This window comes from Paenibacillus tabacirhizosphaerae (assembly GCF_040812395.1).
Classification (GTDB): domain Bacteria; phylum Bacillota; class Bacilli; order Paenibacillales; family NBRC-103111; genus Paenibacillus_E.
Genome location: NZ_JBFNXH010000002.1, coordinates 173,014 through 288,356, shown reverse-complemented (window position 1 = coordinate 288,356; position 115,343 = coordinate 173,014). Strand labels below are relative to the sequence as shown.

Genomic DNA, 115,343 nt, shown 5'->3' with positions numbered 1-115,343 from the left:
CGCCGCTGTTGCGCTTATCGCGATGCCATCTGCGGAAATAATCCGCGCCATGCTCCGTATTCAACAGCCATTCGAAATGAACGGAATGAACATCACCAATGACTCCATCCATAATCAGCTCGCGAATTTTAGTGTTGTGGGGCGCATAGCGGTAATTGAACGTCACACGCAGTTGACGGCCTGTCCGTTTGATCGTATCCAGAATTTCCTGGCATTTCTCTTCATCCACCGTCATCGGCTTCTCAGAAATAACATCGCAGCCAAGTTCCATCGCTTTTATAATGTACGTGTGGTGCGTGCGGTCGACAGTAGTGACAATAACAAAGTCAGGCTTCTCCTTTCGAATCATGTCCTCGAATTCATCTGATTTGTAGGTAGCCACTTTCCCATACCCGTATTTATCTGCGAGCAACCCGTTCGTGAAGTCCATTCTCGTCTGATTGATATCGCAAATGGCGACAAGCTCCGAAGTTTCCTGAAAATCCTTCACAATAGCGCCATAGAAAAACTCTGCACGACCTCCGGTACCTACTAGCACGTAACGTTTTTTCATTTCTGTTTGCGCCCCTCTCGATAAGATAATTGCTGATGATCTAAGGGTAATACAATATTTGCTCAGTTTCTAATCGAATTTTATCTTTCGACTGTAATACCTTGCATATTTTGCTATAATAAACAGACTAGGGAACAGAATGAGGTGACACCTTTGATTAACTATGAAATCGAGAGGATGCGCAGAGAAGATCCCTTCTCCATGCCTGTGAACCATTTTCACGACCATTATGAAATATACTATTTGCTTTCAGGCAAAAGATATTACTTTATCCAGGACCGCTCTTACTTGATCGAGGAAGGCGACCTTGTTTTCATTGATAAAAACGTGCTTCACAAGACCCATAACGTCGATGCCCATCATCATGAACGGATATTGCTCAGTTTCGACGACACGTGGGTTGCATCGCTTGGTGAAAAGGCACCGGAACTTGTGCTCGTTCCCTTCGAGCAGAAGCAGCATATCTTTTCCTTAACAGGGACGAATCGCAGCTTCGTAGAGAACCTGTTATTCAGTATGCTGCGCGAGCAGCAATCCATGCTGATCGGCTGGAAACTTGGGAGCAAAGCGCTGCTTACGCAGCTGCTCCTTTTTTGCACGCGCATGTACAGCAAACCGAATGAGAAAGAGGCACATCCGCATGCCATGAACCCCAAAATCTTCGAAATCGTCGGCTATATCAACGAGCAATATAGAAAAAGGCTGACGCTCGCGCTCATCTCCGACACGTTCTATATCAGTCCGAGCTATTTTTGCCGTTCTTTCAAAGAGACAACGGGCTTCTCTTTCATCGAATATCTCAACAATATTCGCATTCGTGAAGCGCAGCGGCTGCTCCGCGAAACGAAGCTGAAAGTGATCGATATCGCGGAACAGTCCGGCTTTGACAGTGTCGCGCATTTCGGTCGTGTCTTTAAGCAGGTCACCCGGCAAACTCCGCTCGAATGCCGCAAGCTGACGCGCTCTGCCAAATAACAGCGCGGCTATCCCCTAATAGAAAAAGTGGTTGCGTGCAGAGAAATCTAGAATCTCTCTGCTCAACCACTTTTTTTAAAACTTAAAATATGCTTTCGCGTTGTTATAGGAAATGCCTTCAACCAACTCTTTCAACAGCTCCGCGTCGTTCGGGAACTCGCCCGCTTCGACCCATTCCCCAAACAGATTGCACAGAATTCTGCGGAAATACTCATGTCTGGTATAAGACAGGAAGCTTCTCGAGTCCGTCAGCATGCCGACAAAGCGGCCAAGCAGCCCCATGTTCGCTAATGTTTTCATTTGCTGAAGCATGCCATCCCTCGTATCGTTAAACCACCAAGCCGCACCCAGCTGGATTTTACCAGCAATACCGCCTCCTTGGAAGCTGCCCATAAGCGTACCAAGAATGTCGTTGTCGCTAGGATTCAGCGAATACAGAATTGTTCTTGGCAAGGCATCGCCAAGTGCCAGAGCAGACAACAATCCCGTTAACGCGCTTGCTACCGGGCTATCATTGATGGAGTCATAACCGGTATCAGGACCGAGAATGCCGAACATTTTGCCATTATTGTTGCGGGACGCATTGATATGATACTGCATCGCCCAGTCCAGCTTATTGTAGATGCCGCTCAAGAATACCAAGGTGTATGTTTTATATTTCTTCTCATCATCCAAGCTCACAGCCTGACCTTGCAGTGCAGATTGGAATATCTGCTCGACTTCTTCCTTGGTGGCAGCCGCATAAGGCACATAATCCAATGCATGGTCGGAAACTTTACAGCCTACGGAATCAAAGAAATTCGCGCGGTTTTCCAGCGCAGCCAGCAAATCGTCATACTTGCGGACAGGGATGCCGGCCGCTTCCTCCAGCTTACCGATCCATGGAAGAAAGGTAGCCCGATTCATTTCAAGCGCTTTATCCGGGCGGAAAGAAGGCAGTACCTGCGTTTCGAAATCTTTGATTTCCTTGATTTTAATGTGATATTCCAGCGAATCCACAGGATCGTCCGTTGTGCAAATGACAGTAACCTTGGACTTTGTAATCAAGTCTCTGGCACGCAGATCCCCTTGCGCAAGCTTCGCGTTCACTTTTTCCCAAATCACTGGCGCATTCTTCGCGTTAATCACTTCGTACACGTCAAAATAACGCTGCAGCTCCATATGAGACCAGTGATAAAGCGGGTTGCCGATGGCCATTGGCAGTGTCGACGCCCAAGCGGCAAAACGGTCGTAATCGCTGGCGCTGCCCGTAATGGCATTCTCTTCTACGCCATTCGCGCGCATCATTCTCCATTTGTAATGATCGCCGTACAACCAAGCCTCGGTAATCGTATCAAACTGCTTATTTTCATAGATTTCCTTCGGGCTCAAATGGCAATGATAGTCAATAATCGGCAGTTTGTCGGCAATTCCGTGAAAGAGTTCAATAGCTGTTTCATTCGTTAGCAAAAAGTTTTCGTCTAAAAACGTTTTCATGAAGTGAAAGTCCACCTTTCATTGAAGCGAATGATATGCAGTCTATTGTAACGAAGTCACGTCCGAAAATCTTGCGATTTTTTGCTTTCATTTTGTAAAATATGCATATATTGACCTAGTCAATCTTAGCTCCGAACGCTCTGGCAAAAGCTACCGCTTGGTTCATATCCATACGCGCGCCTTTGATATCCACCGTCTTGAAATCAATGCCATCCAGCACCGCGCCTCTAAGATCTGCTCCCGCCAGATTCACTCTTCCCATCTGTGCTCGCGTCAAATCAGCGTCTCTCAGATTGGCTTTCTCCAGATTGCATCCGTGTAAATCCGCTTCCAGCAGGCGAATGCCTCTAAGATCCTGCTTCGCCAATTTGGCATTTCTCAGATTCGTATACGACCAATCCCCGCCTTGCAGCGTTATGCCGTCAAGCCCGGCCTCAACGAAATCTGAGCCTATCATTTTGCAATCTACGAATTTAGCCACGAAAAAATTGGCTCCTTGAAAACGGCAATTCGTAAAAGCCGAGCCTGTATGGACCGAGCCATTCAGATAGGCGTCAGTAAAATCACAATTGATGAAGTGCGAGCCGAACGTATAAATTTCTTCCAAATGCGTGCCGCGAAATTTGCATTTGGTAAATGTACAGTTGCGCAATTCGCCATCCCTCTGATCGGCATGGCTGAAATCAATTTCTACATATTCTTGATCTGTATAGGCATACATATAGCAGCTCCTATCATAATTTTTTCAACCTTTGGTTTACTAGTTTACGCAAAAGCTGAGCAGAAATCAATTCAAGCAAATAAAGCCCCCGCCACCATCATTAAAGTGGAAAAGGGCTTTTGGGCTGTATATTAAGGAACAGGAATCTCGGCGTCCGTGCCTGCGTGAATTTCCTCTGGCAGCGTCTCGGAAGCGCTTGGCACATGGCGCGGTTTATGATTGATCACGTCCGAGGAGGAGAGGGAAATATACACTCTTCCCGGCAAAGCCTGGGCCCTAATCAGAATAGGCTGATTATAATTGTTGGTGAAGCTGAAATCGGGTCCTCCCCAGTTTACCGTGGCATCCCTTCCTGGCGGAACATAAGGAACAGACCTGCTGTGCGAGTAACGCTCTACGATCTGAAGCCCGGCTCGATCCACTGCATTGAACAGCGTGGAAGATATCTGGCAAATGCCCCCGCCGATCCCTTCCGAATATTCGCCTCTTACAATCACTTTCGCCTGCTTATAGCCCTTTGCAGGGGTTCGAACGCCGACCACTCGATTGAAGGAGAACGTGTCTCCGGGATGAACCACATAATTGTTAATCGCTTTGGCTGCAAGCGAGATATTATGATACCTGTTTTTATTATTGGAATTAAAATACGTCACGTAATAGCCAATCGGATTTACACGTATGTTAGCCAGCAATTCACTATCCACGTTAGGATAGATCGCTAGTTGGGGCACTTCGGCTTTCAACGGTCCTTGACTGTAGAAATAGCCATAAAATTGCGCTTCGAAAGCTCGGCGATCCAGCTTGGCGCCTGCCACCTCACGAATGATGCGTCCACTATCATGAATCGTCGCATTTTGAGGCTTTCGATAAACTTTCTTCGCGACCTTGTCCATGAACCGTTCTAACTCTGTATTGTCGACAATAGGGATATCAAGAAAATCAATCGAAAACTGCTCCCGATTCGCTTTTGCTATATATTGACCATCACGGTCTATGGTTAATTGATCCGGCATTTCACTCTGCTGCGCCAAAAGCAGTATGCCTGCAATCCATCCATGATTCATGAATGCATACACCCCCTCCTCTATTGTAATCAATTGAAAACATTCCATACTGTGTAAATGCAAAGCGCCACTCCGCAAATTGTTTCCATTTGGATTGTTTCCGGCACAACGAAAAGGATCGCGTTGGCAAAAAAATTTGACGGCTTGCTCGCAGAGGGGTAAGTTTACAATAAGTACAGTGAAATGGAGGAGGATGACGATGAGTTTCGAAAACAATTTAGAAAAATATGCCGAACTGTCCGTTCGTGTTGGGCTGAATATTCAACCCGGGCAAACCCTTTGGATCAATGCCCCTATTCATGCTCCCCAGCTTGTGCGGTTCATTTCCAAAAAAGCTTACGAGGCAGGCGCGAAGCACGTACATATCGAATGGCAGGATGAGATCTGCACACGAATCAAATATTTGCACGCCCCTGATGACGCCTTTCAAGAATATCCTTCATGGAGAGCCCATGCGCTCAATGAGCTTGCTGAGCATCATGGCGCTTACCTGTTAATCGAATCCACAGATCCTGAGCTATTGAAGGATGCAGATACGAAGCGTATTGCTGATTTTTCCAAAGTAGCCGGTCCTGCTTTGGAGAAATGGAGAGAAAGCATGTCATCCTATAAAATGACCTGGTCCATTATTGCCGCTCCTTCTCCGGCATGGGCTCTAAAAGTGTTCCCTCACCTGGAGGAGACCGCCGCGATTAGCGCCTTATGGGATGCCATCTTCCAAGCGACGCGTGTCGATCAAGTAAATCCTGTACAAACCTGGAGCCAGCATAACGCCCTGCTGCGCAGCAAAAGGGAGCTGCTGAACGAAAAGCAATACAGCAAAATTCACTACCTCGCTCCAGGGACAGAGCTTTCCGTGAAGCTTCCAGATAACCATGTTTGGCGCGGAGGTGCCGCCACGAATGAGTCGGGCGGATTCGATTTCAACCCGAATATTCCGACGGAGGAAGTGTTCATCTCTCCTCACAGAGAGGGAACCCAAGGCACTGTATGCAGCACGAAGCCGCTCAGTTATCAAGGCAACCTCATCAACAACTTCACGTTGCGCTTTGAAAATGGCCGCGTTGTCGATTACAGCGCTGAACAAGGCTACAACGCCCTTAAAACGATGATTGAAATGGATGAAGGCGCGAAATATTTGGGGGAAATCGCACTTGTCCCGCATTGCTCGCCAATCTCTAACGCCAACCTTATTTTCTTTAATACGCTCTTCGATGAGAATGCGTCCAATCACCTGGCCTTAGGCAGATCATTCCCCTTCTGCGTGCAGGGTGGAACGTCCATGACGAAGGACGAACTAGCTGGAGTCGGACTCAACCATTCTCTGATTCACGTGGATTTCATGATTGGTTCTGCCGATATGGACATTGACGGAGAACGATCCGACGGTAGCCTAGAGCCCATATTCCGCAAGGGAAATTGGGCGCTCTAAACGAACCCAACAAACTAAAGGCCATGGAATCGGATTCCGTGGCCTTGTTTGTTGGGTAATGTCTTCCTTCTATTCATCCATTTCGAGAGGCAGCCGACCTGTACGATGCCGTACAGCTTTCACAGAGCTCCATACCGTCCATGCACTGAAAGCATACAGGATCGCGCTTACATCGTTCTTATCCGCACTATTCCGCCAAATGCAGCAATCTCTCACCGGCAATACCCGGCGTTGTCATTTGAATCGGATTGAGAATTTCCTCAATTTCCTCCAGCGTTAACAGCTGCTTCTCAAGAATGAGCTCTTTCAGCGACGATCCCGTGCGCACTGCTTCTTTCACCAATTGAGCGGCGACTTCATAGCCCAGATGCGGATTAAGCGCCGTTACAATGCCGAAGCTTTGCTCGACATAAGCTTTACAGCGCTCTCGATCTGCTTCCATCCCTTCAACGGCAAAGCGCTGAAACACATCAGCCGCATTTCGCATAATTTTCAGCGACTGAAGGAGATTAAACGCGATAACTGGCCCCATCACATTAAGTTCAAATTGCCCTGCTTCGCAAGCCAAGCAAATGGTATGATCATTCCCGATGACTTGGAACGCCACTTGATTGACGACCTCGGCCATGACCGGATTGACTTTGCCCGGCATAATCGATGAGCCTGGCTGCCTAGGCGGCAGTTTAAGCTCTCCCAGTCCTACGCGCGGACCGGAAGCCATCAGTCGAATGTCGTTGCAAATTTTGGACAGGTTCACCGCGCATACCTTGAGAGCTGCCGATAGTTCGGTGTAAGCATCCATGTTTTGCGTCGCATCTACCAGATGCTCGGCCAACTCTATCGGCAGCTGCGTTTGCTCTTTCAGGTGCAGCATAACACTTTCCACATAAGCCGGTTTGGCATTAAGGCCCGTACCGACGGCTGTCGCACCCATGTTCACAGACAGTAAACCGTGCGACGCCTGTGTGATGCGCTTGATATCTCTTTCGATAACACGGGCGTAAGCGCCGAACTCTTGGCCCATTCGGATCGGCACTGCATCCTGCAAATGGGTTCTGCCCATTTTAATCACATCGTCGAACTCATGTTCCTTTTGCGCAAACGAAGACTGAAGCGCTTTCATTGTTATTAAAAGCTCTTCGGCCAATCGATATGCTGCAATCTTTATCGCAGTTGGAATCACATCATTCGTAGACTGAGACATATTGACATGATTGTTCGGATTACACTGAAAATAGTTCCCTTTGGATTCTCCCATAAGCTCAAGCGCGCGATTCGCAAGCACCTCATTCATGTTCATATTGATGGAGGTTCCGGCGCCCCCTTGGATCGAATCAACAATGAATTGCTCAGTCAATCGGCCCTGCCGGACTTCTTCCGCTGCCGCGACCACCTGTTCGCCAATTTTTCTAGGCAGCATGTGCATGTCCATATTCGCTTGCGCTGCTGCTAGCTTCACTTCAGCCAGAGCCGTGATCAGCTCCTTGTGTATCGTTACTCCCGTAATTGGAAAATTTTCAATCGCGCGCATCGTTTGTATCCCATAATAGGCCTCTGAAGGAACCTGCTTTTCGCCCAAAAAATCTTTCTCTGTTCGAACATTCATCAAACACACCATCCTTATCCTAGTTGTCTGCTGGACATGACGCAGGAGATACAGCCCTTACTAGGCTGTTCATCAAATCAATTCGCTATACTGCCCCTCGTCTCCTGCTCACTCCATTATTAATAATCCATCGGTCAATAAATGCTCATTTTACAAAAAGCAGTTGTCCAGGCCCCTGACGAGGCAGCCGTGACCAGACTAGCAGAATCCCACGAGGTGTCTACCGTTTTGGAACCAGCCGAAACATCGTGGATCAAAGTATCGAACACAACATTGCTTGGACTACCTGAAATTCGTAATAAACATTGCCTGTACACAATGTATCTATGAAGGCTTCAACGACATCCTCCAGACCTATACGAAAAACCTGAGGCTGTGCCTCAGGTTCTTGTCCAAACCCCTACATTTTGCCTCCGCAAGCTTCGCAAGAAAATGGAGGAAGTACTGCCGGACCGTCAATTCCCCCTGCATAGCGATATCGACGGAACTACGGAGCCTTATTCCACGGTTACCTCCCTTTTCTCCCCTTGAAGCGGAACTAGAGTGCGCTAAATGAGCGAAACCGTGCCTGAAACCCAGCATTTCCCGCTCATAACGCACGGTAGTTCCGCGAAATGTCCCTGCAGCCGGAAATACCGCCTCTTAACGCACCCACGTTCCGCTCACCCGTGCAAACAGGCGACCTCTCGCAGATGAGGCGGTATTTCAATATGCCAAACCGCTGTGGCACTTTCGGATCTTCCACGTCCATCATGGTCAAATGCTCGTACCACACGATGCGTGTGGAATCTCTGCGCTCTGCGAGCTCGACACACAAACCTGACGACTATGCTTTCTGACGTGTTAGAATGGGTATCCCTAACGCTTTAAAAACTCCCCTCCGCAGGCAGGGAGCAGCTAACTTTTATAAACGATGTTGATATCATGCTTCACTTTCATGTAGGCTGAGACATGTTCTCTTGTCTCTGATTTCACATTTCTTAACCAAGAACTATCCAGCTTATCGATGGCTTCTTCTCGCAAGCTTTCATATTTTTTCTTCGCTTTTTCGACTTTGTTGACTTCATTTCTCACATAAATGATAGCTGCGACACTCGCAATAAAAGTAAATAATACGGACTTATTCGACAATAAAATATCCAACATAGCTATCGTATTGCCGCCCGAGCCCAGCATCATATTCAGGTAGAACGTTCGAGCAAACAACAGACACAGCCCAGCCGCTGCCATCAAATAAAATAATTGGGATTTTTTTAGCCTATCCCACTTTTCTTTACGATCAATCAAATCTTCGAGCAGCTTCTGCGTATCATAGGATAAATTGAGTTCAGACCAATTCATGGACATTCCCCTCCCTTATCAGGGTATGCAAGCTGCTTCGATTACAGAATACAAGCGTACTTGAATCCACAATCTCAATCATATACTTGGCTGTGGCCCAACAGGCAGAAAAAAGACCAAAGCAGTCTCATCAAGATTCACTTGAGACAAACTTTGGTCTATTTAACATGCTAAACGATCCTAGAACCGTCTTTTCCCCATCAGAAACTTTTTGTTTCCTTTTTTTGCGGTGACAGGCACGTGCTTGTAGCTGCGAACCATTGGATTTTTGCATAATGGACAGTTAGGTAAAGCTTCCGTAACGAATTCTTTGCGAACCCATGCTTTACAATCCGTCCCCTTACATTTCCAAATCTCAATTTGTTCTACTTCTTGCTTCTGTTGTTCCGCTGTCGTTGAGGCTTCCGCTGGTATCGTCGTTGATGTTGGCATTTCAATTTGTGCTCCCTGTTCGTTTATTAGACTATTTATTATTATACAGATCAGTTCCAATATCAAGTCTTTGGGGTGTCCATTTTTATTTACCAGTGGTAAAATAGATGAGTGCGTTACAATTTAGACACAGATACAAAGGTAGGAGCCCCATGTCGAATTTACTTCAAGAGTGGAAGTCACAGTTTCAAGGATACAGCAGAAATATCCTCTTATTTTTTTGGTTTAATTTTGTATGGAATTTGGGAATGGGCATGTTCGGGCTCGTTTACAATCTTTATGTGAAAAGTCTCGGCTATGATCAGTCGATGGTGGGCAGCATAGTTGGCATGAGTTCGTTAGCAGCAGCCATTATTCTTATTCCTGCAGGTATGATGAATGATCGTTTTGGACCCAAGAAGGTGATTGCCTTCGGTCTGTTTTTAGTCATTGCAGCTCTAAGCGCGAAAGCTTTGATTGCAACCAAGGACGGCATGCTGATAGCTTCCTTTATGGGCGGAGGAGCATTAGCAGTCGTTTCCGCGACGATATTGCCTTTTATGGCGAATAACTCAACCCCCCAGCAACGCGTGCACTTATTCAGCTTCAATATGGCGCTTGTCATGCTGGCCAATGTCATTGGGATTGCGCTCGGCGGCGCGCTTTGCGACTTTTTCCAATTCATGATCGGGTTTGCAGAGATACATAGCTTGCGAATTACGCTATTAGTAGGCGTCGGTATTTCAGCGTTAGGCGTGATCCCGATGCTCATGTTCGAAAAAACAGCCCAAGAACAGAAAGCTGCCAGCGAGCCGCTAAGGCTGCGACAGGTTTGGAAAGTGCACAAAACATCCCTGCAGGTCATCGGGATTTTCATTCTGCTTGGTTTATTGTCGTCTACTGCAGGAGGCATGATTGTGCCGTATCTCAACGTATATTTCGAAGATCGATTCGAGGCATCGAAGACCGCCATCGGGATTGTCGTCGCTTTGGGACAAGGGGCTACCGCGATTGCTTTTCTCGTCGGTCCGATGATTGTGAAGCGGTACGGGGAAGTGAAATCCGTAGTGTATTTACAGCTCAGCTCGATTCCCTTTCTTTTATTAACAGCCTTTTCTACCAGCTTCTACTTGTCATCCGGCGGATATTTGTTCAGACAAGCCCTGATGAATGCCGCCAACCCTTTTTACAATTCGATTAAAATGAGTTATGTCCATCGCTCGCTGCGCGGGCTTGCCTCCAGCTCCGGAGAAGCCGTCTTTAATCTGGGGTGGTTCCTGGCTTCTCCTGTCAGTACCGGACTCGTGCTCCGCTACGGACCTTATTACGGCTATGCCTACGCATTCTGTATTACGGCAGTTGTCTATTCGCTGATTTCGTACTTATTTCTTGTCTTTTTCGGTCATAACCGCTTCAAACCCGCACAAGAGACGGATTAAAAAATGGATTGAGAGAGACACAGCGATTGTCGTTCGCTCACGTTTGCTGCGGGATCGCGCAGGCTTCTTCCAATTGGGGACGAAACCAAATGTTCTTAAAATCGAACCACCCGATCGCGTTGACGGCGATCCCTTTCAAATGCGGGCTGAACACGGTTTGCTGCGTCTTATGCACCAGGAAAAGCACGCGATGCTCCTCCGTCAGCAATCGCTCCATCGAGCGGATCATCTCCAGGCGCAGACCCGCCTCCGGTTCTGTCACGATCCGGGTGATCGTATCGTCAAACGTTCGCCGCTGCTCATCCGAAGCGCAAACGCGGATCAGGATGTTGCCCATCTTATACATTTCGATGAGGCATCGCGCCTCGTCATCATCGCCAACGACGCCTCCGAGCAGCACGTCAGCCTTCAGCAGCTTATCCGTGCTGGACATTTCCACATACGAGTATTCCTCGAGATCAATGGGAATGCCCACTGTGGCACAACAAGCACGAATCCACTCCCCTTCCTGCCGATGAGAGGGTGTGAAGACCATCTTCAGCGGCTGCCCTTGATACCCGCCAGCCGCAAGCAGCTCGCGCGCGCGCTCAGGTTGGTTGTCCTGCGGCGACTGGCGAGGGGAATCGGGCGGAAAGAAGCCTTCGGCCGGCACAGCCCCTTTCAAATCAAGCTGATCAATCATCCCGCTCCGGTCCAGCACAAGATGAATGGCCTGGCGCACGTTGGCGTGTTGATGGGGTCCCTGTTTGCGAAAGTTAAAGGCAAGCAAGTTCGATCCAAACATCATGACTTCTTTTTTTCGCCAATTTTCCGGAAAAAGCTCCTTGTAGTGTTGAATATTACCCATGTCGAAATTTTGCTGCTGCCAATGCCATCTGCTGATGAATTCAGACACATACAACAGCTCAATCCGATCCAAATGCGCACTTTCGCGGAAATAATCTTCAAAGGCTTCGAGGGTAATCCCCCCTTCGTCATTTCGGGTTACACGAAACGGACCCGTGCCGACCGGCAGCTTGTGAACCTCGTTCATCCCTCTTTGGCTGTACACATCTTCTGGGAGAATAGCCATGGGGTGCGAGCTGACATAGTGAGGGAACATATAATTGGGCGCCTCAAGCTCCACCTGGACCGTTAAACGGTCGACAGCCCGAATGTCACGAATGGCTGCGCACAGCCACTGGTTGGGCGAATCTGCCGTGCTTATTTTCAGCAACCGTTTCAGCGAAAATAGAACATCGGCGGACGTGAGGTCGCGCCCATGGTGGAAGCGTACCCGCTTCCGCAAGTAGAACGTCCAGACACGCCCATTTTGGCTGGAAACCCAGTCATGGGCCAAGCTGGGTTCAAGGCAGCCGCTGACCGGATCATAACGCAGCAGCGTATCAAACACCTGCTTGACGAAATGCAAATCGAAGGAATACAACACTTCAATCGGATCGAAGGTTAATATGCGTTTGTGGAGCGGCAGGCGCAGCGTCTCAACCGCATATTCACCTGCAACCTGCGTCCCCCGATAACCGAAATAGTCTCCGAGCCAGGCCAGGAAACGATCCTTGAGTCCCGATTCGACACCCTCCATCTGCAACACATTCATCGCGCTGTTCAAATTACCTTGCTCTGCGTATACCTTGGCCTCGGCTAACAGCAGTTCCTCTGCCGAAGCGAGGAAGCGAATGGCCGATCGGTTGCCTCTTCCCCGGCCCGGCGTCCAGACGATCCAACCCATGTCGCTCATTTTCCGAATCAATATTTTCACATTGCGTTCCGTACAAAATAAGTAGCCCGCTATTTCTTCAATAGTGACAGGTATATCCTTATTCGAAAGCTGCTGATGCCGATTCACCGAGTTAATCAATTGCGCGTATTGTAAGGCGAGCTGCATCCGAGTTCCTCCCCGCTTTTTCAAGTTATGAAGAAGTATAGGCGCCCCATCGAATTTCGTCAACGATCCCTTTAAGTAATCTCCCCTTCACCCATAAAGCACCTACTTCCGCCACGCTTGAAGAACTTCTTTCTAGATGTGAGCACAAAAAGATTGCCTTCCTCCACCAGTAAGACTAGAGAGAAAGCAATCTTTTCGTTTCTAAGGAATGAGTACAATTTTGCCCGTGCTGTTTCGGCTTTCAAGCAGTCTATGAGCTTCCCCGCCATCCCGAAGCGCAAAAAGCTTAAAACTCTCCAGATGAAGATGGTCTTGCTGCATCGCTGCAAAGAGAGCGTATGCCCGCGCTATGCGGTTTTCACGCGTCGTCACATGATTCCACAAATCGCCTCCGGTTAACGTCTTGGATGCGTCCATCAGCATGCGCGGATCGACAGGCACCGGATCCCCGCCGGACATGCCGTAGAAAATCACGTGCCCTTTCGTTTTTGTTGCAGCAAAGCTCTCCATTAACGTTGATCCCACTGAATCATAAGCTGCGCTTACGCCTTGCTTCTCTCGTGACCAGGCAATAACAGCTTTCACCCAATCGCTTTTGTAGAGCAGCACTTCATCTGCGCCCGCTTTCAAAGCCACATCCCGCTTCGCTTCCGTAGAGGTCAAGCCAATGACTCTAGCCCCCTTGCTTTTGCCAAGCTGCGTCAATAGCTGACCAACGCCGCCTGCTGCCGCGTGAACCAAGATCTCATCACCCGCCTTGACGTCGTAGCTGTCGTTTACCAAGTAATGCGCGGTCATCCCTTGGAGCAGAACGCCTGCTGCCTGCTCGTATGTAATTTCAGGCGGCAATGGGATTGCACGCTCGACCGGCACAGCGACCAGTTCAGCATTCGCATAAGGGACATCAGCAAAGGCTATACGGTCTCCTACCTGGATACCCTCAACGCCAAGTGCAACTTGTTCGACGATTCCGGCACCCTCATAGCCTAGGATATACGGCGGCTGACCCGCCAAATGATAATGACCGCGCCTTCTGTAGATGTCGGCAAAATTCAAACCAATGGCTTTCATCTTAACAAGAACCGAACCGGGTTCTAACCTTGGCTCCGGAATATCTGCATAGCGGAGCACTTCCGGCCCGCCGAATGTTTCAAAAATTAATGCTTTCATAAGCTGCCTCCAGCATGCAATCTACTCCGCACAAATTATAACGATCGGTCTAGCTCATTAAACTACGATGAAATCAATCCCAACTTGATTAAACCGTTGCGAATTCCGTCCTCATCCACATGCGTCGTGACATCATCTGCATAAGGAAGAAGATCTTTGTGGGAATTCCCCATCGCGACGCCGAATCCGACAAACTCCAGCATCTCGATATCGTTCAAACCGTCACCGAATGCGACGGACTCTTCCGGCTTTACTTCGATCATTTCGAGTAAGGCAGCAATGCCTTGCGCCTTTGAGCCCCCTGCTGGCAGCACATCCATCGCATGAGGATGCCAGCGAATCAGCTTGAATTCAGAGAGGATGTCTTCATACAGGTGCTCATCGCCGCTCTCGCAGTGAAGAAAGACTTGATAGATATCATTCGTTTTCCAGAAATGAGGGTCGTACCCCGGCATATCCACCTTAAGCGATGAAACGGCTCCGTTCACAAAAGGATGATCCTCCGTATCCGTAAAGTAAGCGTGCTCGCCTTCAAAAACAAGCGAATGCTTGTGCTTGGCAGCCAAGGCGACCAAATTTTCGAGACTCCCCTTTGAAATGACCCGTCTATATAACGGCTCTCCGCGATACACCGCATAACCGCCATTTAAGCAAACATAGGATCTAATGCCTAATTTCTCTGCAAGCGGCTTGATGAAGTAAGGTGCTCGTCCAGTCGCAATCACCGGTTCAATACCGTTCGACTTCAACTGCTGAATAGACGTTATTGTGCTGGCTGGAATTTCCTTCTCTTCATTGATTAGCGTGCCGTCGATATCAAAAAAAACAATTTTATAAGCCATATGGTTCTCCCTTATCTCTCATTTTCTCTAATTAAACAATAAAATGAGGGAAATGACAAAATATCCGTGCTAATATATGGAATATGCCTAATAAAATGAGGTGCATCTATGGACTTAGAATCCCGTGTTGAAACGCTTGAAAGGAAAATAAAAGAACTTGAACTGCAGCTAAGCGCTTTGCTTCAAAAAGAAAAACCATCGCTGGAGCATCAAACGGCTGTGACAGACCCAGCTCCTGCCTACAAGACTGATGTGACGGGTGCGGCTGAACAACCCCAGCATTTCGTCAAACCAGCCAAACAGCCCGCACCGCCTAAAGACTGGGAGCACTTGATTGCTCGCGTATGGCTGCCGCGTATTTTCATCGTTGTCTTTCTGCTAGGCGTGCTTTGGGGATTTACCGCTGCTGTAAGCGCAGGAATCATTACCGAGCCTGTACGCTGCATGCTTGGCATCGCTGCCGCTGCGCTCATGTATTGGCAAGGCGAGACGCAGATTCGGCGCAAACGCACAGCTCTGGGGCAGGTGCTGCTCGGGGGCTCCTGCGGCATACTGATCCTTTCCCTCTTTGCCGCACATATGCTGTTTGAACTCATTCCAGCCGGGGTCGCCTTTGTGCTATTTATTGCATCCATTGGCTTAAGCGTTTACACCTCGCTTCGCCATCGCTCGCAAGCCTTGACGATCATCACCTTGCTGGCCGGTTATTTAGTGCCCTTCCTGGTCGACTCCGTCAAACCTAACATTTGGATTTTCGCCGGATATGAAGCCCTGTTTTCAATCGCCATGATCTTTCTATCCTTCCGTTATTCATTCCGCGCAGCCTATTACGTGGCATTTGGCGTTTTACATCTTCCTTTACTGTTTGGATATGTTTTGGCTGACAATGCGCACGTTCGTGCTGCTATCCTCCTTGCGGTCGTTGTACAGCATGTGACGCTGTTCGCTTTAACTGCCTACTACTCCAAGGATACGCAGAAGAGTCAGCAGATTACGCTCTTTTTAAGCTTTGGTTTGCTCGCTTCGTGGATGTATGGGCTCTACGGATACTCAAACGATCGAATCGCTTACGAGTGGATGATCGCGTTGTTGTCGCTGCTATACAGCGGCACAGCCTACTGGCTCTTCCGTCAAAATAGAGCATTCGCCACCCACTTGTCCATCGCCACCCTCGGTTGGTTCCTATGGCTGATCTATATCCTGCATGCTGACCATGCGTCCGCTGCGGTCGTAGCCGAAGGCGCATTAGCTCTCATCTTAGGGGTCAAGATGAAAAGCAAGCTTCAGCAAATTACGGGAACCGTCACCTATTGTTTGGGGACCATCCTCGTGCTGGCTCATCCGATTGAAGCCATATTTTCCGCAGAAGCTCTCGCATGGCTCGTACTCGTCGCATCGATTGGCGGCCTTTACCGATTCTTTCGGACAGCTCTCCCAGAAAGTCGAGGCAAGCTTGAAATCCATCTGATCTTGCTATGGGCTGAGCTGGTGCTATGCCTCGTTTTTGCCACACAGCTAACCAATGTTTTGACCGATTCTTTGTCCTATGATTATCAGCATTTGATCTTATCAGCCGTTTGGGCTGTGTATGCCATTCTTCTGATCGCTTTCGGGCTTATTATAAATAAACCCAAAGCCAGGCTTGTCGGCATTGGATTCCTTTTCATCACCCTTCTTAAAATCATCTTTATTGATCTGCCCGACGTCTCTACCGCAATTCGCGCTATTTTGTTCATTGGCCTTGGAACGGTTGGGGTCATCATTTCGAGATTATTATACAAGCGTTAAGATTAAAACAGGACCTGAGGCTGTGCCTCAGGTCCTTTGTCTAATCCCATACGTCCAGGCATGGGGAGGGAATTGGGTATGGGATTAGACCGCTGGTAAAGCCGTATTCGCCAATTCCCCATGCGCAGCGATATTGACGGAACTAGATGCCTTATTCCACGATAACGTCCCTTTCCTCCCCTTGAAGAGGAACTAGGGTGCGTTAAATGAGCGAAAACGTGCCTACAACCCAGCATTTCCTGCCCATAAGGCACGGTAGTTCCGGGAAATGTCCCTACGACGAAAATGCCGCCTCATAACGAACATACGTTCCGCTAACCCGTGCAAAAAGACGATCTACCGTAGATCAAGGCGGTATGGGTTGATCCAAACAGCTGTAGTACTTCCGGATTTTCTACGTCCATCCTGTATGTTGGATAGCGGTTAATGAACACCTTGCTCCAGTCTCGGCAGTGAATGTTCCCAAACCGTGCTTGGCACTTCACGCCGCAGTACAGGGGCAATCTCTGTTGAGAATCGTTCTACCTGCTCGCGCTGCTCCGTTTCGCTCAACCCGTCCACGCTGATGCTCAGCACTTGATGGCCATAGGCCTGTTGGTAATTCAATATTTTCTCGATCACACTCTCCGGGCTTCCGACGAGGATCGGACCGTTCTGGATATTGTCCTCCAGGCTTGTAAACGGGGATTTGTTATGCTGAGCGGATTCCGTCGTTGAGAAAGCGTTATAATACGGCCGATACCGCTTTATGGCCTCCTCGGGGGTGTTCGCCAAGTAAAGGCTGCCCGCACCCGAGCCGACGACTGCCTTCTGCGGGTCGTGTCCATAATAAGCTAATCGCTCGCGATAATGATCGATCAAAGCTTTGTATTTCGCCTGCGGATGGAACGAATTGGAGGAGAAAATAGGCTCTCCGTACTTCGCCGCCAGTTCCGTGGAAAGGGGGCTCGATGCGCTGCCATGCCACACAGGGATAGGCTGCTGATAAGGTCTGGGATGTGTAGTCACGTTAGTTAACGGCGGGCGATATCGACCCGACCATGTAATGTTTTCCTCGTTCCATAATCGTTTTAGCAGAGAGTAACGCTCAGCAAGCGAGTCCCATTGCTCCTCCTCGGTTATGCCGAAGAGCGGATAATGGCGCGGATCGTTCCCTTTGCCGATGATAAGCTCCAATCGACCTCCGGAAAGATGATCGAGAGTTGCGTAATCCTCGGCCACACGTACCGGATCAAGCACGCTTAGTACCGTCACGGTAGTTAACAGACGAATCCGTGAAGTTCTGGCTGCAATAGCGGTTAGGACAACTGGCGGAGAGGAGGATAAGAATGGCGCGCCATGCCGCTCTCCCACGCCATAGGCTTCAAAGCCGAGTTCTTCAGCTAGTACGGCTTGTTTCAGCACATTTTGAAACTTCTCCTGCTCTGTAAAATGTTCCCCTGTAACCGGGTTTTGAATGTTCATCAATAGACTAAACAAAGCGAATTTCATTGTAAGATACCCCTTCCGACGATAACGGCGCCCTAATACATCCCTGCTCTGCGCAAGTATACGGATTAGCCAATAATTGTGCGTATAATTTCAAGAATGGCGGTTTTCTCCTGCTCACGAGCCTGCGGGCGCTGTTCTTTTAAATAACCGAATAGCGATCTCCTCACATCCTCATCGAGCTCAGAAAGCGGCTTCCCCCGACCAGCCCACGTCGGATGCACGTTCCAGAATTCCTCCACCCAACCTTTGTTTAACGTCGTTATTTGCTCCGGCCGCTCAATGAATACACCTAATTCGTTCCCCTCTTTGTTAAAAAACACATAGGTTGGAATATGATTGCGCCCATCGCTATGTTGATAAGCGGCAGCAATGTCTTGATTGTCAGGATCTCTCGGCAGGATATGCAGCTTCAATTTGCCTGTTTGCTGCTCGATCTTACCGAATAGCGGCAAATTAGCGACAACATCCCCGCACCAGTCGTGTGCCAGCACCAGCACATCAATCGGCTCGGCAATCCCCTTAAAGTAAGCTAATTCCTGCTCGTTTAAATGATAATTTTCATAATTTGCCCTGAGTCTATCTACGTTTACTTCTGCATGATCCACAAATTGCGGGTAACTTAACGCTTCCTGAAAAGCGCGCTCCCTTCTTTCTTGCGAAATGCTTCCAACTTTTTGAATGCTCATTGTCAACGTCCTTCCTTGTTTTAAGTGTAGGTGGAATAAAAAATAGGAATAAAAAAAGAGACGCAACAAAATGAATTGTTCGTCTCCGGATGTCCGGTATGACTATTATTTCGATGAATTTACTTGGTATTTAAACAGTAACACACTCTGATTAACGTGTAAAGCTCTATCTATGCACTGACCCTGACTGCTGTCTGCACACGGATAGAGCTTTTTGGAGAGTCTAGAACTGATTAGGAAATTGTTTGATTATACCATTCGTCAGCGTATCCGCGATTTTGATGATATGATCTTCGCCTAAATCAGAAGCTGCAATATCTGCATCCCAATCCTTTTTCAGGCGTGCCGTAACTTGATCAGTTACCATTTTCAAATGCATATAGAGCAGATCTTTCCATTCAGATTCCGTCCAATTCGGATTGGCGCTGCTCAGAAATTTCGCAATATCGTCCGCATTTTTATGCCATTCTGCATCGTATTTCTTAAGATTAGCTTGATTTCCTTTTTTAGCAGCGTCTACTACTTTTCCTGCAATAAGAATGTGATCTTTAAGAAGCTCATGCAGCTTATTGCCAGCGTCCTCCCCATAATAAGGCTTTATCGCATTCCCGATGTCTGCCTGATTTCTAAGCAATCTTGCCAGCACTTTATCCTTATCTTTCAGCCCTGCAAGCGCGCTGACAATATAATTATGGGTCCAGGTTGTATGATCAATCCACAGCCTTCTCATCTGCTCTTGTAATTGCACAGCCTGAGGGCTGATGCATGAATTTTGCTTAACGCCTTCCTCTGCGCGGACTTGCAGTGGCGAGCAGAGGATTACTAGCGACAACATGAATACTGCCAACTTCATAAATCTAATCTTCATTTGATTCAATCTCCTTTTATACTTTAAGTTGCTTCACGTTATTTTCGTCTTTTCTATGGTTTTCATTCATCTGTTTCGCTAAAAATTCACAAAAAAATCCAACCCGCGAAGTACGCTGATTGGATCGGCTTATTGAAAAGTAATTCTTTATTCGAATACGGCAAACTTGATGCATACGGGCATGGACAATTTCAAAACACTTCCGGTAGGAAGCAGTTTACCCGTTAGCGGCTCTCTAGCAAATGATACGATATGATCGGAATCCTTGTTTGCCACAAGTACAAAATGCCCGTCCGGCGAAATCGCAAAATTCCGTGGATGCTTGCCAAGAGTCGGAGCATGCTCGACGAAAGCCAGCTTGCCGTTTAACGGATCAATCGCAAACACCACGATGCTGTCATGCCCGCGATTTGAGCCATACAGATAAGCTCCGTCAGGAGAAACGTGAATATCGGCGCAAGCGTTCTCCCCTGCGAACGCATCTGGCAGCGTGGAAACCGTCTGAATTTCGCTGAGTTCTCCTTGCTCCTCGTCATATGAAAAAGCGGTAATTGTAGAGTTAAGCTCATTAATGACGTAGCCATACGAATATGAAGGATGAAAAACGAAATGCCGCGGTCCTGATCCAGGTGCTATCTGCACTTCCTTATGAGGAATAAGTTTAGAAGCCTCGGTGTCGAGACGATATGTAATGATACGATCCAGACCCAAATCGCAAACGCCGGCGAACCGGTTGAAGCGATCCACGAATACAGAGTGCGCGCGGGCACGATCCTGTACCGGAAGAAGGCTTGCGCCATGATGCCTCTGGATATCGGAGGTTGCGCCAATTCGCCCGTCCTCCAGCAGGGGAGACATGCCAACCATACCGCCGTGATAGCTCGACACCATAACGAATCGATTCGTGCGATCCAAGCTAATATGACATGTGGTTGCAGGCACAGTCGTCTCTTTGTTTAACAAGCTCAATTGGCCAGTGCCAGGATCAATGTCAAAAGCCGCAGCTGCGCCGCAGCGCTGCTGGTTCGCATCAACTCCCTCGGTTAGGGCATAGAGCTTCATTTTCAAAAGATCAACATCCAAAAAAGTCGGGTTTTGCAAGCCTGCCGCTTCATCAACGAGCTCCAGAGTCCCTGTCTGCTCATTGTAGGCGCAGACATATACGCCCGAATTTTTAGAATCCGCATATGAACCTATGAATGCAAAAGTTTTCTTCATCAAACGCACATCCTATCCCATTGTTGTTCTATGCGCATTATCGCAAATCCGCTAAGGATTAGCAAATCTATGGCTGGATTTTAATAGGATGGAATCAACGGCTTTTTACCAGCAGTTCAATCGCCTCTTGCACCATTTTATTGGAATCCCTTCCTGCCTGCTGCTCTTCCAAAATGCATTGCTGCAAGTTTTCCGCTACAATTTGGGCAATGGCTTTATCCGCTGCGTTGCGAACCGCCGATAATTGGGAGATGACTTCCTTACATGTCTTTTCTTCCTCCATCAACCGGAGAACGCCACGGACCTGTCCTTCAATCCGTCTGAGACGCTTTTTCATATCATCATTATAGGTGTAACCCATCGTCTTCATCACCTTTCCATAACTATACCTGTATCGGTATAGTATAAACGATTACTGAAGTGTTTTGCCATCAGATAAATAAATGACTTTGGCATCTACGACATCGCCAAAATAACCTGCAACGTCCCCACTCTCGTCAAGTGTCTATTTTTCACATGAGGTGCTGCCGGACCGCCTATTCCCCATGCACAGCGATATCGGCGGAACTACGATGCCTTATTCCACGGTAATATCTCTTTTCTCCCCCAGAAGCGGAACTGTGGTGCGTTAAAAGAGCGAAAACGTGCCTACAACCCAGCATTTGTTGCTCATAACGCACGGTAGTTCCGCGAAACGTCTCTACAACCGAAAAAACCGCCTCATAGCGCATCCACGTTCCGCTCACCCGTGTAAAAGGCGATCTATTGCAGATCGAAGCGGTATGCGGTGCTCCCGACTGCTGTGGATCTTCCGGATCTTCTACGTCCATCGTGTCAAGTACTCGTCCACACGATGCGTGCGGAATCTCTCCGCTCTACGAGCTCGTCACACCATACTGACGACATATATTCTGTTAGAAAGGGTATCCCTACCGCTAACGCTTTAGTTCTGTTAAGGATTTAAACTTTCTGATCTATAAAGAAAAAGCATACTGCTATCTGCAGCATGCCTCATCGCGATAACGAGCCTAATACTCGTTTCGTTGTTTTTTGCCAAACATGAAGACTAGACCTAGAACAATGAGCACAATGGCGACAGTAGTTTGTCCTAAGAAATTAAAGCTGATGATCGTACCTAGCGTGAAAATAGTGAAAAAAATTAGGGATACGCTGCCTAGAATAAATACGGGAATTAGAATCCATCTATTTCTTCCGCCGAACCAATAGAATTCAAAAAGTCCGAATGCGACTGCCAGCGGGAACCCCGGCCACATATATTCCCAGATCCCAAAAAGCATCGAAACTTGGCAAATGCCGCCGCCAATGAGCAAAATCCCCCCGGGAATCAGCAATCCGATTCCGCGTCGCTGTGTCGCGTAGAAATACATCCAGTGCAGCAAAATGCCTAATGGGATCATGAACAAACTAGGCCAGAAATAGCCGAATACGTTACCTGGGCTCATCACACTTCCTCTGCTGCTGAAGAAAAAAACGCCTAACAAAATTAAAAACACCCCAAAAAATGTCCTTTTATCCATCGTGTACCTCCGATTCTCACAACATGATCATTCATAGATTCATTGTAAGAAAAGAGGAGAATTCCAACAAGCACCCTTGGAAGGATTCTTCCTCCGCCTGAAGGCTGAGTGACGAAACCTAATCAACCTGAGGCGGGATGCGGTGGTGGGTCGCTTGTTCAAAGCCATAAGCCAGTTGGATTAACGTTGGTTCACTATAGGCTCTGCCTGAGAAGACAACGCCAAAAGGCCCCTTCGTTGGATCCCCATCAGGGTCAATAACCCCTTTTGTAGAAAATCCGGCCGGAACCGCAATCAAAGGATAGCCCAATCGCGCTGCGATATACATGCCATCCACATCTCCAGGCAGCAGTAAGGCATCTAAATCGTAGGCATCCAGCACATAATCAATTCCTTGCTTTTGTGCCAGTTCTGAATAGACTTCTTTCTTCTCTAGATAGGATTGTTCAGTCCGTATTGGCAGCACCCCAGAAAGAAAATGTAGTCTGATTTAGCTTAAACTTACCACATTTCCTTAAGGGAGTGGCACGGAGAGTTTGGCTATAACCTAGTTCATTAGCTAAGGGATATTATCTTTTCCGTAACAATTCATAATCTACAGCGGCCGGAACCACGATCAGGATAAGCCGCAAGTTCGCTTCTCCCGTGTTCTCGAGGTTTACCGTTGTAAGCGACTCGGCTTTCCCGACGATGAAGTCTTTATGCTTGATATCAACATATCTTGTTGGCGCGCCTGTGTTCGCCCATCTGCCGTTTCCTCGTATCGCCAAAGCCGTCAGCACATAACCCGATTGAACCTGGTGCGAATAGGCGCCGCCTGGATTAATTTCCACATCCCACATGCCGGCATCGGTCACCAGCTCGATTGGAGCGCCTTCGCCAATCACCGTTTTCACTTGATATCCTTGCTCGCTGCGATTAGGGAACTCTTCATGCGCGTATTGCCGGTATGTCGGTTGTCTTTTGACAGCCTCTTTCAATTCAGGCTCGAACCATATTTGGAACAACTCTGTGTCCTTGACCAACTGTTCCCTATGGCTTACGCCAGAACCGGTCTGCATAACTTGTGCGCCGCCTGCTCCAATCGTAGAGTTCGTGCCTAACGTATCTCCATGTACACCCGTTCCTTGAACCACGTAGGACATAATTTCAAAACCTTGGTGAGGGTGCAGCCCGATTAGCGCATCCGCATTAGACTCCGCCCACGCCCAATAAAATAAAGGGCCGACTCGTTTAACTACCGAACCTTCGCCAGGAAAACCGATCGGTTTTTGCTCCGTTATTTTACCGCCATCAAATTGTCCAACTGCCTGCATAGCAGGTGTGTATACCATCGGTTGCATAAAAACCGCCTCCTATATTTTAAAATAAAGATTCTTTAAATTGAGATATAACCGACATTGGTGATTTATCTTTAATTTAAGATAATAATAACGCATTATATGCGTACTGTCAATCTACTGCGGTATAGGCAATCTTTATCTATAAAAATACATGCTGCCAAGCGGCTACTATGAAATATGGTATACTAGCAGAAAGAAACTGAAGCAGCAAGGAGATGGAAGAGATTTGAAGCTGGTATCCTGGAATGTCAACGGGTTAAGAGCATGTGTAAACAAAGGATTTAACGACTACTTTGCAGAGGTCCATGCAGATATATTTTGTGTGCAAGAGACCAAATTGCAAGAAGGCCAAATTCAGCTTGATTATGGCGAGGACTATCAACAGTATTGGAATTATGCAGTGAAAAAGGGGTATTCCGGAACTGCCGTCTTCACGAAAATCAAGCCGATTTCGGTACGCTATGGCATCGAAGAGGATGAAGAACCAGAAGGTCGTATCCTTACACTTGAATTCGAAACCTTTTATTTCATTACCGTGTACACGCCCAATGCAAAACGGGATCTGGCAAGACTGGATTACAGACTGGAATGGGAAGATCGGTTTCGAAACTACATGAAGCAGTTGGACGCCCATAAACCTGTTATTTTTTGTGGAGACCTGAATGTAGCCCACCAAGAAATTGATATTAAAAATGCGAAAGCCAACCGCAATAACTCCGGATTTACGCTGGAGGAACGCGGGAAAATGACCGATTTGCTAGATGCAGGCTTTATCGATACATTTAGACACTTCTATCCCGAACAGACTGATGCATACACCTGGTGGTCCAATATGCCGAAGGTGAGAGAACGGAACGTAGGCTGGCGAATCGATTATTTCATCGCATCTTCAAGACTGGCTCCGCTGCTCATCGACGCGCAAATCGACGCCCATATTACAGGCAGCGATCATTGCCCGATAATCCTGGAAGTCGCAGACACGATCGCAGCGGAAAACGCAAGCGCGCTAAACGAGTAACTTTCGCTTTCTTCAAGAGAGCGATGACAGATACCACAAAAACGGTTGAGCAGGCGATCATCACATCGATTCTGCCAACCTTTTTTTCACCTACAATTTCCGCCTTAGTTACAAGCTGCTACCGCTTCTCCCATGCCTCCACCTCATATTGGACTTCCATATCCTCATCTACTCGCAACATCCGATAAGATCGGGTCGTCCCCGTAGAATTGCTCTCATGAATGCCGGTATCCGTCGTGATCTTGAAGCGAAATACAATGTCCCGCGGCAGCGAAAATATCCCCCCATAGACTTGTTCCGAGATCAGCGGGACCGCAAGCCGCCCTACAAACACAAAGCCATTTGTCTTCGTTTCTTTGGGTACGGAGATTTGCAAGTGAAGCCGGACATAAGCCTCTAATCTCGGGATGATGGCGTATTTACTTTTACAAGAAACAGCTCCCTGAGAATGGGTGATTTCCGTATCCCCGAGTTCATGGGGAACTATTGTTCCGTCGGTGCCCACCGTCAGCAATCCCGCATCACGCACGGTATAGGCACCCGATAAACTCGTCATGACAAAGCCGCTGTCGAAAGTCACGACAGGATTCGCTTTTACAGTCATTCCCATCAATCCGAGCACTTTTCTCCCATATAATTCAACCGAGACGGGCTTGCCCACTTCACCAAAAAAATAAAGCAGCGGGCATTTCACGCGGAATGCCCAATCCGATTCGGTATGAGCTGCGCCCGGAACCTCGTAGTACATCAGATTTTGTCCTGGGACAAAACCGTCGCCAATCAGCTCCTCGGCAACACTTCGGACATGGCGCACAAGAATATTGGCCTCCGCTTCCCCGATATCCATCCAAACCAACATGTCCTTTCGATAAGGAAGCTTGTTGTAAAAAGCAATTTCCCGCATGGAGTTCAGATCAAGTCGAATGAAATAAGGCGACATCATGCCCAGCATCGAAAATACATCCGGATTTCGAAAGCCAATATGATAGGTGATAAGGCCGCCCATTGAAGATCCAAGCAGAGCCGTATGTTCTCGACCCGAAAGCGTTCGAAAAGACTGATCGATATAAGGCTTCAGTTCGTGAACGAGGAATTGTTCATACCGCTCTCCCCTGCAATCAATATCAGAAGCGCCCTCTATACCGGATTCTCCAGTGGGATGAGCAAATTCATTCAATCTTTCTAGCCCCTGATTATAGATGCCAACCATGATAATCGGCTGTATCCTGCCGCTTGCAATAAGCTGATCGGTGGTTTCCCGTAGATGCCAAGAGGAGCCTGAGAAAGGGCTTGACTCGAACACTTGCTGTCCATCATGCAAATAAAGCACCGGGTAACGCCGCTCTTGATGAGCATCGTACTGGGGAGGAAGATAAATGGTCAGGCCTCGCTCATTGCCAAGCGACTTGGATGGGAAGGAACGGATATGCACCAAGCGGCTGCCGACACTTGCTTCAGTCATTGTTCCTCCCATTCCTTTACAACAAAATGCAGTTTCTGGTCATGCGTAGTTGCGAATCTTCGATTCGACGCCCTCTTCTCATTGCTGCCAAACCCTCGCGATACTTTCACATCAAAAATTAAATCGCGCGGAAGCCGAAACCGTCCCCGGTACAGTCCTTCCTCCACTTTAGGCAAAGGAAACCCCGCATGAATACTTGCATCCGAAGGCGTATTTCCCGGTACTTCCACCTTGACCTCCAGTTCTACCATTTCCGCTAAAAATGGAACGATTTGCAATTCGCAGGAGGCTTCCAAACCGCCATACTGGACGGTAACTTTCGCTGTCCCCTCATCTTTGGGCAGCAAAGTGCCGTCTTCGTATATGGAGAGCCGTTCTGGCCTATCCACGGAATAAGCGGCATCAAGCAGGCTCATGCGGAAACCGGAGTCGTATGTCACATTTGCATATAGGCGAACTCCCCTTTCATTCACCCCAACAGTCTTCCTGCCGATGATTTCCAAACTTCGCGGAGTCCCCCTGCGTCCGAAGAAATAAAGCAGCGTCGCACTCACCCGTTTGCCCCAATCGAACTGAGTATGTCCCGCTTGCGGATCATGCAGAAAGATCAGATCATTCCCGGGTGTGAAACCGCTTGTGATCATTCGATCGGCAACTTCGCGGGCATGCCGGGTCAAGATGGTCCCTTCGGCTCCGCCCATATCGAGCCAAACCCGCACATCAGGTTTTTGATTACATTCATTGTACAGCTTCAGCTCAGTCCAGTCCGCTTCTCTACTACTCATTTCATTCACGTTAACATGTACGAAAAAGGGAGACAGAATTCCGATACGGCTGAATACGTCCGGACGACGGAAGCCAATGTGATAAGAAACAAGCCCTCCAGCAGATGATCCAAGAATGGCTGAATGCTCCCGACCCGGCATCGTCCGGAATTCCCGATCAATTCGAGGCTTTACTTCCTCGATCAGGAATTTTTCATACAAATCGCCATGCAACTCCATCCGATACAGCTCGCCGATCCCATCTTTAGGATGAAAATACTCAGCTGCCCGTTTGCGCGCAATGGATGATACGCCAACGATAATAACCTCTTGCAACCATTCTTCGCTTATTAAACGATCCGCGGTATGCTGCAAATCCCACGACTCACCCTGCGAGTCAGCTTTAAATATATGTTGCCCGTCCTGCGCATAGACAACCGGATAACGCAGATCCGGGTTTGTGTAATAAGAAGGCGGCACATACACGAAAATGTCTCGGCTGTAGCCAAGAATGTCCGATGGAACATCCCGAAGTGTAACGATATTAGCTTCCATTTCCCCATCTCCCTCTTAACTTAAACGTTTAAGTTTTTGTAATAAAATTCTACTTCTTGCTCCTTATTTTGTCAATTGTTCGTGCCTTCGTTTAAAACACCGCTCGAAAGCAGCACCTTATTCCGACTGTGCCAAAATCAAAGGGGAAGCCCATTCAACCCATGGTCGATGTTGAGCTTCCCCGCGGCAAATCCTTATCGTTCCTCTTTACTCCTCACCGGCATAATGCTTCACTAATTCAATGATCATAGCGCCCATCCGCTCGCTTTCCGGTACGATAACACGGTTCACGCCCTCGTCTCTCAATGCTTCGGCGGTTACCTTGCCGACCGCTACAGCGTGAACACCTGTGGTGAACGCTTCACGCACCGCGTCCACAATGCCTTGATCTCTCGCATATTCAAATAAATACTTCACTTGCACCGCAGTAGTGAAACAAATCGCATGAATCGTATGTGTCGCAAGCTCATGGCACAATGCCTCAAGGATGGACGATTCCGGTTGGATATGTCGATAGGGCAGCAGTTGAATGACGTTCGCCCCACGCTCCTCCAAAAATTGAATTAAAGTGGGCTGCGGTTCGCCATGTAATTGTACAGCTACGGTTTTGCCGGAAAAATCGCAGGAACTCAAGTTGCTGATTAACCCTTGCATCGTGCCGTCCTCATCGACGATTTCAGGCAGGATATCCAGTCTCTTTAGCAAGGCATAGGTCTTGTATCCGCGTGCCGCCACCTTCGCCTCTTTCATTTTTTGCAACACAGCCGTACGGATTCCCAAACTCTCCGCCGCATCAAGCAGCGGCTCTGTTCCGGTGCCTGTCGTAAAAATAAACCAATCCACTTGATGATTCACGCAAAATAACAGCTCTTGCTTTACCGCAGACTCATCAAAATACAAGAGGCCCTGTAAAGGCCGTATCACAGGGATGCCTCCCTGCTTTTCAATTAACGAGCTCATTTCCTCTGTTTTTCTAGATCCAGCAATGGCGATCTTCTTGCCGTTCAGTTTCCCCACTCTCTTGAAACCCCCTCTTCGTTCATCAAATTGGAACACAAGACTCCAACGAATCCAAACGCTACTTTCTCCTAAATGATATACTAAATGTGCTTAATTCTTCTACGTATCTGGCATACTTTTTTTAAAGGTGATGAAAACTGATGTGGAAACCAGACCGATCAAGTAAAAAACCCATCTATCAACAGATAGCGGAATACACCCAGCGCAGGATTTCGTTTGGTGAATTTCCACCAGGCAGTGTTCTGCCATCGGAAAGAAAATTAGCCGACAACCTTGGCGTAAACCGAAGCACGGTTGTAAATGCGTATGAAATGCTGCGCGCATCCGGCATTGTAGAAAGTGCCAAAGGCAGCGGCACCCGGGTTACTACACACAAGTGGGGCATATCCCCCAAACAGACGCCTAACTGGAAAACCTATGTGGAAGGCGGCACCTTCCTTCCGAATCTTCCTTTCATCCGCCGTATTCGCGAGGAGCTGCGCAAAGGCACAGGTATCATCGACTTTGCGAGCGGCGAATTATCTGACGATTTATTTCCGAACGAGATTGTGCGGGAACTTTTGCAAAAGCAGCCCTTTCGAGAGCAGCTCGGCTACGAGGATCCTCAAGGCTACTCCCCTTTAAGGGAAACTCTGGTTACGTTTCTAGAGCAGCATCTTCGTATCCATAGCACAGACTCGTCGATTTTAATTACCGCTGGTTCCCAGCAATCCTTGTATTTGATCACACAGTGCCTGCTTAGTCCAGGCGATGCTGTCGCCATCGAAGATCCTTCTTATTGTTATTCGCTGCCCATGTTTCAATCAGCAGGGCTCCGATTATTTCGTTTACCTGTCGATGAGCAAGGAATTAATCCTGAGGATATCCTTACTTTATACCGTCAGCACAGAATTCGCATGCTTTTTTTAAACCCAAACTTTCAAAATCCTACAGGTTGCGTAATGACAACAGAGCGAAGAATCCGATTACTGGAGATTGCCTCGGAACTCGGCATCCCAATTGTCGAAGACGACCCTTTCACCTTGACGGCTTTTGACGGAAACCCTCCGCCCACTTTGAAATCGTTAGATAAATCCGGCAATGTCCTCTATATCGGTTCAATGTCCAAAATTGCAGCTTCCGGGCTACGGATTGGCTGGCTGATTGCCCCTCAGGCTGTTGTAAGCCGCTTAACGGATGCCCGGCAGCAGATGGATTTCGGTTTAAGCTCCATCCCCCAATGGGTCGCCAATCAGTTTATTAGAGAAGGCCATTTTGAGAGCCAAATTCATCGGGTACGGAAAGGTTTAGTTGAGAAAAGAAACGAGCTGATACGGGGGGTACAGCAAATTATAGGCGATTACATCACCTATACCCCACCGCAAGGCGGACTTAACCTCTGGTGTAAAATCAATCGAGAGATCGATGATTTCAAACTGCTGGATGAAGCGATCAAACGGGGCGTTCTTTTCGTACCGGGCAGTGTTTATGGTTCTCAGACTAGTTGTATGCGCATCAGCTTTGCAAGACCCCGTATAGAAGAAATGATCCCAGGTCTTACACACCTATATGATGCTTTGCGCGCCCATAGTAAATAAAAAGGACCACGCTTCGCATTCGGTCGCGAAAACGTGGTCTCTTTTATCCGTTCGAGCTTTGTATATAAGCCAGCAAAGCAAATAGTCCCGCTGCAATCGCGATGACATACAAAGCCGTGAGACGGATCCATTTCCGCCCCGTTTTTTGGAAATAAGTGGGGTCGCCTTCTTGATTTTTTCGAGAAAAACCAACCATAAAGGTGGCGACTACACCAAATAACAGGATAATTGAAAATATCGCATAATAAACGTACATGCTCATAAGAAAACCGCCATTTCTCTATATATTTATTCTATAAGTATATAGGAAAGGGACAGGAAACTCATCAACCACTTTGACACTTTTTCTGCCATCCACTTCTTCATGGTAAAATGGATGCTCTTATGGATACACTTGAATCTGCCTAAGAATGTTTCCATCATACATGACGACATTGCCATCACTGTCAACAGCAAAGCGAGTTGACATATTGACGAAAATAGGCCGTAACTCATTATATGGATTGGATTTGGTATTGTATACCTCCTCATCATAGGTTTGCGTAACAGGGTCATATTGACCCTTATGATAAGAAAGCGACTCGAAGTTTATATAATTTTCAATTTTCCCCTCTGGAGTTACCCGATATATGTTGGATCCATCGCATAAATAAAAATAACCGTTAGCCGAAACCGCAGATATGATGTTGCTCGTTTTCAGCTCCGCCACCTTCTGAAACTTATCTTCACGAATGGTATAGATCGCATTTGCCCAGGAGTCCAATAAGTAAGTTTGTCCGTCTTTGACTAGTGAGATGAGGTTGCTGTCTCGTTTGAGGACTGTGGCGTCACTAAGCTTCGGCATCGATACTCCGTTGTCAATCGAATACAGCTTATGGTGGTATACATCGCTATAATAGAACTTCTTGCCGTCTGTGGTTGACATGAAATTCTGATTGAGCCGGAAATTCATATCTGTTTCCTGCAAGGATACATGGTGCACCTCAGGAAGAATCTCATAGATGAGGATTCCTTTCACATGTGGGTTCAGGCTGTCACCGAACAAGTAAACTTGATCCGTGGCTTCATTGTAAAATAGCTTAACCGGATATACATCTTCAGAATTAAAGGTTTGCGTTTGGTGCGCATGATCTTCGTACGTAAACTTAAATCTGTATTGGTTGTAATATAAGGTACTGACAGTCTTGCCAACCTTAGGGTCATACATCTTGATACTGAATGTCCCGAATTTTCCTCCATAATCAAAATATTTATCATAATCCAAATAATAAACTCGATGATTCTTATCGATAACTATGCTCAGAATTTCCCAGCTACTTTGTGCCCCTGTAAAAAGTACTTTGCCTTTGCCTAAAGTAATATCCGTTGTCAAATTTTTTACAATAGGCCGCTCCAGACGCTTCTTTTCTACAGGCTTGGGTAGTGGGTCCGGGCTTTCCTTTTTGAGCAAAGGAGTGATAGTAATGGACCTTGTCTGGGGATCGAAGGTGGCCTGTTGGCCGAATTGTTCCGCTATAAACCGCAACGGTACCATCGTAGTGTCATTGATGATCGATGCCGGGGTGTCTAAAGGCACTCTTGTACCATCTATCAACGCTTCATTCTGCTCGATGGTCAGTTGGATTCTCTTGGAAGGAATGCTTAGCGTTATCGTGCGAGTCACATCATCCCATGATAAATCCGAACCCAAAGCCTCACTGACAAAACGTAACGGCACCATGGTCACATTATTCATGAGCCTTGGAGGAGCAGGCAGTTCAACTTTACGGCCATTCACACTGGCCGCACTATTGTCTAGCTGAAGTTGAATGAGCTGGGAAGGCTCAGCAGATCTGGCCTGTTGGGGGATGATAACCGTCCCGAGGGCAAGCTGACAAATGGCCCCGATACACAAAATTAATCGTCTCTTATTCGATTTTCTTCTCAAAGGCAATACACCCCTCTACTTTACATATCCTTTATTTCCATTTTTTTCAAATCTAGTATAAACGCCTCCCGATAGGCTTGTAAAGCAAAAAAGCCTGATTTCTCAAGCTTTTCCCAAACGGATATCTTTAACATGATAGAACTGATTTAGATCGTATTGTTGACAAACTCGGAAATATCTTATAATATTCGTGTTAATGAAAACGGGAATAAAGGCGATGGAGTTCGCCATAACCGCCTTTGGGCTGATGACTCCTACCAGTGCGCATCCTTTCACTGGTAGGAGTCTGTTTTTTTTATCCAATATCACGTAAAAAACCTAATGACAGGAGAGGACTTGGAAAGTGAAGAGCAGTTTAGAAAGCCTCAAAAACAAGCTCTATTTGTATGCTGAAAAAGCAATTCACCTCGCGCTGCTAGGATCATTATTGAAGTGGATTTTCTACGGCGGTCTTACTGGGATATTGTCAGGGTCATCTTCTGCTTTATTTTTAGCAAGTTTAGATTGGGCAACGGTCCAACGTGAAAGCCATTTCTGGCTATTGTTCCTTTTGCCCCTCAGCGGTGCATGTATGAGTTATTTGTATTTAAAGTATGGTAAAAATGCTGGAAAAGGCAATAATCTCATTTTGGAACGAATCCAACATGGACAGGAAACCATACCTTTCCGTATGGCCCCCCTTGTATTGCTTGGAACCGTCTTAACCCACTTATTTGGCGGTTCGGCAGGACGTGAGGGAACCGCTGTACAAATGGGCGGCAGTTTTTCTGAATGGATTGGCAACGTATTCAAAGTAGATGAAACAGACCGCAAAATCCTTTTAATGTGTGGAATCAGCAGCGGATTTGGAGCTGTTTTTGGCACACCGTTGGCAGGAACCATCTTTGGCATTGAAGTCATTGCTATAGGTCTCGTAAGCTATCGAGCTATCCTTCCATGCTTCATAGCAAGTTTTGTAGGGAATCTGGTCACAACGGCTTGGGGAATTCATCATATCCATTACCAAATGGGACAAATTCCTGATCTTTCAACAATGCTCCTTATCAAGGTTGTTTTCGCTTCCATCCTATTTGGCCTTACCAGCATTCTGTTTAGCGAACTCACCCACAGATTAAAGAAAATATACTCCGCAATGTTTAAAAATCCTATCCTCAAATCGTTCGTCGGCGGGCTAGTCATTATTGCCTTGGTTTATATTTTTGGTACAAGAGACTATCTTGGCTTGGGAATTCCATTACTTCAAGAATCTTTTGAACAGCCAGTTGCACCTCTGGCTTTCCTTTGGAAAATCTTATTTACAGCCCTTACACTTGGAGCAGGTTATCAGGGTGGAGAAGTCACTCCACTATTCGTTATCGGTGGGACACTCGGAAATTCGCTTGCAAGCATGTTGCATATCTCAGCCCCATTTTTGGCTGGCCTCGGTTTAATCGCCGTATTTAGCGGAGCCGCCAACACACCTCTCGCTTGCTTTATCATGGGGATTGAGCTGTTTGGATCCGAGGGTGCTATTTACATGTTCATAGCTTGTATCATTAGTTATTTATTTTCGGGTCATTCAGGCATATACACTTCACAGCAAATCGGCGTGTCGAAGTCTAAGCTTCACTTCATCACTGAAAACTCGACGTTAGCCTCCATTAAAATCAAACGCAAAGCCAACAACAAGGAAGAATAAAAAGGAGGATTTCATTTGCTTCAATTTCTAGGTCATATCGGTTCTTTTCCAATTCGTTCTTACAGTATTCTGTTTGTGATAGCTTGTATATTAGGAATTGGTGTTACTGTAACATTGGCAAAACTTCAAAAGAAACATGAACTTGCTGAACATTTATTAAATTTAGCTGTTCCTATGTTTATCGGTGCTATTTTAGGTTCTCGCTTTTGGCAAGTTTTTTTGTTTGATTGGGGTTATTATTCCAAGAATCCATGGGAAATCATAGCTATTTGGCACGGCGGATTATCTATTCAGGGTGGAGTTGTCGGTGCTGTACTCGTCGGTATTTGGTATGTTAAAAAGCATAAAATCTCATTTTGGGAGCTTGCTGATTTATGTGCGCCAGGCCTTATTCTAGGACAAAGCATTGGCAGAGATGCGAATCTTATGAACGGCGATGCTTTTGGGGATCCAACCGGTGGAAATTGGGGAATTTTATACCCTGAAGGCACGAACGCGAGAGCTGTATTTGGGGACCAACTGTTATATCCAGCAGAAGTTTGGGAAGGACAAATGGACGTCATCTTATTTGCGATAATCATGATACTCCTACAGAAAAAATTAAAAAGAGGCTATTTGTTTCTCATTACAAACATTTTATACAATATAGGGCGGTTCCTATTAGAATTGCTTAGAGGCGATACACCCAAATATATGTTGGGTTGGACGACAGCACAGTGGACCTCCGTATGCATAATTGTGGTTTGTGTAGCTGCCGGATTTTATGTTCACTTGAAGCACTCGGCTCCAAAGGATCCATTATCGGCTTAAAATAGACTCCTGCCCCTGTTAAAAATCATGGGTAGTAGCCTGCTGTCATGATCGCCATCGAGGTGACGACGATGGTACGGAAGCTGAGCTTTGTAATCAAACGGACGACGATGATGCTAGGCACAATAAGCGGCAGCAGCATCGGCGTCAGAACGGAACCGGAACCGGACGCTGGAGTCCCGATAACGGCTTGCGAGAACAGCGGATTGTATGTGATTGCGCCGAACATGCCCATCCCCTGGATGGCGCAGAAGACGATAAGCTGTGTCATGTCCGCGATAAGCCACACAGCGCCGAGACAGCAAGGAACAGCCCCATGCCCTTACAAAGACGTACTGCACAGCCTAACATAATCAGCTAAAAATAGCCTTGGCCAACTAACGGCCAAGGCTATTTGCATACGAGCGAATCGGGGCCGATTCGCGATTAGTGACCCATCATCGCCGGGTCCGGATTGTCCCCACCAGCGGTTCCGCCTTCTTCCTGCTGCTTCGGTTTACGCAGAAGGAGCGTCAGTGCGACACCCGCGGTCGTTAGGCACGCGGACAGGAAGAACGTATCGCCGTAACCCGCGACGACGGCGTTCAGCGGATTTGCGTCCGCTCCCGCGCTTGCGGCGTGGGAAGAGATTTGCGACGTCAGATAACCCGTCAGTCCCGCCACCGCGAACGAGACGACGACTTGCTGCGCTGCTGTTGTCAGCGGTGTAACGCGGCTCACCAGACGGCGAGGTGCTGAGTTCAGGACATGCGTATTGAGCGGCATCATAGAAAAGCCCATGCCGAGGCCCATGATGCAGATGCACAGGATGATCACCCACAGCGAGGTATCCACCGATATGCCGGACAAGATGAACAGGGAAATGGATACGACGGCAAGACCAGCGAAGGCGAGTGGACGCGCGCCGATCTTGTCGAACAACCGGCCGCTGATCGGCATGCCGATTCCCGCGCATAGGGCATTCGGCATCAGGATCCAGCCCGTTTCAAGCGCGGTGTAGTGCATGACGCCTTGCAGGTACAGCGGCACGATCAGCATGGCGCCGAACAGCGCGAGCTGTACGATCCACGTCAAGATGATGCTGCGTGTAAAGTCGGATGACTTGAACACTTTCAGCTCCAGCAACGGCTGCTTCTGTGCCAGTTCCACGAAAATGAAGAGGATCAGCGCAATGCCGCCGACGGTCAAGCCTGTGATCGTTGAAGCCCTGGACCAGCTGGTGCCACCTTCGCTTACGCCGTACGCCAGCATGGAGAATGCGATCGGTGCGAGGCACATGCCGATGACGTCCAGATGCGGCGCCGCTTGGCGTTCGGATTTCGGCAAATATTTATACCCAAGGATAAAGGCGATAATGCCGATCGGCAGATTGATGATGAAAATCCAGTGCCAGCTGACAGAATCGACCAGCCAGCCTGATAGCACCGGACCGAACGCCGGCGCCATTAGCATTGGGATGCCGAGTACGCCCATGATGGATCCGCGACGCTCTGGAGGCGCGAGCTTGAACACCATAGCCATCCCGACCGGGGCCATCATGCCGCCGCCCAAGCCTTGAATGACGCGGTAAATGATCAGCTGTTCCGGCGTTTGCGCGATGCCGCACAGCACAGAACCGATCGTGAACAGGGCGATCGTAATCATGAAAATCTGCTTGGAGCCGAATTTATCAGCCATCCAGCCTGAAAGCGGGATAACGGCGGATAAGGCCAGCGTATAGCCGGTGACGGTCCATTGGATCGTCTTCAGATCGGTGTTGAAGTATTTAACGAGCTTCGGAATGGCATTATTGACGACGGTGCTGTCCAGAATAACCATGATCATGCCGACAATAATCGCCAGGAGCGGCGGCAGAATAGCTTTCAGCGAGAAATCGTCCCCGCCGGCTGACATCGATTTTGTTTGCGTAGGAGCTGACATAGGTCCCTGCTTTCTGCTCATCGAGCTGTGTATGGATGAAAATAATGGTCGAAGAACAAATTGATCTGTTTGTAGGTGGACGCCGACACGTGGAAATAGGAGTCGGCGGCGGATTCTTGCTTACAACCGGCTTTGATGACGAGCTAAAAGATGGCTCCGAAGATTTACTAAATCATGCAGCTTATCGCGGCCGACGGCACACCCGATCCGTCAATATGGCGCTTTCTCGTACAAATTTGCAGGCAATGCCTGCACGAACGGCGACAAATCGCCCGTCACCTCACCGAGCTCCGGAAGGACGGTGGAGATATGAGTGGTAAACATCGGATTCGGTGAGAAAAGAGCGATTTGATCCGCCTGATCGTCTGGCGGTGTTTGTACAGCAAGTACGCCACCCGCTGCAATACCGCGGAAGTCTTACAGCTGCCGGCCGCCCCCTGTACGATAAGCATCCGGTTTTTGTCATCCCGGATGATAGCGTTTTGTTCCTTCTGGATGGTTGCCACGATACTCTTCATTTGCGAGTCCGCACTTGCCGAGCACTTGCTGCAGCAATTCGTCTCCAATCGTTTCACTCGCGTCAAACATGCTGGATTTGCCCGTTTTGAATCTGAAACTGCCGTTTGAGCTCCATCGTCCCTTCGATTCGTCCGACCGGCGTGACATAAGACGCCAGGCCGGGGGAATAGTCGTAGTACAGTACAGGCTCGCGATTGGCGTGCGCCAGTCATAGCTCAGAAAGCTTAATCCGTCTTCGTCGATGAAGGAAGATACGCCGATACTGAACTGCTCGTTGAGGTCCAGGCCCTCCTCCTGAAAGTCGACACGTCCGAAATAAGGAAATGGGAGCAGACGTTTCATGCTTTTCCATTGCTGCGTCAACAGCTTGTGGCCGCGCTCCCGTTCGGCCATTACAGCGGACTGCTGATTAATCGTGTAGAAGGACTCTTCGAAATCTTCGTTCGTACTTGTGTTGATCGTAACTTCTTCCCAAAACCGCTTGCGGATGTCCGTAGCCTGATCACGCAGTCCAGTAACCTCCTGGCTCTAGTTCGGCGATTCTCGCTTGCAGCTTGTTCCTGACAAGTTCCATCCGCTCCTGTTCCAGCAGCCAATCCTTCGCTTTCATCTCTCCTGAACACTCTCCTTCTTCCGTTTTTTGGGGATAAAAAAGAGCATTGACAAATCAAAGTTCTAGAAGTACAATTAAATTAGGGATAAAATTAAATAAACTCATTCATTTAATTTTTCGATACCGCTACCGATTATATCATAGCGTTATTTTGTTTTCAATTTATTTTTTCCTCCGAAGAGCTGAACACTAACCCGGATCGTAAACAGTTTAAACAAACCACCGCGGAGTTAATCTACCAGGAGATGCCCCTTGAATTCATGAATTCATCAAGGGGCATCTTTTTTTATGTCTATTAGCTCTGAATTGTAATAGGTTATGTTGTAAGCGGAGACGAGTCTTTCCTCGAATTGCCTGTATAGTGCCTCAATTAGTTACTTGTTCCTCCTCCGTGTATCTCCTTCTCATACAATTAGCCTTGTTCCAACGTCTCCCGATCTCCCCGGCAAATATTAGGCAAACTAGTGAGGATTAGTTGGTTTTCGCTGCTTAACAGCTAATGATCAAATAATTAATGAACTTTTATTTTCTCACGTCAATCAATTATCGTGTGGTGTCATAATTAATGAGAAAATTGACCTTTAATAACTTGATTTATCAAGGTCCGTTGGCAAAATTAGTGAGAAAAATAATAAAGTACTAGCAGCATAACTACCAACTTTTTCATAATTAGTGATAATATCCACTGTATTCGAAATGTATAATTATGCATTAAATTATTTATGTTAAATTTTTAAATTAAAAAACAAAAAATCGCTTGTTGAAAGCGATTCTTTGGAAGAACTTATTTGATTGTCTGCAGCTTAGTTTATTTAATATAAACTTTCTTTAATCTAGATTTAACCCCTAAACTTTGTAAAAGCACGATTTTATTTGCGAAAGAATGACACGTATCAAGTCGAAATTTATTCGAAGAGGGAACGCCCCAAAACGGCTTTCCCCTTTCGATACCAATCAAGGTCACCATTCCCGTCAATCTGCGGACATCTACCAGCGTCTATAGCTGGACAAAGTAGATTGGCTGTAACACTTAACTCCACAGCATATTGATCCAACTTCTCTTGTGTTCTTGAAACCATAGCAATACGGAATCCATGCCCTCCAAAAGTTTTGGCCAATGAAAAACCAAGACCAGGTCCAGCGCCAATTACCGCAATTGTCTTCAAATACTTACCTCCTCTTCTCTAAATTAACACTAAGTTAAATGTCGGCTATTCAACTCGTTTAGTCAGCCTTAGCTTAAGGCCCTATTCATGTATTGAAGTCTTTAGCACGTTCTTAGCGTACGTTTCTCACCCTATTTTTGGCGAGCGCATACGACCTTACTCCGTCGGCAAACGGGTTAGGCGTGTCATCGATCGGCGCGACCGCACAATCTTCAAGATAGCGTCCGTCGATTTCGTCTTTGTCAGCCACGACTGCGACCCAGACCGACATTGCGGCTGCCTGCGCGATGACTCATGCCAAAATGATCCGTCGCGCCCTGGCGAGATTGGCGATCAGCTCAGCACGGGTCTGGTGCGCGTGCGCAGCCCAAGCTGGCTGGCCGGGACCGCTGCGCCATGACTCGCTCAGCGGACTGTTGTCGACAGTATCGAATCCGAACTGGTCGTATAGCCGCATCACGAGTTCCGTGGCCTCAGGAAAGTTGCTCGAGACCGACAACGCATGGCGGTCGGGGGCGCCAACTGGTCTGCTCGAAATGAAGAGGCGGGGGGCTTGTATGTGGGTGAAGGCCTTCGCCACCATCGAGGTAGGAAGGTGCTCCTGGCGGAGCTCATGAACTGTCTTCTCACCAGAGTCGATCACGGGGAAATGGCCATCGCGCCAAGGCATGTAGTTGTTCGTGTCGAGCACGATCTTTCCCGACAGCTGCTCCACAGGCATGTCGTTGACCAGCTTGAGGGGGACGGCCACGACGACGAAGTCACCAGCCTCGGCAGCGCCGGCCGCAGTCGCGGCGCGCGCTGACGGGCCGAGCTCATCAATGAGGTCCTTCAACGTCTCGGGTCCTCGTGAATTGGCAATGACGACCTCATACCCGTTCGCGATCGCCGCACGCGCGATCTGGCTGCCGACCTCGCCCGCGCCAATGATACCGACTACTGTCATGGGTACATACCTTTCACGCCTACCAATTCCTCGCTTTTCACCCAAAGCTGCTCGGCTTTGTTAGCGTCGAGAGCATACGACCTTACGCCGTCGGCAAACGGGTTAGGCGTGTCATCAATCGGTGCGACCGCACAATCTTCGAGATAGCGTCCGCCGATTTCGTCTTTGTCAGCCACAACTGCGGCCCAGACCGACGTTGCCGCTGCCTGCGCGATTTCTTTGAGCTCTGCTGGCGGAAGACCCGCTTCGGCGCGAGCTGTGCCAACGTTCTCGAAAAGACCCTGTAAGTCTTCCTGCGAGAAATGGCGTGCGAGATCGGTAAGGCTATTCCCGGGCATCACCGAGGCAGCTCGGATGCCACGATTGCGATACCGCTTATCGAATTCCGCTGCGAAGAGAGTAGTGGCCGTTTTCGATCGGCCATAGGCGACAAACGGATCGTATGCCTGTTGCTCGAAATTCGGATCGTCCAGGTCAACATCGGCGGCGCGATGTGCTTGGGACGATAGCATCACCAAACGCCCGTTATCGACAAGCAGCGGCTCGATCCGATTGATCAAGGCAAAATGACCAAGATAGTTCGTCCCGAACTGGACTTCGAAGCCGTCGACCGTCCGACCGAACGGGGTTGCCATGACGCCAGCGTTGGCGATGATGACGTCGAACCGCTGGCCGTTGGCCAACAGTTTATCCGCGCAGGCGCGAACGCTTTGCAAGGATGTGAGATCGAGCTCGATCAACTCTAGGCTGCCGCCTCCTTGCGCCGCGGCATCAAAGAACGATGAAGTGGCCGCTTGGGCTTTAGCGAGGTCTCTGGCCGTGCCGACGACGCTGGCACCGTGAGAGAACAGTGAGCGGGCGGTTTCGAGGCCAATGCCCGATGATGCACCCGTAATGAGAATTCGCTTTCCCTTGAGATCAATGCCGGAAAGCACCTGATCGGCAGTTGACTTTGCACTGAATGTTCTAGTCATAAATTTTCTCCTTTAAATGCATATTTTTTTATTTAGAAGCTTGCTCTTTGTCGGCCAGGTCTTTGACATACCGATGCTGAGCGCTTCCCTGCATCAGATTGGCAGGTTTAAAGATCACAATACGGTTCTTGGCCGGCGGACTGCGATCACTACTAACGCAAGTTAGAATACTTGGCTGGTGCCCATGCATGGGACCTGATCGGGATGGTCCTAGATTCCGACACCGCCGGCCATATTGATGGTCTCACCAGTGATGTAGCCCCCATGTGGTCCGGCAAGGAAGCAGACGGTCTCTGCCACCTCTTCAAGAGTTGCAAAGCGACGGATCGGATGCATGTCTAGGAAGGTTTCAAGGGGTGGAAGATGATCGGCCACATCCTTGTTCATGTCCGTGGTCATGACGCCCGGCTGCAGGACATTCACAGCGATATTGCGGGGGCCGAGGTCGCGCGCGATGCCCCTCGCATATCCGGCGAGCGCCGCCTTCGTTCCAGCGTAGTCGGCGACCCCTCTAAAGGGCACTTTCTCGCCTAGCAGAGAGCCGATAAAAATAATGCGACCTCCGTCCGTTAGTCGGGGTGCGGCCGCGCGGGTATTAGCAATTGATCCCATGACATTGACTTGCCACTGCCGATTGTAATTTTCTTCGTCCAAGCCGGTCTCATCTACCATCTGGCCCTGGATCGCGATTCCGGCGTTGTTCACGAGGATGTCGAGTTTGCCGAATTCGGCAATCACCGAGTTAATTAGGGGCTTGGCGGAAGAAAGATCCGCTTGGTCGCTTTTGATTGCCAATGCACGAACATCCTTGCCCTTCAACTTCTCCACGACAGCCGCCGCCTTTTCGGCCGAAGCCGCGTAGCTGATCGCAACATCCGCTCCGTGATCGGCGAACGCTTCCGCCATAGCGGCGCCAAGACCGCGTGAGCCGCCCGTAATGAGGACGACCTTGCCCTTCAATGATTGCTGCATAAAAAAACCTCCTTTAATGATTTCAGATGAAAAGAACCTCTTTGTACGTCACTGGACGCCCTAGCCCCGGTGAATTGCGGAATATCATAACGATCGTTACATAAAATCATGTTATACATTTTTTTACACTTTGTCAATAACGTAACGTTCATTACGTTATTGATTTATTATATTATGGCGCCCACTGTGAATCGTCAATTGCAGTGATGTCAAGTAGCATCAAGTTAGGATGATGCTTTGCGCTCTGGGAAGGGCCATCAGCTCGGACCGAGTCTAGCGCCTGATGTTTGACACAAGACCACACTTTTTGCCGATCGAGCACTGACGCAGGTCATTGCCCGATGGACTGGTAGCGTTTTGTAACGTGTGTTATGATAATATAAAGTATGAAATTGGACACAAACCTTTTTAATCCGACAGTTACAAAAAAAGAGAGGAGATCTGACTGATGGGACGTAACCGCGAATTCGATGTGGATCAGGCACTGGACGCGGCGCTTTGCGTGTTTTGGCGCAAAGGCTACGAGGGCGTGTCGTACACCGACCTGACGCAGGCCACGGGTGTCGAACGACCCGCTCTCTATTCGGCATTTGGCAACAAGGAAGCGTTGTTCCGCCGAGTTCTGGCGCGCTATTATGAGGACTACCTGGATTTCATCCCGGTGGCGCTGGAGCTGCCGACCTCGCGGGAGGTGGCCGCACACATCCTCCTTAGAGCGGCCGAATTAAATACTCGTTACCCAGATCGCAAAGGGTGTCTAGGTGTCCACGGTGCCTTGGCTGGTACGGACGATACCGAACCTATTCGGCGTGCCTTGATCGATGCGCGTGCAGACGGAGAAGCGTCGCTGCGCAATCGCTTCGAACGGGCAAAGCAAGAGGGAGATCTGCCGGAGACTACTAACTGTGCTGCGTTAGCTGCATTCGTGCTGACGGTGCTCCACGGTATGGCTGTTCAAGCCAAGGCCGGCTTCAGTCGCGACATGTTAGAGGCTGTTGTTGAGCAAGCGCTCTCCACTTGGCCTGCCGGCAGTTCCACACTTTCTGGAAAGTCATCCTAAACCTTAGTGCAGAAGAATATTGTTATGTAAAAACGCAAACTTAGCAGTCATAACCCCGATGTCTCGACAATCGGCCATGGTGCCATGGGGTTCCATCAGGCATATGGCTCCACCGACGAGTAGGACGGACTAAAAACCATTCATCGTGCATGTAAATTGACCGTGACCCTGGCTGCCTTTGCCATTAATCAGTTCTAATTAACTGCGACACTCGTTCAATATGTGTGGAGTGGATAAACAGTAAAAAACCAAACGGAACATCTACCGTTTGGTTTCAGATATTGATATCACATCGGAAAATCGCCACCGTAATTTTATCGTTATAAACAACAAGCCAAATATAAAATTTGACCTTCGCTCTTCCCTACCGCTTCGCCTTATAGAACTCGTGGTACAGCTTCATGAGCGCCCGCTTCTCGACCCGCGATACATAGCTCCGGCTGATCCCGAGCTCACGAGCGATCTCCCGCGGCGTCTGTTCGTCGCCGCCGCCGTCGAGACCGAACCTCCCCCGAATGACCTCTTGCTCGCGTTCGTCGAGGATATCGAGATTGCGATAGATCTTACTCTTCTCTATTTTGAGCTGAACCTTCTCCACCACTTCGTCGGGCTCGGTGCCCAGTATATCCTGCAGCGTAATTTCATTGCCTTCCTTATCCGTTCCTATCGGATCGTCCAGGGAAACGTCCTTTTTGGTCTTCTTCAAAGAACGCAAGTGCATGAGAATCTCATTCTCTATGCAACGGGCCGCGAACGTCGCGAACTTCGTGCCCTTATTCGATTGGAAGCTCTCAATCGCCTTGATCAGGCCGATGGTTCCGATCGAGATCAGATCCTCCAGATCCTCTCCTGTGTTGTCGAACTTCTTGACGTTGTGAACAACGAAACCTGGGGCCGGTCCTACGGAAAGGTTATCTAAGATCTTGTCCAAATACGTGAAAGGATATATGTCCTTGTCCCTCGAACTAGAAAAACTGGAACTTAACAAATTCCGAGATATTTATAACGGAATTTGCTTAAACCACTCCATGAATGAGCTATTCTGTAAAATAAACTGTGTATCTTGTTCCCTTGATAAAAAAGATACCTCTATTCGAAATCCCCATTATCGCCCTCAATTACCTCTCCAACACGATTCATAAACTCTTCACATTCTTGTGAATATTTTCACAACACTGTCAAACTCTTTTCATTCTCCCGCCACAATTATGTGAAAATAATCACATACATTCGTATATGATATACCTATGAGACGAAAGAAAAACGAAGCAGGTGAATATAATGGACATGAACAAATACCGCAAACAAGAAAAAGCGCTCATTATCCTATGCGCTGTGGTAGCTGTAATCATGCTTCTTTCTTGGAGCCGCCATCTATTTTCGTAGGTCTAACGATTACGCTTAGGGAGATGATACCATGCAGTACGATCCAGTGCTTTACAGCCGCATGCTCACCGAGCTTACGCTGGCGTTTCACATTATTTTCGCGACGATCGGGGTCGGTGTCCCTGTTATGATTGCACTCGCCGAATGGACAGCGATTAAACGCAAGGACCCCTACTACTCGCTCATGGCCAGGCGTTGGGCGCGCGGTTTCGTCATCACTGTTGCCGTCGGAGTTGTTACCGGGACGGCCATCGGCCTTCAATTAAGCTTGCTGTGGCCAAGCTTTATGCGGATAGCGGGGCAGGCGATTGCGCTGCCGCTGTTCATGGAGACATTCGCCTTCTTCTTCGAAGCGATTTTCCTAGGGATCTATTTATACACATGGGACCGTTTCAAGAAACCTATTTTGCACTTTTTACTTCTAGTCCCAGTAGTTCTCGGCTCCTCCGCTTCTGCGTTTTTTATTACAACTGTTAATGCATTCATGAACACACCGCAGGGCTTCAAGCTGCAAAATGGTTCCATCACAGATATACAGCCGCTAGTCGCCATGTTCAATCCAGCTACTCCGACGAAAGTTGCTCACGTGCTCGCTTCATCTTATATGACGAGCGCCTTTATCCTGGCAGCGATAGCTGCTTTCTCACTATTGAAAAAGAAAGATACGCTGTACCATCGCAAAGCGTTGAAACTCACAATGACAGCGGCTCTTGTTTTCTCGCTTAGCACTGCCTTAGTCGGTGATCTCTCCGGCAAATTCCTGGCGAAGTATCAGCCGGAGAAGCTGGCTGCGGCCGAATGGCATTTTGAAACATCGGACAATGCCTCTTTAGTTCTTGGCGGGTTCCTAACGAAAGATAATCAAATCAAATATGGCCTTGAAATTCCCTATGCACTGAGTATTTTAGCACACGGATCACCAACGGCTGAAGTTCAAGGGCTCAACGAAACGCCTGCCAATGAGCGACCGCCGCTCTATGTACATTATATTTTCGATATGATGGTATCCATCGGTATGTTCTTAACGGTTCTTTCCCTGTTGTACATCTGGGTGCAGCGCCAATTACGCAAAAGCAAAAACAAGGGCGGTTTCCCGCGCTGGCTGCTCAGGCTCATTACATGGTCAGGCCCTCTAGCCATGCTCGGGATCGAATGCGGGTGGGTGTACGCCGAGGTTGGTCGTCAGCCCTGGATACTTCGCGGTTTCATGAAGACCGCCGAGGGAGCCACGACCTCAACGCATGTGGATACTATGCTCTTGCTCTTCTGCTTTCTCTATATCCTGCTCGGATTTACCGTGATTAAAATACTCAGCAAGCTGTTCAAAAACAACCCTGTACAAGATGAACTCATCGCCAGTGGCATTGAAGGAGGAGAGGCGAAATGAACTATGAAATACTAGGCATTTCCGTGCTGTGGTTGTTCTTGTACGGCTACCTCATCGTCGCATCAATTGATTTCGGTGCTGGATTTTTCAGCTACTACTCCTTCATAACTGGGAAAAAGCATCTCGTTCATAACATCATCGAGCGTTACCTATCGCCAGTGTGGGAAGTAACGAATGTGTTTCTGATCTTTTTCATGGTTGGCATCATCGGTTTTTTCCCGGATACGTCTTATTATTTTGGCACGGCATTGCTCATTCCTGGCAGTATCGCGATTATCCTTCTTGCGCTGCGCGGTTCTTACTATGCTTTTAGCAATTACGGATCCAAGGATAATAAGTTTTATATGTTTCTTTACGGCGCCACTGGATTATTCATACCCGCATCTTTATCAACGGTTCTGACGATATCCGAAGGCGGATTCGTGATTGAAAAGAATGGAGAGGTGCTGTTCCTCTTCGGGAATCTATTACGAAGCCCCTACTCATGGTCTGTTGTCCTGCTTGCACTCGTCTCTGTGCTTTATATCTCTGCCATGTTTTTAACCTACTACGCAGCTAAAGCCCAGGATAGCAAAGCGCTCGATATCGTCCGCGGTTACGCTCTCGGCTGGAGTTTGCCAACCATACTATGCAGCTTGCTCGTTTTCTTCGCTATTAATGGTCATAACCCTGAGCATTTTCAACGAATGATCGACTTAGCTTGGATGTTCGTTGCTTCTTTTCTTTGTTTTCTGGCTGCCGTCTATCTCATCTGGCAACGACGCGGCTATGGGTGGGCTTTCCTGCTCGTCATGCTGCAGTTCGCCTTTGCTTTCTTTGGGTACGGTGCCTCGCATCTTCCTTATATTTTGTACCCTTACATTACGCTTTATCACAATTTCACCAGCGATACAATGGCACTCTCCTTGGTAATTGTCTTCATTGCGGGGTTGCTGCTGTTAGTTCCTTCCCTCGTCTTACTTATGAAGCTGTTTTTATTTGACGCCGGTTATGTGCAGGGCAAATCATCAAAGAAAGGATGATCCACACATGGACTTTGAATTTTTTCTCATCATGGTCGCTCCTCTCCTCGTCGTATTGACCTCCATCTTTTTCCTGTTTGGCTGGTTTTCCAAAGGAAATGATGCTTCGATCGAGCTGTAATACTTATCGGCAAAAAATCCCCTTTCCTACGATTCGTAACCATCGTAGTGAAGGGGATTGCTGCATTTCCCAGGAAATAATCGAATTTAGTCGAAATAAACGGCTTTTCCTGTTTTCGCCGATTCATAAATGGCTTCAAGAATTTCCGAAACAACACACGCTTGCTCTGGTGTTACCACAGGCTCTGTATCGTTCTCGATGGCCTCAATCCATAGACGCATTTCCAAATCTGGCGCACTTTCGGTTTCACCGTCATAGAAAGCAACGCCGCCTGCGTTCAACTCCACTTCGGTCGTGAACAAGCGGCTGTTCTTCTCGCCGTTGATCCGCAGGCCGCCTTTCATGTCGGCTCCGCCTTCCGTTCCGCTCAGCGTGCACTTCGCCTCATCGACCTCAAGCGTGTTCAGCGCCCAACTCGATTCCAAAATAATCGTCGCGCCATTTTTCATCGTAATCATGCCAAATGCGGAATCTTCAACGGTAAACTTAGCAGGGTCCCAGGGTCCCCATGCGTTCGCCGCATTTTCACGCTGAGATAGCTTGTGGTACGACGTGCCGAGAACGACTTTCGGCTCGTAGTTATTCATCATCCACATGGTCAAATCGAGCGCATGCGTGCCGATGTCAATCAATGGGCCTCCACCTTGCTTCTCTTCATCGAGGAATACGCCCCAGGTCGGCACCGCGCGGCGGCGAATGGCGTGAGCCTTAGCGAAATAAATCTCACCAAGCTCACCGTCCGAGCAAAGCTGGTGCAAATGCTGGCTATCGCCGCGGAAGCGATTGTTGTAGCCGACCGTCAGCTTCTTGCCTGTCCGTTTTGCAGCTTCGACCATACGGCGTGCATCAGCCGCTGTTTTGGCCATCGGCTTCTCGCTCATGACGTGCTTGCCCGCTTCCAAAGCAGCGATTGTAATATCCGCATGAGAATCGTTCGGCGTACAAACGTGAACGATATCGATTGAATCATCTTTTAGAACTTCACGGTAATCTTCATATACGTGAGCTTCGCCCTTCCCATATTTGCTTGCGGCTTCCTGCGCTTTTTCAGAAATGATGTCGCAAAAAGCAACCATTTCAACATTGTTTAGTTTGCTCAAACTCGGCATATGCTTGCCGTTCGCGATTCCGCCGCAGCCGATAATCGCTATGCGATACGTTTTAGACACAATAATTCCTCCCAGGACTGTATGTTGATCTTTTACTTTTCACATGACCATTCACCGATTACAATTAGTAGTATATCAAACTGCCGTAAAAAGAAAATTTCTTATCTGGTGCAAAATATGTGCGATTGTGCCATCGTGGAGGACAACCATGCTTATACATGAAATTTCCCGCAAACTCGGAATCACCCCCCGAGCCATTCGCTTTTATGAACAGAAAGGTCTGCTATCTCCAGCTAAAATGAAGGATAACGGATATCGAGTCTACTCAGAGCAGGACGCTTGGCGCCTGCAAACGATCATCTCGCTTCGTGAAGTCGGCATGACGCTTGATGACATTGGCAAGACGTTGGCGCAAACAGATCCAAGCAGTCAAGACGAGGTCATCTACGCACTGCAGTTGCAGCGTTCCATGCTCTTCCAACAGTGGTCCGAAATGAAGCAAATCATCGGCACCATGGATCGGATGATCGATGCGGCCAAAGTGAATCAGGAGCTGCCGACAGAGCAGCTTTACGAGCTTGCCCGACAAAGCAAAGCCATGCGCGACCTGCGCGGAAGCTGGCGCGATCATTGGAATTTCGATGCGAAAGCAGCCCGATTCGACCTCCAATTAGTAAACAGAGATCCGTCATCAACCGTATATTCAGATTCTCTCACACCATTGCCGCCAAGTGCAGCTTATGAAGCCGCGTTAACTAGGATTGCTGAGTTCATTTCGCCTTCCCCAGGCGATAAAGGGCTTGATATTGGAACAGGCACCGGCAATTTGGCGAGCAAGCTGCATGCTCTGGGGGCTGACATGTCGGCTATCGACCAATCCAAGGAAATGCTGAAGCTCGCTGCAATCAAGCATTCCGCAATCGAGCTTAAATTAGGCAACGTACTCGCTATCCCATTCCTGGATGGACAATTTGATTTTATTGTCAGCTCCTTCGCGACTCATCATCTTACAGAGGCGCAAAGAGAATTGGCGTGGAACGAGATGTTTCGTGTATTGAAGCCGGGAGGCCGTATGTGCCTGGCCGATTATATGCTGCGCGATAGCAGCGAGATGAGCACCTATGCCGCCAAGCTTATCCAATCAGGGGCTGCTACACTGCCTATGATGCACGAGCAAGTCGAGCTTTATCCCATACATGACCAACTGGTGAAATGGCTGGAAACCAATTCGGAGCAAGTCACGACAGAACGAATCGAGCCATTGATTTATATCGTTTATGCGCAAAAATGAGCCTGGGCTGCTGTCCATTCAGCAAACCCAAGGCTCATTATTTTTTCACCATATTGGCTACCAGCTTATAACCGACACCGCGAATCGAATCGATTTGCACGGATTGCTGATTCATTTCGAGCTTCTTCCGAAGCGAGCTGACGTGTACATCAACGGTTCTCTGTCCGCCTATATAGTCAAAACCCCAAACGATATTCATAAGATCGTCCCTTGTGACCACGACACCCGGACGCTGTACCAAATACAGCAGCACCTCAAATTCCTTCGGCCTTAAGGGAATCGACTCCCCATTCAAAGCAACTTCATATTTCTCGGGGTAGATAAACAATTCACCGGCTTGAATCACTTTCTCGTTCGTCTTCTGCCTGTCCGACATGGCATCTTCATTCTGCGTTCTGCGCAGAACAGCGGAAACGCGAGCAAGAAGCTCGGCAACGCCAAAAGGCTTCGTTATATAATCATCCGCGCCGTGCTTAAGACCTTGAACCACTTCATCCTCCGCATTGCGAGCCGTTAGAATAATAACTGGCGTGCGGTTCCCCTTCTGCCTAAGCTTAGCCAAAATCTCAAAACCGTTTAACCCGGGAAGCATGATATCCAAAATAATTAACTCATAGGACTGCTGCAAAGCCTCTTGAAGCCCATCTCCACCGTGATCGACGACCTTCGTATCATATCCTTCTTGCGACAGGTTGTACGAAAGCAATCGGGCCAAGGTTGGTTCATCTTCAATAACTAGTATTTTTTGTGCCATGGGATCCCCCGTATTTACAGTTTATTAACTTTGCACACCCATATCTTAACACGGATTTGTAAAGAGAATGTAAATGTTTCGTTAATCCGGTGTAAATTAGTGAATTACAGGCAGTTCAATCGTGAATTTCGTACCCACCCCGACTTCACTATCCACACGGATGCTTCCCTTATGCAGCTCAACCAAATGTTTCACGATCGAGAGTCCAAGACCGGTTCCGCCTGAACTGCGAGACCTCGCCTTGTCCACCCTATAGAAACGCTCGAATATTCGCGGCAAATCCTTCTTCGGAATGCCGATTCCCGTATCGGACACTACAAACCGTAGACGCTCATAATCGCCGTCAGCATTCATTTCTAACGGCTCAACACGCACCTTCACCTTGCCGCCCTCCTGCGTGTAGCTAATACCATTGGACAGCAAGTTAATAAAAATTTGCCTTAATCGGTCCTCGTCCGCCTCTATATAAATATCATCATCTACCTGCAAACTGAGCTCAATGTGCTTCTTCTCCGCTTCTTTTCTAAGCACGCTCAGCGATTTTTCCAGAAATTCCGGCAAATAAACCGGGGAAAACTGCATCGGAATCCGCTTCGATTCGATTTTGGACAGCTCCAGAATGTCTCCGATCAACCGATTTAACCGCTCACTCTCATCAAAAATAATTTGCAGAAACGAAACCGCCGTTTCCTTGTCATTCAAAGCACCTGCAAGCAATGTTTCAGCAAAGCCTTTCACAGCCGCAATCGGTGTCTTTAATTCATGCGACACATTGGCTACGAACTCGCTGCGCATTCGCTCCAGCCTTCTCACTGCGGTAATGTCGCTAATGACAATCAGCACACCCGACCATTCTTCATCCTCATGCGCGATCGGGTTCAAATTAATATCAAGAATCCGCTCAGCGGGATAATAAAATATCATCTCATCGCGAATCGCTTCGCGTGTTTCGATACATTCCTGTATCAATTTCGTGAACTCAAACTGCTGCTTTGCTTCATTATATTTCTTCCCCAACAGCTCCTGGGCGGAAAAGCCAAGAATGTACTCTGCTGAAGGATTCAGCAGCATGATCCGCTCCTCGCGATCAATCATCATAATGCCGCTCATCATATTTTCCATAACGCCTTGAAGTCTGCGCTCGTTTTCCTGAATCCGCTCCATTTGCTGCTGCAAGCTCTCAGACATCCGATTAATCGCTTGGCCCAACTGCCCGACCTCATCATTCGAGTAGGAAGGCACGCGAGATTCATAGTTCATATTCGTAATTTGCTGCGCTACGCTAGTTATCTTTTCAATCGGGCGTGTAATGCCTCTGGCGATCCGGTAGCTGACAATGCCCGCTATGATGAATAAGATCGCCAATCCCGTGATTAGAAAATACCATAAGTTGCGGATCGTCTCATCGACCTGTTCCAAGCTCATCGCGATGCGCAAAAAACCGGTAAGCTGCTCTCCATCTTTGACAGGAATAGCCGCATACAGCATTTTTTCTTTTAACGTGTCGCTGAAGCGAGTCGTGTAACCGACACCACTAGCTATTGCGGCACTAATCTCAGGCCGGCTTAAATGATTGTCCATTTGATCGGGATTTTGATCCGAATCGCCAAGTACTTTGCCGTCTGCACGAACGAAAGTAAGCCTAGCCTTTGTCGATTCTTTGATGCGCTTCGCCTGCGCCGTATAATAAGATATCAGTTCCGAATCTGACCCCTTGCGGTTCCAATCACCAGTCGCGCTAATGACCATCAGCTCACGTTCCATGTTGTCCTGCAGCGACTCAATGTGAGAATTCTCCAGTACTTTCGCCATAAAAACGCCAGCAATCAGCATCGAGCAGCCGATTAACAAAATCAAAATGTAAGTCAGTTTGGCACGGAATTTCGTCATCCGCTATCTAGCCTCCGATAAGTAAGTTTAAGTACATCTTGTGCAGCTAAATGAAAAGAAAAAGGGCTACTCTACATAGTAACCCTTCCTTCCGTGCCGAATCCAGTTATTTTTTTGTAAAGATTATTTGAAGACCGGTTCTTTCAAAGCAGTCAACTTCTCAAGCGAGTTTTTCTCAACATCGGCATGAAGGCTGTTGCCATGGGAATCCATCGTAACGATCGCAGCAAAACCTTCTGTTTCCAAATGCCACATGGCTTCCGGAATACCGAATTCCATATAGTCTACGCCTTCTACCTTTTTAAAGCACTGTGCGTAGTACTGTGCAGCACCACCAATAGCATTCAAATACACGCCGCCATGCTCTTTCAGAGCTGCGAGCGTTTTCGGGCCCATGCCGCCTTTACCGATAACCGCACGGATACCGAATTTCTTAATGATATCGCCTTGGTAAGGCTCCTCGCGAATACTTGTCGTCGGGCCAGCCGCCTTCACGTGCCACTCGCCGGACTCGTCTTTGCTCATCACAGGTCCGCAGTGATAAATGGCTGCGCCGTTCAGGTCAACAGGTGCATCATGATCCATCAGATACTTATGCAGGGCATCGCGTCCAGTGTGCATCGTGCCGTTAATGACAACGACGTCTCCAACTTTCAGCTGGCGGATTTGCTCTTCGGAAATCGGCGTCGTCAGCACAATTTCGCGGCGCTCTGCAGTCGCGCTTTGAGCGGCTTTCGCGCTCTCGTCAAAAGCTGCCTGGAACGAAACCTCCGTACCGCGCGGATACGACCAACCGTTTATTTCGCCGGTTTCGGCATTCAACACAACGCCTTGACGGCGGAACGCCCAACAGTTGTAAGCAACGGATACGAAGAAGCTTGCAGGCAAGCGGTTCATCACGCCGACTTTACAGCCAAGCAGCGTCACTTGACCGCCGAACCCCATTGTGCCAATACCTAGCGTATTCGCATGCTCCATCACGTACTCCTCCACTTTGCGGAGCTCTGGGTGCGGGTTCACATCGTCAACATGGCGGAATAATTGATGCTTTGCCAACTCGTAACCGCTTGTGCGGTCGCCACCAATGCCTACGCCAATGAATCCGGCGCTGCAGCCTTGGCCTTGCGCTTGATAAACCGCGTGCATCACGCATTTGCGGATACCGTCGAGGTCACGGCCTGCTTTACCCAGTCCTTCCAGATCAGCCGGAAGGCTGTACTGAATATTTTTGTTTTCGCAACCGCCGCCTTTGAGAATAAGCTTTACCTCAACATCATCACGTTCCCACTGTTCAAAATGGATAACGGGTGTGCCGGGCCCCAAATTGTCCCCGCTGTTCGCGCCTGTAAGCGAATCTACAGAGTTAGTGCGAAGCTTGCTCGCTTTGGTTGCGTTTGCTACTGCTTCAAGAATCTGCTTCTTCATAATAATTTGGTTTGCCCCAACCGGACAGTGTATAATAAACGTTGGCATGCCTGTATCCTGGCAAATTGGAGATACATTGCATTCCGCCATGTGAATGTTATCGGCAATACGGGATAGTGACAACGCAGAACGAGTTCCTTTATCCTCGTTCTCTTGAGCGGCTTGTACCGCACGGCGCACATCACCAGGAAGGTTCGTTGAAGTTTCGACAATCAAATCATAGACGCTTTGATAAAAATGCTGCATGACTAGGTCAGGCTCCTCTCTCCATTGAAAGCAATCATATTTATATAATTTAACAACAACTATTATATCATATCTCTTAAGAACTGTTCGATGTTCTTGCGAGCAAACAAGGAGATTTGCCGACATGTACAAAAGAATCGCCATCACAATTCTGCTGAGCTTGATTGGCATCAGCCTGATACTGACGCCGCTAAGGGCGGAGCGTTCCCAAGACATTTATTATCAAGACCAGGTTGCCGTGCTTATGTATCATCATATTCATGATAAAGACACCAGCTCCGGTACGATAACGACCGCACTTTTTCAAGAGCAGCTGCAATCCTTGCTGAGCAAAGGCTATCATTTCATCTCTCTTCATGAATTTAAAATGTACATGGAAGGCGCATCCGTCCCTTCCAATGCGGTGCTCGTCACCTTCGACGACGGTTATCAAAGCTTTTACACATCCGCCTATCCGATTCTAAAAAGCTTGCGCATTCCCGCTGTGAACTTCGTTATTACGAATGATTTGGCCAATCCGATGGGCTCTTATATTCCCTCGATGTCGAAAGAGCAAATTCGTGAAATGACGCATGCGACCAATTTCATTGATATCGGCTGCCATACAGATAACTTGCACCATAAGCTGCCCAACGGCCAAGCTGCCCTCGTTGGCCGACTAGATCAAAACGGTCAGCAGGAGTCTGAGGATGCTTACAAGCAGCGTGTGTCTAAGGATACAAATGCTTGTGTCGGCAAGCTCAAAGGCCTAACCGATGCACCGCTCGATACGATGGCATATCCCTTCGGCATCACTTCACCGGAAGCGACTTCGCTGATTCAGCAGGCGGGCATCCGCTACGCCTTCACGATCTCGCCGGAGATGGCAACACGCAGCGCCGATCCGCTGCGCATCCCGCGGATCAATGCGGGCAGCCCCGGCATTACGCCGGAGCTGCTGCACCGCTCGATCCAGCGCCGCATTGTTGCTCAGCCGGGCAGCGCCCCGCTGCGCGTGAATGCGGTCACTGCCGCCGAGCAGCTGGGCGGCAGTGCTGCGCCGCAAGGCGGAGCGCTCCAGCTCCGCCTCGGCGGGCAGGCATTCACCCTGCAGGTGAATGCCACGACCGCAACGCGCGGTGAAACGCGCGTTGCACTAAGAGAGCCCGTGCTGCACGAGCACGGGCAGGTCACGATCGCGCTTGACGATCTCCAAGCGCTGATCGGGCTGCCGCTCGTCTACACCCCTGCCACCGGTACGGTGGCTGAACGGGTGACGCCGAGCGTCAAATGAGAAAAGCGATGTCGCTCGAGGATGAGCGACCGCGTTTTGAGGTTGGTTTTATGCCAATCTAAATCTGTTCATCAGGGTAAACAAGGCCGTCTGGATACTCGCCAGACGGCCCTCTTACTGCCAGAAGACGAGCTTTGCCGAAGTCTTGTGGCTATTTTGCTTAGGAAACGTTACTATGATAAAACGAACTACGATCAGGGAGGATTTTATGAGCCATCACTTTTTTGCTTATTTATATCGATTAAAGTATATTGACCGCTGGAGTTTAATGTGGAATATGCGCAGGGATACTGTCGCGGAACACTCTTATTATGTCTCTGCTATCGCCCATATGCTGTGCACCATTGCCAATGAAGTATACGGGCGCAACGTGCCGACCGATCGAGTTGTTTCTATAGCCCTGTTTCACGATGCATCCGAGGTGCTCACTGGAGATATTCCACAGCCTGTTAAGCATAATAATGAAAAAATCTTGCGGAATTTCCGCGAAATTGAAGACGTAGCCGTGGAAAAATTGATCGAGACCATTCCTTCGGAAATCAGCCATGTTTACCGTTCATTAATTCAGGATCATGATAAAGAGCTATATCGCTGGGTAAAGGCTGCCGATCTGTTAGAAGCATATATCAAATGCTTAACCGAGCTCTCGACCGGCAATCGCGAATTTATCGTCGCGAAGCAGCAAATTCTAGAGAGCCTTCAGAAAATGAACATGCCGGAAATCGACTACTTCCTTACTCATATGAGCGCTTCTTTTGAGAAGACGCTGGATGAAATTACGTTGAATTAGTACCGTCATCGCCAGACATGAAAAACCTAGCGGAAGATCACAGATCACCGCTAGGTCCTTTGCTATGCTATACGATACGTTTGTGCGTGGAGGAGGGAATTGGTATGGAGTTCCAACCACTGTTAAAGTCGTGTTCCTTGATTGAACAAGGTGGTGCGAACACGACTTTAAAGGCGGCCGCTATCGCTTTTTCACCCCATATCCATTCCCTTTCTGTTCGACTTCGTATGGCCTTCTACTTCTCTTTTTCCTAATCGATCCTCGATTCGGTATTCCTATCCATGGACACGCCTGTAAGAGTAAGATTCCGGGTACATTTCGCCTCCGCTAGCTTCGCAAGAAAACCGAGGCAAGGTACCACCGGACCGCCTACTCTCCTTGCACAACGATATCAAGGGAACTACAATGCCTTATTCCACGGTAACGTCCCTTTTCTCCCCTTGAAGAGGAACTAGGGTACGTTAAATGAGCGAACCTGCACCCACAACCCACCATTTCCTGCTCTTAACGCACGGTAGTTCCGCGAAACGTCCCTACACCGAAAATACCGCCTCTTAACGCACCTACGTTCCGCTCACCTGTGCAAAAAGACGATCTATCGCGGATCGAGGCGGTATTTCAATACTCCAAACTGCTGCAGCACTTCCGGATCTTCTACGTCCATCCTTTCAAATGCTCGTACCACACGATGTGTGCGAAATCTCTCCGCCTGCAAGCTCGTCACACACTTATCTGACGACATATGCTTTCTGTAAGAATGGGTATCCCTAACGCTTTAGTTCTGTATAGGATTTTAAACATTCTATGAACAGAAAAAAGCATGTCATCTTCCCGATGAACATGCTTTTTTCTTCGTTACCTCCTCTGCATTTAAGCCAGAATTTGAGGATTCGTCATAATCAAAACAGCTAGGATAACAACGATGGCAGCGATCCAGCTGAATGATTTAATTTTACCTACGTCGGAAGCTGTGTTGCTTCCTGCTTTAGCCGCAGCTAGCAGCTTTTTCGTTCTGGCTCCAATCATGCCGGAAAGCGCGCCAATAATTAGCAAAAGCACGGTAGCCGTAATCATCCAAGCAACAGATGGCTTCGCGTTGCTAATCAAAGCCCCGCCCGTAATGAAAGCAACGATTAGAGCGAATTGACCGACTCTGTTGAAAGATCTAAGCAATCCGACGAAGCTCTCTTGAGCTGCCCCTGACAATGTGCCCGCACGCCCGGCCAGAAAAGGAAACACAACATACGATCCTAATAATAAAGCACTTACAACATGCAAAAAAATCATAACGTGGTACATATTACGCCCTCCAAAGTGTTTGTGAAATGGTTTCTTCTAGTATACCCCAATTGGAATAGGCTGGACAAGAAAGCGATCCCAACCCACCCTCAGTTTCACCATATCTTCATAAGTATATGGCATTATTTTGTCAGCCTCTACGAAAAAAATCCCCCTGAACTCATTCAATCATGAGTCCGTGGGGATTAGAATGTTTCAATACATATTTGGTATGCCTTGCATTCTAGTGCTTAGGGCAAAGGCTGAACAGCCACATTAGCAATTGTAACCGCCTCTGTAAATTTAGCTGTTGTATTCAGTCTTAAGCGCATATTCGCCGAGCCTGTGATGCTTGGATTGATTTGGACATTCACGATTTTCTCGGCATGGCCGCTTGCATCAGCAGTCAATGAGAAACTCGTGCTATAGCCGTAAGAGGAAGGCCACGTGCCACTGCTATTCTGAACTTTCGCAACCTGCGTGCCTGAACCATTATAAATGCCGAGGCTATACCCGCTTGTGGTTGAATTGACTGCTAGCCCATTAAGTATGATCTTTACCTGAAAGACGGCTTGGTTTGGCAACTGCGCTTGATGAACGAAGGCATATGGATCCGACGTATTCGTAGAGGTACTATACCCATACGATCCCGCTTTGAACGTCGATGGGTCCCACCATTTATAACCTGCTGCCGGCGTTGCCCATGGCTCCGCTTGCGGCTCTGTTGTGTTAGCCGGTTGTTCCCAGGAATAGAGCGTTGTGGCTGTATCCAAGGTTAGACCTGATACTTGCGTTAAACTCGTATAGGTTTCTTTCGTTGCCAGCCAATTCACCATATTGACCAGCAACGTTGCGTCGTTCTGTTCCTGGAATCCGGCGTAAATGGTCTTGGAGCCGCCTGTTTCTTCTTTCAAATACTTAGGCGTTGCGTCTTCAACAGGCGAGGAATCTCCGATAAATCCTGCTTTACCTCCGCTAACTTTGGCTACAGCAACGAACGGCCCCTCCGCGGTGCCTCCATTGTTGTACACCCCTTGATCCACAGCACTTGACCATTTCGTTGTTGTCGTTGGCAAATAAACGATGCCTTTGGCTTTATTAGGATCAGTTATCGCTAACGTCGAGCCTGCATGCATAGCAACGGTGGACACCCCGCTCGTTATGTTAAAAGCTTGGGTAGGGCTCACGATGTTATTCGCCGTAATATCGCCTAAAGCGTTATAACGGAACCGCACGCCGAAATTGGTCGATAACCAATCCGAACTCGCTACGCCTTGCATCGCCGTGGAAGCCGCTTCATCCGTGCTCATACCCGCTGCTGGATTCGTCCACGCCCCGCGTCGGAAACCATTGAACACTTCCGATGCATCCCACCGATTTTTGTTCCGATCGGCATTATAATGATCCCCTATGAAGAAAATGCTGCCGCCATTTTGCACATATTGCAGTAATGCGCTTTGCTCGGAGGTCTTGTACGGAATGTTCGCTTCGCCGATCACGAGTACATCATACGCGGATAGATCTGAAAGCGTAATAGGGCTTGCCTTGCGCAGCTCTTTAACATAATAACCTGCATTTCCTAAGGCATTGGCAAAATCAGAAAAACCGCCGTCAATGACCCAGTCTGCCGCGCCTGCTGTCTGTCCGTGCGTGTTGTCGAACAACACCTTTTTCCCGTTCGCTGTAGTCGGGGTAATCGTTGGAGCCGGATCATTCGGACCTTCAGCATAAGCTTGCGGGATACTTCCCAGAAAAGAAACAGATAATGCTACCGTCAAAGCAAGACCTTTCCATTTCCCCATTCCATGCAAACCTTTCTTCAACATCAAAACCCTCCATCCAATGGATAAATTAGCCAGATCTTGGCCTAGATTTATCGTAGCATAGAGATGTAGCTTCGAATAGTGCATAATCGCGAATTTACTAAAGCTATAAAAACTAGCCTGCTGTCCCTTAAAGCTTTAGTTCTATAAAGAATTTAAACATTCTAAATCTGTAAAAAAAAGAACAAGCGCCCCTGAATATCAGGAACGCTCATTCTTTTCACTATTTACGTATTAGCCCGTTACAACTTTAATTACGTTGCGTACGGAAGCCGCTGTTTTATCCAAAGCCGCTTTCTCATCGGCTGTCAGTTCGATATCCATAACTTTCTCGATACCGTCTGCGCCAAGTACAGTCAGAACGCCCATGAACAGATTGTCGTAACCATACTCGCCTTCGAGAAGGGCGATCGTAGGGATGATACGTTTTTTGTCTTTCAGGATCGCTTCAGTCATTTGCACAAGTGAAGCTGCAGGTGCGTAGTAGGCACTACCATTACCAAGCAGGTTAACAATTTCGCCGCCGCCAGTACGTGTACGTTGAACGATTGCTTCAATGCGGTCAGCTGGAATCAGCTTCTCGATTGGCACGCCGCCAGCATACGTGTAGCGTACGAGTGGAACCATGTCATCCCCGTGTCCGCCAATAACAACACCTTTTACATCTTCAACAGATACGTTCAACTCTTGAGAAATGAACGTCAGGTAACGAGCCGTGTCCAGCACGCCGGATTGGCCGATTACGCGGTTTTTAGGGAATCCAAGTGCTTGGTAAGCTACATAAGTCATCGCATCGACTGGGTTGCTAAGGATGATAACGATAGAATTAGGAGCTACTTCTTTCACATTCTCACAAACGGATTTTACGATTCCTGCGTTCGTGTTAACCAGATCGTCGCGGCTCATGCCCGGTTTACGAGCGATACCTGCAGTGATAATCACGATATCGGAATCTGCTGCATCCGCATAACTGGAAGTACCTGTGATTTGGCTGTCGTACCCTTGAACAGGGCCGGCTTCGAGCATATCGAGCGCTTTACCTTTTGTTGGGTTTTCCAATTGAGGAATATCAAGCAGAACTACGTTTCCAAGTTCTTTTTGAGCAAGCATAAGAGCTGTAGTTGCTCCTGTGAAACCTGCGCCAACAACCGTAATTTTGTTACGACGAATAGCCATTTGAGGTGCCTCCTAAGAGATTTTTTTGGATTAAAGCTGAATTCGTTTATGAAATGGAAAGAGATTAGCCCATGTTTTTGATGATTTCGTTAGCAAACTCGGAACATTTGATTTCTTTCGCGCCGTCCATCAAGCGAGCAAAATCGTAAGTAACAGTTTTGTTGTTGATGGAAGTTTCCAAACCTTTGTAGATCAGTTCAGCCGCTTCCAGCCAGCCAAGGTGCTCAAGCAACATAACACCGGAAAGGATAACGGAACCTGGGTTTACTACGTCAAGGCCTGCATATTTAGGAGCTGTACCATGAGTAGCTTCGAAGATAGCATGTCCAGTCAGGTAGTTGATGTTTGCGCCTGGAGCGATACCGATACCGCCAACTTGCGCAGCCAGTGCATCAGACAGGTAATCACCGTTCAAGTTCAATGTTGCAATAACGTCGAAGTCAGTTGGACGAGTCAATACTTGTTGCAGGGCGATGTCAGCAATCGCATCTTTTACGATGATTTTGCCAGCTGCTTCTGCGTCTTTTTGAGCTTTGTTCGCAGCTTCTGCGCCTTGCTCTTCTTTAATGCGGTCATATTGAGCCCATGTAAATGTTTTGTCGCCGAACTCACGCTCAGCCAGCTCATAACCCCAGTTTTTGAACGCGCCTTCTGTGAATTTCATGATGTTCCCTTTGTGTACAAGCGTAACAGTCTTACGGCCATGCTTGATCGCGTACTCGATAGCCGCGCGGATCAGACGCTCGGAACCTTCGGAAGAAACTGGCTTGATGCCGATTCCTGAAGTTTCTGGGAAGCGGATTTTCTTAACGCCCATTTCGTTTTGCAAGAAGGAGATTACTTTCTTAACTGCTTCGGAACCAGCTTCCCACTCGATACCTGCATAGATATCCTCTGTGTTTTCACGGAAAATAACCATGTCAACAAGCTCAGGGCGTTTAACCGGTGAAGGAACACCGTCGAAGTAACGAACGGGACGGGAACAAACATACAGATCCAACTCTTGACGAAGCGCAACGTTCAGGGAACGGATACCGCCACCGATTGGCGTAGTCAAAGGTCCTTTGATGGAGACGATGTACTCGCGCATTGCAGTCAACGTATCGTTAGGCAACCAGTTGTTGAATTTGTTGAAAGCTTTCTCGCCGGCAAAAACTTCGTACCATGCGATTTTTTTCTCGCCTTTGTATGCTTTCTCTACTGCAGCATCCAGAACGCGAACGGAAGCAGCCCAGATATCAGGGCCTGTACCGTCACCCTCGATGTAAGGAATGATTGGGTTGTTTGGAACTTGAAGAACACCGTTCTCGATGGTGATTTTTTGACCTTCTGTTGGAAGTTCGTAAGATTCGAATTGTGGCATTGTATTTCCTCCTAAAATTTGAATAAAATGTTGTTCGTGCGAGTTACGTTTGCGTTACCGCTGCAGGCACGCAAAAAGTGACGGGAGTCGCAGTACTCCCCGATCATCAGACCGGGACGGGTACCGAACTTCCCGCACCTAGAGCTTAAAGCATCATATACTAAATACTAACAATTAGCGAGCGCTAATTGGGATGTATTTTTGATTTACTGGACCTGTATACTCCGCGCGCGGACGGATCAGGCGATTGTTCTCGTATTGCTCCAGTATGTGAGCTGTCCATCCGGATGTACGGCTGATCGCGAAGATCGGCGTGAACAGGTCGCGTGGAATTTCCAAGGACGTGTATACGGATGCGGAATAAAAGTCAACGTTAGGTTTCAAACCTTTGAGGTTTGTTACCAACTCGTCAGCTTGAATGGACATATCGTACCATTTCATGTTGCCTGTAATTTTACCAAGCTCGAAAGACATTTTTTGCAAGTGCTTTGCACGAGGATCTCCGTTTTTGTAAACACGGTGACCGAAGCCCATGATTTTATCTTTGCGCTCTAGCTTGTCGTTGATGTAAGGAACAACGTTCTCAACCGTTCCAATTTCCTCCAACATCGCCATAACCGCTTCGTTAGCACCGCCGTGAAGAGGTCCCTTAAGCGTTCCGATAGCAGAAGTGATACCGGAGTAGATATCTGTCAATGTAGCAACTGTAACGCGGGCTGCAAACGTAGAAGCATTCAACTCATGGTCTGCGTGCAGAACTAATGCTTTGTCTAAAGCTTCAATCGCAATTTTATCAGGCTCTTTACCTGTCAGTTGGTACAAGAAATTAGCCGCTACGGAAGAATAGCCTTTGGAAGCGAGTGGCTCTTTACCTTCACGAATACGAGCGAACGCCGCGATGATGCCAGGAATTTGAGCTTGGAGCTTGATCGCTTTACGAACGTTAGCTTCCGTGCTCATATCGTTAGCTTCTTCATCATACAGGGCAAGAGCAGATACCGCTGTGCGAAGAGCCGCCATCGAATTTACATCTTTCGGATAAGTCTTCAGTTGCTCGATCACTGCATCAGGCACCTTGCTATGCGCGTTCAGGTCACTTTGCAGTTTCTCAAGCTCTGACTGGTTAGGCAACTTACCGAACCAAAGCAGGTAGATAATTTCTTCAAATGTCGCATTTTCTGCGAGATCATCAATATCAATGCCGCGATACGTAAGCACACCATCTACAATGGAGCTGATTGACGAGGTCGTGGCTACAATTCCTTCTAAACCTTTAGTTGCAGACATGGAATCTCTCCTTAGCTACTTTAATTAGCAAAAAATCGCTTTTTTCCTAATTTTAATAATAAATGATTTGGAGCGGTAAGTGAACAAAAGAGGACATAAAACTTCATTATCACTACCATAAGAAATCTTTTTGGCGAATGCTTTGTTCTAGGTAACCGATCAAACACACTGTACAAGTTTTTGTAAAATAAGCTGAAATATACAAGCTTCTAGAAAAGTTTGTCGGAAATGATGTAGATTGATACAATGTAGGCTAAGATGATCTGATTTCCCTACAAAGGAGCCCTCACATGAGCATGAACACCAGCATAGGTATTATGGATATTGGATCTAACTCCATTCGACTCGTCATCTATGAACGGAATGCGAGCGGCGCTTATCGTGTTGTAAGCGAGCATAAAAATTCTGCGAGACTTAGTGAAAAAATAGGTCCTGACGGACTTTTACATAGCAAAGATATCCTGTCTATCGTTCCCATCCTATCCCACTACTCGATGCTTTGTAAAGCGCACAACGTAACTACAGTCCGTATTGCTGCAACTGCTGCCATCCGCAATGCCGCGAATTCCCAAGAAATCGTTCGCATTCTTGAAGAACAAACTGGACTAAACATTGAGGTACTAAGCGGTTCAGAAGAAGCTCGCTTGGGATTCCTCGGCGTAATTAATACCATCGACATCCAAGATGGCATTATTATCGATATTGGCGGCGGCAGCACGGAAGTCACGCTATTCCGCGACCGCAAGCTGCTGCGCAGCATCTCATTTCCGTTTGGCTCCGTTAATACGACGCGGCAGTATGCGAAGAATGGTATGACGACGGAGAGCGAAGCAGCAAGTATTCGCCAAATGGTAACAGAGGCAATTGCGGCTCATCCGTGGATCGTTGATTCTCCTCCTGGACTACCGGTGATTGGACTCGGCGGCACCATTCGGGCACTAGGCAAAATGAGCCAAAAACGCTGCAAGCATTCTCTTCAGCTAGCTCATAACTATACGGTGAAGCCAGGAGAGACCGACTTCTTTCTCCAGCTTCTTTCTCCATTGGCCATTGAGAAAAGAAAGAGGGTCGACGGTCTGTCCAAAGACCGTGCTGATATTATTGTTCCGGGAATCCTCATTTTGAATACTTTGTTCGAAGCTGTAAAGGCGTCTCAATTAACCATTAGTGGTTCTGGATTACGCGACGGTCTTTTTTATGAGATCATCCGGCCCGGACAGCCTATCGTGGAAGATGTTTTGGAGGCCAGTCTCCAAAATTTATTACACCTTCATTACGGCGAAGTTATCCAGCATGTCAGACATGTCAATAAACTTGCTCTTCAGTTATTCGATGAGCTAGCTTCAACGAGGCAGCTAGCGGAACGCAGCAGGCGCTATTTGCATGCAGCTTCTCTCCTATATCGGATCGGTGCGAGTATTCACTATTATCAGTACAGCAAACACACCCAATACATGATCGCCAATGCCCGGATCGATGGGCTCAGCCACAGGGAAATTGTCATCTGTTCGTTAGTCGCTTCCTATAAAACAAAAAGCCGGACGCACCAGGCTGCCCTTGTGTACAAGGACCTCCTGCATGCCTCCGACGAAGAATTAATTATTGAGCTGGGCACACTGCTCCAACTCGCTATCGCGATGGATCTAAGCGAAACACAACCTGTTCAGCACTTGGATATGATGCAGAACAATACAACACTCGCAGTCAAGCTGCTGTGCGCGCATAATCCTGTCCTCGAAATGAAAGAAATTGCTAACCGCAGCAAAGACTTTGAAAAAAGTTGGAAGCTTAAACTTAAAGTTCAAGCTGGAGTTTTTTCCAAGACGTAATTTTCATCGCCTCGAACTGGCTCCGATAAGGGGTCAGTTCATTTTTTACCCGGACATAAATGCCATTAGGCATCAATTCTCTTGCTTTTACATTGTCATTCAATGTTAAGCGGAGAATTTGTATCATCATTTTTTTCAAAGACGGATCAAATACAGGGCACATCAGCTCGATGCGCCGCGTCAAATTACGCGTCATCCAATCTGCCGAAGACAAGTAAACATCTACATGACCGCCATTTTCGAAATAGTAAATGCGGGAGTGTTCCAGGAAACGATCCACAATCGTACGAACCGTGATGTTCTCGCTTAAGCCAGACACGCCGGGACGCAGGCAACAGACGCCGCGAACGATGAGATCAATCTTGACTCCGGCTTGAGAAGCAGCATAAAGCGCATCCACCATCTCTTGATTCGATAAGGAATTCATTTTGGCAATAATATGCGCCGGCCGACCCGCCCTGGCATGCTCGGATTCGCGCTCAATCAGCTCAAAAAGCTTATCCATCATATCCGTAGGCGCTACTGCAAAAGCCTGCCAGTCATGCGGCGCAGAATACCCAGTGATCTCATTAAACAGCGCAGAAGCATCTTCCCCAATTACAACGTGTGATGTAAATAAACCTACGTCCGTATATAAACGTGCTGTGCTATCATTATAATTCCCCGTACCTACATGCACATATCTGCGCAAGCCTTCTTGCTCCTGCCTTACAACGAGTGTGATCTTCGCATGCGTCTTCAATCCCACCAGTCCATAGACAACGTGACAGCCCGATGTTTCCAGCTTTCTGGCCCATGCTATATTCCGCTCCTCATCAAATCGCGCCTTCAGCTCAACAACGACAGTCACCTGTTTACCTGATTCCGCGGCTCTTGCTAGTGCTTGAATGATGGGGGAATTGCCGCTTACCCGGTACAACGTCATTTTAATTGCCAACACTTGAGGGTCGTAGGCCGCTTGAACGATGAAATCAGTGACCGCATCGAAAGATTCATAGGGATGATAGACAAGCACATCCTGCTCTTTCAGCACAGAGAAGAATTCTCCGGTCGTCTCAAATTCAATCGGATATTTAGGCTCAATTCGCGGAAAACGAAGGTGATCAAAACCGCTCAGACTTCCAGCCATTTTCATAAAATAGGTTAAATCTAGCGGTCCGTCGATTTCAAAAATATGCTCCGTAATCTCAAACTCATCTTGAAGTTGAGTAAGGGCATACGGGTGCATTCCTTCCTGAATTTCCAACCGGACTGGCGCTCCCCAGCGTCTACGCCTTAATTCTTTCTCGATTTCCTCCAGCAAATCTTCCGCGCCTTCTTCATTGAGCGTAAGATCCGCATTGCGGGTCAAGCGAAATGCATGCACCGCTATCGGTAAATATCCACTAAAAAGAGATTGGATGTGATGTTCGATTAATTCCTCAATGAGAATGAATTCTTGTTTCTTGCTGTTCTGACGCGAAGGAACCGGGATATACCTGGAAAGATTGTTCGGCACTTGCACAATCGCAAAATAAGGATCGTCTTCAGGATCGTCGCCTTCTCTTACAAGCACAACAGCTAAGTATACGGACTGATTATGTACTAATGGGAAAGGCCTGCTTTGATCGACAGCCATCGGAGTAAGCACCGGAAAAATAATATCATGATAGTAGGCATCCATGGCTTTCTTTTGCGTAGCGTTCAGTTCTTCATACTCTGTAAATACAATACCTTCTTTAATGAGCTGTCTGGATACTTCGCGATACGATTTGTACTGTTCAGACACCATCTTAGTCGTGCGTTTCATGATGCGCTTAATAAGTCCCGCAGGCGTGTACCCTGTAAAATCTTTTTTATTATAACCCGCCTTGATCTGATCCTTAAGCCCAGCCACCCGAACACTCATGAACTCATCCAAATTACTGGATACGATCGCTAGAAACTTCACTCGCTCAAGCAGCGGCGTACCTGGATCTTGCGCTTCTTCCAGCACCCGTCTATTAAATTCAATCCAGCTCAAATCCCGATTCAAATACATCGATGAAAATTCGCTAGCTTCCTTGAATTCTTTGTTATCCTTCTCTACTGGTTCTCGAGCAATACTCATAAAGCCCCCACCTAATCCTATTTTCAAGATTCATAACCTCATTGTACTATGCCCCATGTAGACCGACAATGCAGGTTGACCCCTTTTGCAATGTTAAGATTTTGTAAACGATCGTTTTTTCGCTTTCATTCAAGAACGTGATACAATAGAAATATGAGATAAAATGCCATTGTAGACGTTAAAAGGGCCACTTTAGGGTAAGGAGATTATATACCATGAATATCCTGAATCCGCGGTTAGTTCATCAAATTTTCAGGGGCATTTGGACAGCACTGATCCTCGTAATGGTTGGACTCGCACTTTATTATGTGACCCCGCTCATTTATCCATTTATTTTTGGCTGGATCATTGCTCTAATGCTCAATCCGCTTGTTAATTTACTCCATTTCAAGCTCAAACTGCCGCGTTGGCTGGCTGTCACGTTATCCATGCTAATATTTCTTGGCGCTATGATTACAGCCGTCACCGTGCTTGTAGCCAATATTATTGTAGAGCTAGGCTCCTTAGCGGATACGTTACAGAATCAGATTAATCGATGGGCCGATCAGTTTAACGTTTTTATTAATTCTACAGCGTTTCAAGACTGGATCGAGCGTATTAACGATTTTTTTGAAAACAACCCGAAATATCAGGAAACCGTCAATAACAACCTGTCTTCCACAGCGGGCTCACTCGCTGGCATTAGCAAATATATGATCAGTTATGTCTTCGAAACGTTAAAAAACCTTCTGACTTCTCTGCCTAACATTGCGACGCTTACCATCATCGTGATGCTGGCCACTTTCTTCATTAGCAAGGACTGGTATCAATTGATTGAAAAGTATAAAGGCATCTTCTCCGATACCATCGTAAAAACGACGCGGTTAATTCGCAACGATTTACAAAAAGCATTATTCGGCTACATACGGGCACAGCTGATTCTTGTCTCTCTAACCGCGCTTGTTGTCATCATTGGGCTTTTGGTGCTTCGCGTGGATTATGCCATTACAATCGGCTTGTTAACCGGGCTGGCTGATTTAATGCCTTATATGGGAACCGGCGCGATCATGGTGCCATGGATTCTATACGTGTTTTTCGCCAAAGGAGACATCTATCTCGGCATAGGCCTTAGTGTCCTCTATGGTGTCATCGTTGTCGCTAGACAGATCATGGAGCCTAAAGTGTTAGCCTCCTCGGTAGGCTTAGATCCACTCGCAACGCTAATCGCCATGTTTATTGGTTTAAAACTGTTTGGACTCGTAGGACTAATCATCGGTCCCGTGTCCCTCGTGGTCATTTCCGCCTTTTATCGGGCGCGGATCTTTCACGATATTGCCTCCTACATAAAAAAAGGCTCGGCCTCCACCAAATAGGTTGGGAGGACCGGGCCTTTGTTGTTTTCTCCGACTAAAGACTATCTCCGGAAAAAGAAGTTGGTGCGTCCTCTGCTGATTAGCTTTTGAATAAGGGCAAGCAGCATGACTTTGAAGATTGGACGCGCAAAAGGAAACACAAGCAAAAATCCAAAAATGTCAGTGACGAACCCGGGCGTTATTAATAAAATGCCGCCAAGGAAAATGCATATGCCATCCAGCAGGGATTGTGTCGGCAATTGTCCTTGCGACCACTCATAGCGGGCGTACTCCCACACTTTGCGTCCTTCGCGTTTGGCGAAATAGGCGCCAAGGAAGCCGCTTACTACAATGAGCGCAAAAGTCGTCCAGCCTCCAATGAAATGGCCAAGGGTCATTAAAACAGTGATTTCAATTGCTGGCACAAGGATAAAAATGGCTAGTAGGATGCGGTACATAGGCTCATCTCCTTAGAGTTGCTGCTTCGTCAGCAGTTGCCATAAATCCGGCGCTTCCTTCTCTATACGTACGGGCTTCCAAGAAGGATTCACCCACACATGACGAGTTGTTCCAGTCACCAACAGCTCGCCTGTTGGCTCAGGGGATGCATCAGCCTGCGCATCATCATCCATGTCTGCGGATTCGGCTTTTTTGCGAATTTCATAATCGAAATCGATCCTTAATCCGCTGGCATCAGACACCCGAGTATAAATGCCAATGAGATCATCATATCTTGCAGGCTTCCTGAACTTGACAGCAGCCTCAACTAACGGCAATAAGAGCCCTTTTTCCTCAATTCTACGGTAGGGGTACCCCAGCTCCCGAATTAGCTCCGTTCGTCCGATTTCAAACCAAGTCAAATAGTTGGCATGGTACACAACCCCCATTTGATCGGTCTCTTCATAGCGTACGCGTAACTGGTGGTGAAACCATGGCAGCATGCTCATGCTGTTTTCCTCCTCGTTTTCAGTGAATGCAAATGGTAGCAATGTACAAAAAAGAGTGAAGCCGAGAACCATCTCGCTTCACTCTTGCTGTTAATACACTTACAGGACTTGAGCTTGTCCAGAGTAAATGACGCCAACTTCTGGATAGATCGATACTTCTGTGCCGTCTTGAATAAGTTCAACGGCATTTTCCACGCCAACGATGACTGGGATGCCTAGGCTTAACGCAACAACCGCAGCATGGGAAGTAATGCCGCCCACCTCAGTGATTAATGCGGAAGCTCTTTGAACAGCAGGCATATACTCTTTGTCAGTAGAGATTGTGACGAGAACGGCTCCGTCTACCATTTTCGCATTCGCTTCTTCAGGTGTGCGAGCCGTTACGACTTTACCTGTTGCCGTTTGAGTGCCGATTCCTGTCCCTTTGGCAATCATCTCACCTACGTGATGCACTTTGATCAGGTTCGTTGTCCCGGAACGACCTACAGGAACACCAGCTGTGATCACAACGATGTCGCCCAGGGAAACAATACCTGATTTGATGCTGCTGTCTACGGCAAGGTTGAACAGCTCATCCGTTGTTTTCGCTTCAACGCCTTTTACTGGAATAACACCCCATACGAGGGATAAGCGACGAATCACTTGATCGTTAGGCGTTACAGCGATGATAGGCGCTTTCGGACGATATTTGGATACCATTCTTGCTGTATATCCGCTTTCTGTTGCAGTTAGGATTGCCTTCGCGCCCAGTTCCAGTGCAGAGTTAGCAACAGCTTGCGAAATCGCTTCTGTAACCGTTACTTGCTGCGCCTGCGCTTGACGAAGGAAAATTTCTTTATATTCCAAAGCTGCTTCCGCACGTTCCGCGATGCGAGCCATCGTTTCTACAGATTCTACCGGATATTTACCAGCCGCTGTTTCACCAGACAACATAACAGCATCCGTTCCGTCGAACACGGCATTGGCAACGTCACTTGCTTCTGCGCGAGTTGGGCGCGGGTTACGCTGCATGGAATCCAACATCATCGTAGCTGTAATAACCGGTTTACCCACGATATTACATTTTTTGATCATTTGTTTTTGAACGACCGGTACTTCTTCCGCCGGGATTTCTACACCAAGATCTCCACGGGCTACCATGAGTCCATCGGAAACTTCCAAGATTTCGTCTAGGTTCTCAACGCCTTCTTGATTCTCGATTTTACTGATGATTTGAATATGCGTCGCGTTATGTTTCTCGAGCAGTTCGCGAATTTCCATAACGTCGCTAGCTTTGCGCACGAAAGATGCGGCAATAAAATCAACGCCTTGTTCGATACCGAAAACGATATCGTTGGCATCCTTTTCTGTGATACCCGGAAGACTGATCTTTACGCCAGGCACGTTCACGCCTTTTTTACTTTTGATCGTTCCGCCATTGACGATGCGGCATTCAATTTCCGTACCGCGAATATCAACAACCGTCAAACCGATCAAACCATCGTCGATCAAGATCGTGGAACCAACTTGAACGTCGCGTGGCAAGTTCTCATAGGTTACCGAGATACGCTCAGCATCGCCAAGAATCTCTTCGGTTGTTAAGATGAGATGCTTGTCCTGTACAAGCTCAATCGGCTCTTCTTTCAATTTGCCGGTACGGATTTCCGGACCTTTGGTATCCAACAAAATCGCTGCTGTTTTGCCTGTTTCTTGGCATGCTGCGCGAAGGTTACGGATACGTGCGCCGTGCTCCTCAAAATCTCCGTGGGAGAAGTTGAGACGGGCAACGTTCATTCCCGCTTCGAGTAGCTTTTGCAGATTTTCTTGTGACTCGCTTGCAGGTCCAATGGTACATACAATTTTCGTTTTACGCATGGTTTCCCTCCTGAATGAATGTGAACCTACCGATGTCTCTAAATTTACGGTATCGGTCCTCAAGCAGCTCCTGTTCGGTCATGTCGAACAATGATTGAAGCTGTTCCCAAATCGCTGTCTTGATGAACTCGGCTTGCGCCGGCTGATCCCGGTGTGCACCGCCCTTAGGCTCCGGAATAATACCGTCAATCACACCCAGTTCCAGAATGTGATCAGCCGTGATTTTCATGGCTTCTGCCGCGTGTAAGGCTTTGGAAGCGTCTTTATATAAGATGGAAGCCGCACCTTCGGGACTGATAACCGAGTAGATAGCATTTTCCAACATTAACACCTTGTTGCCAACGCCTAATGCGAGTGCGCCGCCGCTTCCGCCTTCGCCAATGACAATGCAGATGATCGGCACACGAAAAGAGGCCATTTCCAGCAAATTTCTGGCAATCGCTTCTCCTTGCCCGCGTTCTTCTGCCGCATTCCCTGGGAATGCGCCTTTAGTATCGATAAATGTCACGATCGGTCGCTTGAACTTATTCGCTTGGCGCATTAAGCGAAGCGCTTTGCGGAAACCTTCCGGATGCGGACATCCGAAATTACGAGCGATATTGTCCTTCGTATCTTTACCTTTTTGGTGTCCGACAACTGTTACTGGCACACCATTCAGTTTAGCGATGCCCCCGACGATCGCGAGATCGTCTCCATACAGCCTGTCGCCGTGAAATTCTATAAAATCAGTAAAAATCGACTGAATATAATCAAGCGTCGTCGGCCTTTGCGGATGACGGGCTAATTGCATCTTTTCAGCAGATGACATACTGGCGTATAGCTCGTCCTCAAGCTCGGCATATCTTTCTTCCAGACGACGAATTTCCTCTGAAAAGTCGATCTGCTTCTCTGTGCCGAATTTGCGCAATTCCGCGATCTTGCTTTTCAGTTCTGCCAGCGGCTGTTCGAACGGCATTTCACCCGCCATAAGTCGCATCCCCCTTCACTCCGTGCATGTCGAGCAGCTTGATTAACGTAGGCCTCATATCTTTGCGGCTTACGACTTTATCAAGCTGACCGTGCTCCAGGTTGAATTCAGACGTTTGGAAATTGTCCGGGAGCTTCTGTTTGATCGTTTGTTCAATGACGCGGCGGCCTGTAAATCCAAATGGCGCTGCAGGCTCGGCAATAATAATATCTCCCAGCATAGCAAAACTAGCCGAGACCCCGCCGAAAGTCGGATCGGTAATAATCGAAATGAACAAGCCGCCTTCATCGCTAAGCTTGGACAAAGCAGCGCTGGTTTTCGCCATTTGCATTAAACTTAAAATACTTTCCTGCATGCGGGCTCCACCTGAAGTGGAGTAGATAATAATCGGATATTGCTTCTGAATCGCCGTTTCGACGGCTCTTGTAATTCTCTCACCCACAACGGAGCCTAGCGATCCGCCCATGAAATCAAAGCTCATCGCAGCAACGACTACCGGGTAGCCGCCGATCGTGCCTTCACCAGTGACAATGGCATCCTGCAAATTAGTGGAGCTTTTCGCTTTGTCCAATTTCTCTGCGTAATCAGGAAACTGCAAAGGATCCTCTGAGATCATGTCTTTGTCGTATTCGAAAATCCGACCTTCGTCGAGTGTCATCTGGATGCGTTCCATCGCGTTTAATCGATAATGATAGCCGCAGGCTGTACAGACCTTCAGGTTCTTCTCCAGCTCTTTGCTCGTCTGGATCGTTCCGCATTTCGGGCATTTATTCATTAAACCTTCGGGAATTTCCCTTTTTGTTTTCTCGGAAGGAATGGTCGCATATTTTCGTTTTTGAAATAGATCCTTTAGCACTTTTCCACCTCTACTTGGCTTTTATCGTGAGTATCTGACAAGCCACGTTTACTTACTTCTACATCTTCTATCTATGTAAAATAGAGTTCAGCACTTCTTGCACTTCTTCCAGCTCCCCTTCGGGAACGAGAATTTCAAACTGGTTTTTGGACAGGTTGATACCTCGAACCTGCACGAGAAATCCTTCCTCCGACAGCCTCTGTTTAATCCGCTCAGCAATTCTGGCAGTAGGAGCAATATAAATCACCGTCCACATGAAAAAAAACCTCCTATGAAGTGCAACGACCTGTATAAGTGCAAGTTGGCAACGATGACTAGGTAAACCTTCTTATAGGCATAGGGACACACAATGGAATAATGATATCATAATTACTCTTTTTACCGCAACAGAGCACATTTCTCAAAAATAAGGAAGTCTGGACAGTTATTCACTAGTCCAGACGAATTTTTCGGCTATAATCATGGGCGTGCTCGTTCTGATGGGCTATTCGCGCAGACGCGGCAGCCGCTAGTCCGCAGACAAGATCGTCCAGAAAAACATGCACAGCAGCACGGTTATCATTTAATGCTCGAATAATACCAATTTTTTCTTTGTCCAAATACCCGAAGCTTGTAAGTCCGATCATGCCGTATACATGAACAATGCCCAGAGCGAGCGTTTCATCAACGCCGTAGAGGGGCTCATCCGCTTCAAGAATCGACTGCAGCGGTTCGGGAAGCAGCTTTTTTTCGGCTAGCTCATCCAAGGCAATCCCCGTATATAACGTATACTGAACTTCACGTTTTCCGAGTACAGCGAGCACGCTGTCTACACACTCTTCTTCCGTAAGTTGATCATTGTAGGGTTTTTGCAATTTAAATACAATCTCAGCAATTTGCTCGACGGTGACGCCGCGTTTTTGAAGCAATTGAATCATATGTTGTTCGGTCATCTGAAACCTCCTCTTACCTTCGGAATCAATCAGGTTCCTATGTATATGCGGAGGAAGACAACTTTATTTCACTCTGACCGAATCTTTGCCCATGATGGTCTCAATCATACGGATCAGATCCTTGGAAGGATCAACCAGATATTGATCGCTGAGGGCCAAGAGCTTGTTGCTGCTTTCGTAGAAAAGCGCAACCGCTAGCGGACCTCTATGCAGCTTCAGCAGCGCCTTCAGCTGAAGGAGCTTATCCGGCTGTTCACGATCAGCCGGGATCTTGATGAACACCCGCATCGCCGGTGATTCCGGCGCGGGTGCATGGCCAGCGCCGCCCGCGGCCTGCGGCCGGGCTGCGCTTGTCCGCGCAGGCTGCGCCGCTGCGCGGGTGTCCGTGCGGCCCGGCTGCCGGCGCAGCCGCTGGACGGCCGCAGGGTCGTCCAGCGCAGCAAGCTGCTCCGCGAGCAGCTTGGGCGGATCCTCGTCCTGAAGCTGCAGCTTCGCACGGACGAGGACGAGACGCCCTTTCTGCACAAGCGGAGCCGCGTTCTTCCAGGTCTCGGGGAATAAGACAACCTCGACCTTATCGATGTGATCCTCCAGCTCCATGAACGCCATAGGCTGGCCTTTCTTCGTCACGATCGTCTTGTTCGAAAGAATCGAACCTGCCACGATCACTTCGCTGTTATCAGGCAGCTCTTGAAGCGCATGCAATTTATCCGCTTCAAGCTCAGTCAGAAGCTCTGCGTAAGCATCGAGGGGATGTCCTGAAATATACATACCGAGAAGCTCTTTCTCATATTCAAGCTGCTTGCTCTGCGCCATCGGAGGAATATTCGGCACTTCAACCTCCCAATTCGGCTCTTCGACGAAACCGAACAAGTGCAACTGAAGATCATCGCGTTCCTTGCGCCACTTCGTGGCCGAAGCGATGGTTTCATCCAAAATGGCCATCAGTTGCGCGCGATGCCCGCCTAGCGAATCGAATGCGCCGCCTTGTATCAGCGACTCAATGACCCTTTTGTTGCACACGCGTAAGTCAACGCGTCTACAGAAATCTAGCAAACTCTCAAATGGAGACTCTATGCGTTCATGGAGGATCGCGTCAATCGCATGGGTTCCCACATTTTTGATAGCAGCCAGGCCGAACCGAATCGCGCCTTGACGATCCGGCGTAAACACCGTGCCGCTGCCGTTCACATCCGGCGGCAGCACCGCCAGCTTCATACGGCGGCACTCATCGACGTATTCAGCGACTTTGCGATGATTACCCATTACGGCCGTTAACATCGAGGCCATGAAATAGATCGGATAATGCGCCTTCAAATAGGCAGTTTGGAAAGCAAGCACGCCATATGCCGTCGCATGCGCCCGAGGGAATCCGTAATCGGCGAATCGGACGATCATATCATAGACATGATTGGCCTCTTCGGCACTAAACCCTTCCCGTAAACTGCCGGCAACGAAATGTGTCCGTTCTTCATCGAGCACTTCGCGCTTTTTCTTCGACACGGCTCTCCTTAATAAATCCGCTTCGCCTAAGCTGAATCCGGCCATCGAGGAAGCAATTTGCATAATTTGCTCTTGATACACAATGATTCCATAGGTATCGCGAAGAATAGGCTCCAATGACGGATGCGGATAAATAACTTCCATTTGTCCGTGCTTCCCTGCGATATATTTAGGAATAAATTCCATTGGACCCGGACGGTACAAGGCCAACACTGAAATAATATCTTCAAAAACAGATGGCTTTAAGTCTTTGAGCACTTTACGAACGCCACTGCCTTCCAATTGGAAGACCCCTGTCGCATCACCTTTGCTGAGCATTTCATAGGTAAGAAGATCGTGATCCATATCTAATGCATTGAAATCAATGCGAATGCCTTCCAATTGCTCGATCCAATTCAGCGTCCGTTCAATGATGGAAAGCGTCCGCAAGCCCAGGAAGTCCATCTTCAAGAGACCGATAGCTTCCAAATGCTCCATCGTATACTGCGTGAGCGCCGTTTCCGCAGTTCCTTCCTGCAAGGGGACGTACTGCGTCAACGGTTCTCTGGAAATCACAACTCCCGCCGCATGCGTTGATGCATGGCGCGGCATGCCCTCTACGCGCATAGCCATTTCCAGCAATTCTGCTGTTCTAGGCTGCTTGACAGTCAATGCTCTCAGGTCGGAACTGACCTGCAAAGCTTCCGACAGCGTCATGCCGAGCTGATTAGGAATCATTTTGGCCGCACGATCGACCTCGCCATAAGGCACATTCAGAACCCGACCGACATCTCTGACAGCCGCTTTCGCCGCCATCGTTCCGAACGTAATAATCTGTGCCACGTGCTCTTGGCCATATTTGGCAACTACATAATCAATGACTTCATCGCGCCGTTCGTCGCTAAAATCGATATCAATATCCGGCATCGTAATCCGCTCTGGATTCAAGAACCGCTCAAACAACAGCTTATATTGCAGCGGATCAACATTCGTAATATGCAGGACAAAGGCTACGAGACTGCCCGCCGAGGAACCCCGCCCCGGTCCCGTCATAATGCCCTTCTCATGAGCAAACCGGATGAAATCCCACACAATCAAAAAATAATCCGAAAAGCCCATATTCTCTATGACGCCGAGTTCATAGGCCAAACGCTCTTCTGCTTGCTTTCTGAGCGGAGACTGGGGTAAATGCCACTCGTCCTTAGCCCCGTACCGCTGTTCAAGACCTGCAAGGCATAGCTCTTTGAGATACGCTCCAGCTGTCAGACTCTCAGGAATGGGCTGGAACCTAGGTAAGATCGATTTCCCAAACTCCAGCTCAAGCTCGCACCGCTCGGCTACAACGCTTGTATTGGTCAGCGCTTCCGGAACATGAACGAATAGCCTTTTCATCTCCTCTTCGCTCTTCAAATACATCTGGCTCGTTCCCATGCGAAGCCGGTCCTTGTCATCCACCGTTTTGCCAGTACCGATACAGATTAGAATATCTTGCATCACGTGATCGGGTTCCGTCACATAGTGCACATCGTTCGTAGCTATAAGAGGGATTCCCGTTTCTTTGCTGAGCTCAATCATTGAAATCATCACTTTTTTCTGCTCAATCATGCCGTGATCTTGAATTTCAAGAAAGAAATCGTCACCGAAGATGTCACGATAGCGCTCAGCGGCCTTCCTGGCCTCATCTTTGCGGTCATGGAGCAGGTGTTGTGAAACTTCACTGCCCAGACAGGAACTCAAACAAATTAAACCTTCCGAGTGTTTAGCCAAATGCTCATAATCAATACGCGGTTTATAGTGAAAGCCCTGCAAATGTCCAATCGAACAGAGCTTCATTAAGTTCTGGTAGCCTTGATGATTTTTGGCGAGCAGGATCAGATGGTAAATGGGCTGCTCCTGCCTGGTGCCCTTTTCACGAATAGAACCCGCTGTATAGTAAGCCTCGCAGCCAATAATCGGTTTAATTCCTCGCTGCTTGCAAGCCTTGTAGAAGGCGATTGCGCCGTACATGACTCCATGATCCGTCAGAGCCAGAGAAGTCATGCCAAGAGCAGCCGCTTGCGATACCAGTTCCTCCATACGCGCAGCACCATCTAATAAGCTATATTCACTATGCACATGCAAATGGACAAACGAACTCATCAGCATTTCCTCCTGTCTCACGTTTTTTGAATTAATTTTATCATAATGCCTGCATACAATCCCATAGATTGAACTAAGGAGTTTGTCCTGATCTGTGAATGATGTGGAAGGGAAGCGATATCGGCATGTACATTTTTTGGGCAAATATTATCGTATATTTTTGCATCGCATTTGGAGTCGTCTTTGGAGGCAGCATGCTCAGTGGAATCGCTGCCGTGCTCACCCTCCAATCCCCAACGGAAAAAATGCTGACGATCTCGGAAAATATTAAAATATGGGCCATGGTGGCCGCTGTCGGAGGCACAATCGATCCCATTCGCTATATTGAAAGCCAGATGGCAGAGGGACATTTAAGTCCGGCGATCAAACAAATCGTCCTGATCGTTGTCGCTTTTATCGGCGCTCAAATGGGCACTTCACTCATTCAAATGATATGCAAGGGGGGCAATCAACCTTGAGGGTCCCTCCATTTGCCCGTTATCAACGCTTCCTTGCCAGCCTCGGGCTGCTGGTTTCTGGAGCGATTATCGGCAGCGCCGTCTATATGAGTATTCATCAGCATACGTATAATCAGCTCTACGTGCAGATGCATAAATATTTAGAAGAAATTGACGATCTTCGCGCCGATATCGATGCCTTGAACAAAACTCGCAACAAACAAGCGCTTATCAATGTCGTGAATGTGTATTTAATTCCGAAAGATCAAGACGAGCTCATTAGCGAGGATATTCAAAAAGAAATCGAAGGCGATGTAAAAAGCGAAATCAAGCTGGTCATTGGACAAAAAGCCGCCAATGTTCGCGATGCCAGACCGCTCTATGAGCGGCTAATTACCCAACGGATCTACACCCTGCATGAGAAGAAATATATGGTTGAAGTCAAATCCATCGTGCTGATTCAGACCGAACTGACCATTTGGATTACTGCCGAAGAAAAGCGAACGTAAATCTTCTAAGCCGCATGGGCGGTCTTAGGGAGGTTTGCGTTTTATTTTTTTCGCTCCGTGAGCGATTGCAATCCCGAGACAAAATCGCTAAAGTAAACTATAAACTCGCATAAAAAGGACGGTTTCTGCTCATGCACTGGATTCAAGGTATATTATTTACACTTATTTGTATTCTGTTGGCTTTATCCGTGTACTTCAGCTTTCGCGCACGACGTGAAAAAGAGACGGCCAAACGTGGATTGTACTCGGCCCGAATGAATATTTGCATGGGACTCATGCTCGTACTTATTGCAGTCACTCAACTATTCTTCTTTAGCGAGTCCAGCTTCCGTCGGATCTTCGGCACCGTTTGCGTGCTGCTTGGCTTATTTAATCTGTTTGCCGGCATTCGAAATCATGGACATTTCGACCGTATGCAGCGTTAAATAACTTGTGCGGTTAGCATCGCTTTGGACACTAGCGAGCCTGCATGATAAATCTCGACATCAATCTTGCCAAATTTACGGCTCACCTCAATGATGGTGGGCCGTATTTCTATTTTGGAATCAATCTGCAGCGGCTTTAAGAAATAGGTCGACATGTTGTCCATGACGAGATCGCCCTTCTTATGCTCCTGGACAATGCGATAAGCCGCTTGCGTCATCAAGGTAGTGAGCACACCCTCCGAAACTGTACCGAGATGATTGGTCATTTGCGGAGTGATGATGCCGTGAAAGTGAAGAGCGCCTTTCTCGTCCCTCGCTTCCTCAAGACCGGACCAGATCAAATCCTCGAACGTTTCGCCGTTCTGCGGCTGCTTCTGAATGTATTGCATCGCTTTCAACACATCGCTGCGATTCAGCACGCCTACTATTTTACGGTTAGCGTCAACAACGGGCAGCAGCTCAATTCCTTCCCAGACCATCATGTGCGCCGCTGAGGCCACCGAGGTTTGCGGGGTAACCGTAAGCGGACTGCGCGTCATCACTTTATCGACGGTTTGCATGGAATGGGCGCCAACCATATCTTTGGACGTGACAACGCCAATAATGCGGTTCCATTCATCGACGACCGGAAACCGGCTATGTCCGGTTTCCTCCGACAAGCGCTGCCAATCCTTAAGCGTGCTGTTCGCCTTGAGCGCAAATAAGGAAGCCCCTAGAGCAAGAATGTCTTCAACGAGCAGGATCTTCTTCTTAATCAAGCGATCATAGATCGCTCTATTGATCATAGAAGCAATGGTAAACGTATCGTAGCTGCTCGAAATAATCGGCAGCTCAAGCTGGTCGGCAAGCAGTTTAACCTCCGCGCTTGTGTCAAAGCCCCCCGTGATGAGCACGCCCGCACCTTGTTCCAATGCGCAAATATGCGCGCCGTTCCGATTGCCTACGATGAGCAAGCTGCCCGCTTCAATATAGCGCAGCATGGCATCCAATTCCATCGCGCCGATCACGAATTTGGAGAGTGTCTTATGAAGCCCTTTCGCGCCGCCGAGCACTTGACCATCGACCATGTTCACGACCTCGGCGAACGTCAGTTTATCGATGTTTTGACGCAGCTTCTTCTCGACACGCACCGTGCCGATCCGCTCCTTCGTGCTAACAAGGCCTTGATTTTCCGCTTCCTTGATGGCCCGATAGGCCGTTCCTTCGCTGACCTCCATGTTTTTAGCTATTTTACGAACAGAGATGCGGCTGCCCAGCTTCAGGCTTTCAATATGCCGCAAAATTTGCTCATGCTTCGTTAACGTATCCGTGGCTTGTGAATCCAACTGTTACACCCCAATCCGTCCATTCTGTATCAATCTGTACTATAAGTATAAACGTTCTATGGAGGAAGAACAATGCTGGATCTATAAGGAAAAACCCAATCCTGCCGGATCGGATAGCTATCTATCCATACGCGCAAGATCGGTTCAGATGTATGCATTCAATTACGCAAACATTTGTTCCCTTTTATTATAACACAGATCTCTTCACGATGTGTAGTACACAAAAATAAAGCGCTCCCCTTATCGATTCAGGGAACGCTTTCTGATCCTTGCCCTATTTACGGAATTGCAGCAGTTTTCGGCGGCCTTGAATCGCTTGCTCCATCTGCCATTTTTTCATACGATAAATACGATTCAGTTCTTTGCGCTTCTCTTCATCCACACCGAGAATTTGGTGAAGATGCGCAGCAACGACGAGAAGCGCCATGCCAATCCAAACGATGCTGAACACCATCTGCAGCGTCATCGTTTCGCGCAGTTCTAATTGAGGGACCGAGTAGAACAACATCCCGAGCGCCAAACTCATAAACACAACATTTTTGAAACCTTTCAAATGAACGCACTCCCTTCGCTCTTACAACCCTCATCATCCTGTCTCTTGCCTACTTCAAGTATATGAGACAAGTTCTGGTTCTATGAGCGAAAAAAGGGAGCACTACTTTCAGCGCGTCATTCGATCTCGAACCCCTGTGTGCGGAGGAACGATTTCATGTGCTCCCGCGGCCTCAGCGCCTTGGCCGCCATTTCCTTCGACCAAGTCGTATCGGCTTTGCCGCCGGTACGCTTCTTCATGTAGTCGCGAATCTCTTCGTCGTAGACGTCGATCGCGCCAGGTTTATCCGTATACCGATTCTCATGGTATACGGCTTCTTGCGGGAGCCGCGGACGGTACAGCGGCTCCTGGTCCGGCATGCCGATGCACATGCCGAAAACCGGGTACACCAGCTGCGGCAAGCCCAGCAGCTGGGACACCTCGGCGGGGTTGTTGCGCAGCCCGCCGATATAAACGACGCCGAGGCCGAGCGACTCGGCGGCAATGGCGGCATTTTGCGCAGCTAATGCTGTATCGACTGTGGCAATGAGGAAGTTCTCCGCATTGCCGGTAACGGCAGTGTCCGTATGGCGGCGGACAGCTTGCTCGTATCGGCGCAAGTCCGCGCACCAAACGAGAAACAGCGGACACTGGCTCACATACGCCTGATTGCCAGCAAGACCGGCAAGCTGATTTCTAAGTTCTGCGTCCGTGATGCCAATCACACTAAAGGCTTGCATATTGCTTGATGTCGAGGCCGCTTGCGCTGCTGACAAGATGGCGTTCAGTTGATCTTGGGTAACGGGTTCGTCTGTAAACTTACGAATAGAGCGGTGATTTCTCAATAAAGAAATGATCTCATTCATGCATTAACATCCTTCTTTCCTCTTAATGTACGTTCTCTATTTATGTTCACAGAACCTGACCGCTCCATTTTCCTCTAATATGTATGCGACGAGTTCTTGAAGCTGTGAGTCATCCAATTGATGGAGAATAGCGCGGCCTGTGCGTGTCATCAGGTCTTGCGTGAGTGATTCTATCCCCACATGCACTTGTCTAGTTTCCCACAACTTGGTCCCGTTCGGTTTCAGAATCCGGCTTGCTTCTTCTCTTTTCCCTAACCTGTCTTCCATCCGGCATTCCTATCCATGAACACTCCAGTAAGAGCAAGATTCCGGGTACATTTCTCCTCCGCAAGCTTCACTAGAATACGGAGGAGGTGCTGCCGGACCGCCCATTCCCCGTGCACAGCGATATTGACGGAACTACGATGCCTTATTCCACGGTAACGCCCCTTTTCTCCCCCTCAAGCGGAACTAGGGTGCGTTAAATGAGCGAACCTGTGCCTACAACCCAGCATTTCCTGCTCATAAGATACGGTAGTTCCGCGAAACGTCCCTACAACCGAAAATACCGCCGCATAACGCACCTACGTTCCGCTCACCTGTGCAAAAAGACGATCTCTCGCAGATCGAGGCGGTATTTCAATACGCCAAACCGCTGCGAGACTCCCAACTATTCTACCTCCATCCTGTCAAATGCTCGTACCACACGATGCGTGCGGAATCTCTTCGCTCTGCGAGCTCATCGCACACATACCTGACGACATATGCTTTCTTACCTGTTAGAATGGGTATCCCTAATAAACATTCTGCTATGTGAAAAAGAGCATAGAACTGATAACAGTTCTACACTCGCTGCTTTTAAAACGATAACGCCTTTCTAGCTTTCCGATAAAGAATCGTAAGCAGCCAAGGAACGGCTATGATAAGTACAAATACAATGACATTGTATAAATTAAACAACAAAATAGAGCCAGGCATATGCACTTTATATTTCCACAGCGACAAGAGAGCCGGGTGCATTAAGTAGACGCCAAAGGAGATCGCGCCGAGTGATGTGAGCATCTTCGCGAGTCCAGCCGCTTTTCTCTGTAGGCGCTGCGCCAGCCAGATGAAGCTCACCCCTGCTCCCAAACTATAGAGCACCCACAGCACTTCGTACCAGGTATTATCGAATGAATAGCCTTTCTTATCTCCAAGAAAAAGCATCGTGTACGCAAGTCCGCTCAGCAGGGTGACGGGAAGCACCCAACCCTTATGACGGTCCAGCCACGCCCGGAACGCCGGATAATGGATGCCAATGGCACCGCCGATGAGAAAGTAACCGAAATACGTAATGCACAGCTCCGGCTTATGGCTTATTGTGCCGAACCAATGGTTGTACACATAAACACCCGCTTGAACCAATAGTCCCCATAAGGCAAGCGTGCGACGAAACCAGAGCATTTTCCGGGCAGCCCAAACAAGCAAGGGGAAAAGCAGATAGAACTGAACAATAATGATCATAAAGTACAAGTGATAGCCGGAATCCGCCCATTTCAACTGCTCCAGAAAAACTTTCACATCGACCTTAATCGGATGTCCCGGCGTCCAAAGCCACGGATTGTAGACATAATAAAAAAACGACCAAAGAATGTAGGGAACGAGCACCTGGCGCACTCTTTTCCAATAAAAGATGCCCGCCTGCTTGGCGCTCCAATTATCTATGTAGATGTAAAACAAGACAATACCGCTAATAAAAATAAACACAGGAACTGCAAAATAACTGATTTTGTTGATAAACAAGATTAAAGCCTGCGTACTGCTGCCCTGAAGTGCGGGATCCACGGTATAGTCCGCCGTCACATGGATTAACACTACAGCTATAATAGCCAGCGCTCTGACGATATCGAGCTCTGTAATTTTTGCTTTTGCCATTTTCGCTTTTTTTCCTCTTTTCCTTATCAAATCCCTATAAATACCCTCTTCACACATAAAATGCAATTATTTCAGCATAGCTTCAAGCGGCTCTGCAATAATGCGCTGCACATCCTCAAGCACAAGAGATAACCGGCGCTCCGCATCAAATAACCGATTGATGTTCGGATTCAGCGCCAACACTTCGTACAGCTTCTGTACTTGCTCCATTTCATCTTGGGGCGGCATTTCGCCTGCCATCATTTTTTGCTGAAGCTCGGTCTGGCGTTTGCGGAAATCATCCAGCATCGTTTTGCTGGACGGATCAGCTTCCACCTTGCTGCGGCTATCTTTCATATCCTTATATTCGCTGCTCTCTTTAATCGCTCTGGCTAAATCGTACGCTTTGTCATGTACATTCATCTGGCTCCGCCTCCAATTTTCTTCTTTTTTCGGTTGGGCTCTTCCTGCGGCACTTTCGGACAGATGCCTAAGCACAAAGGGATATATGTCCTCATATGATGGAGTAGTTTACTTTGCTTAAGAGGAAAAAGCAATGCCATTTTTGATGCTGGAAGGAGTGTTCGCTATTGACCAGGACGAAAATTGGGATATCCATTCAAGGCACCAGCATCTATTTGGATGATCGGACCGTTATTCTAAGTGAAGCCATTGCGAAAAAATGGAAAATCCCAACGAATCAATCGATCACATTGCGATTTGGCTCTGCCAAGCAGGATGTCAAAGTCGTCACCGCTTCTATTTCGAACAGCTTACGCGTAATCCCTGCTCTCGCTTCCAAACTCGGTCTTCATCAAGGAGCTAAGCTATGCCTCCATTATAGACAAAGCACCAGTACCTTGTCGATCGGACCTTTGATTGGCGTCATGATTAGCCGCGTTTACAAGGACTCGAGCGATCGACCATTCGGCGCTATCACCGCTTTTTGTAGGGAAATGACAGAAGCCTGTGAACAGTTCGGCGCGCTTGTGTGCTTTTTCCCACCTGATGAAATGCGCGGTTCCGCCCATTCCGTGTCCGCTTATTCGTATGCCAATGGTTCTTGGAGCAAAAAAACGTTTCCGATTCCGGGCGTCATATATAACCGCCTCACTTCGCGCAGATATGAAAACATGACGAACGTTCAGCATTTTATGAGGGAAGTCAAATCCCGCTACGCCACCGACATCTTCAACGAGAAATATTTAAACAAAACGGAAGTGTTCGAGGCACTGGGCAAAGATAGTTCCCTGCATGGGTATTTGCCGGAATCATACCTGTTTAAAAATTTCCAAATGCTAAAAAACATGTCCAGCCGACATCCCGTCCTATTCCTTAAGCCTATTACGGGGAGCCTGGGCAAAGGAATCATTCGGATTCGAAGAGAACCCGGGGACGGCTACACGTGTCATTTTACGAATCTGGGCAGTGTTCGCAAACAAGTCTTTCCCACGCTTGCCAGCGCATTTCAGGCGCTATCCGGCAAGTTGAAGACACAGCGTTACCAGTTGCAGCAAGGACTTGATCTCATTACAGCAGATGGTAGACCCGTTGATTTTAGAGCTCTGGTGCAAAAAGGGGCCCAAGGACAATGGGCGATTACCTCGATTGTAGGACGGATCGCTGGCACACAGCACTTTGTCTCCAACTTGGCGCGAGGCGGCACGCTCAGCACGGTCAAAGGAGCGTTGGCCAAATCTTCGTTGAGCGGCCCAACGCGCGTATCCGTCTTAGGCCGGCTGCGCAAAGCCTCTTTGGATATTGCCAAAGGCATTGAAACGCAGATTCCGAATCACTTCGGCGAACTGGGGATCGATCTCGCTGTCGATCAATCCGGCAGAGTATGGCTGCTCGAAGTGAACTCCAAGCCATCAAAGGACGATAACACACCGCTAAATAGCGAACGTAAAATCAGGCCTTCCGTTAAACAGATTGTCCAGTATGCTCGTTACTTAGCAAAGTTTTGAGGTGAAGTTATGCCGTCTAGCATCGCAGCGCCACCCTTATTTGGCATCATGGTATCGGAATTGGATCGAGAGCTGCCTTTTGCCAACTCGGCTTTCTATGAACAGCTCACGCAGATTGGAAGGAAAGAAGGCCTGGATGTTGTCATTTTCTCGCCAAATCGCATCCGCTGGGAGGAACGCACCGTAACAGGACATACGTATGTCCTTGAGCGTAAACAATGGGTCACGCGCCGCTTTCCGCTGCCAACGCTCATCTATGATCGATGCTTCTTTGTTAGCAAAAAGAGCTACCTTCACTACCGATATCATGTACGCAAATTGCACGCTACACCTAACATTCGCTTTCTAGGGTATGGTCTGAGCGGCAAATGGGAAGTTCAACAAATTTTGCAAAAATACGCTGCGCTTCAGCCATATTTGCCCCAAACCCGTTTCCTCACAGGCGAACTTGCGCTTCGCGAATGGCTCATTGAGCGCTCCGAGGTTTTTCTGAAGCCGCAGGGCGGCAGCCAAGGCAAGGGCGCTCTCCACATTCGGAAAATGATGACCCCGGATCAGGAAGACAGCTTTCTAGTCAAAGGAAGAAATATTCGCAACGTACCGATTCATCGCCATTTCAAGCAATTCGAAACTTGCTGGCACTGGCTTAGCCGCCTAATTGGCAGTCGGCCCTATTTAATGCAAGAATACCTCGCGCTTCAATCAGCTGCAGGCATGGCTTACGATGTTCGTTCCCTCGTGCAGAAGAATGGCAAGGGGCTGTGGGAAATCGCCGGGATGGCCGTTCGTATCGGCAAGCCAGGAAGCGTCACCTCGAACTTGCATGGCGGTGGCACAGCAGAGGATGTCGCCTCTTTCCTCGCGCGAGAATTCGGGAAGCTCCGGTCAGAGGAGCTTATCGCCACATTGACTAAGCTATCAGGTCTGATTCCACCTGCTCTGGAAGCTCATCACGGGCGACTAGCCGAGCTTGGCATTGACCTCGGAATTGACACTTTTGGCCGCATCTGGATCCTTGAAGTAAATTCGAAGCCTGGGCGTTCCGTATTCGTACGAATGCGCGATGAGGATGCCCGCACCAAATCCTTGTCGAATCCGATCCGCTATGCTGGATATTTGCTGCACAAGAAGCTGGGCTAAGCTGCCCTTTGAAGATAAACGCCTTAAAACCGCGGACTGATTTCGGTGTCATCATCATGACGATCGAATAGCCCGTAGGGCAACAAGTTTAGGAGGGTAACCTAATGAGTTTGACAACGTGCATGCTCCACGCCGTACAACGAACAGATAGATCGGTCTACTTAACAAGTGAACTCGTCAAAGCTTTACGGTTAACCGGCACCAAATCCATTACCGTAAAGGTCGGCAGCAAATTGGCAACCCTTCCGGTACGTCTGATCAAAAAGGCTGGCCAGCATATGTACATTCCGCTCTCTTTACTCAGCACCTTGCGCATTCCTAAAGTCGGCAATGTTTTAGTCGCAAGCACGAACAATAAAGAAATTCGACTTGGACCGATGATTGGCGTCCTAACCAACGTTACAAGCAGCAGCACCTCTCCATTCGGTTCCAAAACCGGGTTTATCCGCCAATTTATGCAAACGGGCTCCGGAAACTCATTTCATTATGCATTCAGCCCAAGAGACGTCAACTGGACGCAGGAAACAGTAACAGGCATTTTGCCCAAAAGCGGCGGCGGCTGGATTCGCAAAACATTCCCCCTGCCCGACGTCGTCTACAACCGGCTTTCCAGCCGCAAAGCGGAAAAGACCGCAGGCATAGAGGGGTTTAAAGAGCGCTTCGTGCGCCGAGACATCCCGATTTTTAATTGGAGCTTTTTTGACAAATGGGATGTCTACAAAATGCTGGATGGCGACGATGCCTTTCGCTTTGTTCCGGAATCCCACATCAATCCATCTGCTGAACAGATTAAAGAAATGCTCGACAAGCATAAATTCATTTATTTGAAACCAACGGCAGGCAGCCTTGGCATCGGAATCTATCGTGTCACGTATAACCCGAAAAAGGGCTATTTTGTCCGTTATCGCAAAAATGGTAAAAATGTGCTCATTCGGTTCGCAAAATTCGAAGGGCTTATGCAAATGCTCGGAACGGGACGCGGCCGATTGACCAGCTATGTCGCACAGCAAGGCATCCGGTTGATTGAGATTGACAGCTGTCCGATCGACTTCCGTTTTCACATGACGAAAAACGGCAGCAACAAATGGGTGGTCGCCGCGATTGGCGCCAAAAAAGCCGGCAAGGGAAGCGTTACTACCCATATTCGCACCGGCGGTCAGCTCATGACATCTGAGCAAGTGCTGCGCCAAATTTACGGCAGTCGCGCTGAACAAGTATTAACGAATGCCAAAGAAACGGCCGTTAAACTAGCCGAAGGCATTGAAAATAACTATAACCATCTGCTCGGAGAGCTCGGATTCGATATCGGCATTGATCAAAATGAGAAAATCTGGATGTTCGAAGCGAATGCCAAGCCGGGCAGATCGATCTTCAAGCACCCCTCTTTGAAGGATGGGGATGCCGCTTCACTCTCGAATATTTACGAGCATTGCCTCTACTTGAGCCGCTTCCGCTCTAGGAGGGATAGCTGATGGGCTTCACCCTGAACGAACTTGCACCAAAGCCGACACTTGCCATTCTTACTGTGAAGGACAGCAAACGTGTATTCCGCGGCAATCTGGCAAATTTCCTGGACCTCATCCGTACGGGAGATCGGCTGGGTGTTGACGTTTACGTGGTCACCACTTCTGATTTTAATCTATCCAATCCTCAAATGAACGGTTATCGATATGACAACGACAAGAAAAAATGGAGGCGGGAACTCGTTCCCTCTCCACAAGTTGTTTATAATCGAATTCCTTACCGCAAAATGGAGATGAGGCCTGAAGTTCAGCAAACCATCCAAGCCTGCAACCGCAGCAGCATGGTAAAGCTGTTCAACGCCTCCTTTTTCAACAAATGGACTCTCTTCGAGTGGCTGAATACAGCGAAAGAAAGCCAGCCCTTCATCCCGGATACGAAACAGCTAACCTCAACGAAAGATATCAAGCAATTGCTGCAAAAACACCCCGTCCTTTATTTAAAGCCTGTTCGGGGCAAAGCTGGCAAAGGGATCATGCGCATCGAGCGCGTCACCACGAAGAACAATGAAAACGACTATCGTTTAAGCCGGCAGGAAAATAAGAAAATGGCTTATACGCTTCATAAATCGGTCGATGATCTTTGGGAGGAATGGATGAAGCATCGGGGCTCACATGACTACATTGTGCAGCAGGGCATTGGGCTCACCCGTTATCACCAGCGTGCTTACGACTTACGTGCACTAATTCAAAAGTCTTCCAGTGGGAAGTGGATTGTATCCGGGATTGGCGCTCGTGTAGCCGGCAAAGCCAGCATTACCACGCATGTGCCGCGCGGCGGCTCCATCGACGACCCAATCAAATTGCTCACAGACGCTTTCGGCGTCAAAGAAGCGAAGCGCATTCTAGTGCGGGCAAAAAAAGCCGCCGTCATTTTGGCAACGCAGATTGAGAAATCGTCCGGCAATCAGCTCGGCGAGATGTCAATGGATCTGGGTGTTGATACCAGTGGACACATTTGGTTCTTCGAAGCAAATTCCAAACCAATGAAATTCGACGAGCCTCAAATTCGCAAGAAGTCATTAGAGCGTATAATCCGCTACAGCTTGTTTTTAATCAACCATGAGAAAAGAAGGTGAATATGCTTGGCTCCACAACGACTAGGCGTACTCGCTATCTATTTAAGCAAGACCCGGCTGGAAGAGCTCTCTTTTTTCCGAAGGCTTAGCAGGGAAGGCAAGAAACTGGGGGTACAAGTAGAAGTGTTCACTCCAGAAGATGTGGAAAGTGAAACGGCGGTACGCACATTGACGTTCGATCCTACGCTCCAGAAATGGATCCGCAAGCGGACGTCCTTTCCTCCTATCATCTATGATCGCTGCAGGTACAAGGCGGCTGCGAATTATCAAATGCTGAAAGCATTTCGGCTTAAACACGCCAAACTTACTTATTTAAGCAAACCTTTAGCGAACAAATGGAAGATGCATCAAGTGCTTAGCGAAAATGAAACGATTCGTGACTATCTCCCCGCTACCGTCCGATTCAGTTCGGCACAAGAACTGCTGCGCTTCCTCAAAAAGCATAAGCTGGTCTATGTCAAACCGAAAAACGGAACCGGCGGACGCGGCATTCTGCGCATCGAACAAATCGGCAGCGACTTATTTCTGCTGCAAGGGCGCAATCAGCAGCGAACCATTCTAGCCCCTTTCCGCGCAACGGAGAAGCAGCTATTGATTAAGCTCCATACCTTAAAATTAAGCCCAGATTATGTCGTACAACAAGGCATACCGCTTACTTTAAAAGACGGACGGGTGCACGATTATCGACTCCTCATTCAGAAAAATGGCAGCGGTGAATGGGAAGTCACCGGCTGCGCAGGGCGTATAGGTCCACATCGCAGCATTACGTCGAATCTTCATGGCGGCGGCAGCGCAGTCTCTTTAGATAAGCTATTAAACTATCGTTTCTCCTCCAGCGATAAAATCGATAGCATCAAGAAAGAAATGAACGCGTTCGCCTTCAAGCTCGCTACCTATTTGGAAACGAAATTCGGCAAGCTGTGCGAGCTTGGCATGGACATCGCCGTTGACCCGAAAGGCAACATTTGGCTGCTCGAAGTGAACCCGAAGCCATCACGGGAAGTGTTCCGCAAAATCGGGCAGAAAATCACGTATCAGAAGGCAGTTGCACGGCCACTGGAATACGCGATTTGGATGATGAAGAAAAAAAAGAAAGAAGATCATTAAGATAAATGAACGGAACGATACAGGATCTTCTCCCTCCGTTCCGTACTACATATGCTGAAGATGCTGCAGCGTTTGCACAAATATTTGCTCAATGTGGCCATCATCCAGCGAATAATATACGGTTTTCCCCGCTTTACGCCGCTTCACAATATGCAGATTGCGCAAATAGCGCAGCTGGTGCGAAATAGCCGACTGCCCCATCTCAAGCACGATCGACAAATCGTGAACGCACAGTTCCTTTTGCAGCAAGGCATAAATAATTTTAACGCGGGTCGGATCGCCTAGCGCTTTGAATACTTCTGCTATTCCCGCAGCTTGATCATCCTGGATCTGATGATCAAGCAATTGTTCCGTTAGCGCCGTTCCTGTACAAGTTTCCTCGCAGGATTCCATCATAACCTTCTCCATGTCCTTGCCTCCTTCGCATGTTCCATAGGAACCGTATATCCTTATACCAATAAAGTTTGATGACTATTTTTGGAGGTTTCAATTTGTATCGTAGTATGTTGAATGTGGAACTTTTCTTCGATGTGTTGAATCGCCACTTGTAAAATGGACTGGCTATCCTTATCATCGGCGATGCGCAAATGGCAGCTTAAAGAATCCAAACCGGAAGTAATCGTCCAAATGTGCAAATCATGAACATCAATGACGCCATCAATAGACGCTAGCATGCTCTGAACATCCGCTAAATTAACCCTGGCAGGCGTCCCTTCCATCAGGATATGGATTGTTTGCCTCAGCACAGCCCAAGCCCCTTTCAAGATAAGAAGGGCTACGATCACACTAATAATGGGATCCGCGATATACCACCCGAATAACATCATGACGCCACCGGCCACAATAGCCCCCACAGAACCTAAAGCATCACCCAGAATGTGCAAGTAAGCACTGCGCAAATTGAGATTGCCATGCACATCCCCTTTGCGCATTAACGACCACGCGCTAAGCAGGTTAGCGAGCAAACCTACACAAGCGATCAACATCATCGAGCCGCTGGACACCTGTGGCGGATTTACAAAGCGCCCAATGGCTTCCCAAATAATAAACCCGGCAATGATAAATAAAGTAACGGCATTGAAGAGCGCCGCTAAAATTTCAAAACGGTGATATCCGTACGATTTATTAGGGGAAGACGGTTTAGCCGCGAACCAAATTGCAAGCAGGCTTAAAGCAAGTGCTCCTGCGTCGCTTAGCATATGTCCCGAGTCGGATAAAAGAGCCAAGCTGTTCGTATATAACCCCCCGGCAAATTCCAAAACCATAATGCAGGATGTAATCAGAAAAGCGATGATAAGTCCCTTTTTGTTGCCTTCCCGATCGTGACCATGATGATGTCCATGATGGTGACCGTGATGACTGTGATCGTGCCCATGGCTGTGATCATGATCATGCGTGTGACCATGCGAGTGATGATGGTGCATCCAATTCCCTCCCTAATATACCTGCTCATTAGCATGGAATGTTATCCAATGCTTTATACATTCAAACAAACATATGAGCATATGCTCATATATAAATAATAACGAAACAAACATCCTTAAGTCAATACATTGATAGCCCATTTTAATGATCAAATTAGCAGTCCCTCAACCTTGTAAAATAAAAAATCGATCCGACAGCCCGAAATAACGAGCTCGAATCGATTCCACAGGATGCCTAGCGCCCTTTATGTTCCTGTAGCTACCTTATTTACGCCTGTATCCACGACATCAGGATCGAACGTAATCGTCGCGCTAAACAGCGTTGTGGATATACTGAAGTCTCCCGTAATACCGCCACCGCTTCCCGTGTTCGTCTTGGACGCACTCGTCGGAGCTACAACGCAAGTATCCCCGTTGATGAGATTTCCTTCGTTTCTAATAATATTGAAAACTCCCACAAAAGAAGGCATATTAATCAGCACCTTTATCGTTCAATGTGCTACAGTGTATGCCTTGCCTGAAGTCGATGCGACAGCCTTTCAACAATTATACATATTCCAGCAGTTCAGCAAAGCTGTTGATACGGAAATGGGCACCTTCCAGTTCACCTTGTTCACGGAATCCGGCATAATCGCAAGCCGCCACAGTCAAACTGTTACGGAGCCCAGCTTCCACATCGGAAGAACGGTCACCCACCATCCAGGCGGACTTAATGTTGTGGGTTTCAAGAAGCAGCTTGACCAAGTCCACTTTGGACTTCGTCTGATATTTCCCAGCGCTGTACAGGCCTTCAAACAATTCCCCAATGCCTTTGGCTTCTACTACATGCTTCACATAGCCTTCCAGCCCATTGCTCGCTACAAATAAACGAATTCCTTTGCTGCGCAAGACGATTAACGTTTCTGATACGCCTTCATACAGCTCGCCTTCGCCTCGCCGCAATCCCTCTAATTGATGATGCAGGAGCAGCCGATCCGCTTGCACGCGCGCTTCCATTGATGCTTCCGGCATAACACGCTGCCAGATGTGCTCGAGCAGCATGCCCAGCGCCCCTAATATACGCTCTTCAGGAGGCGTCTCTCCTTTATATAATCCGCTTTCTCTTAATTCATTGAAAGTTGCATAATAAGCCGGCAACAGCAACGTTTCCGTTTGAAACAGCGTTCCGTCCAAATCGAAAAGCATCGCTTCTGGTTGATCTAGTTTGGCATACATACTTAAAATCCCTCTCCCCGTTCATGGCTATACCTTTTATGTAAGTTTATCATGTTCTTTGATAAGAATGGCAAACATACCCTTGTAAGTCAATGACCCGATTTGGCAAAAAGCCTGTTGCCGATCCGAAATAATTCAGTTATGATTGAAATGTTAATAATTTTATTTGAAAATGATATTTTCACGCAAAATAGAATCATTATTTAACTGGAAATGATCGTTCGCACATTTTAAAAATCCAACAAACAACTTGCCTATGAAAGTGAGGACATACCCATTATGAACATTCATATTTTTCAAAACCAACAGGAGCTGAATGAAGCAGGTGCCGGAATCATTACCTCTCTGGTTCAAATGCAACCAAAAGCCGTGCTTGGACTTGCTACGGGCGGAACTCCAGTCGGCATATACGAAGAGCTGGTCAAGGCGTACGAGAAAGGCCGCGCTTCTTTCAAAACGGTTACTACTTTTAACTTAGACGAATACGTCGGCTTGCCGGAAGATCATCCAGAAAGCTATCACACATATATGAAGCATCACCTGTTTGCTCATATCGATTTGCCTCAAGCACAAGCTCATATTCCAAACGGCAATTCCCCTGATACCGAAGCAGAATGCAGACGTTACAACCAAGAGCTGGAGAATGCCAAACAAATCGATTTGCAAATTCTCGGTCTCGGCCATAATGGTCATATCGGTTTTAATGAGCCCGATGACTCGCTTGTCAGCGGCACTCACTGCGTGGAATTAAAACAGGCAACGCGCGAGGCGAACGCCCGTTACTTCAATTCCATCGACGAAGTTCCTACCCATGCGTTAACGATGGGTGTCGGTACCATTTTGAAGGCAAAATCCATTTTGCTCATTGTCCGTGGCGCGGATAAAGCCGAGATCGTGCATCGCGCTCTGACCGGACCGATCACAACCGAAATTCCGGCTACGCTGCTGCAAACCCATCCGCATTTGGTCGTTCTTCTCGACGCTGAGGCAGGGAGGTTTTTCCAATGAACGAGCTGATCATCCGTAACGCCCGAATCGTAACGGAACAAGGTCTCATTGAAAATGGCGTAATCCACACGTCAAACGGCATCATTTCGTATGTTGGGGACGGGGCCGCGCCGAACCTGGAAACGGCTACTTCTGCGGCTCAGCACGTAGATGCTGGCGGAAGCTGGCTGCTGCCAGGCTTTATTGATGTGCATGTACATGGCGGATACGGGGCCGATTTCATGGATGCTACGCAAGAGGCCCTGGATACGATTACCCGTTTTCATGCTTTGCATGGAACGACATCCATGCTCGCTACGACAATGACCGCTGCTCGGGAAGACATCGACCGCGTGTTGGGCGAGGTCCATAGCTACATGAGCAAGCCCATGCCTTACACCCAGCTGCTTGGCGTTCATATGGAAGGTCCCTTCGTCTCGCCCAAGTGGGCCGGCGCGCAAGATCCGAACCTTATGGTGCCGCCACAGCTCGCTTGGCTCCAAGATTGGCACGCGCGCTTTCCGCAGCTCGTGCGTCAATTAACGCTGGCCCCTGAACGCGAAGGGGCTCTGGAGATGATCGCGTGGCTGCGCGATCGCGACATCGTTGCCGCATGCGGGCATACCGACGCTTCCTACGCCGACATTCAGTCGGCTGTAAGCGAGGGGCTCACGCATGCCGTGCACACCTTCAACGCGATGAAGCCGCTGCATCATCGCGAACCCGGCACCGTCGGTGCGATCCTCACCGACGCGCGCGTCAGCGGCGAAGTCATCGCCGACGGGCATCATGTGCACCCGGCAGCGATTCGCCTGCTGACGATGGTCAAGCAGCCGCACGGCCTGCTGCTGATCACGGACGCGATGTCCGCCGCAGGACTCGGCGACGGCGAGTACGAGCTTGGCGGGCAAGCTGTCACCGTGAAGTCCGGCGTGGCCCGGCTTACGGAAGTCGGTGCGCTCGCCGGCAGCACGCTGACCATGATCGAAGCGCTCCGCTTCATGGTGCGCGAGGTCGGCGTCTCCGTCGCGGAAGCGAGCCGCTACGCCAGCGGCAACCCGGCGCGTCTGCTGCGCCTGGAAGCGACACACGGCTCGATTGCGCTTGGCAAACGGGCCGACTTGCTGCTCGTGAACGCCGAGCTGGAGCTGGAGCGCGTATGGGTGCAGAGCAGAGAAATTAACGCGTAATCGGCACAACCGCTTCAGATAAACCAAACCTCCAACCCGCATATATTGTGGCTTGGAGGTTTTTTCATTTATACTAATTAAAAGAGTTCACAAGGAAATAAAAACCAATTCACCTCATTCCATCATTCGTCTTGAAGAAAGGGATTGTCTATGATCTATGCGATTAAAATAGCATACACCTTACTTTTTCCGCCAGGCATCATCATCCTGCTTCTGCTGAGCATTGCCTTCTGGCTGCAGCAAAAAAGAGAGCGCATGAGCTCCCTTCTCGTTGGACTTGCAGCTCTACTTTTATGTGCGAGTTCCATGCCAATTCTGGGTAATACTTTGCTGCAGTCCGTCGAACAACGCTACACGCCTCCGAACCAGCTGGCTGGAGATGTGCTCGTCATGCTCACAGGCGGTGCCACACAAGATATCTCCGACCCGCTCACGGGCGGGGAAGGCTATCTTTCCCCCTATACAGCAGCACGTGTGCTAACAACAGCTGAACTGTATCGTCAAACGAAGCTGCCTATCGTCCTCTCTGGCGGACAAGTGTTTAGCGATACAGGGAATGAATCCCAGATTGCTAAACGTCACCTACTTGCTCTTGGCATCCCTGATACCGCCATCCTGCTCGACGATACAAGCCTTAACACCGAGGAAAATGCGATACATACAAACGCTATCCTGAAGCAGCATAACTGGAAGCATCCCATACTCATTACATCAGCTTTTCACATGAAACGGGCTGTTAAACAATTTAACAACCTTAACGTAGATGTACTTCCATATCCTACTGACTACCAAATGAATCAGAAACAAGAGAAATATCTTACTAAGTTCATCCCTTCTGCTGCAGGACTATTAGCAACAGCTATGGCGTTAAAAGAATATTTAGGTCAACTTGCCGCTAACTAGAGGCTGTCGCTGACGTAAGACGTAAGATCGCTTGCTCGCCACGATGCCCACACCGTACCACTTTACCTGCCTGTAACGCTCTTTTGAAGCGTTGCAGGCCAGGGATTGCTTGCTGGCTCCCCTGTCTGCTCAGAATACTTTTCTCGTATCCCGCTCCTCCTTGAGCATTTCCACGGCTTCACGGAAACGCAAAGAATGAACAATCTCCCTCTCCCGCAGAAATTTCAAACCATCCTGCAAATCCACATCATCCGTCATATCAATAAGCCATTGATACGTAGCCCTGGCCTTTTCCTCCGCTGCAATATCCTCGTATAAATCAGCGATCGGATCTCCTTTAGCTTGTATGTACGCTGCCGTCCAGGGCACACCTGATGCATTTTGATAAAATAGCGCTCTGTCATGACTGACGTAATGATCGTCCAATCCGGCTGCTTTCAGCATATCGATCGTTGCGTCTTTGGTCAGTTTATACACCATTGTCGCAATCATTTCTAAATGGGCAAATTCTTCCGTTCCTATATCCGTTAACAAACCTATCACCTTGTCCGGGATGGTATACCGCTGATTTAAATATCGAAGCGCAGCCGCAAGCTCGCCATCCGCTCCTCCGTACTGCTCCAGCAGCAGTTTGGCCATATGCGGATCGCATTTGCTGACACGTACAGGATACTGCAGCTTTTTCTCATAAATCCACATGCGCTTTGCCTCCTCTTCTCAAACTTGCCAAGGCCAAGGTGCTTCAACCCACTGCCACGGCATTTTGCTGAATGCATGACCGAAGGGCATCAGCGGGCCGAATTCCATTTCGAACTGATGAGCAATGTGCATCCGTTTCTGCGCGAACTGATTATATTGCTGGAGTGCCGCCAGATCATCCGGATGCGTATCCAAATATAACGTCAGTTCGACAAGGACGAAATCGACCGTCTGTAAATCATGAAGCTGTTTGTAATAGGACTCCGACAACATGCCATGACTCATTCCCCAGTCCTCCCTTCGACCGCTCTTGATTCATACGGCCCATATAAAGCTGGCCACAAGGTTCCTATTTTCAGAGCTTCATATGGGCTAAATTGAGGCAATCCAGGCGGCTGATAAGCCATATATAACTGCGGCGGCGTATTATAAAATTTTTCGCGAATAGGCGGACAAGGATCAAACGGGCCAATAAAAGGGAAATAGACTTTAAATTGCGAATGCATATGCTCCCTCCTCTTCTTCAGGATACGGACTTCCGTCAAACTGGCGGAGGCCTATATGATGGTTATATGCGCAATAACTTGACCAAAATCACATGTTTTCCAACATTTCCACATTGTATGAGGCATTCATTCAGGGCTACAATGAGTCCAGGAAGTTATAGGCTGACAACACGAATAATGGAGGAAACCACGATGATCAAACAAAAGGTGATTCTCGCCGCTGCCGCAATCCTTATGACGACAGCCTCTATAAACAGCATGATTCCTGTAACGCCCGTGAGTGCCGCAACAATCAGCAATTCAGCTTTAAGCCAAGGAATGTCAAGCAGTTCCGTTTCAAGTCTGCAGCAAAATTTGAAAACGCTTGGATATTTCACCTATCCAACGGTAACCGGTTATTTTGGAACCCTTACATACCAAGCGGTCAAAGACTATCAGAAAGCGTATAGTCTCCCTACGACTGGCATCGCAGATCCGACAACCCAAACCAGTATTGCCCATGCACTGACCAAGCGTTCCCTGTTGAGTGACGCTATGAATTATCAACGCGTGCCTTATCTATGGGGCGGAGCAACACCACAAGGCTTCGATTGCTCTGGATTTATTTATTTTATGTCCCAAAAGTTTGGCATCCCGACAGTACGTACGACGTCCAAGGCACTGTTTGATAGCGGAACACCAGTCGCCCAATCCAATTTGCAGCCTGGCGATCTCGTTTTTTTCGCTATCTCTACGCCGGGCGTCATTGATCATGTGGGTTTTTATATGGGCAATGGTCAATTCCTGTCTGCAACGCGTTCGGCTGGCATTTATCCGCAAAGCATGACGAGTTCCTACTGGGGACCCAAATACATGGGAGCAAAACGCATTTACTAGATAGGCAGTTTAAATCTTTCATATAACTTATAACTTTCCCTGTAACAAACAAAGACCGCTTTCCTAACGGCATGTTAGGGCGAGCGGTCTTTGTTTAGTTCAATACTAGATGAATAAGTTCATGAAGCTCTGTTATAACAGCCAAGGGCACAACCTCCGCCTTCGGCTCTTTGCCGTATTTATTCAACCAGATGGCCTGCATGCCTGCTCGGATCGGCCCGACGACGTCGGCTTCCCATGAATCGCCGACAAAAAGAGTATCTTCGGCACTTACGCCAAAATAATCAAGCGCCATCTGGTAAATCCTTGGATCGGGCTTAGCGAACCCGACTACATTCGAAATCCACACCTGCTCGGATGGAAAAACCTCTTTTAGCCCTATGCGTTCGATCTTCCCTTCCTGCATATCGTGTGGCCCATTAGTTACGATGCCTAGCAAATACCGTTCTCGAAGCCTTAGAAGCAGATCGTGGACTGCCGGATCAGGCTTCAGGCTAGCAACATATCTGCGTACAAATTCCAAATTGAACGCTTTGGCTTCCTCATCGGCCATTACATATCGATGCTCAGCCAAAGTCGCGATCAGCCTGCGATTTCGGTACTCCTCAATGGAGCAGATGCGTTGTTCGTACAAGTAATAAAGTTCATCGCTATTTTTTTGAAATGAGGCAAAGAACGCTTCATTCTCGTATTGCTGGGTCACAGGGTGCTCGGCAAACATCTTTTTCAGTACTACATTGAAAGTACTTGAAAAATCAAACAACGTATCGTCCAAATCAAATAATATCAGCTTCATCTTCGTTCACGCCCTATACCCGGAGCTCTCGCTTAATTTACTCCATCTTAATGTTTAACTTCAGTAAGCCCGCTTTCCTCATCGCCTGGTAAATAATAACAACTAACGGACCCAAGAACAGTCCCTTAATCCCCATCAGTTCGAAGCCTACATATAAGCTAATTAAAGCAGCCAGAGCATTAATGCCAACTGCATCGCTCAACACCTTAGGTTCGACAATACGGCGGAAAATAGTTAATATGAGGAACAAAATCAGGAGACCAATGCCCATGCCCGTATGACCCGCAAGAAGCTGATAAATGAACCAAGGAATAAATACCAGCCCTGTGCCGACCACAGGCACAAACTCCATAAGCATCACGAGCAAGGAAATAGCAAGCGGATATTCCGCCCGCAGAACCAACAAGCCGATAAACGTGACCAAATACGTTAATACGGCCATAATGAGCTGCGCGCGAATGAAGCCGAAAATAGCCTGACGCAGATTTAGCAGCACATGGTCCATTTTTCCTTTGGAATTCTCCTCAAACACCGATAGAAAGGCTAATTTAAGCTTCGGCAAACTAATGGTAAACAAATATAGCGCGATCACGAATACGATAACCAAAATGAACAAGTTCGGAATTTTTCCCGCTACATTAAGAAAGAATCCTGAAATTCCGCTAAAAATATCCGTTAACGCCCCTGTTAAGGTTGCTGTACTGCGCTCCAGCCAGGTCTGCACTTGTAGAGCCATATCAGGAGACAATGACTCATAAAAGCCTTGTGTGCGCGTTACAGCCTGATCCACATACTTATTGACCTCATCCATATATTTAGGCGCTTTGCGTCCCAGATCAATGAGTTCGGTAACAACGTTCAACCCGATGAAGTAAAACAACGTCAAGGTCAGCAAGGTAAATAAAGTGCTGACGACCGTGGCCGCAATCAACCGATTTACCCGCGCCGCCCGCATAAGAAGAACCGTGATCGGATCCAGGAAAATAGCTGTAACCATGGCTAACAAGAACGGCAAACCAATCGTAAACAATCCATACAAAATCAGCAGTCCAAGAACCATGATGACAACCGTCTTCACTGACATAGGAGTTCCTCCGTTTATTCGTTTCCTGGTTTCACCGAGCTGTTTTTTGTAATATGAATCCGCACAATGCGCAATCTATCCACTTCTGAAACCTCAAAAACATGAGAACCAAACTCCACTTTTTTTCCGCTTACGGGCGCGCCATCCAGCTTTTTAAACAACCACCCGCCAATTGAATCGACATCATCGTCTTCAATTTCCAGATCGAGCATATCGTTCAAGTCTTCAATCAGTACGCGGCCATCCACCGACGTATACTTTTCCTTAACCTCAACTTCCGGACGCTCGTCAATGTCGAACTCATCATGCAACTCGCCTACGATCTCTTCGAGAATATCCTCAAGCGTGAGCAGCCCTGCCGTCCCCCCATATTCATCAATAACGATCGCGAGTTGAGAATGCTTTTTCTGCATTAGCTTCAGTACGCGGCTTACTTCCATAGACTCAGGAACGTTCAGAATTGGTCGTATAAATGTTTTTAACTCTTGCTCCTCATCCGGATCAGCAGTCAGTAAATCAGCAATATGTACAAATCCGACGATCGTATCTTTGTCCTCTACGCCAACCGGATAACGAGTATGCTTGGTTTCGTGCACCATGCGTAAATTATCGATAAAGCTTAAGTCTAGAAATAAACAATCCATATCCGTCCGCGGCAGCATGACTTCTCTGGCGATCCGATCCGAGAATTCGAAAATATTATCAAAAAGCGCCATTTCATCTTGATCGATATGCCCGCTTTTGACGCTCTCATCCATCAGGATGCGAATTTCTTCCTCCGTGTGAGCAGCTTCATGCTCGCTAGCCGGTTCAACGCCAATCCAGCGCAAAAACATATTGGCTGATCCGTTAAGGAACCAGATGATAGGACGAAAGGCCTTGTAGAAAAACAATAACGGAGCAGAAAGCCATAAGGAGGTGAGCTCCGCTTTTTGAATCGCAAATGACTTCGGAGCCAATTCGCCAAGCACAATATGCATAAATGTAATAAACGCAAAAGCTACGATGAATGACAATGTATCCGTATATACCGAAGGCTCGATGTGCAGCGTGTGCAGAAGAGGCTCTACAATAAGCTCTGAAACCGCTGGCTCGCCAACCCAGCCTAAGCCCAGGGAGGCCAGCGTAATACCAAGCTGCGTTGCCGATAAATAAGTATCCAGTTGAGATGTCACCGTCATCGCATATTTAGCTTTGCCGCTGCCTTCGTTCACAAGCTGCTGAATGCGGGACTGACGAACTTTCACAAGCGCAAACTCAGCAGCTACGAAAAATCCGTTTAGCAGAACAAGTATTAACACTAAGATCAAGTTCATCCCTATGGCGCCAAAATCAAATGAAGTATGTGGCAATGAGTATATTCTCCTTCAAATTAAGGATTAAATGATAGCTTTACGGCTTTTGAAATCAATCGAGCGATAATAGGAATCAGCCACAAGCAAGTTAGGTCCGCAGCAAGCTGCTTCACTGCAGAAACAGTTCACGCGCAGATTAAGCGGATGGTTCTCCCATCGGGCGAAAACGGTATCCAGGTCATCCTGGTGCACATTGCCAAGCGGCGGTACATCTGCAAAATCCGTCACATACACATCCCCCGTAAATGTACTGATGTTCAATCGGTTGCGTCCATCCGGATCGTTACGCACCGTTACATTCGGTTCATGGCGAAGCCGTTTGACCAGTACGTGATCGTCCGCATCCTCGTTGCAAGCAAAAAACGGGAGTGTACCGAAGAGCATCCACATGTCCTTATTTCGGCTGTCCAACAGCCGGTGAATACTGCTTCGCAGCTCCGGGAGCGTAACCATCGGCAAATGCGAGGCGAAGGAGCTTGCATACATCGGATGCACCTCATGCCGTTTACAGCCCATTTCTTCGATAAGCTTATGTATGCCTGGCAACTTCTCATGTGTGCGTGTATTTATCATCGATTCTGCCGACACGTACAAGCCGCCTTTGCTTAGCGCGATCGTATTCTCCACCATTCGCTCATACATGCGCGCTGCGGTCTCGTAGCTGACCGGATGGCTTGCGTTGACGAAGCCGACTTCATGGAAATCATGGGCATTTAAATAATTAAAGGAAATATGCATGACATCCAAGTAAGGAGCAAGCAGCTCGTACCTGGCCAAATCCAACGTTAAATTGGAGTTGATCTGCGTCCGAACGCCGCGGTCTCGCGCATATTTCAAAATCGGAAGCATATAGTCTTGAACCGTCTTCAGATGATAAGACGGCTCGCCGCCTGTCAAGCTGAGCGTCTCCAAGTGCTCAACCCGATCCAGTTTGTTCAAGATCTCATCGAGCGGCAGCCTTGGGCCTTCCGCCATCGTTAAAGAATCGCCTACAGCGCAGTGCTCACACCGCATATTACAAAGATTCGTTATCGTAAGCTCAACACTGGTTAATACATGCTTCCCATATTGACGATAGGACCGTATTGGATCCCACGGATCGTACTGAGGAGATAACTCCGGCAAAAGGGAGCGGGGTTCATTGATATTCATGCTGTTCACACCTAACCTATCATTTCCAATTGACTACGGCATGGCACTTTTATGCCTATACCTATGCCCTATATTGTAACTTATGATTAGTAAAAAAGGAAACTGGCACCGCCAAGCAGACAGATCTCAGATTGCTCTCTCCATCTATCCCAATCTCGCTTTACGTTCATCCGGTTTGGCCGGACGTCCTTGACGAAGCCATCTAGGCGCCCACCAGTTAGCCGGGCCAAGCAGCTTCATCAGCGCCGGGACAAGCATGATACGAATGATGGTTGCATCGATGAGCACAGCGAGACCTAAACCCAGCCCCAACGCCTTCATGATTTCTATATCTGTAAAAATAAAAGAGCCGACCACCACAACTAAAATAAAGGCTGCGCTCGTAATCAAGCTTCCGGTTTTCTTCAACCCCTCTGCTGTGCTCCGGTCGTTATCGCCGCTTGCCTCATACTCCTCCATGATCCGCGAAATGAGGAAAACTTCGTAGTCCATCGATATCCCGAATACGACACAAAAAATAATAACCGGCAGCGTCGCGCTGACATAACCGATTGACGTGATATGCAGGATGTCAGCCAAATAACCATGTTGAAAAACAAGGACAACCAAACCAAGACTCGCTCCGAGACTAAGCATATTCATCAATACGGCCTTAAGCGGCAGCACAACAGATCGAAAAGCAAATAAAAGCACAAGATAGGTTACGCCCATAACCAACGTCAGCACGAATGGGATTTGCTTCTGAATCCGATCGATAATATCCAAGCGGTAGGCCGGACTGCCGGACACCACGACATCCAGGCTATCGCGATCCAAGGTACGAAGCTTTCGCACCAATTCATCTGTGATAGGATCATCCGGATCTTGCTCAGGTACAACGACCATCATCGCCGTGTGACCTTTAGCTATTTTTTTTCCTTCAATTTGAGTTCTGGCCTCCGGCTTCTTCATCATAGCGGCTAGCTCTGAATCTGAGTGTGTTCCTAGCGCACTTACATAGCTCTGCACTTCTTTCACGCCTGAGACGGCAGCAACCCGTTCACCATAAGCGCGAACCTCTTTAATGGACTGCTCTTCCCACACTTCTTCATCCGTATGGATAACAATCTGAATAGGGCCAAGCATTCTGGAATCATAAGCCATTTTCATCAAATCTGAGCCATAGCGCGATTCATAAGTAGGAGGAAGCACTTCCGCATTCGGCACGCTCAATTTCATGCGTCCAATCGGCGCCATAACGATGAGCAGAATACACCCTACAATCAAAACCAGAAGAAGCGGCCGTTTCATGACTCCGTATGCCATCCGTTCCCAGAAGTGTGAAGTCTCTCCTTTCCGGAAACGACGTGGCACAACCTGATGCGAATTAATCCGATGGCCCAAAATGCCAAGGAGCGACAAGAGCATGGTGTTCGCCACAATAACCGATATCGACACGACGATAACACCGCCTAAGCAGAGCGATCTGAAAAAGGTCAAATCCACGAATAGCATGCCAAGCAGTCCGATCAAGACGGCAATGCCGGAAAAGAAAATCGACTTGCCTGCGGTCTGACATGTCATTGCTACACTCTCTGCTACGTTCGGTTGGCGTCTGAGCTCCTCCCGAAAACGGCTGACAAGAAACAAAGCGTAGTCGATCCCTACAGCCAGCCCCAGCATGGTCACCATATTGGGAAGGAAATTGGACAGGGACTGGTGCTGCGCAATGAAATAAGTAATCCCTAGCGTAAGCGTTACACTCATCAGCCCCACGATCATAGGCAAAAGAGCCGCTACCAATGTCCCAAACACGATAAGCAGAACAATCAGCGCAATAGGCAATCCGATGGCTTCGGATTTGGCGATATCCCGTTTACTTGCCACCTGCATATCATGCAGAATAGCCGGCCCCCCGCTGACATAAACTTTCATTCCGTTCGGAGGATGCACAAGATCTTTCAATTCCGGATATTTCTCTAGCGCAGGATCGGTGTCCAGGTTTAACGCCACGGTAACTGCCTGCACATCCCGATGCCCCTCTTTTCTCGGCGTCGAAGCAAACTCCACACTTTCAACATAAGGAAGCTTCTTCAGCTCGGCCAAAGAATCCATTATCGCTTGTTTTTGTTTCTCCTCTGTCAAATCAAGACCTTCACCCGTAAAGACCAGATTCAACACGGTTAACGGCAATCCAAGCTCGTCGCGCATCTCGATTAATCCCCGGTCGGACTCACTTCCTTTCGGTGTGAATCCGTTATCCTTCAACATACCTGGTGTTTTCTGAGCGAACAAAGCAAAGCTGAGAAGCAGAATTATGCCTATGGCCAAAACTAGCCACCGAAATCGGTGCATCGTGTAACCCCAACGCCAGAAGTTGCCTTTATATGCTGATTCCTTCACTGAAATCCTCCTAATCTGCAAAAAGAACCTGGTTTCCCAGGTTCTTAGGTCGTTAGCTATCTTTATTTTATCTCAAAACAAGGTAGGTATGCTTAAATCAGGCAAAACATCGCCAACTTTAATTTCTCCGACCTCCGAAATGAGAACGGAAAGCTTCGTAGACAGATCAATTTCATAAGGTTCTTTGATTTCCTGACCCGCTTCATCTTGAAGCACGCGCACAATCGGGCGCTGAGGAAACGCCATGTTTAGTTTAGAAACAATCCCATATTCTCCAGTATTCAGTCGAACATTAATGCCAAGTGGATATATCGCAATTTTGTCCCTGAATAAAGCGATTTGACTTTGATCGTATAGCGTGCCCGAGCCTGTAAACAACTGCTCCATAGCCTCATGCGGCAGCAAAGGCCTGCGGTATACTCTCGTTGTCGTCATCGCATCATATGAGTCAACCAGACCGATCCATCGGGAAAATTCGTGAATGTCCGGACCTTGAATACCACGCGGATAACCGCTCCCATTCATCCGTTCATGGTGCTGAAGCGCACAATGAGCAGACAATAGGGAGATATTCGGCTCATCCTTCAAAATTTGAAAGCCATATGTAGTGTGGTTCTTCATTTCAGTAAATTCTTCTTCCGTTAGCTGAGAAGGTTTTCTTAATATCCCTAACGGTATCTTCGTTTTACCAATGTCATGCAGCAGCGCCCCAAGTCCCAGCGCCTCCAAGTTATCTCTGCTGTAACCATAGCTGATTCCGAGCATCGTAGCGTAAATGCTCACATTGACTGAATGCTGAAACAAATAATTATCCTTGAGGTTCATATTATTCAACATCACCATTGCGCCTTGATGGGCGCTTATATCATCAATGATCATTTTCATAACGTCGCGGAAACTCCGCCCTATATCGTAATAGCTGACAGAACCCCGTTTGTTGGAATCCTCCATCACTTTGCGAAACGTATTGCGAATTTCAATCACTGCTTTACTTCGCGTTTCGTCCTGAATCCAATCTTCATGCACGATATCGTCCGTACGCGAGTCTGCGATATATATATAATCAATACCATAGCTAAATAACCGATCAATGAGTCTCTGCGTTAACTCAACATTAACGGCAAGCAACACCATGCCGTCTTCATTATAAATATTTTTCGCCAACCTCATTCCAGGATGACACGTATTGATTGGCATTAACCGCATTTCGGTTCCCCCGATTAGGTGAGCGTTTCTTTCTAATGTAATAGATTTTACTAGAAAGTTCAATACAAAAAACCGCATCTTTCGACGCGGTTCGCTGAATACATTTATTTGAGATTAGCTCATGAATAAATAAAGGGCAAATACAATGGCCAGAGCAAAGCGATAATAAGCGAAATAAGTCAATTTCATACGCTGAACAAATTTAATGAAAGTAGCAACTGCTAGTAAGGCTACGATAAAGGCAACCACAAAACCGACAGCAAAGAAAGGAAGATCTGCCGATGAAAGAGCATTGTAATTTTTCAAGAAATACACGCCGGAAGCGCCGAACATGATCGGAATTGCCATGATAAAAGTGAAATCCGCTGAAGCTGCACGGCTTACGCCTGAAAGCATACCGCCCGCAATCGTCGATCCGGAACGGGAAAAACCCGGCCATATGGAGAGCAATTGCCATAAGCCGATAAAGAAAGCTTGCCGATAGGTCATATCGTCCATAACCACGGCTTTCGGCTGCTCTTTCCTTTTCTCCCCTAATATCAGAAGGATACCTCCCAGTACGAGACCAACCAGAACGGAAACCGGATTAAACAGGACTTTATCCACATAATCATTAAAGGCCACCCCAATTAAGCCCGCAGGGAGAATACCAATGAGAATGTGAAGCAAATTCAGCTTCTTGCCCGTTTTGCTTTCGCTCTTCCTTTTCACTAAGCCAAACAACGAGAGGATTCGTTTCCAGTAAATGATGACAACGGCCAAGATCGCTCCCAACTGGATGACGAAATCAAAGGTCTTCATGACTTCATCGTTCTGTGTGTTGAGTAGGCTTTGCGCTAAAATCATGTGTCCTGTTGAGGACACCGGCAAAAACTCCGTTAAGCCCTCCACAATGCCGATAATAATGGCTTCAAAAATAGTGTGCATGTTTTCCCCCTATAAATGAGAGTTTATTTACGTACTCCTGTCCAATTATCTATTCTACCTGTATCCCTGTGAATCTGACAATACCTTCGACAAAGGTCGTCACTCGTTTCTACGCTTCAACAAATTTTTCGGGGTTTATATCTGTAAATCGTGCATGTTCGCAGTCCAAAATCGCCTTCTCATCCTGCAGCTGTGAAACCAGCACATCCCGAATAAATTCAGGAAGTATATATTCAATGTTCGTTCCAAGACCGAGGCTGAGATAGCCGGAGTTAAAGGTGAACATATCGATGGTGCCGACGACATAGTCGCGCTCCGGCTGCAAAGGCTCATCGCCCACTGTAACGGCGATGATACGCTGATAGGGCGGGCGGGAGCTGTCCACCTCGACGCGCATGCCGTCGACGCACAGAATGCCCAGCACCTCGCCCCGGAAGCCGAAGCCGCGAATCGGCTTCTCCATAAATTCGCCAAGCTGCGACTCTTCGAGCGCTTGGAGCAGATGGGCACCCCTGAGCCGCATGCGGCAGGGGTTGATCGGCCCCGGGCAGATTTCGAGCAATCTGCCGCGTGTCTGGCGCCCCTCCTTCAGTCCCTGAAGGAGCTGGCCGCTGTTGACCAGCCCGATTTCGGCGCTGGTCCAGCGGCGAATCCCCGCGGCAAGCAAGTTGCCGAGGGGGGATTCGCCGTACCAGTCCAGGCGCAGCGGCTCCCGCAGCTGCGCCACTTCTGCGTCCAGCGTCACCGCGCTGGACTGGCGGTACTGCTCCAGCAGCGCTGTGATGCTGCTGTCTTCTTTCATGCCGGCCATCGGGACGACGCGGCCGGTCAGCTCTACGACCCGGCGCTGCGCCCGGTCGTAGGCAAGTTCGATGCGGCCGGCGTACTGTCCGAACTTACCGGCCGCACAGATATAGGTGCCGCTGTGCAAGAGCGGCTCCTCCAGCAAATGATGCGTATGGCCACCCAGGATGAGATCGATGCCATCGACCTCCTCCGCCATATGCTGATCCATCCGCAGCCCCAAATGAGAGAGCACAATAATAACGTCCACTTGAGGACCCAGTATTTCTTGATAAGCTCTTACCGCTGCCAACGGCTCGCCTACGTGCCAGCCAAGCAGCTCATAATAGGACGTGAAAGCAGCCGTTACGCCAATCAAGCCAAATCTCAGCCCTGCTTTCTCCACAATGTGATATGGAGTCATCCAGTCCGGCGTTTGGTTCGAAGCCACCTCACGGATATTGCTCCCGATAATAGGAAATTGCGAGTGTTCACTAAATATTGCCTTTAGTATTTCTGGGGTAAAGGTTAAACCTTCGTTGTTCCCAACCGTCATTGCATCATAACCGGTTGCGTTCATAATAGCCAGATTCGCCACACCGTTAGTGCCTTCCGTTTCCGGGCGCATCCGATCCATATGATCGCCTATATCCAAGGTTAGCACGAGATCTGCGGCCAGTTCATCCCGAACGCTCTGGAAGTAGCTGCTTATCTTAGGCATCTGTTCAAAATGACTGTGGATGTCATTCGTATGCAGGATGACTACGCGCTGCAGTTCTTCGGACATACCGTTCACCTCCTAAGAGAGTTGCTTAAGCAACTCTGACATCGTAAGCATTCACTGAATGTTGCTTAAAGCAACACTGACATCATAAGCATTCGCTGGGCTTCATCAGTTTCATAAAGCATGTCTAATCTTATGCAGCTAACATCGCTCTCATTTCTTGATTTTTAGTTCATCCAGCGACACCGTGTTCTTGAACCCATAAGTCGCCTCATCGCCGAGAGCAGCATCGTGGAGAAACCATATTTTCACAACGCTTTTGACATTCAGGCATTCGCTGCTTCCATCCGGGACATACAATCGTAAGGGATGGCCTTTCTTAAGCTCCTCCCCCTCTTGGGCATACAGAAATAAGGCCTGATTAACCTGCGACCAAGGCAGGGTAGCCTGGAACTCATCAATAGCCTCTACTTTGACATGCGTCGGAATAACGGAATCATTCGCATGATGCAAAGTTTTCCAAGCATCGTACCACGATGTTAAATCATATGCGTCTCCTTGGACATCCGGCACTCTTTCTTGGAGCGGCATTGTATTCTTGGCAATCGCAACTATACTCGCTACAGTGAAGTTCTCACTGGTTATTTGAGCGTCTGACACTTCTATGTAGATATCGGCAGGCATGGCTGGGTATCCCCTTTCTTATGGCTCCAAAACACTTCTCCCATTATACCATCTTCCTGGCAAAATATGATATGCTGAGAAGGATACCTACACTACAACAACGGGAGCACAACCATGCAAATACATATTCAGCTTTTTGCAGGTCTCGTAGACTTGCTGGGGACTTCAGTCCTCACCCTCGACATTGAACAAGATGCAATTTCAATAAAGCAGCTCAAAGAACTGATCGTTGAACGGTACCCTTCAGCTGCGCCTCAGCTTTTGCCATGCTTTTTCGCCAAAAATCAAGCCTATGCGGCTGAGCAGGACATGGTCCATGGGGGTGACGAGCTTGCGTTGATTCCGCCAGTTTCGGGGGGCCAACCATCCAATTACGTCATTACCTTTGAGACGATCGATGTTGCTGAAGTCACTGCGAAGGTCAATCATCCTAATCACGGCGCTTCGCTTGCATTTATCGGAACGACGCGAGAGCTGACCCACGGACAGCGAACCGTCCTTCTCGAGTACGAAGCCTATGTGCCCATGGCCTTGAAGACGATGGAAACCATCGGCAACGAAATTGCGGGCAACTGGCCTGGAACCTTGTGCGCGATCACCCATCGCCTAGGCAAAGTGGAGATTGCCGAAGCAAGCGTTGTTATTGCTGTCTCCTCACCGCACCGCGCAAGCTGTTACGAAGCTAGCCGATACGCCATTGAACGTTTGAAACAAATTGTACCGATCTGGAAAAAAGAGATATGGGAAGACGGCTCCGAGTGGAAAGGCAGCCAAACCGGCCCCTGGAACCCGCTTCTAGTTCCCGAGCTTGAGCAGAGTTGAGACAGGAGATGAATAGAATGGATGTACACATAGATGAAGAAGTAAAAAATGACGTCGATGCGCGTTATTCTAGGCAAGTGCTCTTTGCCCCTATAGGCGTAAATGGACAGCGCAAATTAAATGAAAGCAAGGTAGCCATCGTAGGGATGGGAGCGCTAGGCACCGTGCTTGCCAATCATATGGTCCGTGCGGGAGTCGGGTACGTCCGCTTGATCGACCGCGATTTCGTGGAGACCAGTAATTTACAGCGGCAAATGCTGTATGATGAGGATGACGCAGCGTCCTCGACACCCAAAGCGATTGCCGCAGCCAAGCGCCTGCAGCTTGTGAATTCGCAAGTGGTCATTGACCCCTATGTCACCGATGTGAATCCAACGAACGCGGAGACTTTGCTAAGCGGCGTGGATCTTATTTTGGACGGCACGGATAATTTCTCGGTTCGATTTCTAATCAACGATGTGAGCAATAAGCTGGGTATCCCCTGGATATATGGAGGCGCGGTGGCATCAAGAGGGGTGGCGTTAACGATTATTCCAGGACAAACCCCTTGTCTCCGTTGCTTATTCGCCGGGGCGCCGGCCGCAGGAACAACGGAAACCTGCGATACGGCTGGGGTCATCGGAGGCATTATTCACATCGTCGCCTCTTTCCAAGCAACAGAAGCTCTGAAAATCCTTATTGGCGATCAGACGCATCTGAATCTTCGCATGCAGCAATGGGACTTATGGTATAACCAGAATTCAGCAATTAGTGTGGCAGGCGCGCGAAAAGCAGATTGTCCTGCTTGCGGTCAGCAGCACTATGAGTATTTGGACGCAATTATGGATAGCGATACCATTCAATCCTTGTGCGGGCGCAACTCCGTTCAGATCCATCCCATTCACCCTTCCACGCTCACTCTCGAAGATTGGGAAGAACGATTAATGCCTCTGGGACCCGTTGAAAAAAATCGTTTTCTGTTGAAGTTTCAAGCCAGTCCCGAGATCCATATGGTCATTTTTCCAGATGGACGCGTACTCATTCAAGGTACGGATGATTTAACTCAGGCTAAAAGCCTATACAGCCGTTATATAGGCATGTAAAACTCAAAAAAAACTAGTTTATCCTTATTGCCATTTCCTAGGAGTAGCTTATACTATAACTATATACCTACTAAGAAAACTAGGACTGGGAAAGGATTCTCAATGCGCATACACATACTCCAACTAATAGTCGGCGACAAACTCACTTCTGATTCCTACAACTCCGCAGGGCTTCATCTTCTCTCTGCGGGTACCGTCTTAGATGCTAGTGATATTCTTATGTTGAGTCGTCACAGCATAGATTACGTTGACATCCAGCCAAGAGGAAGTGAGAATCCCGAACTGGATGAATCTACACCTTATCAAATAAGTACCGAACAAGCTCATTCTTTCCAAGGGGCTATCGAGGGAATTAAACAATTATTTAAGCTTGCCGGCTCTGGTGATCGAATTCAGAGCGAAACTGTAGAAAACGCTTTCAATCCTTTGCTTAGCAGCTTCCAGGATGAAAATGATGTCGTTTCCCTGTTACTTTCTTTGAACAGCCAGGATGATTATACCTACCAGCATAGTGTACAAGTGGGCATGCTTTCCTACTATATTGCCACGTGGATGGGGAAAACCGAAAAAGAAGCACATCTTATCGGAAAAGCGGGGTACTTGCACGATATTGGCAAAAGTAAAGTCGATGAAAGCATTTTACTGAAACCCGGCAAGCTCACTAATGATGAATACAATGAGGTTAAAAAACATACCATTTACGGCTACGAAATTCTTCGTGATTCTCTGAAAGATAATACGCTTGCTTTGGTCGCTCTGCAGCACCATGAACGATTGGATGGCAGCGGATATCCAATGAGAAGGACGAAAACGGAAATTCACTCCTACTCCTTCATTATAGCGGTTGCAGATGTGTACAGTGCAATGATCTGCAACCGGGTATATCAAGAAAAACGCGATCTGCTTTATGTACTTAAAGAACTTCATCGCATGAGCTTCGGCGAACTGGATCCGAAAATTGTACAAGTCTTTATTCGTAATATGATTCCGAACTTTATCGGCAAAAAGGTCGCCTTAAGCGACGGAAGAAAAGGGACGATTGTCATGACGAATCCGTCCGATTTCTTTAGACCGCTTATTAAAATTAGAAGTGAGTTCATTGACCTATCTCAGCTTACAGATGTAGAAATCACGAAGATTGCGATGTAAATCGAAGCTGAGCTAAATGATTAAACTTCCTACGGCTAACGCCATTCCGATGTAAACAGCTGCCAGCAAAGTTCCTACAGCTACATTGCCTTCTTGCAATTGGTCGGAAAGCTTTACGCCAGGAGTCAGCCAGTCGAATACCCAGTAGGTTAAGATCAAACATACATAACCCACTGCGAACCAGAGGCTCATATGCCAGATGGAGGAGTTCGTATAAGCGGCAATCGCTAACACAATAGCAGTAGCAACAAACTTGCCTCCCATGGTAATCCCTACTGCTAAATTGCCCTTATTCACTTCCTCCATGTCGCGGTAAGGCGTCATTAAACTAAAGATGAACATCCCTGCGAATTGAAGCAACACGATGACGATTAAACTAACTACGATATTGACTACGATCAATCTGCCCACCCCCGAAATTTCGCCATTGTTTGATCATAATTGGTGTAATCATGAACTTCTTCCAAAATAACCTGAACTTGCTTCTTATCCTTGTAACTCTTGTAGCGTTCTTCTGATATCGGCTGCTTGATCTTTTGACCTGTCGGCAGGTCCGCAATGGCAAAATAACGGAATTTCCCATCTAGTTCGGTTTTGTACACACCAATCAGATTGACTTCCGTTTTGATCTCCGGCTTTAAATCTAATAAGTCCTTGTCTGCATCCTCTTTCGTTTTGAAAGTCTTAATCGGTTTCCACTGGGAAAGCGTGACATCATTTTTGCCTTGGCTGTCTGCTTTCATGGCAGCGCTCATATACCGCAGGACCCAAACACTGTCACCGGTGGCAAAATTCTGATCATTGGAAATGCGTTCATTGTTCGGCAGCAGGACCATATCGCCATCGAGCAAATCCCCCACTTTAGCTTCCTGTACTTGGTAGTCCCAAGGCACCTCTCCGCTAGCGGAGTTAGGACTTATCCGATTCATGCTGCTGCCGCTACCGTCTACAGATGAATTCGTATTCATGACGGAAGGCTTTGAATTGAAGGCGCTGCTAACTGCCCAAATAATCAAAATAATAACGACGAATCCAACTGCCATCAGCCAAAATCGTTGTTGCTTCAAGATGATTTCACTCCTATCGCCACAAAATGGCTTGAATTCCCGGTAATGATCCCGCCAGCCCGCCCTAACAAGCCGCAGGGCACTCCATTTATCACGAACAACCCCGTCAACAGATGCAAATCGCCATTTGCAAAAGTTAGTTTAGGCAGATCGGCCCGTTGTTGATATATTCTTTTAAAAAACACACTGGTGTCAAAACCAGCTTCATCTTTCGTCTCCAGCTCGCCTTGTTTATCATAGAGTTCGACAGAACCGCCCTCTCTACCGAACATCGACTTCGAAACATACTCGCCCTCAAGTATAGGTAAGGTGAATGTAGGGAGCATATACGTCTCTATAGCTCTATGTTCGTCGATAGTAAAGAAGGTTTGCTCTTGTTCATGCAATCGCCAGATGATGGCTTGTAGACCCTTAGATTGCAAAATAACCGCATGCAGAGGGTTAAACAGTTCTATAAATTGTTCCTCTATCGAATAGGCTAGAGCTTCGCCGCCATCATCGATACCCATCCATTCTTTCGGATACAAAGCAAACATCTTGGCAATGGTCATCTGCTCGCCTGCTTTGACAATTCCTTTATCAATCCATAGATCTAGACAATCGATGCAAGTGATGCTTCTGCCGCTATGTGCAACTAAAGCATCTATGGTTCCCGTATCTTCCTTATGAACGCCGTATGCGATACACGCCGCATAATCAGGAGCTTCCACTTCCCAAGCTTGGCGGATTCTGTCTTTCATGGCGCTGTTAGGCGATTCCACCTCATACTGTTGACATAGCCAAGGCGTAGCCATCGATGCTTCTACATAACCTGTAGGAGTGTCTGCATTAAGTTCCAGGAGTTTAATGCGCCCCTCTTGATTCACGGCAAAGTCAAACCTTGCATAACGGCTGATTAGACCAGGCGCACCAGGTTGAAGACGATCTAGCCCATCCCAAAGCACCTCGGGTATAGACAGCAGGTCATACAGATCCCTTCGTCCTATTACAAACCGAGCGGCTTTATCGAACACATGCCACAACGACTCCGCGGCTTTATGCAGCTCATCATAAGCCGCTCTTTCCATAACCACAACCTGATCAATCCAGTAAGATTCATCTTCCATGTTAGCCCATGTAAATCCAAGGCCAGCCAACTCCTGCACACGTTTATCTCGATCTGAGGAAGGGGTGCCAATGACTTCGTACACCATGAGGCTTAACTCCCTGAGCTCGATCCGGAAGAGGAGCTGAACCCGCTCGATTTCCCGCCGATGCTGCCAGATGATGTTGATGTGGACTTGGAGCTGGAATTAGAGGTCGATTCAGAACTCGAGTTGGAAGTAGTTCCTGATTTTGAACCTGATGAGATCGTCCCTGAACTTGTGCCAGAACTTGCTCCAGAAGTTGCACTTGGTTTGGTTCCAGTTGTGCTGCTTGATGAATTCTTTGCACCCGTTGTCGTGCTTGATGAAGACTTATTGGTCGTAAAACTTCCCGTACCGCTAGAGGTCGTTGGGGTTTTAGTTGTCGAGCGGTTTGTAAATGCATTGCCTTGGTACGTTTTGGTTACATAAGGTGTATTTGAGCGATAATTGTAAGAATTATGGGTACTTACATAGGTACTCGATGAATAAGGGCTGCCTCCATTAAAAAGGAGATGATATAATAATAGATCGTCCCAGCCGAACCCGCCGCCGCCCATGTGATTATTCACAATAATGGGTGCTTGGCTGCCGCTAGACCCTCCTGAGCTTCCTCCGGCCGCTGGCGTTGGAGTGGGTGAAGGCGTTCCTGCTTTCTCTGATGCAATCGGCAAGCTCCAATCAATGGCGCTGTCGTAATACGCTTTTACCTCTTCCGTTGACCATTCTACAAGCTTAGCTGCACTTGAGGGCGCATTGCTTGGGCTAGCGGTTTCCGCCGCTCCTAGAGGAACTAGGAGCAAATGGCCTGCCATTAGAATCCCTAATGAGGCAGACAATACTTTCAGTGGTTTTTTCAACGTCCGCTCCCTCCCTCCTGGCCTCCGGCACTTAAGAGCAGAAGCTCGAAAACGTTCTCATCTAAATTCAATCTTCCTTCAATCATTTCATATTCCTTCCCGTTTACTAGCACATAATTTGCTGCATTCAAAGCTTGAATGAGCCTATCGTCCCAAGTCTTCTCACTAATTTTACGCAGCTGCCCGTCTGCCAATTTCTCCAACAAAGTAATATTCAACTGTCTTCCTCCTCCAGAACTTCATAATATTAAAACGCAACAACAGCCGATTTGTTTCATATTGGTAAAAAAATAATAGGTAGTGAAAGTTATGGAAATGAAAAAGCCTATCCTTCGGGATAGACTTTTTCATTTCTGCATATCGCAATTGCTCTTATCCAATGATCCTTTTTGCGCGCAGAAATGTTGATTTCCAATATGGTTTATCGATGTTGGTGATTTGCACCCCATCCTTAGGTTTGGGGGATGCGTGAAGCATTTGCATGTTCCCCACATAAATGCCAACATGGCCCACTGTGTTGTTGCTTTTATATCGCCCAGGCACAAAGAAGAACATCAAATCCCCCTTGCGCAAGCTTTTTCTGCTGACCAATTTGCCTTGCAGCGCTTGCTCACGTGCTACTCGCGGAAGCTGAACGCCATATTTACCAAAAATATATTGCGTGAATGTTGAGCAATCGAAAGTGCCTGATT

Annotated in this window: 110 protein-coding genes, 1 pseudogene and 1 riboswitch (2 of these 112 only partly in view); of the genes and pseudogenes, 33 read left to right on the top strand and 78 right to left on the bottom strand. The window is 48.0% G+C overall.

Going from position 1 to position 115,343, the window contains the following annotated elements:
* Positions 1-553: the 5' end (the start) of a Gfo/Idh/MocA family oxidoreductase gene (locus ABRS97_RS04230; RefSeq protein WP_367811654.1), read on the bottom strand. It extends 731 nt beyond the left edge of the window; only the first 553 of its 1,284 coding nucleotides appear in the window; its start codon is at positions 551-553; the stop codon falls past the left edge of the window.
* 153 nt (positions 554-706) lie between these two features.
* Between ABRS97_RS04230 and ABRS97_RS04225 the strand changes: the two genes are divergently transcribed.
* Complete coding sequence (locus ABRS97_RS04225) at positions 707-1,528, top strand: helix-turn-helix transcriptional regulator (RefSeq protein ID WP_367811653.1); 822 nt, start codon at positions 707-709, stop codon at positions 1,526-1,528.
* Positions 1,529-1,603: 75 nt separating this feature from the next.
* On the opposite strand, the gene uxaC is transcribed toward ABRS97_RS04225, so the two are convergent.
* From uxaC to ABRS97_RS04210, 3 genes are all read right to left on the bottom strand, one after another.
* Positions 1,604-3,004, bottom strand: coding sequence for a glucuronate isomerase (gene uxaC, locus ABRS97_RS04220; RefSeq protein ID WP_367811652.1), 1,401 nt, complete (start codon positions 3,002-3,004; stop codon positions 1,604-1,606).
* A 115-nt stretch (positions 3,005-3,119) separates the two neighbouring features.
* The gene (locus ABRS97_RS04215) at positions 3,120-3,725 is read right to left on the bottom strand and encodes a pentapeptide repeat-containing protein (RefSeq protein ID WP_367811651.1); all 606 of its coding nucleotides are present in this window, start codon (positions 3,723-3,725) and stop codon (positions 3,120-3,122) included.
* 131 nt (positions 3,726-3,856) lie between these two features.
* Positions 3,857-4,789 (bottom strand): VanW family protein, encoded by a 933-nt coding sequence (locus ABRS97_RS04210; RefSeq protein ID WP_367811650.1) that lies wholly within the window; start codon positions 4,787-4,789, stop codon positions 3,857-3,859.
* 193 nt (positions 4,790-4,982) lie between these two features.
* Here ABRS97_RS04210 and ABRS97_RS04205 point away from each other — a divergent pair, with 193 nt between their 5' ends.
* Positions 4,983-6,221: an aminopeptidase gene (locus ABRS97_RS04205; RefSeq protein ID WP_367811649.1), complete on the top strand. Its 1,239-nt coding sequence runs from the start codon at positions 4,983-4,985 to the stop codon at positions 6,219-6,221.
* A 187-nt stretch (positions 6,222-6,408) separates the two neighbouring features.
* Here the strand turns inward: ABRS97_RS04205 and aspA are convergent, their stop codons facing one another.
* From aspA to ABRS97_RS04190, 3 genes are all read right to left on the bottom strand, one after another.
* A complete protein-coding gene (gene aspA / locus ABRS97_RS04200) occupies positions 6,409-7,827 on the bottom strand; it encodes an aspartate ammonia-lyase (protein ID WP_367811648.1) in 1,419 nt (472 codons plus the stop codon).
* An 897-nt stretch (positions 7,828-8,724) separates the two neighbouring features.
* Positions 8,725-9,168 (bottom strand): DUF2663 family protein, encoded by a 444-nt coding sequence (locus tag ABRS97_RS04195; RefSeq protein WP_367811647.1) that lies wholly within the window; start codon positions 9,166-9,168, stop codon positions 8,725-8,727.
* 180 nt (positions 9,169-9,348) lie between these two features.
* Entirely contained in the window at positions 9,349-9,600 is a 252-nt protein-coding gene (locus ABRS97_RS04190) for a cold-inducible protein YdjO-related protein (protein ID WP_367811646.1), read from the bottom strand.
* Positions 9,601-9,752: 152 nt separating this feature from the next.
* On the opposite strand from ABRS97_RS04190, the gene ABRS97_RS04185 reads away from it, so the two are divergent.
* Positions 9,753-11,018, top strand: a complete 1,266-nt coding sequence (locus ABRS97_RS04185) for an MFS transporter (protein WP_367811645.1) — start codon at positions 9,753-9,755, stop codon at positions 11,016-11,018.
* A 37-nt stretch (positions 11,019-11,055) separates the two neighbouring features.
* Here ABRS97_RS04185 and ABRS97_RS04180 read toward each other — a convergent pair whose 3' ends face one another.
* The 3 genes from ABRS97_RS04180 to ABRS97_RS04170 all read right to left on the bottom strand — a co-directional run bounded on the left by ABRS97_RS04180 (position 11,056) and on the right by ABRS97_RS04170 (position 14,915).
* Positions 11,056-12,903 carry an ABC transporter substrate-binding protein gene (locus ABRS97_RS04180; protein WP_367811644.1) on the bottom strand — a complete coding sequence of 616 codons (1,848 nt, stop codon included), beginning with the start codon at positions 12,901-12,903 and terminating at the stop codon, positions 11,056-11,058.
* Positions 12,904-13,104: 201 nt separating this feature from the next.
* Complete coding sequence (locus tag ABRS97_RS04175; protein WP_367811643.1) at positions 13,105-14,073, bottom strand: quinone oxidoreductase family protein; 969 nt, start codon at positions 14,071-14,073, stop codon at positions 13,105-13,107.
* A 62-nt stretch (positions 14,074-14,135) separates the two neighbouring features.
* On the bottom strand, positions 14,136-14,915 hold the full coding sequence (locus tag ABRS97_RS04170; protein WP_367811642.1) for a Cof-type HAD-IIB family hydrolase: 780 nt from the start codon (positions 14,913-14,915) through the stop codon (positions 14,136-14,138).
* A 108-nt stretch (positions 14,916-15,023) separates the two neighbouring features.
* On the opposite strand from ABRS97_RS04170, the gene ABRS97_RS04165 reads away from it, so the two are divergent.
* On the top strand, positions 15,024-16,703 hold the full coding sequence (locus tag ABRS97_RS04165) for a DUF2339 domain-containing protein (protein WP_367811641.1): 1,680 nt from the start codon (positions 15,024-15,026) through the stop codon (positions 16,701-16,703).
* A 423-nt stretch (positions 16,704-17,126) separates the two neighbouring features.
* On the opposite strand, the gene ABRS97_RS04160 is transcribed toward ABRS97_RS04165, so the two are convergent.
* The 8 genes from ABRS97_RS04160 to ABRS97_RS04125 form a co-directional block, all read right to left on the bottom strand.
* A complete protein-coding gene (locus tag ABRS97_RS04160) occupies positions 17,127-18,194 on the bottom strand; it encodes an LLM class flavin-dependent oxidoreductase (protein WP_367811640.1) in 1,068 nt (355 codons plus the stop codon).
* A gap of 65 nt (positions 18,195-18,259) precedes the next feature.
* Positions 18,260-18,880, bottom strand: a complete 621-nt coding sequence (locus ABRS97_RS04155; protein WP_367811639.1) for a thioredoxin family protein — start codon at positions 18,878-18,880, stop codon at positions 18,260-18,262.
* Between the two features lie 223 nt (positions 18,881-19,103).
* Positions 19,104-19,748 carry a glycosyltransferase gene (locus ABRS97_RS04150; RefSeq protein WP_483312412.1) on the bottom strand — a complete coding sequence of 215 codons (645 nt, stop codon included), beginning with the start codon at positions 19,746-19,748 and terminating at the stop codon, positions 19,104-19,106.
* Positions 19,749-19,895: 147 nt separating this feature from the next.
* Complete coding sequence (locus ABRS97_RS04145) at positions 19,896-20,966, bottom strand: lactonase family protein (protein ID WP_367811638.1); 1,071 nt, start codon at positions 20,964-20,966, stop codon at positions 19,896-19,898.
* 94 nt (positions 20,967-21,060) lie between these two features.
* Entirely contained in the window at positions 21,061-21,327 is a 267-nt protein-coding gene (locus ABRS97_RS04140) for a metal-sensitive transcriptional regulator (RefSeq protein ID WP_367811637.1), read from the bottom strand.
* A 667-nt stretch (positions 21,328-21,994) separates the two neighbouring features.
* Positions 21,995-22,504 carry a hypothetical protein gene (locus ABRS97_RS04135; protein WP_367811636.1) on the bottom strand — a complete coding sequence of 170 codons (510 nt, stop codon included), beginning with the start codon at positions 22,502-22,504 and terminating at the stop codon, positions 21,995-21,997.
* A 118-nt stretch (positions 22,505-22,622) separates the two neighbouring features.
* A complete protein-coding gene (locus ABRS97_RS04130; RefSeq protein WP_367811635.1) occupies positions 22,623-22,886 on the bottom strand; it encodes a hypothetical protein in 264 nt (87 codons plus the stop codon).
* Positions 22,887-23,073: 187 nt separating this feature from the next.
* Positions 23,074-23,847 (bottom strand): pirin family protein, encoded by a 774-nt coding sequence (locus tag ABRS97_RS04125; protein ID WP_367811634.1) that lies wholly within the window; start codon positions 23,845-23,847, stop codon positions 23,074-23,076.
* Positions 23,848-24,073: 226 nt separating this feature from the next.
* On the opposite strand from ABRS97_RS04125, the gene ABRS97_RS04120 reads away from it, so the two are divergent.
* Positions 24,074-24,865, top strand: coding sequence for an exodeoxyribonuclease III (locus ABRS97_RS04120; protein ID WP_367811633.1), 792 nt, complete (start codon positions 24,074-24,076; stop codon positions 24,863-24,865).
* A 118-nt stretch (positions 24,866-24,983) separates the two neighbouring features.
* Here ABRS97_RS04120 and ABRS97_RS04115 read toward each other — a convergent pair whose 3' ends face one another.
* From ABRS97_RS04115 to ABRS97_RS04105, 3 genes are all read right to left on the bottom strand, one after another.
* Positions 24,984-26,327: an alpha/beta hydrolase gene (locus ABRS97_RS04115; RefSeq protein ID WP_367811632.1), complete on the bottom strand. Its 1,344-nt coding sequence runs from the start codon at positions 26,325-26,327 to the stop codon at positions 24,984-24,986.
* The gene (locus tag ABRS97_RS04110) at positions 26,324-27,646 is read right to left on the bottom strand and encodes an alpha/beta hydrolase (protein WP_367811631.1); all 1,323 of its coding nucleotides are present in this window, start codon (positions 27,644-27,646) and stop codon (positions 26,324-26,326) included. The genes ABRS97_RS04115 and ABRS97_RS04110 overlap by 4 nt, the downstream gene beginning before the upstream one ends.
* A gap of 207 nt (positions 27,647-27,853) precedes the next feature.
* On the bottom strand, positions 27,854-28,663 hold the full coding sequence (locus tag ABRS97_RS04105; protein WP_367811630.1) for a uroporphyrinogen-III synthase: 810 nt from the start codon (positions 28,661-28,663) through the stop codon (positions 27,854-27,856).
* Between the two features lie 143 nt (positions 28,664-28,806).
* Here ABRS97_RS04105 and pdxR point away from each other — a divergent pair, with 143 nt between their 5' ends.
* Positions 28,807-30,243, top strand: coding sequence for a MocR-like pyridoxine biosynthesis transcription factor PdxR (gene pdxR, locus ABRS97_RS04100; protein WP_367811629.1), 1,437 nt, complete (start codon positions 28,807-28,809; stop codon positions 30,241-30,243).
* A 43-nt stretch (positions 30,244-30,286) separates the two neighbouring features.
* Here pdxR and ABRS97_RS04095 read toward each other — a convergent pair whose 3' ends face one another.
* Both ABRS97_RS04095 and ABRS97_RS04090 read right to left on the bottom strand, forming a co-directional pair.
* Complete coding sequence (locus tag ABRS97_RS04095) at positions 30,287-30,505, bottom strand: hypothetical protein (RefSeq protein ID WP_367811628.1); 219 nt, start codon at positions 30,503-30,505, stop codon at positions 30,287-30,289.
* 120 nt (positions 30,506-30,625) lie between these two features.
* Positions 30,626-32,170, bottom strand: a complete 1,545-nt coding sequence (locus tag ABRS97_RS04090; RefSeq protein WP_367811627.1) for a copper amine oxidase N-terminal domain-containing protein — start codon at positions 32,168-32,170, stop codon at positions 30,626-30,628.
* A 204-nt stretch (positions 32,171-32,374) separates the two neighbouring features.
* A riboswitch (Fluoride riboswitch) is annotated at positions 32,375-32,434 on the top strand.
* A 79-nt stretch (positions 32,435-32,513) separates the two neighbouring features.
* Between ABRS97_RS04090 and ABRS97_RS04085 the strand changes: the two genes are divergently transcribed.
* Positions 32,514-33,848 (top strand): voltage-gated chloride channel family protein, encoded by a 1,335-nt coding sequence (locus ABRS97_RS04085; protein WP_483312411.1) that lies wholly within the window; start codon positions 32,514-32,516, stop codon positions 33,846-33,848.
* A gap of 15 nt (positions 33,849-33,863) precedes the next feature.
* Positions 33,864-34,658 (top strand): prolipoprotein diacylglyceryl transferase, encoded by a 795-nt coding sequence (lgt, locus tag ABRS97_RS04080; RefSeq protein ID WP_367811626.1) that lies wholly within the window; start codon positions 33,864-33,866, stop codon positions 34,656-34,658.
* 25 nt (positions 34,659-34,683) lie between these two features.
* Here lgt and ABRS97_RS04075 read toward each other — a convergent pair whose 3' ends face one another.
* Together ABRS97_RS04075 and ABRS97_RS04070 are read right to left on the bottom strand one after the other, a co-directional pair.
* A complete protein-coding gene (locus tag ABRS97_RS04075; protein WP_367811625.1) occupies positions 34,684-34,929 on the bottom strand; it encodes an MFS transporter in 246 nt (81 codons plus the stop codon).
* 155 nt (positions 34,930-35,084) lie between these two features.
* Positions 35,085-36,578, bottom strand: a complete 1,494-nt coding sequence (locus ABRS97_RS04070) for an MDR family MFS transporter (RefSeq protein ID WP_367811624.1) — start codon at positions 36,576-36,578, stop codon at positions 35,085-35,087.
* Between the two features lie 35 nt (positions 36,579-36,613).
* Here ABRS97_RS04070 and ABRS97_RS04065 point away from each other — a divergent pair, with 35 nt between their 5' ends.
* Complete coding sequence (locus ABRS97_RS04065) at positions 36,614-36,898, top strand: hypothetical protein (RefSeq protein WP_367811940.1); 285 nt, start codon at positions 36,614-36,616, stop codon at positions 36,896-36,898.
* Here the strand turns inward: ABRS97_RS04065 and ABRS97_RS04060 are convergent.
* From ABRS97_RS04060 to ABRS97_RS04035, 6 genes and pseudogenes are all read right to left on the bottom strand, one after another.
* Positions 36,858-37,707: pseudogene (locus tag ABRS97_RS04060) on the bottom strand (helicase); the annotation flags it as partial. The gene ABRS97_RS04065 and the pseudogene ABRS97_RS04060 sit on opposite strands and share 41 nt — an antisense overlap.
* Positions 37,708-38,615: 908 nt before the next feature.
* Entirely contained in the window at positions 38,616-38,876 is a 261-nt protein-coding gene (locus ABRS97_RS04055) for an SDR family NAD(P)-dependent oxidoreductase (protein ID WP_367811623.1), read from the bottom strand.
* A 112-nt stretch (positions 38,877-38,988) separates the two neighbouring features.
* A complete protein-coding gene (locus ABRS97_RS04050) occupies positions 38,989-39,147 on the bottom strand; it encodes a hypothetical protein (RefSeq protein ID WP_367811622.1) in 159 nt (52 codons plus the stop codon).
* Positions 39,148-39,168: 21 nt separating this feature from the next.
* Positions 39,169-39,822, bottom strand: coding sequence for an NADPH-dependent F420 reductase (locus ABRS97_RS04045; RefSeq protein WP_367811621.1), 654 nt, complete (start codon positions 39,820-39,822; stop codon positions 39,169-39,171).
* The gene (locus ABRS97_RS04040; RefSeq protein WP_367811620.1) at positions 39,819-40,796 is read right to left on the bottom strand and encodes an SDR family NAD(P)-dependent oxidoreductase; all 978 of its coding nucleotides are present in this window, start codon (positions 40,794-40,796) and stop codon (positions 39,819-39,821) included. Before ABRS97_RS04040 ends, ABRS97_RS04045 begins: the two co-directional genes overlap by 4 nt.
* 210 nt (positions 40,797-41,006) lie before the next feature.
* Positions 41,007-41,768 carry an SDR family NAD(P)-dependent oxidoreductase gene (locus ABRS97_RS04035; RefSeq protein WP_367811619.1) on the bottom strand — a complete coding sequence of 254 codons (762 nt, stop codon included), beginning with the start codon at positions 41,766-41,768 and terminating at the stop codon, positions 41,007-41,009.
* Between the two features lie 448 nt (positions 41,769-42,216).
* Between ABRS97_RS04035 and ABRS97_RS04030 the strand changes: the two genes are divergently transcribed.
* A complete protein-coding gene (locus ABRS97_RS04030; RefSeq protein ID WP_367811618.1) occupies positions 42,217-42,828 on the top strand; it encodes a TetR/AcrR family transcriptional regulator in 612 nt (203 codons plus the stop codon).
* Positions 42,829-43,192: 364 nt separating this feature from the next.
* On the opposite strand, the gene sigK is transcribed toward ABRS97_RS04030, so the two are convergent.
* The gene (sigK, locus tag ABRS97_RS04025; protein ID WP_367811617.1) at positions 43,193-43,759 is read right to left on the bottom strand and encodes an RNA polymerase sporulation sigma factor SigK; all 567 of its coding nucleotides are present in this window, start codon (positions 43,757-43,759) and stop codon (positions 43,193-43,195) included.
* Positions 43,760-44,245: 486 nt separating this feature from the next.
* Between sigK and ABRS97_RS04020 the strand changes: the two genes are divergently transcribed.
* The 3 genes from ABRS97_RS04020 to cydS are packed head-to-tail and all read left to right on the top strand — an operon-like array spanning position 44,246 to position 46,744.
* Positions 44,246-45,601, top strand: a complete 1,356-nt coding sequence (locus ABRS97_RS04020) for a cytochrome ubiquinol oxidase subunit I (protein WP_367811616.1) — start codon at positions 44,246-44,248, stop codon at positions 45,599-45,601.
* Positions 45,598-46,623 (top strand): cytochrome d ubiquinol oxidase subunit II, encoded by a 1,026-nt coding sequence (locus ABRS97_RS04015; RefSeq protein ID WP_367811615.1) that lies wholly within the window; start codon positions 45,598-45,600, stop codon positions 46,621-46,623. The genes ABRS97_RS04020 and ABRS97_RS04015 overlap by 4 nt, the downstream gene beginning before the upstream one ends.
* 7 nt (positions 46,624-46,630) lie before the next feature.
* Entirely contained in the window at positions 46,631-46,744 is a 114-nt protein-coding gene (gene cydS / locus ABRS97_RS28160; RefSeq protein WP_483312410.1) for a cytochrome bd oxidase small subunit CydS family protein, read from the top strand.
* Positions 46,745-46,830: 86 nt separating this feature from the next.
* On the opposite strand, the gene ABRS97_RS04010 is transcribed toward cydS, so the two are convergent.
* Positions 46,831-47,913 carry a Gfo/Idh/MocA family protein gene (locus ABRS97_RS04010; protein WP_367811614.1) on the bottom strand — a complete coding sequence of 361 codons (1,083 nt, stop codon included), beginning with the start codon at positions 47,911-47,913 and terminating at the stop codon, positions 46,831-46,833.
* A gap of 148 nt (positions 47,914-48,061) precedes the next feature.
* Here ABRS97_RS04010 and ABRS97_RS04005 point away from each other — a divergent pair, with 148 nt between their 5' ends.
* Positions 48,062-49,144, top strand: a complete 1,083-nt coding sequence (locus tag ABRS97_RS04005; RefSeq protein ID WP_367811613.1) for a MerR family transcriptional regulator — start codon at positions 48,062-48,064, stop codon at positions 49,142-49,144.
* Positions 49,145-49,181: 37 nt separating this feature from the next.
* Here ABRS97_RS04005 and ABRS97_RS04000 read toward each other — a convergent pair whose 3' ends face one another.
* From ABRS97_RS04000 to ABRS97_RS03990, 3 genes are all read right to left on the bottom strand, one after another.
* Positions 49,182-49,898, bottom strand: coding sequence for a response regulator transcription factor (locus ABRS97_RS04000; RefSeq protein ID WP_367811612.1), 717 nt, complete (start codon positions 49,896-49,898; stop codon positions 49,182-49,184).
* Between the two features lie 96 nt (positions 49,899-49,994).
* Positions 49,995-51,788 (bottom strand): two-component system histidine kinase PnpS, encoded by a 1,794-nt coding sequence (gene pnpS / locus ABRS97_RS03995; RefSeq protein ID WP_367811611.1) that lies wholly within the window; start codon positions 51,786-51,788, stop codon positions 49,995-49,997.
* A 123-nt stretch (positions 51,789-51,911) separates the two neighbouring features.
* Positions 51,912-53,459: a fumarate hydratase gene (locus tag ABRS97_RS03990; RefSeq protein ID WP_367811610.1), complete on the bottom strand. Its 1,548-nt coding sequence runs from the start codon at positions 53,457-53,459 to the stop codon at positions 51,912-51,914.
* A gap of 124 nt (positions 53,460-53,583) precedes the next feature.
* On the opposite strand from ABRS97_RS03990, the gene ABRS97_RS03985 reads away from it, so the two are divergent.
* Positions 53,584-54,732, top strand: a complete 1,149-nt coding sequence (locus ABRS97_RS03985; protein ID WP_367811609.1) for a polysaccharide deacetylase family protein — start codon at positions 53,584-53,586, stop codon at positions 54,730-54,732.
* 208 nt (positions 54,733-54,940) lie between these two features.
* Complete coding sequence (gene yfbR / locus ABRS97_RS03980; RefSeq protein WP_367811608.1) at positions 54,941-55,522, top strand: 5'-deoxynucleotidase; 582 nt, start codon at positions 54,941-54,943, stop codon at positions 55,520-55,522.
* Between the two features lie 870 nt (positions 55,523-56,392).
* Here yfbR and ABRS97_RS03975 read toward each other — a convergent pair.
* From ABRS97_RS03975 to citZ, 5 genes are all read right to left on the bottom strand, one after another.
* Complete coding sequence (locus tag ABRS97_RS03975) at positions 56,393-56,821, bottom strand: hypothetical protein (RefSeq protein WP_367811607.1); 429 nt, start codon at positions 56,819-56,821, stop codon at positions 56,393-56,395.
* Between the two features lie 230 nt (positions 56,822-57,051).
* Positions 57,052-58,626 carry a DNA-binding protein gene (locus tag ABRS97_RS03970; RefSeq protein ID WP_367811606.1) on the bottom strand — a complete coding sequence of 525 codons (1,575 nt, stop codon included), beginning with the start codon at positions 58,624-58,626 and terminating at the stop codon, positions 57,052-57,054.
* A gap of 231 nt (positions 58,627-58,857) precedes the next feature.
* Positions 58,858-59,799: a malate dehydrogenase gene (mdh, locus tag ABRS97_RS03965; RefSeq protein WP_367811605.1), complete on the bottom strand. Its 942-nt coding sequence runs from the start codon at positions 59,797-59,799 to the stop codon at positions 58,858-58,860.
* A gap of 64 nt (positions 59,800-59,863) precedes the next feature.
* The gene (gene icd / locus ABRS97_RS03960; RefSeq protein WP_367811604.1) at positions 59,864-61,162 is read right to left on the bottom strand and encodes an NADP-dependent isocitrate dehydrogenase; all 1,299 of its coding nucleotides are present in this window, start codon (positions 61,160-61,162) and stop codon (positions 59,864-59,866) included.
* A 174-nt stretch (positions 61,163-61,336) separates the two neighbouring features.
* Positions 61,337-62,449, bottom strand: a complete 1,113-nt coding sequence (gene citZ, locus ABRS97_RS03955; protein WP_367811603.1) for a citrate synthase — start codon at positions 62,447-62,449, stop codon at positions 61,337-61,339.
* A gap of 290 nt (positions 62,450-62,739) precedes the next feature.
* Here citZ and ABRS97_RS03950 point away from each other — a divergent pair, with 290 nt between their 5' ends.
* Complete coding sequence (locus ABRS97_RS03950; protein ID WP_367811602.1) at positions 62,740-64,278, top strand: Ppx/GppA phosphatase family protein; 1,539 nt, start codon at positions 62,740-62,742, stop codon at positions 64,276-64,278.
* Here ABRS97_RS03950 and ppk1 read toward each other — a convergent pair.
* Entirely contained in the window at positions 64,244-66,367 is a 2,124-nt protein-coding gene (ppk1, locus tag ABRS97_RS03945; RefSeq protein WP_367811601.1) for a polyphosphate kinase 1, read from the bottom strand. The two genes, ABRS97_RS03950 and ppk1, sit on opposite strands and share 35 nt — an antisense overlap.
* Before the next feature lie 215 nt (positions 66,368-66,582).
* Here ppk1 and ytvI (ABRS97_RS03940) point away from each other — a divergent pair, with 215 nt between their 5' ends.
* Positions 66,583-67,719 carry a sporulation integral membrane protein YtvI gene (ytvI, locus tag ABRS97_RS03940; protein ID WP_367811600.1) on the top strand — a complete coding sequence of 379 codons (1,137 nt, stop codon included), beginning with the start codon at positions 66,583-66,585 and terminating at the stop codon, positions 67,717-67,719.
* Positions 67,720-67,760: 41 nt separating this feature from the next.
* Here the strand turns inward: ytvI (ABRS97_RS03940) and ABRS97_RS03935 are convergent, their stop codons facing one another.
* The 8 genes from ABRS97_RS03935 to ABRS97_RS03900 all read right to left on the bottom strand — a co-directional run bounded on the left by ABRS97_RS03935 (position 67,761) and on the right by ABRS97_RS03900 (position 76,875).
* Positions 67,761-68,156, bottom strand: coding sequence for an FxsA family protein (locus ABRS97_RS03935; RefSeq protein WP_367811599.1), 396 nt, complete (start codon positions 68,154-68,156; stop codon positions 67,761-67,763).
* Between the two features lie 12 nt (positions 68,157-68,168).
* Positions 68,169-68,645, bottom strand: a complete 477-nt coding sequence (locus ABRS97_RS03930; protein WP_367811598.1) for an acyl-CoA thioesterase — start codon at positions 68,643-68,645, stop codon at positions 68,169-68,171.
* Positions 68,646-68,744: 99 nt separating this feature from the next.
* Entirely contained in the window at positions 68,745-70,499 is a 1,755-nt protein-coding gene (gene pyk, locus ABRS97_RS03925; RefSeq protein WP_367811597.1) for a pyruvate kinase, read from the bottom strand.
* Entirely contained in the window at positions 70,492-71,466 is a 975-nt protein-coding gene (locus ABRS97_RS03920; RefSeq protein ID WP_367811596.1) for an acetyl-CoA carboxylase carboxyltransferase subunit alpha, read from the bottom strand. Before ABRS97_RS03920 ends, pyk begins: the two co-directional genes overlap by 8 nt.
* Positions 71,456-72,322 carry an acetyl-CoA carboxylase, carboxyltransferase subunit beta gene (gene accD / locus ABRS97_RS03915; RefSeq protein ID WP_367811595.1) on the bottom strand — a complete coding sequence of 289 codons (867 nt, stop codon included), beginning with the start codon at positions 72,320-72,322 and terminating at the stop codon, positions 71,456-71,458. Before accD ends, ABRS97_RS03920 begins: the two co-directional genes overlap by 11 nt.
* 67 nt (positions 72,323-72,389) lie before the next feature.
* Positions 72,390-72,578, bottom strand: coding sequence for a glutamate decarboxylase (locus ABRS97_RS03910; RefSeq protein ID WP_209974971.1), 189 nt, complete (start codon positions 72,576-72,578; stop codon positions 72,390-72,392).
* A 175-nt stretch (positions 72,579-72,753) separates the two neighbouring features.
* The gene (locus tag ABRS97_RS03905) at positions 72,754-73,254 is read right to left on the bottom strand and encodes a phosphatidylglycerophosphatase A family protein (RefSeq protein ID WP_367811594.1); all 501 of its coding nucleotides are present in this window, start codon (positions 73,252-73,254) and stop codon (positions 72,754-72,756) included.
* Between the two features lie 63 nt (positions 73,255-73,317).
* Positions 73,318-76,875, bottom strand: coding sequence for a DNA polymerase III subunit alpha (locus ABRS97_RS03900; RefSeq protein ID WP_367811593.1), 3,558 nt, complete (start codon positions 76,873-76,875; stop codon positions 73,318-73,320).
* Positions 76,876-77,000: 125 nt separating this feature from the next.
* On the opposite strand from ABRS97_RS03900, the gene ABRS97_RS03895 reads away from it, so the two are divergent.
* The 3 genes from ABRS97_RS03895 (at position 77,001) to ABRS97_RS03885 (ending at position 78,246) form a co-directional block, all read left to right on the top strand.
* Positions 77,001-77,333, top strand: a complete 333-nt coding sequence (locus tag ABRS97_RS03895) for a YtrH family sporulation protein (protein WP_367811592.1) — start codon at positions 77,001-77,003, stop codon at positions 77,331-77,333.
* A complete protein-coding gene (locus ABRS97_RS03890) occupies positions 77,330-77,821 on the top strand; it encodes a sporulation membrane protein YtrI (protein WP_367811591.1) in 492 nt (163 codons plus the stop codon). Before ABRS97_RS03895 ends, ABRS97_RS03890 begins: the two co-directional genes overlap by 4 nt.
* Before the next feature lie 131 nt (positions 77,822-77,952).
* Positions 77,953-78,246 (top strand): YtpI family protein, encoded by a 294-nt coding sequence (locus ABRS97_RS03885; protein WP_367811590.1) that lies wholly within the window; start codon positions 77,953-77,955, stop codon positions 78,244-78,246.
* Here the strand turns inward: ABRS97_RS03885 and ABRS97_RS03880 are convergent.
* The 6 genes from ABRS97_RS03880 to ABRS97_RS03855 all read right to left on the bottom strand — a co-directional run bounded on the left by ABRS97_RS03880 (position 78,243) and on the right by ABRS97_RS03855 (position 83,264).
* Positions 78,243-79,571: a DRTGG domain-containing protein gene (locus ABRS97_RS03880; protein WP_367811589.1), complete on the bottom strand. Its 1,329-nt coding sequence runs from the start codon at positions 79,569-79,571 to the stop codon at positions 78,243-78,245. The two genes, ABRS97_RS03885 and ABRS97_RS03880, sit on opposite strands and share 4 nt — an antisense overlap.
* A 274-nt stretch (positions 79,572-79,845) precedes the next feature.
* A complete protein-coding gene (locus ABRS97_RS03875; protein ID WP_367811588.1) occupies positions 79,846-80,124 on the bottom strand; it encodes a hypothetical protein in 279 nt (92 codons plus the stop codon).
* A 116-nt stretch (positions 80,125-80,240) separates the two neighbouring features.
* The gene (gene nfsA / locus ABRS97_RS03870) at positions 80,241-80,969 is read right to left on the bottom strand and encodes an oxygen-insensitive NADPH nitroreductase (RefSeq protein ID WP_367811587.1); all 729 of its coding nucleotides are present in this window, start codon (positions 80,967-80,969) and stop codon (positions 80,241-80,243) included.
* A gap of 36 nt (positions 80,970-81,005) precedes the next feature.
* Entirely contained in the window at positions 81,006-81,236 is a 231-nt protein-coding gene (locus ABRS97_RS03865) for a hypothetical protein (RefSeq protein ID WP_367811586.1), read from the bottom strand.
* A gap of 570 nt (positions 81,237-81,806) precedes the next feature.
* Complete coding sequence (locus ABRS97_RS03860) at positions 81,807-82,862, bottom strand: acyltransferase (protein WP_367811585.1); 1,056 nt, start codon at positions 82,860-82,862, stop codon at positions 81,807-81,809.
* Positions 82,863-82,928: 66 nt separating this feature from the next.
* Entirely contained in the window at positions 82,929-83,264 is a 336-nt protein-coding gene (locus ABRS97_RS03855) for a YlbF/YmcA family competence regulator (RefSeq protein WP_367811584.1), read from the bottom strand.
* Between the two features lie 167 nt (positions 83,265-83,431).
* Between ABRS97_RS03855 and ABRS97_RS03850 the strand changes: the two genes are divergently transcribed.
* The 5 genes from ABRS97_RS03850 (at position 83,432) to ABRS97_RS03830 (ending at position 89,654) form a co-directional block, all read left to right on the top strand.
* Entirely contained in the window at positions 83,432-84,808 is a 1,377-nt protein-coding gene (locus ABRS97_RS03850; RefSeq protein WP_367811583.1) for a YheC/YheD family endospore coat-associated protein, read from the top strand.
* Between the two features lie 9 nt (positions 84,809-84,817).
* A complete protein-coding gene (locus tag ABRS97_RS03845) occupies positions 84,818-85,948 on the top strand; it encodes a YheC/YheD family endospore coat-associated protein (RefSeq protein WP_367811582.1) in 1,131 nt (376 codons plus the stop codon).
* A 104-nt stretch (positions 85,949-86,052) separates the two neighbouring features.
* A complete protein-coding gene (locus tag ABRS97_RS03840; protein ID WP_367811581.1) occupies positions 86,053-87,420 on the top strand; it encodes a YheC/YheD family endospore coat-associated protein in 1,368 nt (455 codons plus the stop codon).
* Positions 87,420-88,547 (top strand): YheC/YheD family endospore coat-associated protein, encoded by a 1,128-nt coding sequence (locus ABRS97_RS03835; RefSeq protein WP_367811580.1) that lies wholly within the window; start codon positions 87,420-87,422, stop codon positions 88,545-88,547. The genes ABRS97_RS03840 and ABRS97_RS03835 overlap by 1 nt, the downstream gene beginning before the upstream one ends.
* Positions 88,548-88,553: 6 nt before the next feature.
* Positions 88,554-89,654: a YheC/YheD family endospore coat-associated protein gene (locus ABRS97_RS03830; RefSeq protein ID WP_367811579.1), complete on the top strand. Its 1,101-nt coding sequence runs from the start codon at positions 88,554-88,556 to the stop codon at positions 89,652-89,654.
* A 45-nt stretch (positions 89,655-89,699) separates the two neighbouring features.
* On the opposite strand, the gene ABRS97_RS03825 is transcribed toward ABRS97_RS03830, so the two are convergent.
* The 4 genes from ABRS97_RS03825 to ABRS97_RS03810 all read right to left on the bottom strand — a co-directional run bounded on the left by ABRS97_RS03825 (position 89,700) and on the right by ABRS97_RS03810 (position 92,293).
* Positions 89,700-90,062, bottom strand: a complete 363-nt coding sequence (locus ABRS97_RS03825; protein ID WP_367811578.1) for an ArsR/SmtB family transcription factor — start codon at positions 90,060-90,062, stop codon at positions 89,700-89,702.
* Positions 90,063-90,103: 41 nt separating this feature from the next.
* Positions 90,104-91,078, bottom strand: coding sequence for a cation diffusion facilitator family transporter (locus tag ABRS97_RS03820; protein ID WP_367811577.1), 975 nt, complete (start codon positions 91,076-91,078; stop codon positions 90,104-90,106).
* Between the two features lie 245 nt (positions 91,079-91,323).
* Positions 91,324-91,548, bottom strand: coding sequence for a spore germination protein (locus ABRS97_RS03815; protein WP_367811576.1), 225 nt, complete (start codon positions 91,546-91,548; stop codon positions 91,324-91,326).
* A 76-nt stretch (positions 91,549-91,624) separates the two neighbouring features.
* The gene (locus ABRS97_RS03810; RefSeq protein WP_367811575.1) at positions 91,625-92,293 is read right to left on the bottom strand and encodes an HAD family hydrolase; all 669 of its coding nucleotides are present in this window, start codon (positions 92,291-92,293) and stop codon (positions 91,625-91,627) included.
* Between the two features lie 279 nt (positions 92,294-92,572).
* Here ABRS97_RS03810 and nagB point away from each other — a divergent pair, with 279 nt between their 5' ends.
* From nagB to ABRS97_RS03795, 3 genes are all read left to right on the top strand, one after another.
* Positions 92,573-93,301: a glucosamine-6-phosphate deaminase gene (gene nagB, locus ABRS97_RS03805; protein ID WP_367811574.1), complete on the top strand. Its 729-nt coding sequence runs from the start codon at positions 92,573-92,575 to the stop codon at positions 93,299-93,301.
* On the top strand, positions 93,298-94,470 hold the full coding sequence (gene nagA / locus ABRS97_RS03800) for an N-acetylglucosamine-6-phosphate deacetylase (protein WP_367811573.1): 1,173 nt from the start codon (positions 93,298-93,300) through the stop codon (positions 94,468-94,470). The genes nagB and nagA overlap by 4 nt, the downstream gene beginning before the upstream one ends.
* 150 nt (positions 94,471-94,620) lie before the next feature.
* Positions 94,621-95,373: a YdcF family protein gene (locus tag ABRS97_RS03795; protein WP_367811572.1), complete on the top strand. Its 753-nt coding sequence runs from the start codon at positions 94,621-94,623 to the stop codon at positions 95,371-95,373.
* Positions 95,374-95,502: 129 nt separating this feature from the next.
* On the opposite strand, the gene ABRS97_RS03790 is transcribed toward ABRS97_RS03795, so the two are convergent.
* From ABRS97_RS03790 to ABRS97_RS03780, 3 genes are read right to left on the bottom strand one after another with little or no spacing between them, the layout of a single operon-like run.
* Positions 95,503-96,072 (bottom strand): manganese catalase family protein, encoded by a 570-nt coding sequence (locus tag ABRS97_RS03790; protein WP_367811571.1) that lies wholly within the window; start codon positions 96,070-96,072, stop codon positions 95,503-95,505.
* 18 nt (positions 96,073-96,090) lie between these two features.
* Positions 96,091-96,357 (bottom strand): spore coat protein CotJB, encoded by a 267-nt coding sequence (locus ABRS97_RS03785; protein WP_367811570.1) that lies wholly within the window; start codon positions 96,355-96,357, stop codon positions 96,091-96,093.
* Positions 96,354-96,578, bottom strand: coding sequence for a spore coat associated protein CotJA (locus ABRS97_RS03780; RefSeq protein ID WP_367811569.1), 225 nt, complete (start codon positions 96,576-96,578; stop codon positions 96,354-96,356). The genes ABRS97_RS03785 and ABRS97_RS03780 overlap by 4 nt, the downstream gene beginning before the upstream one ends.
* Positions 96,579-96,770: 192 nt before the next feature.
* On the opposite strand from ABRS97_RS03780, the gene ABRS97_RS03775 reads away from it, so the two are divergent.
* Positions 96,771-97,454, top strand: a complete 684-nt coding sequence (locus ABRS97_RS03775) for a C40 family peptidase (protein WP_367811568.1) — start codon at positions 96,771-96,773, stop codon at positions 97,452-97,454.
* 94 nt (positions 97,455-97,548) lie between these two features.
* Here ABRS97_RS03775 and ABRS97_RS03770 read toward each other — a convergent pair whose 3' ends face one another.
* The 9 genes from ABRS97_RS03770 to ABRS97_RS03730 all read right to left on the bottom strand — a co-directional run bounded on the left by ABRS97_RS03770 (position 97,549) and on the right by ABRS97_RS03730 (position 108,547).
* On the bottom strand, positions 97,549-98,250 hold the full coding sequence (locus ABRS97_RS03770) for an HAD family hydrolase (RefSeq protein WP_367811567.1): 702 nt from the start codon (positions 98,248-98,250) through the stop codon (positions 97,549-97,551).
* A gap of 37 nt (positions 98,251-98,287) precedes the next feature.
* A complete protein-coding gene (gene ytvI, locus ABRS97_RS03765; RefSeq protein WP_367811566.1) occupies positions 98,288-99,334 on the bottom strand; it encodes a sporulation integral membrane protein YtvI in 1,047 nt (348 codons plus the stop codon).
* Between the two features lie 14 nt (positions 99,335-99,348).
* The gene (locus tag ABRS97_RS03760) at positions 99,349-100,650 is read right to left on the bottom strand and encodes a hemolysin family protein (RefSeq protein WP_367811929.1); all 1,302 of its coding nucleotides are present in this window, start codon (positions 100,648-100,650) and stop codon (positions 99,349-99,351) included.
* 63 nt (positions 100,651-100,713) lie between these two features.
* Positions 100,714-101,841, bottom strand: coding sequence for a radical SAM/CxCxxxxC motif protein YfkAB (gene yfkAB / locus ABRS97_RS03755; protein ID WP_367811565.1), 1,128 nt, complete (start codon positions 101,839-101,841; stop codon positions 100,714-100,716).
* 144 nt (positions 101,842-101,985) lie between these two features.
* Complete coding sequence (locus ABRS97_RS03750; RefSeq protein ID WP_367811564.1) at positions 101,986-104,223, bottom strand: MMPL family transporter; 2,238 nt, start codon at positions 104,221-104,223, stop codon at positions 101,986-101,988.
* Positions 104,224-104,295: 72 nt separating this feature from the next.
* Positions 104,296-105,429, bottom strand: a complete 1,134-nt coding sequence (locus ABRS97_RS03745; protein WP_367811563.1) for an HD-GYP domain-containing protein — start codon at positions 105,427-105,429, stop codon at positions 104,296-104,298.
* 114 nt (positions 105,430-105,543) lie between these two features.
* Positions 105,544-106,356 (bottom strand): undecaprenyl-diphosphate phosphatase, encoded by an 813-nt coding sequence (locus tag ABRS97_RS03740; RefSeq protein WP_367811562.1) that lies wholly within the window; start codon positions 106,354-106,356, stop codon positions 105,544-105,546.
* Positions 106,357-106,465: 109 nt separating this feature from the next.
* Positions 106,466-107,926 (bottom strand): bifunctional metallophosphatase/5'-nucleotidase, encoded by a 1,461-nt coding sequence (locus ABRS97_RS03735; RefSeq protein WP_367811561.1) that lies wholly within the window; start codon positions 107,924-107,926, stop codon positions 106,466-106,468.
* A gap of 150 nt (positions 107,927-108,076) precedes the next feature.
* Positions 108,077-108,547 (bottom strand): hypothetical protein, encoded by a 471-nt coding sequence (locus ABRS97_RS03730; RefSeq protein WP_367811560.1) that lies wholly within the window; start codon positions 108,545-108,547, stop codon positions 108,077-108,079.
* Between the two features lie 114 nt (positions 108,548-108,661).
* On the opposite strand from ABRS97_RS03730, the gene ABRS97_RS03725 reads away from it, so the two are divergent.
* The 3 genes from ABRS97_RS03725 to ABRS97_RS03715 all read left to right on the top strand — a co-directional run bounded on the left by ABRS97_RS03725 (position 108,662) and on the right by ABRS97_RS03715 (position 111,600).
* Positions 108,662-109,369 (top strand): molybdenum cofactor biosynthesis protein, encoded by a 708-nt coding sequence (locus tag ABRS97_RS03725; RefSeq protein WP_367811559.1) that lies wholly within the window; start codon positions 108,662-108,664, stop codon positions 109,367-109,369.
* An 8-nt stretch (positions 109,370-109,377) separates the two neighbouring features.
* Positions 109,378-110,451, top strand: a complete 1,074-nt coding sequence (locus tag ABRS97_RS03720; RefSeq protein ID WP_483312409.1) for a ThiF family adenylyltransferase — start codon at positions 109,378-109,380, stop codon at positions 110,449-110,451.
* A gap of 102 nt (positions 110,452-110,553) precedes the next feature.
* Complete coding sequence (locus tag ABRS97_RS03715; RefSeq protein ID WP_367811557.1) at positions 110,554-111,600, top strand: HD-GYP domain-containing protein; 1,047 nt, start codon at positions 110,554-110,556, stop codon at positions 111,598-111,600.
* A 12-nt stretch (positions 111,601-111,612) separates the two neighbouring features.
* On the opposite strand, the gene ABRS97_RS03710 is transcribed toward ABRS97_RS03715, so the two are convergent.
* The 6 genes from ABRS97_RS03710 to ABRS97_RS03685 all read right to left on the bottom strand — a co-directional run.
* A complete protein-coding gene (locus ABRS97_RS03710; protein WP_367811556.1) occupies positions 111,613-112,002 on the bottom strand; it encodes a DUF350 domain-containing protein in 390 nt (129 codons plus the stop codon).
* Positions 111,999-112,667 carry a signal peptide protein gene (locus tag ABRS97_RS03705; protein ID WP_367811555.1) on the bottom strand — a complete coding sequence of 223 codons (669 nt, stop codon included), beginning with the start codon at positions 112,665-112,667 and terminating at the stop codon, positions 111,999-112,001. The genes ABRS97_RS03710 and ABRS97_RS03705 overlap by 4 nt, the downstream gene beginning before the upstream one ends.
* Positions 112,664-113,860, bottom strand: coding sequence for a glutathionylspermidine synthase family protein (locus ABRS97_RS03700; RefSeq protein ID WP_367811554.1), 1,197 nt, complete (start codon positions 113,858-113,860; stop codon positions 112,664-112,666). The genes ABRS97_RS03705 and ABRS97_RS03700 overlap by 4 nt, the downstream gene beginning before the upstream one ends.
* A gap of 5 nt (positions 113,861-113,865) precedes the next feature.
* A complete protein-coding gene (locus ABRS97_RS03695) occupies positions 113,866-114,651 on the bottom strand; it encodes a hypothetical protein (protein ID WP_367811553.1) in 786 nt (261 codons plus the stop codon).
* Positions 114,648-114,869 carry a hypothetical protein gene (locus tag ABRS97_RS03690; protein WP_367811552.1) on the bottom strand — a complete coding sequence of 74 codons (222 nt, stop codon included), beginning with the start codon at positions 114,867-114,869 and terminating at the stop codon, positions 114,648-114,650. Before ABRS97_RS03690 ends, ABRS97_RS03695 begins: the two co-directional genes overlap by 4 nt.
* 154 nt (positions 114,870-115,023) lie before the next feature.
* Positions 115,024-115,343, bottom strand: partial view of a C40 family peptidase gene (locus tag ABRS97_RS03685; protein WP_367811551.1) — the 3' end only. It continues 757 nt past the right edge of the window; 320 of the gene's 1,077 nt are visible here — the last part of the coding sequence; the start codon falls outside the window, past its right edge; its stop codon occupies positions 115,024-115,026.

Excerpts from the sequence above, each read along its gene's own strand:
- ABRS97_RS04145 (WP_367811638.1), bottom strand. The coding sequence starts at position 20,966 with ATGAAGAAAACTTTTGCATTCATAGGTTCATATGCGGATTCTAAAAAT.
- ABRS97_RS04165 (WP_367811641.1), top strand. The coding sequence starts at position 15,024 with ATGGACTTAGAATCCCGTGTTGAAACGCTTGAAAGGAAAATAAAAGAA.
- pdxR (WP_367811629.1), top strand. The coding sequence starts at position 28,807 with ATGTGGAAACCAGACCGATCAAGTAAAAAACCCATCTATCAACAGATA.
- ABRS97_RS03905 (WP_367811594.1), bottom strand. The coding sequence starts at position 73,254 with ATGACCGAACAACATATGATTCAATTGCTTCAAAAACGCGGCGTCACC.
- ppk1 (WP_367811601.1), bottom strand. The coding sequence starts at position 66,367 with ATGAGTATTGCTCGAGAACCAGTAGAGAAGGATAACAAAGAATTCAAG.
- ABRS97_RS03760 (WP_367811929.1), bottom strand. The coding sequence starts at position 100,650 with ATGAACTTGATCTTAGTGTTAATACTTGTTCTGCTAAACGGATTTTTC.
- yfbR (WP_367811608.1), top strand. The coding sequence starts at position 54,941 with ATGAGCCATCACTTTTTTGCTTATTTATATCGATTAAAGTATATTGAC.
- ABRS97_RS03865 (WP_367811586.1), bottom strand. The coding sequence starts at position 81,236 with ATGGAAGACAGGTTAGGGAAAAGAGAAGAAGCAAGCCGGATTCTGAAA.
- ABRS97_RS04195 (WP_367811647.1), bottom strand. The coding sequence starts at position 9,168 with ATGAATTGGTCTGAACTCAATTTATCCTATGATACGCAGAAGCTGCTC.
- ABRS97_RS03970 (WP_367811606.1), bottom strand. The coding sequence starts at position 58,626 with ATGTTGAAGAAAGGTTTGCATGGAATGGGGAAATGGAAAGGTCTTGCT.
- ABRS97_RS04215 (WP_367811651.1), bottom strand. The coding sequence starts at position 3,725 with ATGTATGCCTATACAGATCAAGAATATGTAGAAATTGATTTCAGCCAT.
- ABRS97_RS03780 (WP_367811569.1), bottom strand. The coding sequence starts at position 96,578 with ATGCATTCGCAATTTAAAGTCTATTTCCCTTTTATTGGCCCGTTTGAT.
- ABRS97_RS04045 (WP_367811621.1), bottom strand. The coding sequence starts at position 39,822 with ATGACAGTAGTCGGTATCATTGGCGCGGGCGAGGTCGGCAGCCAGATC.
- ytvI (WP_367811600.1), top strand. The coding sequence starts at position 66,583 with ATGAATATCCTGAATCCGCGGTTAGTTCATCAAATTTTCAGGGGCATT.
- ABRS97_RS03845 (WP_367811582.1), top strand. The coding sequence starts at position 84,818 with ATGCCGTCTAGCATCGCAGCGCCACCCTTATTTGGCATCATGGTATCG.
- ABRS97_RS03985 (WP_367811609.1), top strand. The coding sequence starts at position 53,584 with ATGTACAAAAGAATCGCCATCACAATTCTGCTGAGCTTGATTGGCATC.
- ABRS97_RS04170 (WP_367811642.1), bottom strand. The coding sequence starts at position 14,915 with ATGGCTTATAAAATTGTTTTTTTTGATATCGACGGCACGCTAATCAAT.
- ABRS97_RS04015 (WP_367811615.1), top strand. The coding sequence starts at position 45,598 with ATGAACTATGAAATACTAGGCATTTCCGTGCTGTGGTTGTTCTTGTAC.
- ABRS97_RS04065 (WP_367811940.1), top strand. The coding sequence starts at position 36,614 with ATGAAAATAATGGTCGAAGAACAAATTGATCTGTTTGTAGGTGGACGC.
- ABRS97_RS04075 (WP_367811625.1), bottom strand. The coding sequence starts at position 34,929 with ATGACACAGCTTATCGTCTTCTGCGCCATCCAGGGGATGGGCATGTTC.
- ABRS97_RS03900 (WP_367811593.1), bottom strand. The coding sequence starts at position 76,875 with ATGAGTTCGTTTGTCCATTTGCATGTGCATAGTGAATATAGCTTATTA.
- ABRS97_RS03815 (WP_367811576.1), bottom strand. The coding sequence starts at position 91,548 with ATGCCTTCTTTTGTGGGAGTTTTCAATATTATTAGAAACGAAGGAAAT.
- ABRS97_RS03930 (WP_367811598.1), bottom strand. The coding sequence starts at position 68,645 with ATGAGCATGCTGCCATGGTTTCACCACCAGTTACGCGTACGCTATGAA.
- ABRS97_RS03785 (WP_367811570.1), bottom strand. The coding sequence starts at position 96,357 with ATGAGTCATGGCATGTTGTCGGAGTCCTATTACAAACAGCTTCATGAT.
- ABRS97_RS03700 (WP_367811554.1), bottom strand. The coding sequence starts at position 113,860 with ATGGTGTACGAAGTCATTGGCACCCCTTCCTCAGATCGAGATAAACGT.
- mdh (WP_367811605.1), bottom strand. The coding sequence starts at position 59,799 with ATGGCTATTCGTCGTAACAAAATTACGGTTGTTGGCGCAGGTTTCACA.
- ABRS97_RS04035 (WP_367811619.1), bottom strand. The coding sequence starts at position 41,768 with ATGCAGCAATCATTGAAGGGCAAGGTCGTCCTCATTACGGGCGGCTCA.
- ABRS97_RS03770 (WP_367811567.1), bottom strand. The coding sequence starts at position 98,250 with ATGAAGCTGATATTATTTGATTTGGACGATACGTTGTTTGATTTTTCA.
- ABRS97_RS03810 (WP_367811575.1), bottom strand. The coding sequence starts at position 92,293 with ATGTATGCCAAACTAGATCAACCAGAAGCGATGCTTTTCGATTTGGAC.
- ABRS97_RS03975 (WP_367811607.1), bottom strand. The coding sequence starts at position 56,821 with ATGTACCACGTTATGATTTTTTTGCATGTTGTAAGTGCTTTATTATTA.
- ABRS97_RS04205 (WP_367811649.1), top strand. The coding sequence starts at position 4,983 with ATGACGATGAGTTTCGAAAACAATTTAGAAAAATATGCCGAACTGTCC.
- ABRS97_RS03820 (WP_367811577.1), bottom strand. The coding sequence starts at position 91,078 with ATGCACCATCATCACTCGCATGGTCACACGCATGATCATGATCACAGC.
- ABRS97_RS03715 (WP_367811557.1), top strand. The coding sequence starts at position 110,554 with ATGCGCATACACATACTCCAACTAATAGTCGGCGACAAACTCACTTCT.
- ABRS97_RS04125 (WP_367811634.1), bottom strand. The coding sequence starts at position 23,847 with ATGCAACCGATGGTATACACACCTGCTATGCAGGCAGTTGGACAATTT.
- ABRS97_RS03860 (WP_367811585.1), bottom strand. The coding sequence starts at position 82,862 with ATGGCAAAAGCAAAAATTACAGAGCTCGATATCGTCAGAGCGCTGGCT.
- ABRS97_RS04210 (WP_367811650.1), bottom strand. The coding sequence starts at position 4,789 with ATGAATCATGGATGGATTGCAGGCATACTGCTTTTGGCGCAGCAGAGT.
- cydS (WP_483312410.1), top strand. The coding sequence starts at position 46,631 with ATGGACTTTGAATTTTTTCTCATCATGGTCGCTCCTCTCCTCGTCGTA.
- ABRS97_RS03950 (WP_367811602.1), top strand. The coding sequence starts at position 62,740 with ATGAGCATGAACACCAGCATAGGTATTATGGATATTGGATCTAACTCC.
- nagB (WP_367811574.1), top strand. The coding sequence starts at position 92,573 with ATGAACATTCATATTTTTCAAAACCAACAGGAGCTGAATGAAGCAGGT.
- ABRS97_RS04095 (WP_367811628.1), bottom strand. The coding sequence starts at position 30,505 with ATGAGCATGTACGTTTATTATGCGATATTTTCAATTATCCTGTTATTT.
- ABRS97_RS04180 (WP_367811644.1), bottom strand. The coding sequence starts at position 12,903 with ATGCAGCTCGCCTTACAATACGCGCAATTGATTAACTCGGTGAATCGG.
- yfkAB (WP_367811565.1), bottom strand. The coding sequence starts at position 101,841 with ATGAATATCAATGAACCCCGCTCCCTTTTGCCGGAGTTATCTCCTCAG.
- ABRS97_RS03745 (WP_367811563.1), bottom strand. The coding sequence starts at position 105,429 with ATGCGGTTAATGCCAATCAATACGTGTCATCCTGGAATGAGGTTGGCG.
- ABRS97_RS04175 (WP_367811643.1), bottom strand. The coding sequence starts at position 14,073 with ATGAAAGCATTAATTTTTGAAACATTCGGCGGGCCGGAAGTGCTCCGC.
- ABRS97_RS04150 (WP_483312412.1), bottom strand. The coding sequence starts at position 19,748 with ATGAAGATTAGATTTATGAAGTTGGCAGTATTCATGTTGTCGCTAGTA.
- uxaC (WP_367811652.1), bottom strand. The coding sequence starts at position 3,004 with ATGAAAACGTTTTTAGACGAAAACTTTTTGCTAACGAATGAAACAGCT.
- pnpS (WP_367811611.1), bottom strand. The coding sequence starts at position 51,788 with ATGACGAAATTCCGTGCCAAACTGACTTACATTTTGATTTTGTTAATC.
- ABRS97_RS04020 (WP_367811616.1), top strand. The coding sequence starts at position 44,246 with ATGCAGTACGATCCAGTGCTTTACAGCCGCATGCTCACCGAGCTTACG.
- ABRS97_RS03920 (WP_367811596.1), bottom strand. The coding sequence starts at position 71,466 with ATGGCGGGTGAAATGCCGTTCGAACAGCCGCTGGCAGAACTGAAAAGC.
- ABRS97_RS04190 (WP_367811646.1), bottom strand. The coding sequence starts at position 9,600 with ATGCCAACATCAACGACGATACCAGCGGAAGCCTCAACGACAGCGGAA.
- ABRS97_RS03895 (WP_367811592.1), top strand. The coding sequence starts at position 77,001 with ATGTACATTTTTTGGGCAAATATTATCGTATATTTTTGCATCGCATTT.
- ABRS97_RS04115 (WP_367811632.1), bottom strand. The coding sequence starts at position 26,327 with ATGACTGAAGCAAGTGTCGGCAGCCGCTTGGTGCATATCCGTTCCTTC.
- ABRS97_RS04155 (WP_367811639.1), bottom strand. The coding sequence starts at position 18,880 with ATGAGCATTCAAAAAGTTGGAAGCATTTCGCAAGAAAGAAGGGAGCGC.
- ABRS97_RS04040 (WP_367811620.1), bottom strand. The coding sequence starts at position 40,796 with ATGACTAGAACATTCAGTGCAAAGTCAACTGCCGATCAGGTGCTTTCC.
- icd (WP_367811604.1), bottom strand. The coding sequence starts at position 61,162 with ATGCCACAATTCGAATCTTACGAACTTCCAACAGAAGGTCAAAAAATC.
- ABRS97_RS03910 (WP_209974971.1), bottom strand. The coding sequence starts at position 72,578 with ATGTGGACGGTGATTTATATTGCTCCTACTGCCAGAATTGCTGAGCGG.
- ABRS97_RS03740 (WP_367811562.1), bottom strand. The coding sequence starts at position 106,356 with ATGCACACTATTTTTGAAGCCATTATTATCGGCATTGTGGAGGGCTTA.
- nfsA (WP_367811587.1), bottom strand. The coding sequence starts at position 80,969 with ATGAATGAGATCATTTCTTTATTGAGAAATCACCGCTCTATTCGTAAG.
- ABRS97_RS03885 (WP_367811590.1), top strand. The coding sequence starts at position 77,953 with ATGCACTGGATTCAAGGTATATTATTTACACTTATTTGTATTCTGTTG.
- nagA (WP_367811573.1), top strand. The coding sequence starts at position 93,298 with ATGAACGAGCTGATCATCCGTAACGCCCGAATCGTAACGGAACAAGGT.
- ytvI (WP_367811566.1), bottom strand. The coding sequence starts at position 99,334 with ATGTCAGTGAAGACGGTTGTCATCATGGTTCTTGGACTGCTGATTTTG.
- ABRS97_RS04185 (WP_367811645.1), top strand. The coding sequence starts at position 9,753 with ATGTCGAATTTACTTCAAGAGTGGAAGTCACAGTTTCAAGGATACAGC.
- ABRS97_RS03720 (WP_483312409.1), top strand. The coding sequence starts at position 109,378 with ATGAATAGAATGGATGTACACATAGATGAAGAAGTAAAAAATGACGTC.
- ABRS97_RS04030 (WP_367811618.1), top strand. The coding sequence starts at position 42,217 with ATGGGACGTAACCGCGAATTCGATGTGGATCAGGCACTGGACGCGGCG.
- ABRS97_RS03795 (WP_367811572.1), top strand. The coding sequence starts at position 94,621 with ATGATCTATGCGATTAAAATAGCATACACCTTACTTTTTCCGCCAGGC.
- ABRS97_RS04005 (WP_367811613.1), top strand. The coding sequence starts at position 48,062 with ATGCTTATACATGAAATTTCCCGCAAACTCGGAATCACCCCCCGAGCC.
- ABRS97_RS03735 (WP_367811561.1), bottom strand. The coding sequence starts at position 107,926 with ATGTCCGAAGAACTGCAGCGCGTAGTCATCCTGCATACGAATGACATC.
- ABRS97_RS04140 (WP_367811637.1), bottom strand. The coding sequence starts at position 21,327 with ATGGGTTACACCTATAATGATGATATGAAAAAGCGTCTCAGACGGATT.
- aspA (WP_367811648.1), bottom strand. The coding sequence starts at position 7,827 with ATGAATGTTCGAACAGAGAAAGATTTTTTGGGCGAAAAGCAGGTTCCT.
- ABRS97_RS04110 (WP_367811631.1), bottom strand. The coding sequence starts at position 27,646 with ATGGAAGCTAATATCGTTACACTTCGGGATGTTCCATCGGACATTCTT.
- ABRS97_RS03935 (WP_367811599.1), bottom strand. The coding sequence starts at position 68,156 with ATGTACCGCATCCTACTAGCCATTTTTATCCTTGTGCCAGCAATTGAA.
- ABRS97_RS03825 (WP_367811578.1), bottom strand. The coding sequence starts at position 90,062 with ATGGAGAAGGTTATGATGGAATCCTGCGAGGAAACTTGTACAGGAACG.
- ABRS97_RS03990 (WP_367811610.1), bottom strand. The coding sequence starts at position 53,459 with ATGCAGCATTTTTATCAAAGCGTCTATGATTTGATTGTCGAAACTTCA.
- ABRS97_RS03725 (WP_367811559.1), top strand. The coding sequence starts at position 108,662 with ATGCAAATACATATTCAGCTTTTTGCAGGTCTCGTAGACTTGCTGGGG.
- ABRS97_RS03840 (WP_367811581.1), top strand. The coding sequence starts at position 86,053 with ATGAGTTTGACAACGTGCATGCTCCACGCCGTACAACGAACAGATAGA.
- ABRS97_RS04050 (WP_367811622.1), bottom strand. The coding sequence starts at position 39,147 with ATGTCGGTCTGGGTCGCAGTCGTGGCTGACAAAGACGAAATCGACGGA.
- ABRS97_RS03855 (WP_367811584.1), bottom strand. The coding sequence starts at position 83,264 with ATGAATGTACATGACAAAGCGTACGATTTAGCCAGAGCGATTAAAGAG.
- pyk (WP_367811597.1), bottom strand. The coding sequence starts at position 70,499 with ATGCGTAAAACGAAAATTGTATGTACCATTGGACCTGCAAGCGAGTCA.
- ABRS97_RS04070 (WP_367811624.1), bottom strand. The coding sequence starts at position 36,578 with ATGTCAGCTCCTACGCAAACAAAATCGATGTCAGCCGGCGGGGACGAT.
- ABRS97_RS03835 (WP_367811580.1), top strand. The coding sequence starts at position 87,420 with ATGGGCTTCACCCTGAACGAACTTGCACCAAAGCCGACACTTGCCATT.
- citZ (WP_367811603.1), bottom strand. The coding sequence starts at position 62,449 with ATGTCTGCAACTAAAGGTTTAGAAGGAATTGTAGCCACGACCTCGTCA.
- ABRS97_RS04135 (WP_367811636.1), bottom strand. The coding sequence starts at position 22,504 with ATGGATAAAAGGACATTTTTTGGGGTGTTTTTAATTTTGTTAGGCGTT.
- ABRS97_RS03790 (WP_367811571.1), bottom strand. The coding sequence starts at position 96,072 with ATGTGGATTTATGAGAAAAAGCTGCAGTATCCTGTACGTGTCAGCAAA.
- ABRS97_RS04160 (WP_367811640.1), bottom strand. The coding sequence starts at position 18,194 with ATGAAATTCGCTTTGTTTAGTCTATTGATGAACATTCAAAACCCGGTT.
- ABRS97_RS03775 (WP_367811568.1), top strand. The coding sequence starts at position 96,771 with ATGATCAAACAAAAGGTGATTCTCGCCGCTGCCGCAATCCTTATGACG.
- ABRS97_RS03730 (WP_367811560.1), bottom strand. The coding sequence starts at position 108,547 with ATGCCTGCCGATATCTACATAGAAGTGTCAGACGCTCAAATAACCAGT.
- ABRS97_RS04000 (WP_367811612.1), bottom strand. The coding sequence starts at position 49,898 with ATGGCACAAAAAATACTAGTTATTGAAGATGAACCAACCTTGGCCCGA.